This is a genomic window from Pseudomonas sp. MS01C9 (genome assembly GCF_058202755.1).
The window spans coordinates 1,800,835-1,916,177 of record NZ_CM177073.1 but is presented as its reverse complement, the minus strand read 5'-3'; the positions used below and the strand labels follow the sequence as shown (position 1 = coordinate 1,916,177).

Genomic DNA, 115,343 nt, shown 5'->3' with positions numbered 1-115,343 from the left:
AAGGCAATCAGCCTGGGCAGCAAGAGGGCGCCATCGCGGCTGCGCCTAAAGCCGCTGGGTTGCTCAATACGTTGGGATCGCAGTTGAACATCACGCCGGAGCAGGCCATCGGCGGTGCCGGTGCGATGCTGGGGCTGGCGAAGAACCGGCTCAGCGAACCGCAGTTTTCCGAATTGAGCGCAAGTGTGCCGGGCCTGGACCAGATTGCTGGCAACAGCGCCATTGGCGGACTCAATGGCCTGGGCGGCCTGCTGGGGGGCGGATCGGAAAGGAACGCATTGCTCGACGGCCTGCTGGGTAATGTCAAGGACACCCAGGACCTGAACAACACCTTCAGCGCACTGGACATGGACAGCGGCATGATCGGTCAGTTTGCCCCGGTGATCCTTGAGTACCTCGGCCAACAGGGCGTGGCCGGTTCATTGCTCCAGAGCCTGAGCGGCATCTGGAGCCCGGGCGCGGGGATCTGATCAGTCGCGTTCGTTGCGCAAGGCGGCGATGCGCCGGTCCTTTTCGGTCCAGAGCTGGTTGACCCACTCCTGGACGTGCTGCCGGAAAACCGGGTCGTTTTCGTAGTCGCCTTGCCATAGCGCCGGATCCAGCGCTCGGGTCTGGATGTCGACGATGACCCTGGGCACCGCGCCGCTGATCAGGTCCCAGAAACCGGGAATCCGTTCCTGGGGGTACACCACCGTTACGTCCAGTACCGCATCCAGCTGTTCGCCCATGGCTGCCAGGACGAACGCCACGCCACCGGCCTTGGGCTTGAGCAGATGGGTGAAGGGCGATTGCTGCTGCTGGCTCTTGGCGGCGGTATACCGGGTGCCTTCGAGGTAGTTCACCACGGTGACCGGCTGGCGCTTGAACAGCTCGCAGGCCGCCCGGGTGATTTCCAGGTCCTTGCCCGCCAGCTCCGGGTTCTTCGCCAGGAAGGCCTTGGTGTAGCGCTTCATGAACGGATAATCCAGCGCCCACCAGGCCAGGCCCAGGAACGGCACCCAGATCAGCTCTTTCTTGAGAAAGAACTTGAAGAAAGGTGTCCGCCGATTGAGTGCCTGGACCAGGGCGGGAATGTCTACCCAGGATTGGTGGTTGCTGATGACCAGGTAGGAGGTATCGCCACGCAAGTCCTCGCCGCCGCGAATGTCCCAGCGGGTGGGGATGCACAGGGCGAAGATCAGTTTGTCGATTTCGGCCCAGGTTTCGGCGATCCACATCACCGCCCAGGAGGCATAGTCGCGAAAGCGCCCGGGCAGGACCAGTTTGAGCAGTGCGAACACCATCAGCGGCCCGAACAGCACCAGGGTGTTGAGCAACAGCAGCAGGGTGACGAAACAGCCGGTGAGCAGTCGGCGCATAGAAGACTCTTGCAAGCAGTTAGGCGGGCCATGATAAGCAGCTTCGGGCGGTAGGCCAAATCCGCCGTGGACGATTGTTTCACATCGCTTCGGGTAGGCTGCCATCGCTGCGCAATGAAACCAATGGCCAGGCCACGGTCTAAAAAACCACTTCACACAGGAAGCCTCATGACCATGAAATCAACCCTTGCCCTGCTTTCCCTGCTGGCCCTTCCGGCGCTGGCCGCCGAGCCGACCCTGTACGGACGGTACGAATACATCGCGCTGCCGGAAATCGGCGGTGAAGTCCTCAAGGCCAAGATGGACACCGGCGCCCTCACGGCCTCGTTGTCGGCCAAAGACATCGAAACCTTCACCCGCGACGGAGACGACTGGGTGCGGTTCCGCCTGGCCACCAAGGATGCGAGCAACAAGATCTATGAACACAAGGTGGCGCGCATCAGCAAGATCAAGACCCGCTCCGAAGAAGATGAAGACGAAGGAGAGTCGGCCGCACCCAGCAAGCGTCCGGTGGTGGAACTGGAGATGTGCCTGGGCAACGTCAAGCGCACCGTGGAGGTCAACCTGACCGACCGCAGCGGTTTCAATTATCCGCTGTTGATTGGCGCCAAGGCTCTGCGCGAATTCGATGCCGCGGTGAATCCGGCCCGACGTTTCACGGCGGACAAGCCGGACTGCTGATTTACCCGATTGACGCGCCTCCAGGGTTGGGGCACCGTTCCGGCAACTTTATTGTCGGGCTCTCAAGCCATGCCTCATATTCTGATTGTCGAAGACGAAGCCGCCATTGCCGATACGCTGGTATTTGCCCTGCAAGGCGAAGGTTTCGACACCACTTGGCTGAGCCTTGGTGCCGCGGCGCTCGAACACCAGAAAAACACACCGGCGGACCTGATCATCCTCGATGTAGGCCTGCCGGATATCAGCGGTTTTGAGACCTGCAAGAATCTCAGACGTTTCAGCGAGGTGCCGGTCATCTTTCTGACGGCTCGGGATGGCGAGATTGATCGGGTGGTGGGGTTGGAAATCGGCGCCGACGACTACGTGGTCAAGCCTTTCAGCCCGCGGGAGGTCGCCGCCAGGGTCCGGGCGATCCTCAAGCGGGTGGCGCCGCGACCCGCCACGGAGCTGGGTACGGCGCTGTTCCAGGTGGACGGCGACCGCGTGCAGATCAGCTATCGCGGCAAGCCACTGAACCTGACACGTCACGAGTTTCGCCTGCTGAACTGTCTGCTGGAACAGCCCGAGCGAGTGTTCAGCCGCGAACAATTGCTCGATGCCCTGGGCGTGGCCAGCGATGCCGGTTACGAACGCAGCATCGACAGCCATATCAAGAGCGTGCGCGCCAAGCTGAGGCTGGTCAGGGCCGAGGCGGAGCCGATCCAGACCCATCGCGGCCTCGGCTACAGCTACAGCCCGGGGAACAGCTGATGCCGCTGGGGCTGCGCATTTTCCTGGTCTATGTGCTGTTCATCGGCCTGACCGGGTATTTCGTGCTCGGCACGGTGATCGAACAGATCCGGCCCGGTGTTCGCCAGTCCACCGAGGAAACCCTGGTGGACACGGCGAACCTGATGGCCGAGATCCTGCGCGACGACTTCAAGGCCGGCACCCTCAGCCAGAATCGCTGGCCGCAGTTGCTCAAGGCTTATGGCGAACGCCAGCCGGGGGCCACGATCTGGGGTTTGCCGAAGAACCAGGTCAGCCATCGCATCTACGTCACGGATGCCGACGGCATCGTGGTGCTCGATTCCAGCGGTGTGGCGGTGGGGCAGGATTACTCGCGCTGGAACGACGTCTACCTGACCCTGCGTGGCCAGTACGGGGCACGCTCGACCCGCAGCGTCGCCGATGACCCGACCTCCTCGGTGATGCATGTCGGGGCACCGATCCGCGATAACGGCCGGATCATCGGCGTGGTGACCGTGGCCAAGCCCAACAGCTCGCTGCAGCCTTACATCGACCGCACGGAGCGGCGCCTGCTGCTTTACGGCGCCGGGCTGATTGGCCTGGGCCTGCTGCTCGGGGCCTTGCTGTCGTGGTGGCTCAGCTCGGCGCTGCGACGCCTGACCCGGTATGCCCAGGCCGTCAGCCAGGGACAACGGGTGGAGGTGCCGCATTATCGCGGCGGCGAGTTCGAGCAACTGGCGCATGCCCTGGAGCACATGCGCACCCAGCTCGAAGGCAAGGCATATGTCGAGCGCTATGTGCACACCCTGACCCACGAGCTCAAGAGCCCGCTGGCGGCGATTCGCGGTGCCGCCGAGTTGCTGCAGAGCGATATGCCCGCGGCCCAGCACCAGCGGTTCGTCAGCAACATCGACAATGAAAGCGTACGCATGCAGCAACTGATCGAGCGTTTGCTCAACCTGGCCCAGGTCGAACAGCGCCAGGGGCTGGAGGAGCAGGTGGCGGTTCCCCTGGCGCCCTTGCTGGACGAATTGCTTGAAGCCCGAGGTGGCTGGATCGAACAGCGACAGTTGCGGATCGAACGGCAGGTTGGCGCCGACCTGATCCTCACCGGGGAGGCATTTCTGTTGCGCCAGGCATTGGGCAACCTGCTGGAAAACGCCCTGGACTTCACCCCTGCCCACGGATTGCTGCGAATCAGCGCCGAGCGCATCGGCAACCTTGTCGAGATCCGGTTGTTCAATCAGGCCGAGCCGATTCCCGACTACGCCCTGCCGCGCCTGAGCGAGCGTTTCTATTCACTGCCGCGCCCGGACAGCGGACGTAAGAGCACCGGGTTGGGACTCAACTTTGTGGAAGAAGTGGTGCAGCTGCATGCCGGGGAATTCGCGATCGGCAATGTCGAGGGCGGCGTGGAAGTGGTGTTGCGCTTGCCCTGAGATCCATGGCACGGCCCACTCGCACGGGTTCGCCACGGTCCACATGAAGGCGGGCTGCTCAACAAGGGCTCGCCCGTTTTCCACACAAACTCCACATTCGCCTCATAAACAGCCCACACAGCCGCTCCAGAATCTCCCTCATTCAAACAGGGAGCTTCCACATGAACCGCAGCCTCGCCGTGAAACTGGGCATGATTGCCTTACTGATCCTCTTGCTGATGATTCCGTTGCTGATGATCAACGGCCTTATCGATGAACGCCAGGCGCTGCGCGACGGCGTCTTGCAGGAGATCGCCAGCAGTTCCAGCCACAGCCAGCAGCTCATCGGGCCGATGATCGTGGTGCCGTTTCGCAAGGATGTGCGTGTCTGGAATACCAATGAGAAGACCGGTGTCCGTTTCCTGGAAACCGTCGAGCAAAGCGGTGAATTGTATTTTCTGCCGGATCATTTCGAACTCGATGGCCAGGTCCGCACCGAAACCCGTGCCCGGGGCATCTACGAGGCTCGGTTGTTCCACGCCGACAGCCGGATCGATGGTCGCTTCAAGTTGCCCGAGCGCTATGGCTTGACCGTCAAGGAGGCGGCCGATTATCGCTTCGACGAGCCTTACCTGAGCGTAGGCATCAGCGACATCCGTGGCATCGAGAGTGCGCTGGTGCTGAAACTCAATGAGCAGACCGTCGACTTCCTGCCCGGTTCGCGGGTCGGTTGGCTGGGGCAGGGGGTGCATGTGCCATTGCCCCTGGTCAACGGCCAGAATGGCGCCGAGCTGACCTTCGGTTTCGATCTGCGCCTGCAGGGCACCGGTGAACTGCAGATCCTGCCGGTGGGCAAGACCAGCAAGGTGCACCTGGCCGCCGACTGGCCGCACCCGAGCTTCATCGGCAACTACCTGCCCGTCAATCGCGACATCAATGAACAGGGTTTCAGTGCCGACTGGCAGACCTCGTTCTTCTCCACCAACCTTGAAGAAGCGTTGCAGAACTGCGTGGCGAGCGACAGCTGTGAAACGTTCCGCAGCCGTGCCTTCGGCGTGAGCTTCATCGATCCGGTGGACCAGTACCTCAAGAGCGATCGGGCGATCAAATATGCCTTGCTGTTCATTGCCCTGACATTCGCCGGTTTCTTCCTTTTCGAGGTGCTCAAGAGCCTGGCCGTGCACCCCGTCCAGTACGCCCTGGTGGGCGTGGCGCTGGCATTCTTTTACCTGCTTTTGCTATCGCTGTCGGAACACATCGGCTTTGCCCTGGCGTACCTGTTGTCGGCCAGTGCCTGTGTGTCGCTGGTGGGGTTCTACGTCTGTCATGTGTTGCGCAGCGTAAGCCATGGCCTGGGTTTTTCGGCAGGGCTGGCGGCGCTGTATGCATTGCTCTACGGCTTGCTGAGCGCCGAGGACTATGCGTTGTTGATGGGCTCGCTGTTGCTGTTCGGTCTACTGGGCGTGTTCATGGTGTTGACCCGCAAGCTGGACTGGTACGGGGTCGGATCGAAACCGGCGGCGACCATGACGTTCGATCTGGGGGAAGTGAAATGAGCCGCTCGTTGGGGTTGCGCGAGGATCAGCGGGTACGCGAACTGTTGGTAATGCGCATTGCCGGGTTGTTCCCGCTGGATCCGGTGCGCTGCCATCGCGAGCAGGCTCGCTCCCCCAAGGTGCGACACGATTCGATGTGGGAGCGAGCCTGCTCGCGATGAGGCCGGGACAGCTGACGCAGCGTCAGACCCGGGGCACTGTTTCAATCATTGAACGCCGCAGGCTCACCTCGGCGAACCACTGCGCCAGCTGCGGGTTGGTCTCGCGCCATTCCAGGTCCGGGTGGCGCAGGTCCAGGTAACCCAGGGCGCAGGCCACGCTGATGGACGCCACATCGAAGTGGCTGGCCAGTTCGGCGACCGCCTCGGTGTTGAGCACGGTCAGGGCGCGGCGAATCTTGTCCCGTTGCGCGTCGAGCCACTCGTCCCAGTGTTTTTCCACGGGACGCAAGGCGGTTTCGTAGCGGATCAGTACTGCCGCGTCCATGATCCCGTCGGCCAGGGACGCGAGGGTCAGGCGTCGCCAGCGGGCTGCGCCTTCACGGGGAATCAGCGGATTACCGACGTGCTGGTGGTCCAGGTAATCGAGGATGACGCGGCTGTCATGGATCACCGTTCCGTTGGACAGGCGCAGGGCAGGGATCTTGCTCAACGGGTTTTCATCGATGAGCTTCTGGTCCGGCCTGACCGGGGTGAGTTGGCTGAGCTGCAACGCCACGCGGTCCTGCTGGCCGGTTTCGTGCAGTAGCACCAGCACCTTGCGGACGAAGGGCGAAGCGGGATTTTGAAACAGCGTCATGCTGGGGGTGGCCATGGAGTCGGTCTCGAGGGGGGTGACAGGGTTCAGACCCGGGATTCGCACAGCCTAGACAGTTCAGACGCGACTGGCGAGCCCCCCTGCGCAGCTTATCCGTTGCGCTTGAACAACCCCCAGGTGCCCAGCAGGGTCGGCAGTCCCAGGCCCACCCAACTCACCGCGTCCCACGCACCGTCACCCAGCAGTGCCGAGAACAGTCCGGCGGCGCAAAGGACACCGATCAGCACGGGAGCGCCAAAGACTTTCCAGAAGTTCGACTGCCGGGGCCTCACGACACCACCTGCGCGCCGACGCTCGCGCGTTTGGCTGCCTTGCGCCGCACCAGCCACAGGTAGACCCCGCTGCCGAGGACGATGATGGTCAACACATCGAGGGTCGCCCAGAAGATCTGCATCGGCCTGCCGCCGTAGTCACCGAAGTGCAGCGGCAAGGACAGGCTCATGACATCCATGTACCAGGGCCGCTCGGCCACGGCGGTGACGTCCAGGGTGCTGGCGTCGATCAACACCGGGGTCAGCAGGTGAGAGGTCAGGTGGGTATTGCCCTTCATGAACACTCCGTAGTGGTGCTGGCTGGAAAACAGCGTGCCGGGGAATGCAATGAAACTGGGCTCCATGCCTGGCGTGGCTTGCCTGGCAATGTCGAGCAGGCGGGTGGCCGGCGCCAGTTGGGTCAGGGGCGGGGCGTTGCGGTAGGGTTCGACCATGGCGCCGAGGCTGTCGTTGCGCCAGGCGGCGATGATCAGGTCGGCGCACGCGGCGATGACACCTGTGACCCCGACGGTCAGCGCCCAGACCAGCGTGACCACGCCGATCAGGTTATGCAGGTCGAGCCAGCGCAGGCGCGTGGATTTGTCCTGGCGCACCGTGGCGAACCTCAGGCGCCGCATGAACGGCAAATACAGGACCACGCCGGAGACGATGGCGATCACGAACAAGAGGCCCATGAACGCTAGCAGCAGCTTGCCGGGCAACCCGGCGAACATGTCCACATGCAGGCGCAGCATGACCATCATGAAACCACCGTTGGCCGAGGGCATTTCCAGGGCCTCGCCGGTGCGTGCATCGAGCATGAAGGTGTGTGAGGAATTGGGCTCGGTGTCCGGTGTCGGCGCCATGATGGTGATGACACCGTTGGGGTCGTCTTCGTCCCAGCCGAAATACTGGACCACTTCACCCGGACGATGGGCCTTGGCCTTCTCCACCAACTGTTGCAGGTCCAGGTGTGGCGTGTCGGCGGGCATTTCCCGGAACTCGGGGGCGTCGCCCAGCAGGTGCTCGATTTCATGATGGAAAATCAACGGCAGCCCGGTGATCGCCAGCATCAGCAGGAACACCGTGCAGATCAGGCTGGTCCAGGTGTGGATGAACGACCAGCGGCGGATGGTTTTGCTTTTCATGAAGGATCCGGATGCAAAAGAGACCGGCCGTGGCGAGAGGAAAATTACTCGCCACGGCTGACCCTCGAAAGGTTTGCCGCAAAGGCTAACCGATTACCATTTGTAATTCACGCTGGCAACGACGTTGCGTTGGTCGCCGTAGTAGCAATAGAAACCATCGCAAGTGGACAGGTAGTCCTTGTTGAAGATGTTCTTCGCGTCCACCGCCACCGTAACCCCCTTGAGGGTCTTGTTCAGGCGGCCCAGGTCGTAATGGGCCGATGCGTCGTACACGGTGTAGGAGCCGACATGGCCCCAGTCGGTGTTGGTGGTGTTGCCGTAGGTGTCGCCGACATAACGCACGCCTGCGCCCACGCCGAAGCCGTCCAGCAGGCCGTTGTGCCAGGTGTAGTCGGCCCACGCCGTGGCCTGGTTACGCGGGACCTGGGCCATGCGCTTGCCTTTTTCGGCCGCGGTGCCCTTGGTGATTTCGCTGTCGTTGTAGGTATAGGAGCCGACGAGTTTCAGGTTGTCGGTCACGTTGCCCGAAGCCTCCAGCTCCAGGCCCCGGACCTGGACTTCGCCCACCTGGCGAGTGACGTTGTTTTCGGTCACGGAGTTGTTCTTCTGGGTCAGGTCGAACACCGCGGCGGTCAGCAAGGTCCTGGTGCCGGGGGGCTGGTACTTGATCCCGGCCTCGTACTGTTCGCCCTCGGTCGGTTTGAACGCATCGGTGCTGTTGACCGTTGAACCTGCCGCGGCCTGGAAGGACTGTGCGAAGGAAATGTAAGGTGTCACGCCGTTATCGAAGACGTAGCTCAGGGCGGCGTTGCCGCTGAATTTCTTGTCCCGCTGAGTGTTGGTGACGTTGTTGAGGTTGTGGAACTCAGTGCCGGTGTGGACCCAGTCCTCGCGTCCGCCAAGGGTCAGGCGCCAGTTGTCCAGGGCCATCTGGTCCTGGATGTAGAGGCCGGTCTGGTTGGTCTTCTGGTTGTAGTCATACATGGTGAAGTACTGGACGTTGGAGAAATCCTGTCCGTAGATCGGGTTGTGGATATTGCTGGTCGGCACACCGTTCGAACCCCAGTCCCAGCGCGCATTGCTGTTCGAGCGCTGGTGATCCAGGCCCAGCAGCAGGGTGTGGCTGAGAACGCCGGTTTGGAAGTCGGCCTGGAAGTTGTTATCCACAGCGAACTGGCTGATGTCTTCATCGATGACACTGGCGCTGCGCTTGATGGTGCCATCGGCGCTTACCGCCTCGTCAGGCCCCGCTGGCCAGAATTGTCCGCCAGCGGAGATGCCCTGGGTCTCCAGGTCGCTCTTGGTATAGCGCAGGTTCTGGCGGAACTGCCAGGTATCGTTCAGGCGATGTTCGAACGCGTAGCCGAGTGCGTAATAGGTGCGGTCATAGAATTCCCACTCTGGATCCCCCAGGTTCTTGTGATGGGAAATCTTGCCCGCCGGCGAAGACAGCTTGGTGCCCTGTAATGGCAGGAATTGCCCGGTAATACCGGTGTCGTCGCGGGTGAACTGGGTCAGGAAGGTCAGGCGAGTGTCATCGTTGATATTCCAGGTCAGGCTCGGCGCGAGGTTGTAGCGCTTGTCCGGAATGTGATCGACCTGGGAATTGCTGTCGCGCACGGTGCCGCTGACCCGATAAAGGAACTGGCCTTCGTCATCGACCTTGCCGGTGCTGTCGAAATTGATCTGCTTGTGCTCGTAGCTGCCGGCCTGTACTTCCACTTCATGACTGCTCTCGGCCTGTGGGCGACGGCTGACCATGTCCAGCAGGCCGCCCGGCGGCGTCTGGCCGTAGACCGAAGATGCGGGGCCGCGCAACACGGCGATGCGCTCCAGGTTCCAGGTCTCGATTTTCGGCGTGACGTAGTTGCCCTTGGGCAGCGGCAGGCCATCGAGGAACTGGGTCGGTACGAAACCGCGCACCAGCAGCCAGTCGTTACGCGAGTCCGAACCGTAGCCGCTGCTCTGTACGCCGGCGGTGTAGCGCAGGGCATCGTTGAGGTTGAGGACGGAGCGGTCTTCCATTTGCTGGCGCGTGACCACGGAAACCGAGCGTGGCAGTTCGACAATCGGAGTATCGGTCTTGGTGCCGGCGGCGGTGCGGGTGACCGCATAACCTTCGGTCGGGCCCCACGCGGTTTCGCTGATGCCCGCGCCGATCACGCTGGTTTCCGGCAGGGCCATGACGCCCTCGGGCACGGCGGCCAGGCTGTAGGTGCCGGCGCTGCTTTGTTCCAGTTGCAGGCCGGTGCCGCGCAAGGCTTCACGCAATGCGCCGATGGCATCGAACTGGCCCTGGACCGGAGCCGACTGCTTACCTGAGACCAGGGAAGGGCTCAGGCTCAAGGCGAGGCCGGCCTGGCTGGCAATCTGGTTAAGGGTGCTGGCCAATGGCGCGGAAGGCAGGTTGTAGGCGCGCACGCTGGAAGCCTGTTCGGCTGCCAGCAACGGGCCGCTGGCCAACGGGACGGCAAAGGCAATGGCGACGGCCAACAGGCTGGGGCGCAACAGGGTGTCTAGCGGACGGGACATACGGCGGCTCCTGAATGGAAATATTTCTCAATTGCCTGGATGCCGGATGAAAGTCGAAAAGTGATAGGGCTGGATGAAAATAATTTAGATTCAGATTGGATGGATGCCACCTGTCGGATCAGGCGGCGCTCAGGTGGTCTCATTGCGAGCAGGCTCATTCCCACAAGAGGCTGCGTCGCCCGCAATGGTGGGGTCACCCGGGTCACTGTGGAGCGAGCCTGCTCATATTGAGCTATCCGCCGAAAACCCGTCCTCTCACGGCTTGGCTTCGGTCTTCGGTTGCACCATGACCCACCAGCGGGTGTGATGCTCTATCTGTACCGGCAAGGTTGGCAGCAGCGCGGTCAAGGCCAGGTCGGTGTCGTGCAACGGGAAGCTGCCGGTGATGCGCAAATCCGCCACTTGTGGTTCGACGCCCAGGTAGCCGCGACGGTAGCGCCCCAGTTCATGGACCAGCTCTTCCAGACGGGCGTTGTCCACCACCAGCATGCCACGGGTCCATGCATCGGCACCGGGACTCAAGGCCACCGTCGGCCCGAAGCCGTCGCGGCGCATCAGCACCTGCTGGCCTTCGCGAAGAATCTGTTCCTGCTGTGTTGCCTCGGGATGGGCCGCCACGGCGGACTGCAGGACGCTCAGGCGCGTGGCGTCCTCCTCGCGCTTGACCAGGAACCGCGTACCCAGGGCACGCAGGCTGCCTTCGCGAGTCTGCACGATAAACGGACGCGGATCGTTGTGGCCGGTTTCCACCAGGATCTCGCCTTCCTGGAGGATGATGCGCCGTTGCTTATCGTCGAAACGCACATCGAGGGCGCTGTGGGTGTTGAGGTTGATCAGCGTTCCGTCAGCCAGGCGCAGGGTGCGTTGTTCGCCCGTGGCGGTGCGCTGGTCGGCCAGCCAGTAGTCCAGCGGCAGGTAACGCTCCCCGGCAAACAGCGCCAGGCCGATCACCGCGACAATACTGGCCAGGCCGCTGCCTACCTTGCGCAACCGACGCCGGATGCTGACCCGCGACTGCAGCAACGCGGCCCGCGCCGGCCCGCTGGCCACGCTGAAACGCTGATCGAGCATGCCCAGTTGCCGCCAGGCCCGGGCGTGTTCTTCGTCGGCGGCATGCCATTGGGCGAAGGCCTCGCGGTCCTGGGGAGTGCCGCTGCCCGAGTCCAGGGACAGTTGCCAGGCGATGGCCATGTCCAGGACGCTGGACGAAACCGGTTTGGAATGGAGCGGGTTCATGTCGGTTCTCCGTAAAGTGCGATGTAGCACTGACGCATGCCTTGGGCCAGGTACTGGCGCACCCTGGGAACCGAAACGCCCAGGCGCTCGGCGATCTCGGCGTGGCCGAGGCCGTCGAGGCGGTTGTAGAGGAACGCGGCGCGAGCCTTGCTCGACAGTTTGCCGAGCAGCCGATCGATATTCTTGAGGTCCTCGAGGATCAAGTGCTGTTCTTCCGGCGATGGCTGCTCGCCTTCTGGAATCAGCATCAGTTCGGTGAGATAGGCCTGCTCCAGTGCCGCCCGACGGAAATAGTCGAACAGCAACCCCTTGGCGATCGCCACCAGGAAGGCCCGGGGTTCTCGGGGTGCCTTCAATTGCTCGCGGCCCAACAGGCGCACGAACGTATCCTGGCTCAAGTCCTCGGCCCGCTGCGGGCAGGCGACGTTGCGCCGCAACCAGGCCAATAGCCAGCCACGATGGTCACGGTACAGCGCACCAACCAGATCACTGTGAGGGCCAGGAATTGACGACACGGAGTATCACCGATGTTTTAAGTAACGAGAATTGTTCGCGATTGTCGCAGAGGCGGGGGCGGGAAAGCAATTGGCGCCGGTCGGGTGGTGTTGCACATCCTGCATGAGGGCTGGCTCCCACAAGCGCTGCGTGTTCGCCAGCTCAGGTCAAAGCGAAGGGGCCTGTTGTCGCCGTTTCCATTGGCCCAGGCGCTGCTGCAGGTCCAGCGGACTCTGGATCTGTTGCTGGCGAGCGCGGCTGAACAGGATCAGCGCCAGCTCGGCGGTGGCGAGCGCGTCGGCACTGGCGTTGTGGCGATCGAAAACCTGCAGCTTGAACCAGTCGACCCATTCATCCAGGCCGGCCTTGCGCAGGTGGGCTTGGGGGGTAAGCATCGGCGCCAGGTCCGCCACGTCCAGGAACGGGTGCTGCAAGCGGTAGCCCAGGTAGTCCTTCAGCGCGCGTCCGAGCATGTGGGTATCGAAGGGTGCGTGAAAAGCCAGCAGCGGACTGTCGCCGATGAACTCCATGAAGGCCAGCAGCGCCTCGGCCGGGTCGCTCCCGGCGGCGATGGCACTGGGCGCCAGGCCATGGATCAGTACACTGGGGCCCAGTTTTTCCTTGTCGCATTGCAGGGTGCGTTCGAACTGCTGGCTGAAGTCGATGGCGCCGTCTTCGATCACTACCGCGCCAATGGACAACACCTGGTCCTTGTTCAGGTTCAGGCCGGTGGTTTCCAGGTCCACCACCACCCAGCGCTGCTCCCGCAAGCTGCACTCGCCCAGGGGCGTGGGCGTCGGCAGTTCCGCCAGGCGTCGCTGCAACGAGTCCGCAAGCATTGGCGGGGCCGGACGCAGCCAGGAAAACAGGTTCACAGCTGGTACCTCAGCGTCAGGCTGCTTTGCAGGCGTTGGGCTTGGCGCAGGGATTCGCGCAGGATGCGACGGTCCAGGTGATTGAGGCTGTCGGGATCGACCCGGTTGGAATAAGGCAGGTTTTCGCGGGTCTGCAATTGGTGTTGTTGCATGCGGGTCTGCTGGATGAAGTGGTACGCCTCTTCATAGGCCGCGCCGTCCAGCGCTTCGATCACACCCTTGGCCACCAGCTGCCGCAGGCGCTCCAGGGTGTTGTTGGCCTCGATGCCATTGGCCAGCGCCAGCAGGCGGGCCCCATCGACGAAGGGAGTGAGGCCCTGGACTTTCAGGTCGAGGGTGGCTTTTTCGCCGTTTTTGCGGCTCAGCACGAAATCCCTGAAACGCCCCACCGGTGGCCGATGGCGCAGGGCGTTATCGGCCATCATGCGTTGGAACAGGCGGTTATCGGCCACCTGGTCGAGAATCTGCCGGCGTAACTGTTCACAGCCCTGTTCATCGCCCCAGACCACTCGCAGGTCGAAATAGATGCTCGATCCCAGCAGGTTTTCCGGCGTCGCCTCGCGAATGAACGCCGCGAAGCGCCGGGCCCATTCGGCGCGGGACAGGCACAGCTCGGGGTTGCCGGCCATGATGTTGCCCTTGCACAGGGCGAAGCCGCAGAGCGCCAGGCTCTGGTTGATCTGTTGTGCGATGGGCAACAGGAGGCCGCGAATCTGCGCCGCATGGGCCGCGTCCCGGGCCTCGAAGAGTATGCCGTTGTCCTGGTCGGTGTGCAGGGTCTGCTCCCGTCGACCTTCACTGCCGAAGCATAACCAGCTGAACGGTACGCCCGGGTCGCCCTTGTCGGCCAGGGTCAGCTCGATGACCCGGCACACCGTATGGTCGTTGAGCAAAGTGATGATGTGGGTGATCTGGGTCGACGATGCGCCGTGGGCCAGCATGCGCTCCACCAGTTGGCCGATCTCGCCGCGCAGGCCTACCAGGTTCTCCACGCGCGGAGCGTTGCGAATGGTCCGTGCCAGGTGCACCAGGTCGACTCGTTGCAGCGAAAACAGGTCCCGCTCCGAGACCACCCCGCACAGCCGATGCTCCTTGACCAGGCAGACATGGGCGATGTGGCGTTCGGTCATGGCGATGGCCGCATCGAAGGCACTGTGGTCCGGCGTCAGGTAGAACGGGGTCTGGGTCATGTGCACCGCGATGGCCTGGGAAAAATCCCCAGAACCGTCGGCCACCACATGGCGCAGGTCGCGCAGGGTGAAGATCCCCACCGGCGCTTTCTGTTCATCCACCACCACGATGCTGCCGACCTGCTGCTCGTGCATCAGCTTCACGGCTTCCCGCAGCGGCGTGTCAGGGCTGCAACTGACCGGATGACGCATCGCCAGCTCACCCAAGCGCGTATTGAGCGAGTACTGGGTGCCGAGGGCCTGCGCGGACTTCTGCTGGACTTGCTGGTTGACCTGGTCGAGCAGGCTGCTGACCCCACGCAGGGCGAAATCGCGAAAGGGGCTGGAAAGGGCGAACAGCTTGATGAAAGCCTGCTTGTTCAATTGCAGGCAGAAGGTGTCCTCGCCAGCCCGGTGCTCGGTGCGTGTCGCGCGCTCGCCCAGCAGCGCGGCGAGGGGAAAGCACTCGCCCGTGGTGATTTCGAACGTGGTCTCGGTGCCACCCTTGGCCGAATGTGGACGCTCTCCCACTACCCGGCCCTGCTTGACGATGTAGAAATGCTCCACCGGTCCATCGGCCGGCTTGATGATGGTTTCGCCCGGAGCGTAGAACCGCAGCAGGCATTGCTCCACCAGATAAGCCAGGTGAGCGTTCTCCATCTGGTTGAACGGGGGAAAGCGCTGGAGAAACTGCAATGTGCCCTGGATGTTCTGCAACACCGCGGTTTTCCCTGCCTGGATGAAGGCGTCCGCTTTTTTCATAACCATTGCGAGTCTTTTTTGAATTGTTGTGGTCGGATCTGTTCCCCATGGTCAACCTCTGCGGGTGGGGTGCCCATTGGACGTAAGTCTAGGTCTCGGCAAAGGACCGCCATGACGGGAGAAGCCCGCGCGGCGCCCTGAAAAAAACTTCATTGAATCTTCTTGGAAAAAAATCCGACGAAGTGCACATTGAAGCGCTGCCGAACGATGTCTGACCACTGAGCCAGGGGATCGATTTCAAGAACGTAGAGAGCATCATGTCCGACCACGATATTTTGAGTGACGCCGAGCGCGAGGCGCTGAATGCCGTCATGCTGGAACCTGACCTGCCGCCGCAGCGCGTCCTGATCGTCGACGACGACAAGGATGCCCGCGAATTGCTGTCGGAAATCCTGGCATTGGACGGCATCCGCTGCATGACCGCGGCCAGCGGGGAAACCGCGCTCAAGATGTTGGAGACCAAGCCGTCGATCGGCCTGCTGATCACGGATCTTCGCATGGGCAATGTCGATGGACTGGAGCTGGTGCGCCTGGTGCGCGAGTCCGAGCGGGCCGCGTTGCCGATCATCATCGTGTCCGGCGATGCCGACGTGAAAGATGCCATTGAGGCCATGCACCTGAGCGTGGTGGACTTCCTGCTCAAGCCCATCGACACCGAGAAGTTGCTGGGGCTGGTCAAGCATGAGTTGGGGATGGATCTTTGAGGTCGCCAGTGGAACCTGAACGGTGGTGAGAAAATTCATCCCCGCTGGCTGCGCAGCAGCCCAGCAAGCTGATTCCAATTAACCTGACACGCCGAGCCGACAGGCTTCAGGGTTGCCTGGCAACCCAGCGGGGATATCCCTCGCCACAAAAGCAGCGCTTGGCGTTATTACCGGTGTTGGCATTGTTGTTACTTCCAATGAAAAAGCCCTGATCTTTCGATCAGGGCTTTTTGCGTTGCGTCTCTACCGCTCAATCACAACCCATTGGCTGCCTTGAACTCGCGACGACGTCGGTGCAGCACCGGCTCGGTGTAGCCGTTGGGCTGCTTCGTGCCTTCGATCACCAACTCGACCGCCGCCTGGAAGGCGATGTTGCTGTCGAAGTCCGGCGCCAGCGGGCGGTACAGCGGGTCGCTGGCGTTCTGGCGATCCACCACCGGGGCCATACGCTTGAGGCTTTCCATCACCTGGTCTTGCGTAACGATGCCATGGCGCAGCCAGTTGGCGATGTGCTGGCTGGAAATACGCAGGGTCGCGCGGTCTTCCATCAGGCCGACATCGTTGATGTCCGGCACCTTCGAGCACCCCACGCCCTGGTCGATCCACCGCACGACATAACCCAGGATGCCCTGGGCGTTGTTGTCCAGTTCGTTCTTGATCTGCTCCGGCGTCCAGTTCGGGTTCGCGGCCAGCGGGATGGTCAGGATGTCATCCACCGAGGCGCGGGCGCGCTTGGCCAGTTCGGCCTGGCGGGCGAACACGTCGACCTTGTGGTAGTGCAATGCGTGCAAGGCCGCGGCAGTCGGCGACGGTACCCAGGCGGTGTTGGCCCCGGCCATCGGATGGGCGATCTTCTGTTCGAGCATCGCGGCCATCAGGTCCGGCATGGCCCACATGCCCTTGCCGATCTGGGCGCGACCTTGCAGGCCGGTGCTCAGGCCAATGTCGACGTTCCAGTTCTCGTAGGCGGCAATCCACTTCTCGGCCTTCATATCCGCCTTGCGCACCATCGGACCGGCTTCCATGGAGGTGTGGATTTCATCGCCAGTGCGGTCCAGGAAGCCGGTGTTGATGAACACTACACGTTCGCTGGCGGCCTTGATGCAGGCCTTGAGGTTGACCGTGGTACGGCGCTCCTCGTCCATGATGCCGACCTTGAGGGTATTGCGCGGCAGGTTCAGCACATCTTCGATGCGACCGAACAGCTCGTTGGTGAAAGCCGCTTCCTCCGGGCCGTGCATCTTCGGCTTGACGATGTAGATAGAGCCGGTACGGCTGTTGCGCCGCGAGGTATTGCCGTTGAGGTTGTGGATCGCCGCCAGGCTGGTAACCAGGCCATCGAGGATGCCTTCCGGCACTTCGTTGCCGTGCTTGTCGAGGATTGCGTCGATGGTCATCAGGTGGCCGACGTTGCGCACGAACAGCAACGAACGGCCGTGCAGCGTCAGGCTCGAACCGTCGACGGCGGTGTACGCCCGGTCGGCGTTCATGGTGCGGGTGAAGGTCTGGCCGCCCTTGGACACCTGCTCCGACAGGTCGCCCTTCATCAGGCCGAGCCAGTTGCGGTAGATCACCACCTTGTCGTCGGCGTCCACCGCCGCGACGGAGTCTTCGCAGTCCATGATGGTGGTCAGTGCGGCCTCCATCAGGATGTCCTTGACGCCGGCGGCGTCGGTCTGGCCAACCGGGGTGCTGGCGTCGATCTGGATTTCGAAATGCAGACCGTTGTGCTTGAGCAGCACGGCCGCCGGAGCCGAGGCGTCGCCCTGGAAACCGATCAGTTGGGCATCGTCACGCAGGCCGCTGTTGCTGCCACCCTTGAGGGTGACGACCAGCTTGCCGTCGACGATTTTATAAGCGGTGGAATCGACATGAGAGCCTGCCGCCAGGGGAGCGGCTTCGTCGAGGAAGGCGCGTGCGAAGGCGATGACCTTGTCGCCGCGTACCTTGTTGTAGCCTTTGCCTTTCTCCGCGCCATCGGCTTCGCTGATGGCGTCGGTGCCGTACAGGGCGTCGTACAGAGAGCCCCAGCGGGCGTTCGAGGCGTTCAGGGCGAAGCGGGCGTTCATGACCGGCACCACCAGTTGCGGGCCGGCCATGCGGGCAATCTCGTCATCGACGTTTTGCGTCGTGGCCTGGAAATCCGCTGCTTCTGGCAGCAGATAACCGATGTCTTGCAGGAAGGCTTTGTAAGCCACGGCATCAAGGACCTGGCCGGCACGTGCCTGGTGCCAGGCATCGATACGTGCCTGGAAATCGTCGCGTTTGGCGAGTAGGGCTTTGTTCTTCGGCGCCAGGTCGTGGATGACCTTGTCGGCACCGGCCCAGAACGCGTCGGCGGTGAGGCCGGTTCCGGGAATGGCTTCGTTATTCACGAAGTCGAACAGGACTTTGGCGACCTTAAGGCCACCGACTTGAACGTGTTCAGTCATTGCTTGCCTCACTCTGCTCAGCTATTTCGCTTTTCAGCTCTCGAATTTGACAATGAAGCCTCGGGACATTTAAAGCACAAACCCCGGAACCAGTACATGCCATCACTGGCGGCTGGGTATCAAGCCTTGCGGATAGGGCTTTTCAGGGATGCGACTGCGCCTTGAGCCGACATCGGTCCAACATTATGTAGTGCGCGCTGCGGAATACTACATGATCAGTTGCGGTTGTGAAAATTAGACTAATTGCGTCGTTCCGCGACCGACTAAAGCAGTACAGTCACGGCGAGGCATGAGATGTTCTCAAAAAACAGATGAATTGTTCCAGATAAAAATAAAAAACTGTACACGATTTGCCAGATGTCCATCTGGACGCATGTGTCGCAGGAGTGTGTGCTCTGCCTATACTTTCGCTTCTCACAACAAGAGGGCTGCGCCATGGACCACTTGGTCATCACAGTTTTTGCCCCGGACCGGCCCGGGCAGGTCGAGCGCATTGCCGACTGCATCGCCGCGCATGGGGGTAACTGGCTGGAAAGCCGCATGTCGCGCCTGGCCGGGCAGTTCGCCGGGATCTTGCGCATCAGCGCCCCGGCCGAATCCCAGGAAGCGTTGATCGAAGCCTTGCAGGGGCTGTCGGTGAATGGCATTCGCGTCCTGATCGCAGAAAGCACGGTGGAGCAATCCTGCGACTGGAAACCCATTGCCATGGAACTGGTGGGTAACGACCGTCCCGGTATCGTGCGGGACATCACTCGATTGCTGAGCGAGCAGGGTGTCAACGTCGAGCGCCTGGTGACCCATGTCGGGCCGGCGCCGATGAGCAGCGAGTTGTTGTTTCACGCCGAAGCGATCCTGGGCGTGCCGTTGACCCTGTCGCTGGACACCTTGCAGGAACGCCTGGAAACCCTAGCCGATGAGTTGATGGTGGAGCTCAAGCTCAGCGACGAAGCGTGACGAAGGTTATCCAAGGAAAAACTGCGCCTGCCTGTGGATAACCTGTAGAGACCCGGCTCCAGCCCAAGCCCGCCGGGCCTCAGCGAGGAATGCTCAAAAAATCATCAGTTTTCAAGGGCTTGTGCACAAACGGCGGGGATCACGCTGTGGATAACCTTGGGAAGGATGAGCGCAGGCCACGCCAGACGTGGCCTGTAGATGGTTGTGCGTTTTTTGATCAGCTGCGTCGACGCATGCTGATCACCGCATCGACGCTGTACACCGCCAGCCCGGCCCAGATAAACAGGAACGCCACCAGTGTGCTGGGCGACAGGTGCTCACCAAACAGCATTACGGCGAGCAGCAGCACCAGCGTCGGCGCGATGTACTGGAGAAAACCGATGGTAGTGTAGGGCAAATGCCGTGTTGCGGCGTTGAAGCACACCAACGGCACCAGCGTCACGGGGCCTGCCGCCACCAGCCACCAGGCTTCGGAGGTGGTCCAGAACGCCGCCTGGGCACTGGTGGCCGTGGGATTGAACAACAACCAGGCGATGGCGATCGGCACCAGCATCCAGGTTTCCACCACCAGCCCTGGCAGGGCCTTGACCGGTGCCTGCTTGCGGATCAATCCGTAGAAGCCGAAGGTTAGCGCCAGCACCAGTGACACCCAGGGCAGGCTGCCCACTTGCCAGACCTGCTGCGCCACGCCGACCGCCGCCAAACCCACCGCCAGCCATTGCATGCGGCGCAGGCGCTCGCCGAGGATCAACATGCCCAGCAATACGTTCACCAGCGGGTTGATGTAGTAACCCAGGCTGGCTTCGAGCATGCGCTCGTTGTTCACCGCCCAGACGTAGGTCAGCCAGTTGGCCGCGATCAGTGTCCCGCTCAGGGCCAGGATCGCCAGGCGCTGTGGGTTGTCCCGCAGTTCGCGCCACCAGCCCGGGTGTTTCCAGACCAGCAGCAACGCCGCGCCGAACAGGGCCGACCACAGCACCCGATGGATGATGATCTCCACCGACGGCACGCTGGCGATGGCCTTGAAGTAGATCGGGAACAGACCCCAGATGATGTAGGCACTCAGGCCCAGGATATACCCGCGGCGCGGGTTGGCGGCTTGCATGCAGAATCCTTGCTTAGGCAGCTAACAAAGGCGTGATTGTAAGGAGATTTTTCGGGTTGTGCTGTGAACCTTTGTGAGCGTTTCACTGCAATCCCCTGTGGGAGCGAGCTTGCTTGCGATAGCGGTGGGTCAGTCGACAAGGGCGTCGAATGTTCGAGCGTAATCGCGAGCAAGCTCGCTCCCACAAGGGATCCGCGGCGGTCGTCAGAACAGCCTCAGCGGCTCTTCATTGAGCGCCGCCAGTTGCTCGCGCAACGCCAGTATCTGGTCGCCCCAGTAGCGTTCGCTGCCGAACCACGGGAAGCTGCGAGGGAAAGCCGGATCATCCCAGCGCCGCGCCAGCCAGGCGCTGTAGTGCATCAGGCGCAACGCGCGCAGGGGCTCGATCAGGGCCAGCTCCCGCGGGTCGAAGTCGTGGAATTCCTGATACCCGTCCATCAATTCCGACAACTGTCCCAGGCATTCCTGCCGATCACCGGCCAGCATCATCCACAGGTCCTGCACTGCCGGTCCCATGCGGCAATCGTCCAGGTCGACGATGTGGAAGACCTCGTCGCGGCACATCATGTTGCCCGGATGGCAATCACCGTGCATGCGGATGTTCTGGTGGGGTGTGGCGGCGTAGACCTCTTCGACACGCTTGAGCAGGTCCCTGGCCACCGACTCGTAGGCGGGCAGCAGGCTGCGGGGGATGAATCCGCTTTCCAATACGGTGGTCAGCGAATCATGGCCGAAGTTCTTCACGCCCAAGGCTTCACGATGTTCGAAGGGGCGAGTGGCCCCCACCGCGTGCAGGCGCCCGAGCAGTTGCCCCAGGCGGTAGAGCTGATCGAGGTTGCCCGGCTCCGGTGCACGACCGCCGCGACGGGGGAACAGGGTGAAACGGAATCCGGCATGTTCATGCAGGCTGGTGCCGTTGTGGATCAGTGGAGCCACCACCGGCACTTCGCAATCGGCCAGTTCGAAAGTGAAGCGGTGCTCTTCGAGAATCGCTTCGTTGGTCCAGCGCTGGGGGCGATAGAACTTCGCGATCAGCGGCTCGGCATCCTCGATACCCACCTGATAGACCCGGTTTTCGTAGCTGTTGAGGGCCATTACCCGGGCGTCGCTGAGAAAGCCAATGCTTTCAACGGCATCGAGTACCAGGTCGGGGGTGAGGTTTTCAAATGGATGGGACATGCTGACTCCTGCGCAGCGGCAGGGCTGCCGCGTCCGGCCCGGCATGGTAGCGCAGACAGAGGCAGATAGGTGGCGGCTGTGCTGACGCTATCGCGAGCAAGCTCGCTCCCACAGGGATAGCGGAACCATTGCGGGAGCGAGCTTGCTCGCGATGAGGCCCTGTCAGGCGCCGATGACTCCACCGTCTTCCCGGGTGATCACCATCACCGAGGAGCGTGGCTTGCCATTGGGCTGATGCTCAGGGAATGTCGAACCGCCGTTTTCCCCCGGGTGCTGGATCCCGACGAACATGGCCTTGTAGTCCGGCGAGAAACTGATGCCGGTCACTTCACAACCCACTGGCCCGACCATGAAGCGGCGAATTTCGCCGCTGTCAGGATCGGCGCAGAGCATCTGGTTGTTGCCCATGCCGGCGAAATCCCCGGTGTTGCTGGAGTCGCCGTCGGTTTGAATCCACAGCCGTCCGCCCTTGTCGAAACCCAGGCCATCGGGACTGTTGAACATGTTCTGCGCATTGATGTTGGATGAACCGGCCTTTGGCGTGCCGGCATGCACCGTCGGGTTGCCTGCGACGACGAACAGGTCCCAGGAGAAGGTCTTGGAGGCATGGTCGTCGCGGTCGGTGCGCCAGCGCAGGATCTGTCCGTAGACGTTCTTGGCCCGAGGGTTCGGTCCGCCCACCGGCTGGCCTTCCTCGCCGCGCTTGGAGTTGTTGGTCAGGGTGCAGTAGACCTGGCCGTCTTTCGGGCTGACCACGATCCACTCCGGGCGGTCCATGCGCGTGGCGCCAACGGCGCTGGCGGCAAGGCGTGCGTGGATCAGCACTTGGGCCTGGTCGGCGAAGCCGCTGCTGGCGTCGAGGCCGTTCTTGCCATGGGTCAGTTCGATCCACTGGCCCTTGCCTTTCGGATGGTCCGGGTTGCCGTCACCGGCATCGAAGCGCGCCACGTACAGCGTGCCGTGGTCCAGCAGGTTGCGGTTGGCCTTGGCATTGCGATGGTTGATGCGTTCACGGCTGACGAACTTGTAGATGAATTCGCCACGTTCGTCGTCGCCCATGTACACCACGGCGCGGCCGTCATTGGTCTGGGCGAGGGCGGCGTTCTCATGTTTGAAGCGGCCCAGGGCCGTACGTTTGACCGGCGTGGAATCTGGATCGAATGGATCGATTTCCACGACCCAGCCGTGGCGATTGAGCTCGTTGGGGTTCTTCGCCAGGTCGAAGCGTGGGTCGTGCAGGTGCCAGTTGATCTCACGGCTGGCAACGGTGGCGCCGTAGCGCTTCTGCGCTTCGTCGAACTGCAGGTCGGGCTTGCTGCTGCCGAAGCAATCGGTGAAGTTCTCTTCACAGGTCAGGTAGGTGCCCCACGGTGTCATGCCGTTGGCGCAGTTCTGGAAGGTACCGAGCACTTTCTTGCCGCTCTTGTCGGCGCTGGTCTTCATCAGCTCGTGTCCGGCAGCCGGGCCGCGCAGGCGGATTGGCGTGTTGCCGTGGATCCTGCGGTTATAGCGCGACTCCTGGACGAACTGCCATTGGCCACGGCGACGCTGGACTTCGATCACCGAGACGCCTTCGCTGGCCTGGGCCTTGCGCACGTCTTCGGCGGACTGCGGCAGGCCGCCATGGGAGAAGAGGTAGCGGTAGTTGGTGTATTCGTTGTTGATCGCCATCAGCGCACGGTTGTTGTCACCGGGGAACGGGAACAGGCTCATGCCGTCGTTGTTGTCACCGAACTGCATTTCCTGGGCCCGGGCAGTGCCGTTGCCACTGGGGTCGAAGGCCGGCGCATTCCTTTGCAGCGGCTGGCCCCAACTGATCAATACCGAGGACTTGTAGCCCGGCGGCAATGTGATGGTGTCAGCGCTGGTGGCGGCGATGCTGTCGAAGCCCAGCAGCCTGCTGTTGCCTTCGCTCACGGCGGCCAGCACGCTGCGGCTCAGCAGGTTGCCACCCAGGAACATCGCCGCCCCGCACAGGGCGCCGGCGCTGATGAAGCTGCGTCGGCTCAGGCCAACGATTTTTTCCAAGTCGGTGGATTGGTTTTCTTCTAATAGGCTCATCTCAGGCTCCCTGCTGGTTTTGGCAGACACCTTAAAGCCGGTCGATGAAGCTATTGTTTCAGCGCGCTACAACGGTGTGCCGAGCAGCACATTTGTCGGCGAAAACACCACGTGCACCGCTGAGCCCACCGTCAATTCTCGAGCCTGCAACCGGAGCGGGTCGGCCAGGGCGCACAGGGTCTGGCCATTGGGCAGGCCGATGCGCACTTCGCTGGGACCGTCGCTGGCATTGGCGATCTCCTCGATCAGGCCCTGCAGCACGTTGTCGTCCGGCGCTTGCGCCTGGCCGATGGGGAACAGCTCCAGCCAGCCGGCTTTTATCAGGGCGACCACTTCGGTCCCCGTCTCCAGCTCCAGGCGCATCGTGCTGTCATGGGTAATCTGCGCCTCGATCACCAGGCCTCGGGCCAGCTCCAGGCGTATCCGATCGTTATGGCCCTGGGCCTCGATGCCGAGGACCGTGCCGTGCAGCTGGTTGCGGGCGCTGGTGCGTAGCATGAGCCGGCTCAGCAGGCCCAGGTCACCTGCGTCCTCGCTCGCCTGCAGCAACTGCGCCTGCAGGGCTTGCAGGCGCAGGTACAGGCGCAGCACGCGCTGGCCTTCTTCCGATAGCCGTGCGCCGCCCCCGCCCTTGCCGCCGACACTGCGCACCACCAGCGGCTGATCCGCCAGGTTGTTCAGTTCGTCGATGGCATCCCAAGCGGCCTTGTAGCTCAGGCCCGCGCTCTTCGCCGCGCGAGTGATCGAGCCTTGTTCGGCGATATGCTGCAACAGGGCGATGCGCTGCGGGCGCCGGACGATGTGCTGGGTCAGAAGCGTGGGCAATGACATGACGCAAAACCGTGCGAAAGAGTGAATGCAAGGACGTTGGCGCCTTGGGCCTGGCGCGTCAAGCCGGCTCACCCGGTTTTGGCGTACGGGCCAGGCAATACACATCGACCCGTGCAGCGCCGGCGTCGAGCAACAGCCGGGCCAGGGCCTGGGCGGTGGCGCCGGTGGTCAGCACATCGTCCACCAGGGCCAGGTGCCGATTGCGGACCGGGGCATCGGCCATCATGGCGAATGCCTGGCGCAGGTTTTGTCGGCGTGCCCGGGCGTCGAGCACCTGCTGGGCTGGCGTGTCCTGGACACGCCGCAACAGGTTTTCTGCACAAGGGATCTGCAATACGGTGCCGAGCCAGCGCGCCAACAGGCTCGCCTGATTGAACCCTCGCTGGCGCAAGCGTCGAGTAGTCAGAGGCACCGGTACCAAGGCGTCGGGGCGTTCCAGGCCTTCATCGAAGTGGTGCTGTAGCGACAGCGCGAGCAATTGGCCCAGTAATCGGCCAAGGGGCCATTTGGCCTGATGCTTGAATCGGGTGATCAGGCTGTCTATCGGGAAATCGTAGGCCCAGGGCGCCAAGACCCGTTCGTAGGCCGGTGGCCGGGTGGCGCACTGTCCGCACAGCAGGTCGGCCATGGGCAGCGGCAGGGCGCATCTGCCGCATTGGTCGCCGAGCCAGGGCAATTCGCTTTCGCAGGGCGTACAGATGGGTTGGGGGGTGTCAGTGGTTTCCCCGCATAACAGGCAGGATTGTTTGTTTTTTAACCAGATGTAAACTTGGCCTTTGTATTGCGGTTGACAGCTCATGACTCTTCCTTAAATATGCCGAACATCCGTGTCGCGCCTGTGGGTATTGCATTGCCCAGGCGCCAGCCAAGCATAATCAAGGAATTGCCCATGAGCGCCAGCACCACTGCCAACCTGCGTCATGACTGGTCTTTGGCCGAAGTCAAAGCACTCTTCGTCCAGCCATTCAACGACCTTCTGTTCCAGGCGCAGACCGTGCACCGCGCGCACTTCGACCCTAACCGCGTCCAGGTCTCCACGCTGCTGTCGATCAAGACCGGCGCCTGCCCGGAAGATTGCAAATATTGTCCGCAGTCCGGTCACTACAACACCGGCCTGGACAAGGAGAAGCTGCTGGAAGTGCAGAAGGTCCTCGAAGAAGCCGCCCGCGCCAAGGCCATCGGTTCGACCCGTTTCTGCATGGGCGCGGCGTGGAAGCATCCGTCGGCCAAGGACATGCCCTACGTGCTGGAGATGGTCAAGGGGGTGAAGGCCATGGGCCTGGAAACCTGCATGACCCTGGGGCGTCTCGACCAGGAGCAGACCGAGGCGCTGGCCAAGGCTGGCCTGGACTACTACAACCACAACCTCGACACGTCGCCGGAGTTCTACGGCAATATCATTACCACCCGCACCTACAGCGAGCGCCTGCAGACCCTGGCCTATGTGCGTGAGTCGGGGATGAAAATCTGCTCCGGTGGCATCCTGGGCATGGGCGAGTCCCTGGACGATCGCGCCAACCTGCTGATCCAGCTGGCCAACCTGCCGGAGCATCCGGAGTCGGTGCCGATCAACATGCTGGTGAAGGTCGCCGGCACGCCGCTGGAGAATGCCGAGGATGTCGACCCGTTCGATTTCATTCGCATGCTCGCCGTGGCGCGGATCCTGATGCCCAAGTCCCACGTGCGGTTGTCGGCCGGGCGCGAGGCGATGAACGAGCAGATGCAGGCGTTGGCCTTCATGGCCGGGGCCAACTCGATTTTCTACGGCGACAAACTGTTGACCACCGCCAACCCGCAGGCCGACAAGGACATGCAACTGTTCGCGCGCCTGGGTATCCAGCCCGAGGCCCGTGAAGAACATGCCGATGAGGTCCACCAGGCGGCGATCGAACAGGCGCTGGTGGAGCAAAAGAGCAGCGAGCAGTTCTACAACGCGGCTGTCTGAATCGACGCAAAACCTGTGAGAGCGGGGCTTGCACGCGAATGCGGTGCGTCAGGCCACAATGCTTGGACTGGCACGCCGCATTCGCGAGCAAGCCCGCTCCCACAGGAAAACCCCTGAGTCTTTGAATAGTGTCACCCGAGGCCTGCATGCCCTTCGATCTCGCCGCACGCCTGGCTGCCCGTCGTGCCGACAATCTCTATCGCCAGCGCCCACTGCTCGAAAGCCCACAGGGGCCGCAAGTGGTGGTGGACGGCCAATCCTTGTTGGCGTTCTGCAACAACGATTACCTGGGGCTGGCCAATCATCCGCAGGTGATCGAAGCGTGGCGCGCCGGGGCGTCCCAGTGGGGTATAGGGGGCGGCGCGTCGCATCTGGTGATCGGCCACAGCGGCCCGCATTATGCACTGGAGCAAGCACTGGCCGAATTCACGGGCCGTCCCCGTGCGCTGTTGTTCACCACGGGCTACATGGCCAACCTTGGCGCCGTGACCGCACTGGTGGGGCAGGGTGACACCGTGCTGGAGGACCGGCTCAATCACGCCTCGCTGCTCGACGCCGGGCTGTTGTCGGGCGCGCGTTTCAATCGCTACTTGCACAACGATGCGCAAAGCCTGGCCAAGCGTCTGGAGAAAGCCACCGGTAACACCCTGGTGGTGACCGATGGGGTATTCAGCATGGATGGCGACGTTGCCGACCTGCCGGCCCTGGCCCGGGAGGCCAAGGCCCGAGGGGCCTGGCTGATGGTCGATGATGCCCACGGCTTTGGCCCGTTGGGTGCCAACGGAGGCGGTGTCGTCGAGCATTTCGGCCTGGGCCAGGAGGATGTACCGGTGCTGGTGGGCACCCTGGGCAAGGCCTTTGGTACTGCTGGGGCGTTTGTCGCCGGAAGCGAAGAGCTGATCGAAAGCCTGATCCAGTTCGCGCGGCCCTACATCTATACCACCAGCCAGCCGCCAGCCCTGGCTTGCGCCACGCTCAAGAGCCTCGAACTGCTGCGTCGCGAGCATTGGCGACGCGAGCATCTGCAGATGCTGATCCGACAGTTTCGCCAGGGGGCCGAGCAGATCGGACTCCAGTTGATGGACAGCTTCACACCGATCCAGCCGATCATGATCGGCGATGCCGGGCGGGCAATGCGGTTGTCGCGGATGCTGCGTGAGCGGGGGGTGATGGTGACCGCGATCCGCCCGCCAACCGTGCCGGCTGGCAGTGCCCGTTTGCGCGTGACACTGACCGCTGCCCACAGCGAAGCCCAGGTGCAGCTATTGTTGAATGCACTGGCCGAGTGTTTTGCCCAACTGGGATCGGAGCCAAGCCATGCGTGATCGACTGATTCTGCTGCCCGGCTGGGGATTGGGCGTATCGCCGCTGGAGCCGTTGGCGGCCGCGCTGCATGGGCTCGATGAACACCTGCGGGTGGAAATCGAGCCGCTGCCGACGCTGGCGTCAAGCGATCTTGGCCAATGGCTCGATGAGCTGGACGCGACCATACCCCAGGACGCCTGGTTGGGCGGCTGGTCCCTGGGCGGCATGCTGGCCGCGGAATTGGCCGCGCGCCGGGGCGAACATTGCTGCGGTCTGCTGACCCTGGCGAGCAATGCGTCATTCGTGGTCCGGGAGCACTGGCCGAGCGCGATGGCCGGGTCGACCTTCGACGGGTTCCTCGCCGGGTGCGTGGCCGATCCACGCCAGACCCTCAAGCGCTTCAGCCTGCTGTGCGCCCAGGGTTGCGGCGATCCACGCGGGCTGTCGCGGTTACTGCTGGCCGGTGCGCCATCCCTGTCGCCCGAAGTCTTGCTGGCTGGGCTGCAAGTGCTGGCACAGTTGGACACCCGTGTCGCGTTGCAGCGCTTTCGCGGTCCGCAACTGCACTTGTTCGCCGGGCTCGATGCCCTCGTACCGGCCGAAGTGGCCAGTGACTTGCTGGCATTGTTGCCGGACGTCGAAGTCGGCCTGATCGAACAGGCCGGCCATGGATTCCTTCTGGAGGATCCCCACGGTGTGGCGGGGGCGATCCAGGCTTTCTTGCATGAGTCCGGCGATGACTGATCTGTCTCTACCCAAACTGCCTCCGGCCCTGCCCGACAAGCGTCAGGTGGCAGCCTCGTTTTCCCGGGCGGCGGCCAGCTATGACAGCGTGGCCGAACTGCAGCGCGACGTGGGCCAGCTTCTGCTGGAGCGGTTGCCACCTATGGTGCCGGGACGCTGGATGGACCTGGGTTGCGGCACTGGCTATTTCACCCGGGCCTTGGGCGCACGCTTCGGTGAAGCCAACGGCCTGGCGCTGGATATCGCCGAGGGTATGCTCAGGCACGCCCGGCCCCAGGGGGGCGCCGCGTATTTCGTTGCCGGCGACGCAGAGCGGCTGCCGCTTGAGGCGGCGAGTTGCGATCTGATGTTCTCCAGCCTGGCGGTGCAGTGGTGCGAAGCGTTCGACTCGGTCCTGAGCGAGGCTTATCGCGTCTTGAAGCCGGGAGGCGTGTTTGCCTTCACCAGTCTTTGCGTGGGCACCCTGCATGAGTTGCGCGACAGCTGGCGTCAGGTGGATGGCCTGGTGCATGTCAACCGGTTCCGCGAGTTCGAGACTTATCGAAAGCTGTGTGCAGCCAGCGGATTGTCTGTAGTCAGTCTCGAAAAACACCCCCATGTATTGCATTACCCCGATGTGCGCAGCCTGACTCATGAATTGAAGGCATTGGGCGCCCACAATCTGAACCCCGGTCGACCGGGTGGCTTGACGGGCAGGGCACGGATCCTGGCGCTGGTCGAAGCGTACGAGCGGTTCCGTCAGACCCAGGGGTTGCCGGCGACTTATCAGGTGGTCTACGCCATTTTGGAGAAACCGCTATGAGCCAGGCTTATTTCATCACCGGCACCGACACCGATGTGGGCAAGACCACCGTCGCCGCTGGGCTGCTGCACGCCGCACGGCAGGCTGGTATGAGCACGGCTGCCGGCAAGCCCGTGGCCTCCGGCTGCGAGATCACTCCCAAAGGTCTGCGCAACGCCGATGCCCTGGCGTTGTTGGCCGAGTGTTCGATGCCGCTCGGTTACGCACAGGTCAATCCGGTGGCCTTCGAGCCGGCCATCGCACCGCACCTAGCGGCCCGGGAAGCGGGCGTGGCACTGACAGTTCAATCGTTGTTGGGGCCGATGCGTGAAGTGCTGGCCTTGAACGCCGATTTCACCTTGATCGAGGGGGCGGGTGGCTGGCGCGTGCCGCTGGCCGATCAGGACAATCTCTCGGACCTGGCAATGGCTCTGGGCCTACCGGTGATCCTGGTAGTGGGCGTGCGCCTGGGCTGCATCAGCCACGCCCTGCTAACCGCCGAGGCGATTGTCCGCGATGGTTTGCAACTGGCCGGATGGGTGGCGAACATCATCGACCCCAAAACCTCTCGCCTGGAAGAAAACCTGGCCACCCTGGCCGAGCGCCTTCCCGCGCCCTGCCTGGGTCGTGTGCCGAGAATCAAGGGCGTGACAGCCGAAATCGTGGCTGGGCATCTGCATCTGGATTTGCTGGAATGAAGACATGCCAAGGTTTTGCCTATGAAGCGGCACTGTGCCATTAGTGTTTTTGACGGGCCTTTTTCCAAGGCTTCTGCTTCAATAGCACCGTCGATCCTTCAAGAAGACGAGTCCTGCCATGGAAATCTCAGGAAATACCGCGTTCTACGCCGGTCTGAGCACTATTCAGACAGGGCAGGGCCGCGTCGATCTGGCATCAGGCCAGATCGCCAGCAATACGATCGAACGTTCGCTGACCAGCCAGTCGTCCGACATACAGGTCGATCGCCTGCGTTCGGTGGATCGCAGCCAGCAGTCAGACCTGGCCAGCAACATGGTCGAGATGGCCCAAGGCAAGTTCCAGGTACAACTGGGCGTCAATGTGGCCAAGGCGTCCGATGAAATGCTGGGAACGTTGATCGATACCTTCGCCTGATCTTGCGTTCATTGGCGCCGTGGAGAGAAGTGCACCCGATTCGTGGCTGTCGTGCATTCCAGGGTGTCTCATGAACTTGCGATATAGCCCCAGACCGTTGGGGTAATTGCGCTACCAACCCCAGAGCTGCCTGCAATGACAACCCGTCCCAAGGGTTGGACTGTTACCTCTGCGCAGTCTCCGGGGCTTTGCGCCAACAGGAAGCCCTCTAACTGTCCGCTCCGAGTCACGCGCTCGTACTGCTGCACCTTTACACCAGCCGAGACGGCGGTACCTGCCACCACGATTCTGCCGTCCGGTTGCAGGCCCATCGAGTTGTGGCTCAGTTTGTTCAACGTGCGGAAATCAACAGCGGTTCACCGTTATTGCAACTGCCATCCTCTCACCGTTCGCTTCCGACCTGACAAGTAAGCCGCTTTGCAGGTCGTCTGGCGCATTTGCGTAACCGGCGACGAGAATCTTGTCGTCATTCTGGACCAACACGCGGTTAACGATATCCGTACGCGTGTCGGCAAACTCTTGTCGCCATCCAGGAAATTCCAACCAAGCTCGTGGAAGGCCCTGTCCTTGATCCCGTCAGGCAGGTAGCGCGTCAGTGCAAAACGATCTTCGAGTTGCAAGGCAAAGATCAATCTGGCTTCTCCATCGTGAGCGATAGTGGTGACGCTACCTCGTCCATTGAAGCTGATAGAACCGTCTGTATCAGATTTACAGTCCGGTTCGCCTGGAATGCGAGTCGAGCTGTCTCCTGCGGATTGGGTGGCCATGTGCTTTCTTCCAGGGGGAGCTAGTCTTGACCCAAACGGCTCTGTGCCTCCTGGCCGGTACGTCAGTTTTCCCGTAACGCCGAACCTGTAAAGGTTGACAGTGGTGGCGTTGGTTCAAGTTAGGCTCGATGAATTTCAAGACGAAGGACGAGTGGTAACGGATCGACGCTTGACAAGATTTGGGCGTAAACGTATGTTTCAAACAACTGTTTGACCGCCACAACAAATCCTCGCGGTCGTTCATTCCCGGTTACATCAGCAGAGGTTTATCGCTATGCCTGACTACAAGGCCCCCTTGCGTGATATTCGCTTCGTTCGTGACGAACTGCTCGGCTACGAAGCGCATTATCAGAGCCTTCCGGCTTGCCAGGACGCAACTCCGGACATGGTTGACGCCATTCTCGAAGAAGGCGCCAAGTTCTGTGAGCAGGTGCTGGCTCCGCTGAACCGCGTGGGCGACCTCGAAGGCTGCACCTGGAGCGAGTCCGGCGTGAAGACCCCGACCGGCTTCAAGGAAGCCTACAAGCAATTCGTCGAGGGCGGCTGGCCGAGCCTGGCCCACGACGTCGAGCATGGCGGCCAGGGGCTGCCGGAATCCCTGGGGCTGGCAGTCAGCGAGATGGTCGGCGAGGCCAACTGGTCGTGGGGCATGTACCCAGGCCTGTCCCACGGTGCGATGAACACCATTTCCGAGCACGGCACGCCCGAGCAACAGGCGGCTTACCTGACCAAGCTGGTTTCCGGCGAGTGGACCGGCACCATGTGCCTGACCGAACCGCATTGCGGGACCGACCTGGGCATGCTTCGCACCAAGGCCGAACCCCAGGCCGATGGTTCCTACAAGGTAACCGGCACCAAGATCTTCATTTCCGCCGGTGAGCACGACATGGCGGACAACATCGTCCACATCGTCCTGGCGCGCCTGCCGGACGCACCGGCCGGGACCAAGGGCATCTCGCTGTTCATCGTGCCCAAGTTCCTGCCTCAAGCCGACGGCTCCATCGGCCAGCGCAACGCGGTGAGCTGCGGTTCGATCGAACACAAGATGGGTATCCACGGCAACGCCACTTGCGTGATGAACTTCGACGCGGCCACCGGTTTCCTGATCGGCCCGGCGAACAAAGGCCTGAACTGCATGTTCACCTTCATGAATACCGCTCGCCTGGGCACCGCGTTGCAGGGCCTGGCCCACGCCGAGATCGGCTTCCAGGGCGGCCTGAAATACGCTCGCGATCGCTTGCAGATGCGTTCCCTGACCGGTCCGAAAGCACCGGACAAGGCTGCCGACCCGATCATTGTCCATCCGGACGTGCGTCGCATGCTGCTGACCATGAAAGCCTTCGCCGAAGGTAACCGGGCGATGGTGTACTTCACGGCCAAGCAGGTCGACATCGTCAAGTATGGCGTGGACGAAGAAGAGAAGAAAAAGGCCGATGCACTGCTGGCCTTCATGACTCCGATCGCCAAGGCATTCATGACCGAAGTCGGTTTTGAGGCGGCCAACCACGGCGTGCAGATCTATGGCGGCCACGGCTTCATTGCCGAGTGGGGCATGGAGCAGAACGTTCGCGACAGCCGTATCTCGATGCTGTACGAAGGCACCACTGGCATCCAGGCCCTCGACCTGCTGGGCCGCAAGGTGCTGATGACCCAGGGCGAGGCGCTGAAGGGCTTCACCAAGATCGTTCACAAGTTCTGCCAGGGCAACGAAGGCAACGAAGCGGTCAAGGAGTTCATCGAGCCGTTGGCTGCGCTGAACAAGGAATGGGGCGAGCTGACCATGAAGGTCGGTATGGCTGCCATGAAAGACCGCGAAGAGGTCGGCGCGGCCTCGGTGGATTACCTGATGTACTCGGGCTATGCCTGCCTGGCCTATTTCTGGGCCGACATGGCGCGCCTGGCAGCGGAAAAACTCGCCGCCGGCACCACCGAAGAAGCCTTCTACACCGCCAAGCTGCAGACCGCGCGTTTCTACTTCCAGCGCATCCTGCCACGTACCCGTACCCACGTGGCCGCCATGCTGTCGGGCGCCAACAATCTGATGGACATGAAAGAAGAGGACTTCGCGCTGGGCTACTAAGCCTTACGCGTTTCTCCTGAAAAAGCCGCTGCTTCCTTGCGAAGCAGCGGCTTTTTCATGGGTGCCAATATCTTGAAAAAACATTCATCGAGCTGAACCCTAAGAAAACATTCCTTCCTGCCGTTACAGGAATGGCAGTGTGACATCTGTCACATCTTCCGTGCCTTACTGTGCCAATAGCAGGCACAATGCCATCTTTGATCAGCCGGGTCGGAGTTCTACCCTTGCCGCGTTCTTCCGCTGTACGTTTCAGCCATTTCCTGCCGTCATTGCTGCTATTGCTGGCGGGGCTTGCGGCCGCCTACGTCAAGGATCTCAACGTCTTCTTCACGTCGTTGTTCAACGTTCTTCCAACCTTGGTGCTGCTGTTGGGCGGAGCCTACTGCGCGGTCTATCGACGCCAGCGTGAACTGTTCCTGATGGTCACGGTGTACATCGCCTATTTCCTGCTGGACACCCAGACCGACTTCTACCGCGACAACGGCAAGGTGCGCGAAGACGCGGCGGTGGTGTTCCACCTTGTTTGCCTGTTGCTGCCCTTGTTGTTTGGCCTGTTCGCAGCATGGCAGGAGCGTACCCATCTGTTCCAGGACATGGTGGCGCGTTTCGCGGTACTGCTGGCCTTCGGCAGCGTGGCCCTGGCCCTGGAGCAGAGTTATCCCCAGGCGTTGCTGGTGTGGCTTTCGGAGATCCGCTGGCCGGCGTTGCATGGTGCCTGGATGAGCCTGATCCAGCTGGCCTACCCGGTGTTCGCCGCAGCGTTCCTCTTGCTGGCCTGGCAATACTGGCGCAACCCCCGTCCCCTGCACGCCGCGCAACTGGTAGGCCTGCTGGGGTTGTTCTGGATGCTGCCGAAAACCTTCATCCTGCCATTCACCCTGAACATCATGTGCAGCCAGGTGATGTTGATGATCGCGGCGGCGGTCGCCCATGAGGCCTATCAGATGGCGTTCCGTGACGAACTGACCGGGCTGCCGGGGCGCAGGGCGTTGAACGAGCGCATGCAGCGCCTGGGGCGCAACTATGTGCTGGCGATGAGTGATGTGGACCACTTCAAGAAATTCAACGATACCCACGGCCACGACGTCGGCGACCAGGTGTTGCGCCTGGTGGCCAGCAAGCTGTCGAAGATCGGCGGTGGCGGCAGGGCATATCGCTATGGCGGTGAAGAGTTTGCCCTGGTGTTCGCGGGCAAGACTGTCGACGAGTGCATGCCTCACCTGGAAGTCATCCGCCAGTCCATCGAGACCTACAGCATCCAATTGCGTAATCCGGACAGTCGTCCCCAGGATGACCAGCAAGGTCGCCAGCGGCGTTCCGGCGCCGGCACATCCAGCGTGTCGGTAACCGTGAGCATCGGCGTGGCGGAGCGCGTCGAGCAACGGACCCCCGAAGAAGTGCTCAAGTCCGCCGACCAGGCGCTCTATAACGCGAAGGGGGCCGGGCGCAATTGTGTGGTTGCCTTCGGTCAGAACCGGCGGGGCGCGGTGCGCATGGAAACTGCAGCGGGTTGAGTGATGACGGCGCATTCAGCGCCTGGACTGTGATTGTGAGCACCGGTGGCCGGCAGTAGGTTTGAATGATCTGCTACCGGAGAAAACCACCATGCCCGAGTACAAAGCCCCCCTGCGCGACATGCGCTTTCTGATCGACCACGTCTTCGATTTCCACGGCCGTTATGCCGAGCTGGGGGCCAATGACGCCAGCCCGGACATGGTCAGCGCAATCCTCGAGGAAGGCGCCCGTTTCTGTGAGAACGTACTGGCGCCGCTCAACCGCTCCGGCGACGAGGAGGGTTGTCACTTCGACAAGGGCGTCGTCACGACGCCTGCGGGATTCAAAGAGGCTTTTGCCCAGTATGTGGAGGGTGGCTGGCATGGCCTGGCGGCGGATCCGGCATATGGCGGCCAGGGACTGCCCAGCTCCCTGGGCCTGGTCATCAGCGAAATGATCGGCTCCAGCAATACCTCCTGGGGCATGTATCCGGGCCTGACCCATGGCGCCATGTCGGCCATCCATGCCCATGGCACCGAAGAGCAGAAGCAGACCTACCTGAGCAAACTCACCGCGGGCCAGTGGACCGGCACCATGTGCCTCACCGAAGCCCATTGCGGTACGGACCTGGGCATCATCAAGACTCGCGCTTTGCCCCAGGCAGATGGCAGTTACGCGATCAGCGGCAGCAAGATCTTCATCTCCGCCGGCGAACACGACCTGAGTGAAAACATCATTCATCTGGTGCTCGCCAAGCTGCCCGACGCGCCCGCCGGCACCAAGGGCATCTCATTGTTCATCGTGCCCAAGTTCCTGCCCGATGCCACCGGCGAAGCGGGAGAGCGCAATGGTGTCAGCTGTGGCTCCATCGAACACAAGATGGGCATCAAGGCGTCGGCCACCTGTGTGCTGAATTTCGATGGCGCGAAGGGCTTTCTCATCGGCGAGCCGAACAAGGGACTCAATTGCATGTTCACCATGATGAACCATGCCCGGCTCGGCACCGGGATGCAGGGTCTTTGCCTGGGGGAAGCGAGCTTCCAGGGCGCGATCAGGTACGCCAACGACCGTTTGCAGATGCGCTCGTTGACCGGTCCCAAGGCGCCGGAAAAAGTCGCCGATCCGATCATCGTCCATCCCGATGTGCGCAGGATGTTGCTGACCATGAAAGCCTTCAACGAAGGCAACCGGGCACTGACGTATTTCACCGCGCAGTTGCTGGATACCGCGCACCTGGCCACCGAAGAAAGCGCTCGCCAGGAGGCCGAGGATCTGCTGGCGTTTCTCACGCCGATCTGCAAGGCGTTCATGACCGAGACCGGGCTGGAGGTGACCAACCACGGGATGCAGGTGTTCGGTGGCCATGGCTTCATTCGTGAATGGGGCATGGAGCAACTGGTACGCGACTGCCGCATAGCACCGATCTATGAGGGCACCAACGGCATCCAGGCGTTGGACTTGCTCGGGCGCAAGGTGCTGGGCAGCCAGGGCAAGCTGCTGCGCGGGTTCACTCGGATCGTGCACAGGTTCTGCGCCGCGAATGCCGATCATCCGCAGCTTGAGGGCTACGTCGCACAACTGAACGGGCTCAACCAGCAATGGGGCGAACTGACCACGCAGGTCGGTATGGCGGCCATGAAGAACCCGGATGAAGTGGGGGCTGCCTCCGTGGATTATCTGATGTACAGCGGCTACATCATCCTGGCCTACCTGTGGTTGCGCATGGCACTGGTGGCCCGATCGCAACTCGACAGTGGCACTGGTGACGCGGATTTCTGCCAGGCCAAGCTGGCGACCTGTGAGTTCTACTTCAAGCGCTTGTTGCCTCGCACGGCTGCCCATCGGACCGCCGTCGAGGCCGGAAGCGATTGCCTGATGAAGCTGCCAGCGCACTTGTTCGCGTTCTAAACGACCCAGACCAGGTTTCACCCGATCCCGCAGGCCCTGTGGCGGCTGGCGAAACCTGCGGCTTCATCTCAATGACTAAAAATAACAAATCAGTCATGGGTTGACCCTATGTGTCGTAAAAGTTGTTGAGGTACACTCGGGCCATACTCAAACCGTTTCTTACGAACCAACTGTTTAGATCCTGCGAGGTTTGCCATGGCTGACTACAAAGCGCCCCTGCGCGATATGCGCTTCGTCCTCAACGAGGTATTCGAGGTCGCGAAACTCTGGGCTCAACTGCCGGCGTTGGCCGAAACCGTGGACGCCGAAACCGTCGAAGCGATTCTGGAAGAAGCCGGCAAGGTCACCAGCAAAAGCATTGCCCCCCTCAGCCGTGCCGCCGACGAGGAAGGTTGCCACTGGGCTGACGGTGCTGTCAGCACGCCGGCGGGTTTCCCACAGGCCTACAAGACTTATGCTGAAGGCGGTTGGGTCGGCGTCGGTGGCGATCCGGTATACGGCGGCATGGGCATGCCCAAGGCCGTTTCGGCCCAGGTCGAGGAAATGGTCAACTCCGCCAGCCTGTCCTTCGGTCTGTACCCGATGCTGACCGCCGGTGCCTGTCTGTCGATCAACGCGCACGCCAGCGAAGAGTTGAAGGCGGCTTACCTGCCGAACATGTACGCCGGCATCTGGGCCGGCTCGATGTGCCTGACCGAACCGCATGCCGGTACGGACCTGGGGATCATTCGTACCAAGGCCGAACCCCAGGCCGACGGTTCCTACAAGGTCAGCGGCACCAAGATTTTCATCACCGGCGGCGAACACGACCTCACCGAGAACATCATCCACCTGGTGCTGGCGAAGCTGCCGGACGCGCCGGCGGGGCCCAAGGGTATCTCGCTGTTCCTGGTGCCCAAGTTCATGGTCAATGCCGATGGCAGCCTGGGGGCGCGTAATGCGGCCAATTGCGGGTCGATCGAACACAAGATGGGTATCCAGGCTTCCGCTACCTGCGTGATGAACTTCGACGAGGCCGTGGGTTACCTGGTAGGTGAACCCAACAAGGGCCTGGCGGCGATGTTCACCATGATGAACTACGAACGCCTGGGGGTCGGTATCCAGGGCCTGGCCTCTGGTGAGCGCTCTTACCAGAACGCCATCGAATACGCCCGTGACCGCCTGCAAAGCCGCTCGCCCACCGGTGCGCAGAACAAGGACAAGATCGCCGATCCGATCATTGTCCATCCGGACGTGCGTCGGATGCTGCTGACCATGAAAGCCTCGAACGAAGGCGGCCGAGCGTTTTCCACCTACGTGGCGATGCAGCTGGACACCGCCAAGTTCAGCGAAGACCCTGCCACGCGCAAGCGCGCCGAAGATCTCGTGGCCTTGCTCACCCCGGTGGCGAAGGCCTTCCTGACCGACCTGGGCCTGGAAACCACGGTCCACGGCCAGCAGATCTTCGGCGGCCACGGTTATATCCGTGAATGGGGCCAGGAACAGTTGGTCCGGGACGTGCGCATTACCCAGATCTACGAAGGCACCAACGGCATCCAGGCGCTGGACCTGGTGGGGCGCAAGATCGTTGGCAGCGGCGGTGCGTTCTACAAACTGTTCGCGGAGGAAATTCGCCATTTCATCCATACGGCGAGCAATGACCTGGCGGAGTTCACCAAGCCGTTGGGCAAGGCTGTCGATACCCTGGATGACTTGACTGCGTGGCTGCTGGATCGGGCCAAGCAGAACCCGAATGAAATCGGCGCGGCATCGGTGGAGTATCTGCAAGCGTTTGGCTACACCGCTTACGCCTATATGTGGGCGTTGATGGCCAAGGCTGCGCTGGGCAAGGAAAGCCAGGATGACTTCTATGCGAGCAAGCTGGGAACGGCAAGGTTCTATTTCGCGCGCCTGTTGCCGCGTCTCCATTCCCTGGATGCATCGGTGAGGGCGGGTAGCGAATCGCTGTTCCTGCTGGAGCCTGGGCAATTCTGAGGCAGGTGATTGTAAGAAAATGCTTACACAACGTGATGCCGATTTCCCTCTATCGGCAGATTGGATCCAGGACTAATCTACTTCACATGGACGTCGCGCAGGATGCGCAGAGAAACAACACGGACACGTAGGATTCCGCCAGGATGGTGGAGTGAAAGGGATGTCAGGGAAACAGTCTGCAAAGCCCCGCTTCGGCGGGGTTTTCTTTTGCCCGCGTTTTTTGTCTTCGTTCTCGGGCCCGTTCGGGCGGTCTTTCTGGACAGTGTCTTGAACCCTGACGAGCGGTCAGGTGTCAATGAGCTATATGGCAACGTAGCCATTGCAGATCAGGAGCCATCCATGGATTTCATTCGTATCATCATCGCCATTCTCTTGCCGCCCCTTGGCGTATTCCTGCAGGTCGGTTTCGGCGGGGCCTTCTGGCTGAACATCCTGTTGACTCTGTTGGGCTATATCCCGGGCATCGTGCATGCGGTGTATATCATCGCCAAGCGCTGAAGGCTGGGTGCACGGTCAAACCCTGAGGGAGCGAGCAAACTCGCTCCCTCAGTTTTTTCCTCTGTCTAAAGGCTGTCCTCGATCACCCTGCGATAGAACAGCCACTCATGCTCCAGCGCGTGCGCCTGGTTCGCCGCCTTGCGAAAGCCGTGGCGCTCATCCGGGTAATAGTGTGCTTCGACCGTAATGCCATTCGCCTTCAAGGCCCTGACCATGTCCCGAGTCTGCTGCGGCACGACCACGGCATCCAACTCTCCCTGGAAGAAAATCACCGGCGCGCGGATCCGATCAGCGTGTAGCAGGGGGGTGCGGGTGCGGTAGCGTTCGGCGTCCCGCTGCGGGTCGCCGATCAGCCAGTCGAGGTAATCCCCTTCGAATTTATGCGTGGCTCGACCCAAGGCGACAGGATCGCTGACGCCGTAGAGGCTGGCGCCGGCACGGAAGACATCGTGGAACGCCAGGGCACAAAGCGTCGTATACCCACCGGCGCTGCCACCGCGGATAAATGCACATTGGGGGTCGATCAGGCCCTGTTCGCCCAGGTAGCGCACCACCGCGCAGGCATCTTCGACATCCACAACGCCCCAATTCAAGTGCAGGGCCTGGCGGTAGGCCCGGCCGTAGCCGCTGCTGCCGCGATAGTTGAGGTCGGCGACGGCGAAGCCGCGCTGGGTCCAGTACTGGATGCGCGGGTCGAACTGGGGATAACAGGCCGAAGTCGGCCCACCGTGGATGAACACCACCAGTGGCGGTTTATGCTTGGCATGCATGGCCGGATAAAAGAAACCATGGGCTTGCCTCGATGCACTGGGGTAACGCAGTGTCCGGGGGCGACTGATCAGATCGGTGGGTAGCGGTGCCACGCCCCCGGCCAATACCACCTCCCCATGGTTTTGCCGCCCGATTGCGACGATGGCCGACGGGCTGGTCGGCGATGACACGATGGCGTAAACGAACTGCTCATCCAGCGCCAGGCTGCGAAACCGGCTATAGGTGCCGGTAAGGTCCTCGGTCTGGCCGCCGCGGCACAGTCCCAGGCGTCCAAATCCCGCCTCGGTCCAGCTCGCCAGATACGTATGCCGGTCCAGGGGCAGCCAGGTACGGCCACCCAACTGCCAGGGCGCCGGGGCGTGGTCGGCTTCAGCGCAGGGCAGTGGTTCCAGGCCGTGGACCGATTCAATCCATGGTTGCCAGTAGCCGCCACGGTCGGTCAGGCAATACAGCCGGCCGGCATCGTCGAAGCGTGGTTGCTGGATGGATTCCTCTTCAGCATCACCCGCCACGCAGCGCGGTTCATTCCACCCTGAAGCGTTGCGTTCGGCCAGCATCAACCGCGTTGCCGTCCACGGTTGATGAGGACGGCTCCACTCGATCCAGGCCAGTCGTCGACCGTTCGGGCTCAACACCGGCGAGGCGTAGAAATCGGCGCCTTCAGCCAGCACACGGCGCTGCCGATCCGCCAGCCCAATCGATACCAGGCGATGCTGGTTGGCGTGTTCCTCCACCGCCAACACCTGGCCGCCGGCAAAGCCAAGGTCTGCGTAGCGGCAGTCGCCCGAGGTCAGTGCCATGGGGGGCTTGTCGGTCAGTGGCTGGTGATACAGCTGCTGGTCTGCCTCGTTGACGAACAGCACCCCGTCGTCGCTCAGGCAGAACGATCCACCGCCATATTCATAAACCCGGCTGCGAGCGCTGAACCCATCCGGGGTCAGGCATCGGGCCTTGGCATTGCGCCATTGCCAGATCCGGCAGGCGCCGTCTTGCGGGCGGTACTCGTTCCAGAACAGCCCAAGGGGGCCGACCTGCAGCTCGGCGAAATCAATGCCGGCGGCAACAGCCTCGGCGGCGCTGAGCGGTTCAGCCCTTGGCGATGAGGCGTGAGTTTCGTTCATTACGGAAAGCCAGTTGCTCGATGGTCTGGGTGGCGTGCTCGGCGTCTTCACGTGCCTGCAGGATCATCCCGTGATGTTCGGATTTGCTGCACACCGGGTCGGCATTGCTGGCATCGCCCGTGAGCATGAACGCTTGGCAGCGGCAGCCGCCGAAGTCCTGTTCTTTTTCATCACAGGACCGGCACGGCTCGGGCATCCAGTCATAACCGCGGAAGCGATTGAAGCCAAAGGAGTCGTACCAGATGTGTTGCATGCTGTGGTCGCGTACGTTGGGAAATTGCACGGGCAGCTGTCGGGCGCCGTGGCAAGGCAGTGCGGTACCGTCCGGCGTGACCGTCAGGAACAGGCTGCCCCAACCGTTCATGCAGGCCTTGGGGCGCTCTTCATAGTAGTCCGGGGTCACGAAGATCAACTTGCAGGGATTGCCCTCGGCTTGCAACCTGGCGCGGTACTGGTTGGTGACCTGCTCGGCGCGCACCAGTTGTTCCTGGGTGGGCAGCAGACCGACGCGGTTGAGCTGCGCCCAGCCGTAGAACTGGCAGGTGGCGAGCTCGACGAAGTCGGCCTCGAGGGCAACGCATAGCTCGATGATGCGGTCGATCTTGTCGATGTTGTGCCGATGGGTGACGAAGTTCAGCACCATGGGATAGCCATGGGCTTTTACCGCACGAGCCATTTCCAGTTTCTGCGCGAAGGCCTTCTTCGAGCCGGCCAGCAGGTTGTTCACCTGCTCGTCGCTGGCCTGGAAGCTGATCTGGATATGGTCCAGGCCGGCTTTCTTGAAATCGCTGATTTTCTGTTCGGTCAAACCGATGCCGGAGGTGATCAGGTTGGTATAGAAACCCAATCTGCGCGCTTCGCCGATCAATTCGGCCAGGTCCTGGCGCACCAGCGGCTCGCCGCCGGAAAAGCCCAGTTGAGCGGCGCCCATTTCACGGGCTTCGCGAAAGACCTTGAACCACTGCTCGGTGCTCAACTCCTTGCCTTGCTCGGCGAAGTCCAGCGGGTTGGAGCAATACGGGCATTGCAACGGGCAGCGATAGGTCAGCTCGGCCAGTAACCAGAGTGGCAAGCCCACTCCAGGCGTGGCCGGCAGCCCGGTGTTCTCAGGCAAGTTCGATCCAGTGCTCTGCACGGGCGACCTCCATGAATTGCTCGATGTCGTCACCGAGTTCCGGCACGTCGGGAAACTGCTTCGCCAACTCGCCGATGATGGCCGCGACATCCCGTTCACCGTCGATCAGCCCGCCGATCAGCGCAGCGCTGTCGTTGAGCTTGATCATGCCTTCAGGATAGAGCAGCACGTGGCCCTTCTGTGCCGGTTCGTATTGAAAGCGATAGCCGGGACGCCAGCGAGGGGTTTTGCTGCGATCGAAGCTCATAGATTGATTCCTTTATGCCACACCCGTTGCCCGGTCACGCTGTGGTAGGGCGGGCGGTTCAACTCGTAAGCCATGCTCATGGCGTCGAGCATGCTCCAGAGGATGTCCAGTTTGAACTGGAGAATCTCCAGCATGCGCTCCTGTCCTGCGCGGGTGGTGTAGTGCTGCAAGGTGATGGCCAGACCATGTTCCACGTCGCGTCGGGCCTGGCTCAGGCGGGTACGGAAGTATTCGTATCCGGCCGGGTCGATCCAGGGATAATGCTGCGGCCAACTGTCCAGGCGCGATTGATGGATCTGCGGGGCGAACAGCTCGGTCAACGAGCTGCTGGCGGCTTCCTGCCAACTGGCCCGTCGGGCGAAATTGACATAGGCATCCACGGCGAAGCGCACGCCCGGCAACACCAGCTCCTGGGAGCGCAACTGGTCGGGGTCCAGACCCACCGCCTGGCCCAGTCGCAGCCAGGCTTCGATACCGCCATCTTCACCGGGCGCGCCGTCATGGTCGAGCAGGCGCTGAATCCACTCGCGGCGAATCTCACGGTCCGGGCAATTGGCCAGGATCGCGGCATCCTTGAGCGGAATATTCACCTGGTAATAGAAGCGGTTCGCGACCCAGCCCTGGATCTGCTCGCGAGTGGCGCGGCCTTCATACATCGCCACGTGATAGGGGTGATGGATGTGGTAATACGCGCCTTTGGCGCGCAGGGCCGCTTCGAACTCGGCGGGTGACAGGGGGACATCAGTCATTTCGGTCTCCGGGCAATAACCGTTGGTTTCGGTGGCGTCAGGGCTGGCCCCATCGCGAACAAGCTCGCTCCCGCACGGGTTGTGCTGTGAATCAGATATCAGGACTACTGTGGGAGCGAGCTTGCTCGCGATAGCGTCCTATCAGCCGGCACCAATGTCGACTGATACACCGCAAGCCCACCCCACATTGGTTCTGACCTTCCTACAACTCAATACTCATTCCGTCGTAGGCCACTTCGATCCTTCGGCGTACCAGTTCGGCCCGCTCCGGCGAGTCTTCGTCCAGGATCGGATTGGTGTTGTTGATATGGATCAGGACCTTGCGCTGCTCGGGCAACTGCTCCAGCACTTCCAACATGCCACCAGGACCGTTCTGCGCCAGGTGGCCCATCTCTCGTCCGGTGCGGGTGCCGACGCCACGGCGCTGCATTTCGTCGTCATCCCACATCGTGCCGTCCACCAGCAGGCAGTCGCTGCCGGCCATTATTTCCAGCAGGGGCGCGTCCACCTTGCCCAGGCCTGGCGCATAGAACAGCTTGCCGCCCGTGCGCAGGTCTTCGACGATCAGGCCGATGTTATCTCCCGGGTGCGGGTCGAAACGGTGCGGCGAATAGGGCGGGGCGGCGCTGCGCAGGGGCAACGGGGTGAAACGCAGGTTCGGACAGGCCGGGACGGTGAAGCCCTGGTCGAGCTCGATGCGATTCCAGTTCAGCCCGCCGTTCCAGTGGGTCAGCATGTTGAACAGCGGAAAACCGGTGCTCAGGTCTTCGTGGACCATGTCGGTGCACCAGACCTGGTGCGGGCAACCTTCCCGCAGGCTGAGCAGGCCGGTGGTGTGGTCGATCTGACTGTCCATCAGGATGATGGCGCCGATACCGGTGTCCCGCAGGGCCCGGCCCGGTTGCATTGGAGCGAAACTCTGGAGCTGGGCACGGATGTCCGGGGAGGCATTGCACAACACCCAGTTCACACCGTCATCGGAAATCGCGATGGACGACTGGGTCCGGGCCTGGGCCCTCAGGGTGCCGTTGCGAAAACCTGCGCAATTGACGCAATTGCAGTTCCACTGAGGGAAACCGCCACCTGCGGCGGAACCTAGAATCTGGACGAACATGGCCGCTCCATCTGCAAACCGAAATAAAAAACGCCCCGGCTGGCCGAGGCGTTTGCTGCACGTTCAACCGCCTGCAGCAATTAACGGTTGGCGAAGTACATGGTGACTTCGAAACCGATACGCAGGTCGATATATGCGGGTTTGGACCAGGACATGGAAATACTCCTTTGGTTGGGGTGGGACAGGTTGGATCTATACATTTAGTCCACCTCCATGCGGAGATGTTCAGATGCTTAGGCGGCTATGTTACTAAATCTGACATTTTCGTTCGCGGTGATTCTCCGAGAAAGCTCATTACCGAGGCTGTAACGATCACTGCGCCGTTTTCCAGCGTGTGTCCGGACATGTGCCGTTGCTCAGGCAGAGACGTCCACCATCAGCGGCGGCCAGGCGTCGAGCCGCGTCCAGCAGTTGCTTGCGATCCAGGAGGCATAGGGCTTCGATCAACTGCCGGAGATAGTTCGATGGCCGGCCAGCCAGTTTGCCTTGCCAGAGCAGGTCGGCCGCTTGGGCGAAGGGGAGGGCGTCACCCTGGAACTGGGCCGCGAGGGCCTGCTGCTGGGTGTGCAAGGTTGAATCGTCGAGCTGATGGATCAAGTCCGGCAGCTCGCCCAGGAACTGTTCGACATGCGCAGCCAGTTGCGCCGCCGAGACGCTGGGGGACTGGACGCCGAACAACAGGCCGGTTTGCCCATTGATTTGCTTCAAGCCGCTGAACACCGCGTAACCCAGCTGCAAGTCGACCCGCAGGCGCTGGTAAAACGGTGTCTGGCACAACTGCGCCAGCAATCGCCAGCAAGCTTCGTCGAAAAGGTCCCGAGTGGGCGTCGGACAGAACAGCAACACGGCCTGTTCTTCGCTCTGTGGGGTCGCAAGCCTGTCCCAGGTCCATTGCGCAGAGGACACCATGGGCTCGACCGGGCGGCCTGGGGCGCCGGGCACCCGGGCCAATGCTGTCCCCATCGCACCTTGGGTGGCGGCCGACAGGCCTACGGCCAAGCCGTCCCATTGGGCAGTGGTCCAGAGGCTCCGATAGTCGTCGGACGCCGCTACCGACGTCGATGGCGATTTTCGTTGGCTGCGGTTCGGTAATTCTTTCAGCAAATGTCGAATTGGCATCAACGGTGCGTCGCTGCCTGGCTCGGACGCAGGCGGCGGCTGTTCCAGTCTGGCCAGGATGTGTTCGAGTACCGGCGGCATGGCCGCCTGCACGCCGAGCAACTTGAGCAGGCATCGGTCGCCGCTGGCTTCGAAGGTCACGTCCACGCCGGCCTGGCCGGCTTCACCGCAGACGTCACGCAGGTGCCGCTCGAGCCTGGATTGCAGGTCCTGGGGGGCTTGCGTCATCAGCTGCCAACGCAGGTACAGCGCGCCTTCCCGAGCGCTATCCGCCAATGCCTGGCTGAACTGCATGGGCGAGCGTTCGCGTCGGCCCCTGGAGCGGTCCTGGGCGAAGGTGCGCAGGCCTCGGTGGGCGCTGGTCTGGCCACGGATCAGCCCGGCGCGAGGCGGTTCCACTGGCGACTGCAGGAATGGGTTGGGCGCGGGCAGTTGCCACTCTTCCACGACGGGGTCCGCCGGTTGGGCTTGCTTGAGGATTTCCCTGAGCCTGTGGAGGTCGTTTTCTGACAGCGGTGCCTGCCGGCCTTCGTTGTCCAGGCGGGCGAGTTGCAACGCCGAGGCTGTCTCCTGGCCACGACGCAGCAGGGCCTCAAACTCCTTGCGCAACGGCTGCCAGTCGTCCTGGCGGGCGAAAAAGCCCAACCAATCGTGCAGCAACCGCTGGATGTCGTTATGTGCTCGTCCCTGGACACGCTTGAGTTCGATGTGCAGCAGGGCCTGCCCGGTATATTCATACAGTGGTGTGGCCTTGAGGGTATCCGCCAGGCCGAGCCGGCGCAGGGTGTCCAGCAAGCCCCCCGGTTTGCCGGCGTTCAGCCACATGCAAAGGAAAGCCAGGGCTTGAGGCGAGGCAACCGGCAACTGTTCGAAGGCGAACAGCAAGTCGAGTCGATCCTTGTCGGCTATCCGATAGCAGGGCACCGACGCTGTCATCAACGCGGTTGGCAATGGTCTGGCGACCGCTTCGCCCGCAGGCAATTCATGGGCGAATTCTTCAGCCAGTTTTCTCAACGCTTCCAGGCTTTGCGGGCCGGCCAGGCTCAAGGTCATCTGGCCGCGTTGGTAGAACGTTCGGTAGAAGTCTCGCAGGGCCTTCTGGAATTCGGGCCGGGATACGCCCAGGCTGTCGCGGTTGCCCGCATGGAAACCGCGTAACGGGTGGGCGGCCGATAGCCCCGCCAGCAAGGCGACCTGTCGTTGGGCCGCCGCATCCTGGGACCAGGCGACGAACTCCGCATGCAGTACTTCCCGCTCCCGCAATTGATCGGCTTCGGCCAGGCGTGGATCAGCGAGCATATCCGACAGACGTTCCAGCCCGCCGGCGAAGACCGCCGGCGGCAACTCGAAAAAGAAGTCTGTGGTGCGCTCGCTGGTACGGGCATTGACCTGGCCGCCGTGCCGTTGCACGTAGGCCATCAGGTTCTGTTCCGGGGGAAATCGCGCGGTGCCCAGGAAGAAGAGATGTTCGAGGAAGTGCGCCATTCCCGGCCACGCCAGTGGCGCATCGTGGCTGCCGACCGCCACTCGCAACACGGCGGCACTGCGTTTCAGGTCGGGTGCATGGCGTAGCGTCACCCGCAAGCCGTTAGCCAGGGTTTGAGTAAAAGGGCGAAGGGAATCGGGGGCCGGCATGAGCGCTTCCAGGGCAGAGGAGCGCTCATGCTCGGATATGGTCAGTGTTTGTGCAAGTCGCCGTAAAGCTCGGGGCGACGGTCATGCAGATAGTTGTAAGCCTCGCGGGACGCTTGCATCAGCTGTCGATCCAGCTCGCCGACGATCAGCGCCTCGTCCAGGCCGGCGAGTGCGGGGCGGCTGCCGTCCGGCGCGGCGATGCTGCTTTGGCCGCAGTATCGCAACTCACCCTCGTGTCCGCAGTAATTGGCGTAGGCCACGAAGCACTGGTTCTCGATGGCGCGGGCGCGCACGGTGACATCGGCAATGAATTCGTAGGGCTGCATGTTGGCGGTCGGTACCAGGATCAATTCGGCGCCGGCCAAGGCCAGGCGCCGGGCGTTTTCCGGGAATTCCAGGTCGTAGCAGATCAGGAATCCGAGCTTCCAGCCATTGAGCTCCACGATGGGCAGCGCCGCGTCGCCGGCACTGAACATGGCATGATCGAGATCGCCGAACAGGTGACTCTTGCGGTAGTTGGCGAGGCGTTCACCCTGGGCGTCGATCAGTTGAACCGAGTTGTAGATCTGCCCATCTTCGCTGCGCTCGGGGTAGCCATAGAGGATCGCCAGGCCGGCCGCCTTGGCGATGCGGCCGATCTGCTGCGCCCACTCGCCGTTGTAGACCTCGGCCAATACGCTCACCGCGTCGACGCCAATGTTGTACCCGCTCATGAACATTTCCGGCAGTACCAGCACATCGGCGCCCCTGGCTTCCAGCGCCACCTGGTGCAGGCGTTGCAGGTTACCGGCCGGATCCAGCGGCAGCGGCGGGCATTGATAAAGGGCTACGCGCATCGACAACTCCTTTCATTCGGGCAGGGCGATCGGGCCGATCTCGTCGAACACGTCGCCAGGACCCGGGTTCTCGGGGTGAGTCTCACCGCCAAAATGCTTCATGATTCCCCACACGGCATTGAGCGAGGTCTGTACCGCGCCTTCAACCCAGGCCGGTGTCCATGAGACGTCATCGCCAGCGATAAAGATCCCTCGCTGTTCGGCCGGCATGTCATCCTGCATGAAATGTGCGTACATGCGCTGGTTGTAGCGATAGTGGCCGGGCAGCGCGCCCTTGAATGCCCCGAGGAAATGCGGGTCGGCTTCCCAGGACACGGTGATCGGATCGCCGATGATGCGCGCGGCGATGTCCACCTTGGGGTAAATCTTCTTCAGGGCATCCAGGGCCAGCTTCACGCGTTTCTCCACCGGGTGCGGCAACATTTTCAACGCATCGCTCATCCAGGAGTACGAGAGGCAGATGACGCCCGGCTTGTCATCGCCGTTGTCGAACAGGTAAGTGCCGCGGGTGAGGCGATCGGTGAGGGTCATGCTCATCAGGTCGCGGCCGGTTTCCGGGTCCTTGTCCTTCCAGAACGGCCGGTCGACCATGACAAAGGTCTTCGACGACTGCATGTAGCGGGTGCGATCCAGGGCCATCCACATTTTCTGCGAGAACAGCGCCTCCTCACATTCGATCTGGGTGGTCAGCAACCAGCTCTGGCAGGTGACCAGTACTGCGGCATATTCACGGGTGTCCCCCCACACGTCGGTCACGCTGAAGCGACCATCTTCGGCGCGAGCAATGCGTTTCACCCCGCTGCGAGGCGCCCCCAGGTGCAATGAACTCAGGCTGGTGCCCTGCGGCCAGTGCACACAACGCTCCGGCACATGTTTCCAGATACCGTGGGGCACTTGCTCGACGCCGCCGACCACCAGGTGCTGATGGTCATCGCAGTTGGTCATCACCACACGGAAGATTTCCAGCATCGAGTTGGGGAAGTCGGAATCCCAGCCACCGGTGCCGAAACCGACCTGGCCGAATACCTCGCGGTGCTGGAAAGAAAGTTTGGCGAACGCCTTGGAAGTGGCGACGAAGTCGTAGAAGGTCCGATCGTCCCAGAGAGGCACCAGGGTATTCCACAACTCCTTCAGGCGTGGCACGTCGCGGTCGCGAATGGCCTGCTGGATCTCGCTGAAGCGCGAGCCGTCCTCCAATGCATCGGCCCAGGCGTCGGCCACTTCCTGGAACAACGCAGGAAGATCCGCCATTTTTTCTGCGTAGTAGGTCTGGCCCTCCAGGTCGATGACGGTGCTGCCGGAGGCTGGGGTCAGTGGGTTGGGGAAGGGCTTGGTCTCCAGGCCCAGCTTGTCGACATAGTGGTAGAACGCGGTGGACGACACCGGAAAGCGCATGCCGCCCAGCTCGGCGATCACGCCTTCGGCACCGTTGAATGCCTGGGAGCGCAGGCGCCCGCCCATTTTCGAAGCCTCATAGACCACGGGCTTGAGACCAAGCTTCATCAGTTCATAGGCCGCCACCAGCCCGGCGATGCCGGCACCGACGATCGCCACTTCAGCCCCCAGGTTGTGGGCCGGAATACTGCCCAGGCCGGCCGGATGCTCGATCCAGTCGTCAAAGGCGAAGGGGAAGTCCGGTCCGAAAATGGTGATGGGTTTCTTGCCGTCTGCGGGGTGGCGATTGTTCTTGTTCATGGCTGACCTTGATGGCGACTCGACGCGGTATCGCGTCTGAGTATAGGAAAGATGGCAGCCATTCTAGAGAGCGTGAAACACGTTAATAAGACGCAATGTGTCGTCGTTTTGAGCGCTGTCCAGTCATTCTGACGAGTTAATAGAAGCTAATGACGAAAAAGCCTCGAAGAGGCGAGGGCTTCAGACCGGTTGGCCCCGATCGATCTTGCTGCTGAGGATGATCGAGGTGGTGGTTTTTTCAACCCCATCCACGCCTCCGATCTGGTCCAGCAATTGATCCAGCTGCTCCGGTGAGTCCGTGCGCAGCCAGGCCACGTAGTCGAATTCGCCACTGACTGCGCACAGCTGCTGGACCTGGGCCATGGCACTCAAGCGGCGCAGAACATCCTTGCCCGAGCGTGGCTGCACTTTGATACCGACATAAGCCTGCAATCCACCATCGACCACCCGCTGCCCCAGGCGTACACCGTACCCGGTGATCACCCTGGTCTTTTCCAGCCGCGCCAGCCGCGAGGTCACGGTAGTGCGGGCGATGCCCAACTGCCGGGCAAGCATGGCGACACTTTCCCGGGCGTTGAGCTGCAGGGCCGCGATCAATTGGCGGTCGATTTCGTCGAGGACGGGAGGGCGGGTGTCAGGCAAGGTGGGCTCCGGTGCGGGTATCGATGGTGGGCATGTTACAGGCTCTTGTGCTCGAAATAGCCAATGGCTGGCCGAGTCAGTGCTCGCCAGGCCGGTGCCAGATGGACTTGCGAAGCCCGAAGCCAGAAACCGTCCTCGCAGACCAGTTGCTCCGCAGGCGATTGCAGCAAGCTTTCCAGGGAATAGACCTGGACCGAACCTGCATCGTCGTCCCCTTCGGCTGCCCAATCCCGCTCGAAGCAGCGTACCTGCAACCGGTCTTGGTCGAACCCTTCGAACAGTGGGCGGTTGCCCAGCCATTGTCCATGCACTCGCAAACTGTGCGCCTGGACATCGAGCAGCAGCAATTGCCAGCCCCGGTAGCTTGCGCAGAGCTCGGTCACATCCGTCCTGAGGGAGGTCAGGGCCAGATAGCGGCCATCCTTCGACCAGATCATCGAAGGCGCCAGGTCGGTCAAGGCGCAGCCGGACGCCGTCAACAGATGGCCTGCGAGCCGAGGCGTATCGGCTCGTACCCAACTGTCGGCATATTCCGTCTCGCTGCCGAACAACCAGGCGGCATCTTGGTGATCGGGTGCGGGCTGGATGAAATCGCCGTCGGCATTGGCAACTTGCGGACGATCCACCAGGCGCCAAGGGGCCACGCTGGATAGCTGCGAATCAGTCACCTGCAGCTCCACTGTGTTGTAGAACAGCCGGTAGCGGTCGTTGGGGAGAAAGAACCCAGGGTCATCGCCGATGGGCGGCGCAGGGCGGTTGAAACGTCGCAGTGCAGTGCTTTCCAGGCCCTCGTCGAGCGCACCGGCAACCACTGCCAGGCTCAGCCGTCCATCACGAAAATCAAGTATTCGGGCCGCCCACATTCCGGGGCCTTCCATCAGGCGGCGATCCTTCACATCGACCACTACCGCATGGGTAGCCAGGGGTGTCGACTCGGTAAAGGGCAGCAGTGCCAGATAGCGTCCGCAGCCGCAGACCCGGTGATCCAGCCGCCAGCGCCCCGGCAATTGCCAGTCGCCGATCTGGCAGCGGTAGGCTCCGAGACCTTCTTGGCTGTCGCCAAGCCAGATCAACTGGGCAGGCACATCGTCCTGCAGGGGCTGCGTTTCGATGAACGAATCGCCTCGTCGCCCCTGGCTGTCCAGCGGCATCGCGATGGTGGTGCGGGTCAATTGAAATTCAGCGACTTGCACACGACCCTGGGCGTCGTGGCCGGCCTGGATGTCGGTATCGCTGTGAATGCTGTCGAGGCGGTAGCCGTGGCGGCCGGAGCCTGGGCGAGGATAGTCGAGGTATGACGCGATACGCACATGATTTGCATCGAGGCTCGACACCTCGTACCAATAAAAAGAGGGTTCTGCGTCACTGCCTATCCAGGGGGCGGGGAGCGCTCGCCAGCCCTGCTCCTCATGCCACAACCAGTATCGGTCGCCATCCCGGCTGTCGGACTGCTCCCGGGCCTGGCACACCAGGGCGCGCTGGTCGGAGCTCCACACCAGCGGGGCATCGGCGGCCATGATCAAGCCGCAGGGGTGCCCGTCGATGCTGATGGTGTAGCGTGGAGAAAGCAGTGGCTCCAATGGCTGTGGCAGGTCGCGAAACGTCGAGGGCAGGGAGAGGCTGCCTGCCAGGCAGTGCTGTCCATTCGCCGAGCGCCGCTGGAAGGTACGCACGATGTCGTTTGGGTCCCACTCCAGCCAAAGGTCGGCCATGGGGACCAGATCGACCCTACTGGCGGTCTGCAACAACTCATCGAGTCGACTTTGGCGAGCGCTGTTATCCACCAACGGGCTGTGACGGCCGCTCAGTCCGTCGAGGTCCAAGGCGTCCAGTTCCCAGAACTCACTGTTGTCGCAGCGATACAGCTGGCGCTGCTGACGATCCAGGACCACCAGCCCCCAGCGCTGCCGGGACGGCACTGTCGCCGCGAAGTAACGTCCATCGCTGGAAAACAGCGCCGAGGAGCCAAGGCCTTGCAGGAGTACGCCATCGGGGAACAGGTAGTCGCAATAGGTGGGGCCACCCATGGCGATTTCCCCCTGGTTGAACGTCCGTATCGGCTCGCCCTCCGGGGTTTGGGTCGGCTCGGCCCCTCCCCAGGCGCTAGGCCCGGTGACGGACTTCGCTGCCAGGCCAAGCCGTCGCTCCCAGGTGCTTACGCAAGCGAGCCCAGCGAAAATGATGACGATGGCCGCGATGATGCCCCACACCTCGGGCAGCGCCCTGCCCACGCTGAAACCAAGGCCGAACACGGCGCTGATCATCAACCGCGCAAGACCCCGCCCAATCGATAAGCGACCCAGGCGCGCCGCGAGGCCCATGAGCAAACCGAAGAGCAGCACCGCCAGGAACGCCAGCGCGGGAGGCATCAGGGCGACGAAAAACCCAGGCACCAAGAGGATGCCGAGTTGCCAGAACAGCTCAAGGAAAAGTCGGGGGAGGGTAGGCGTGGCGATGATGGCAGTCTCGTTGAAAGGGTAGGCCGTCGAGGGATCTATAGTGGTTGATCGAGCCATCCCCGGACAATGCCGGGAAGATGGCTTTTTTTCGAAAAACGGGTGTGGACATTCTGAGGGCGAATCAGGCCGAGCCGGAATGCGACGAAGCCTCGAAAGCCGAACGCCGGAAACGCGAAAGCCGCGCAATGCGCGGCTTTCAAGTTGGTGGGCCCACACGGACTCGAACCGTGGACCAAAGGATTATGAGTCCTCTGCTCTAACCGACTGAGCTATAGGCCCTCAGTAGGCCGCGGATTATAGCGACGGTTTCTCGGCTGTGCTATCCGAAAAATCCGATACGGTCATACGTAGAAACGTCGCGGCGAACTCTTCGGCGCAGAGGGGGAGGCTGATGATGTAGCCCTGGATCTGCTCACAGCCTTCTTCGGCCAGGAATTGCTGCTGGGCCAGGGTTTCGACGCCTTCGGCGATGATGGAGAACTGCATGCTGCGGCCCAGGGCAATGATTGCTCGTACGATGGCCACATCGTGGGGGTCGTCGGGCAGGCCGCGGACGAAGGACTGGTCGATCTTGAGGATGTCCAATGGCAGGCGCTTGAGGTAGCTCAGGGAGGAATAGCCCGTGCCGAAGTCATCGATGGCCAGTTGAACGCCAAGCTTCTTCAGCTGGTGCAGGACCGTCAGGGCTTCTTCGGCCTGGCTCATGATGAAGTTTTCGGTAATTTCCAGTTGCAACAGGCCGGGCTTGAGATGGTGCTCCCGCAGCAATTGCTCGATGCGTCCCAGCAGGTTGGGTTGGCGCAGCTGGGCCCCGGCGAGGTTCACCGAAAGCGGGCCGAAGCTCTCGCAGGAGCGGTTCCATTCACACAGCTGCCGGCAGGCGTGTTCCAGCACCCAATCGCCGATTTGCAGGATCATCCCGTTCTCCTCCGCCAGGGGAATGAAGTGCTCTGGAGGCACATCGCCGAATGTGGGGTGAGTCCAACGAATCAATGCCTCGGCACCTACCAGTCGGTTGTCGGCGAGGCTGATCTTGGGCTGGAAGGACAACGACAACTCGCTGCGCTCGATGGCCCGCCGCAGCTCGTGTTCCAGGGCCACGCGTTCGCTGGCCTGGGCGGTGAGGTCGCGGGTATAGCTTTCCACCCGGTTGCGACCCTTGGCCTTGGAGCGATACATGGCCGCATCGGCGTTCTTGACCAGCGTGGCGACATCGCAACCGTCCTGGGGATAAAGGCTGGTGCCGATGCTGGCGCTGATGAAAAATTCGTGCTCGCCGGCCTGGAACGGCGCGGCGAAACAGTTCAGCAGCTTCATGGCGATGTGTTCGGCGTCGCTGGGTTGCTGCAGCCCCGGGAGCAGGATGATGAACTCGTCGCCGCCCAGCCGCGCCACGGTGTCGATGTCCCGCAACTGCTCGCGCAGGCGTACGGCAATGCCCTTGAGCAGCAGGTCGCCGACCGGATGCCCGAGGCTGTCGTTGATGTGCTTGAAGCGGTCCAGGTCCAGAAACAGCACCGCGCCCTGACCGCCATTTTCCTGCTGGCTGTTCAAGGCCGTGAGCAAACGGCTTTCGAACAGCGTGCGATTCGGCAGCCCGGTGAGAGGGTCGTGGTGGGCCTGGTAGTCGAGTTTGGCCTGGGCATGCTTGAGGCTGGAGATGTCAGCGAATACCGCCACGAAATGGGTGATTTGCTGATCACGATTGCGTACTGCGCTGATGGTGAGCCAACTGGGGTACAACTCGCCGTTCTTGCGCCGGTTGGAAATCTCTCCCTGCCAATGCCCTTCCGCCGTCAGTTGATGCCACATGGCGGCGTAGAACGCGCTGTCGTGCAGGCCAGAAGCCAATAAGCGCGGCGTATGGCCCAGGGCCTCGGTTTCGCTATAGCCCGTGATCTCGGTGAAGGCGCGGTTCACGGCGCTGATGTGTTGCTGTGTATCGGTGATCAACACGCCTTCTGCCGTGCTTTCGAACACCGTGGCGGCCTGCTGCAGTTTTTCCTGCATCAGGTGGCGTTCGGTGATGTCCCGAGCGATGGTCAGCATGCAGTCCTCGTTGCCGATCGGCAGTGGACGGCTGGACACCTCACACAGTCTTATCTGCCCGTCGTTGCGACGAATATGGCAACTGAAATCCCTCACGAAACCATCCCGCTGCAGCAGGTCGAGCATCTGCTTGCGTTCGTTGAGGTTGACCCAGATACCCAGGTCCAGGGTCGAGCGGTCCACCGATAGCGCGCTGTTGAAGCCAGTGATACGACTGAAACCTTCATTGACCTCAATCAGCAGGCCGTCGCTCTGGCGGGACAGCAACAGGCCGTCGGGTGAGGCATGGAAGGCCTTGGCGAATTTCTCCTCGGAAATCTGCAGTTGTTGCTGGGTTTGCTTGAGCTGGCTGATGTCACGCACCACCACGACCAGGGCCGGCGTCGTGTCGAGATCGAAGGGTTCGGCGGAGATCAGGCCGGTGAATACCTGGCCGTTGCTGCGGCGAAAGGGCATCTCCAGGTTACGGATGCTGCCGGCCTGCAAACGCTGCAGCAGGCCCGGGCCGACGCCATGGATGCCCCAGATATTCAGTTCGGTCGCGGTCTGGCCTACGACATCTTCGGCACCCAGGCCGATCTGTTCCTCGAAGGCCTTGTTGACCTCCAGCAGGCATCCATCCATCAGGCGCGCGATCACCAGGATGTCCGGGCACTGCCTGAATACCGACGCGAATTTCTGTTCCGAGAATCGCAGCGCCTCCTCGGTGCGCTTGGCTTCACTGATGTCGATCATCAGCCCGCGCATCACCGGTTCGTGGCCGTGCTGGATCAAGCTGACAATATCCCGAACCCACAGGCAGCGGCCATCGGCGGTGATCACTCGGTAATCGATGCAATGGTCGCGGCCGGCGAGTACCTCCTGGTCGCAATAAGTCTGGGCGCGGATCAGGTCGGCGGGATGAATGATGTTGCGCCAGAACCCCGGGATCAACCAATGGGCCAAGGGATAGCCGAGCAGGTCTTCGGCGTGGGGCGACACGTAGCTGTAGGTGAAGTCGCTGACCCTGGCTTCCCAGGCTATCGCCGAAAGGCTCTCCACCAGGCCGCGGTAGTGGTATTCGCTACTGCGCAGCTCCTGTTCCAGTTCGACTCGGCGGGCGATCTCCGAGCTGAGGCGACGGTTGATGCGGATCACCACGGCGAGAATGCCGACCAGGATCAGCACCCCGGGCAAGCCGTAGAACAGCAGGTCCGACCAGAGCTGTCGATAATCGCGTACGTTGCCGATCCACTTTTCCTGGATTTCACTGACTTCGGCCGGGCTCATGTCCGCGATGACCTTGTCCAGGATGCTGACCAGTATCTTGTTGTCACGCGGAACGGCCATCGCCAATTGATAGCGATAAGGGGTCTCGCCGCTGACATATAGCCCTTCCAGCTTGAGCTGGCGCAGGCTCCAGACACTGGACGCCAGGTCGCCCACCACAGCATCCACCTGGTCGGTTGCCAGGGCCTGCAGGGCTGAGCTGACATTAGGCAGCGCCACCAGGTTCAGGTCGGGATGATGGTTGCGTAGCAGTTCGTGAGGGGCATAGTTTTCCACGACGGCGATTTTCAACCCATACAGATCCTGGAGATCATGAGGCTGGGCTCCGCCGCGGTGGGACAGGATCACTATCGGGAAGTCGAGGTAAGGCCGCGTGAAAGCCAGGTAATTCTGGCGCTCCGGGGTGGACATGATGCCCGGTAGCAGGTCGATCTTGCCCTGTGCCACCTGTTCCAGCACGGCGGTCCAGCTGGCTGGCTCGATGGGCGTGAGCGTGACGGCGAGCCGCTCCCGGATGACGTCGACGTAATCAGCGGCCAGTCCTTGATAGCGGCCTTGGTCGTCGCGAAACTCGAACGGTGGCCATGACGCATCCACGCCCAGGCGCAGGTTGGGATGGTCCTTGAGCCAGCGCAGCTCTTCGTCGGTGAGCGTCAACGCGCCAGCCGTTGCGGTCCAGGTCAACAATGACAGCAAGAGCATGGCCGTCAGTCTGGGCATCACGGTCTCGTCATGATTTTGGGGAGGATGTTTCGAGTGTAGACGGGCAACAGGGTAGGGGGCGTAACGGAGGGGATTTTATCTGCACATGAAAAAAACCCCGGCAGGGCCGGGGTTTTCCAGGGTCACTCGTCGAGGAAGGAGCGCAGGTGCTCGCTTCGCGTCGGGTGGCGCAACTTGCGCAACGCCTTGGCTTCGATCTGGCGAATCCGCTCACGGGTCACGTCGAACTGCTTACCGACCTCCTCAAGGGTGTGGTCGGTATTCATGTCGATCCCGAAGCGCATGCGCAGTACCTTGGCTTCCCGGGCGGTGAGGCCGGAGAGTACTTCGCGAGTCGCTTCCTTGAGGCTCTCGACGGTGGCGACATCGATCGGAGACTGCATGGTGGAGTCTTCGATGAAATCACCCAGATGGGAGTCTTCGTCGTCACCGATCGGCGTTTCCATGGAGATCGGCTCTTTGGCGATCTTCAGTACCTTGCGGATCTTGTCCTCAGGCATTTCCATGCGTTCGCCCAGCTCTTCCGGGGTCGGTTCGCGACCCATTTCCTGCAACATCTGCCGGGAAATGCGGTTGAGCTTGTTGATCGTCTCGATCATGTGCACCGGGATACGGATGGTGCGGGCCTGGTCGGCGATCGAGCGGGTGATCGCCTGACGGATCCACCAGGTGGCATAGGTCGAGAACTTGTAGCCGCGACGGTATTCGAACTTGTCCACCGCCTTCATCAGGCCGATGTTGCCTTCCTGGATCAGGTCGAGGAATTGCAGGCCGCGGTTGGTGTACTTCTTGGCGATGGAAATCACCAGACGAAGGTTCGCTTCGACCATCTCTTTCTTCGCGCGGCGGGCCTTGGCCTCACCGATCGACATGCGACGGTTGATGTCCTTGATCTCGGCGATGCTCAGGCCGGTTTCGGCCTCCAGCGCGCTCAATTTCTGCTGGCAACGGATAATGTCCGGTTGCAGGCGGGCAATGGCTTCAGCGTATTTGGTCTTGCCTTTGGCCAGGGCATCGGTCCAGCTCTCGTCGACTTCGTGGCCAGGGAACTGACGCAGGAAGTCGGCACGCGGCATGCGGGCATCGCGAACGCACAGCTGCATGATCGCGCGCTCTTGCTGACGCAGGCGATCCAGGGCACTGCGAACACGTTCGACCAGGCCTTCGAATTGCTTGGGCACCAGCTTGATCGGCATGAACAGCTCAGCCAGCGCCAACAGCTCGGCAATCGCCTGCTTGTTGTCACGCCCGTGCTTTTTCAGCGCCTTGCGAGTGATTTCCATCTGCTCGGCCACGGCGCCGAAACGCTGTGCGGCGATGACCGGATCGGGACCGCTTTCGGCCTCTTCCTCGTCTTCGCTGGCTTCGGCGTCCTCGTCATCACTGTCGTCGTCGGCCTTGTCGACTTTCGCGTCCAGGGGGGGCGGTACTTCGGCGGCGGGCGGCGTGGTGCCGTCATCCGGGTCGATATAGCCGCTCAGGACGTCGGACAGTCGACCACCTTCGGTGGTGACGCGGGTGTACTCGGAGAGAATATGGTCAACCGTGCCAGGGAAGTGCGCGATTGCGCCCATCACTTCGCGGATGCCTTCTTCAATACGCTTGGCGATTTCGATCTCGCCCTCGCGTGTGAGGAGTTCTACCGTACCCATTTCACGCATGTACATGCGCACGGGGTCGGTGGTGCGACCAATGTCGGTCTCGACCGCCGCCAACGCTGCTGCCGCTTCTTCCGCGGCCGCCTCGTCGGTATCGGCGTCGGCCAGCATAAGGGCATCCTTATCTGGCGCAACCTCGAATACGTTGATCCCCATGTCGTTGATCATGCGGATGATGTCTTCCACCTGTTCCGGATCTGAAATATCCTCCGGCAGGTGGTCGTTGACCTCCGCGTAAGTCAGGTAGCCCTGCTCACGACCCAATAGGATCAACTCTTTGATACGAGACTGCTGTTGCGCTTTTCCGGACATAACACCCTATCCACTGAAGGTCTTGGCGGGCAAAAAACAAGCCGAGGATTATACCTGAGCTGTGACCTCACGCGCCAGTTGAGGTCGGGTTTGATGCGCAAACATTGCGGCTGAGTAAGTCGCGCAATTGGTTTTTCTCTTCGCTGGTCAACTCGCTCTGACGAGCTTTTCGCAGAAGTTGCTCCAGGTTTCGCTCGCGTTGGCGGGCGGACAAGCTAGTAATGGTGTCGAAAAACTGTTGTTCAAGGTTATCTCCATCAATCAGCCATTCCTTTTCGGCCAAGGCCTTCAACAAGCGCCCCTGCTCCGTACCGTGCCACCGTGCGATTAACTGGAAGGAGTTCAACCGGGGGTTCTTCTGCACGGCTTCAAGGAGTGCGACCAGTAATTGCGTGTTGCTGTGGTCCTCGGCGGCGAAGTGCCCCGCATCCTCGACCTTTTCGGCCAGTTGCGGGTGATGCAGCAGGGTGCGCAGGGCGGCCAGCGTCGGAGGTTCGACGGCGGCCGGCACGCGCGGGGCACGTGGCTGGTCGCGATCACCGCGCTTGCCGTTCTTGTCCCAGTGTTTCTTGTCCCATTTCTTGCCACCGCTGCCGGTTTTCTTCGGCGTCCATTCCTGTTGCGGCGCGTAGTCCTGTTGAGGTTGATGATAGTCGGCGAAATCCGGCATCGCGTCGTAATCGATGCCTGGGTCATAAGCCGGTGGCGCCTCCTGTGGGACGCTGTGGGCCATCTGACTGACGGTCTCGCTACTGAGCCCGGTGATTTCGGTAAGCCGCTGGCGCATCAGCGTGCGCAGGTTGGCGCCGGGCACCTTGTCGATCAACGGCGCTGCAAGCGTGACCATGTGGGCCTTGCCTTCGAGGGAGCGCGGATCGGCTTCTTCGGTCAACTGCTGGAAAAAATAATCGGCCAATGGTTGTGCGTGCTGGTTGATCCTGGCGCGGAAGGCGTCGGTCCCTTCGGAACGCACCAGGGTGTCCGGGTCCTCTCCCTCGGGTAGAAACAGAAAGCGCGCCCGGCGGCCATCCTGCAGGCTCGGCAATGTCGCTTCCAGTGCGCGCCAGGCGGCATTGCGGCCGGCCTGGTCGCCGTCGAAGCAGAACAGCACACTGGGCACCACGCGAAAGAGGCGTTTCATGTGCTCTTCGCTGGTGGCTGTTCCCAGGGTCGCCACGGCATTGCGCAGGCCTTGCTGAGCCAGGGCGATAACGTCCATGTAGCCTTCCACGACAATGATCTCGTCGAGGTTGCGATTGTTCTTGCGCGCCTCATACAGGCCATAGAGCTCCTGGCCCTTATGGAATACCGGAGTTTCCGGCGAGTTCAGGTACTTGGGCTTGTCGTCGCCCAGGACACGGCCCCCAAAGGCGATGATTCGTCCCCGAGTATCACGGATCGGAAACATTACCCGATCACGGAAACGGTCGTAGCGCTTGCCGGTCTCGGCATTCTCGATCAGCAGGCCCGCGTCGATCATGGCGCGCTGCTGGAGCGTGTCGCTGCTCAAGTGCTTGTACAGGTTGTCCCAGCCGGGCGGGGCGAAGCCGAGGCCGAAGTCCCGGGCGATTTCGCCAGTCAGGCCGCGGCCCTTGAGGTAATCCACGGCGGCCTTGCGAGCCGGATGGCTTTTGAGGGCCTGGCGGTAGAAGTCGGCCGCGGCGGTCAGCAAGGGGTACAGCGGTGAATCCGTTGGTTGACGCGGCTTGCGCGCTCGACCGCTTTCCTCCCGAGGAATCTCCATGCCAGCGGCTTTGGCCAGTTCTTCGACCGCCTGGGGGAAATCCAGGTTGTCGTGGTCCATGATGAAGCCGAGGGCATTGCCGCCAGCACCGCAGCCGAAGCAATAGTAGAATTGCTTGTCGGGACTGACGCTGAAGGAAGGGGTCTTTTCTTTGTGGAACGGGCAGCAGGCAGTGTAGTTCTTGCCGGCTTTCTTCATCTGCAGGCGAGAGCTGACCACGTCGACAATGTCGGTGCGGTTCAGGAGGTCGTCAATAAAGCTCTGGGGAATCAACCCGGCCATGGCGTTCTCGTCGTCACTGCGTGAAATAAGGCCCCGAAATCGGCAGGCGCAACCGGTTCAAGATCTAGAGGCACTGTTGAAGCGGTGGCTCGACCGGGTCATCTGCGTCATTGCTGTCGGGAAGTGTATCTGCCGATAATCCACTGACGTTAATTACTGTCAGTATTCGACGGTCTGAATAATATTGCGCTGAGTCCGGTAACGGCCGGTCAGGCCTCGGATAGCTCATGGAGCGGGCACGCAAGCAGGTGCCTTGGGCTGATCGTCGTTAGAGGAATCAGGGTGTGCTCGTCAGTAGCCTCGGAAGGCTCGTCAGGAGAGACGTGCACCGCTGGCCAAAAAGCCAGGTCTGACGCGGTAAAGCAGTTGTCTCGGTCGCGTCTGCGGCTTTGACGATGAAACTCAAGCGTTGTTCCGCAAATGCCATAAGCCCGGCTTGAGGGCCGGGCTTGGCAGAAGCTTGCTACGAACGTCTGTGTATCAGTACAGACGTACGGCGCGGCGCTGTTCGCGCTGAACTTTCTTGGCGTGACGCTTAACAGCAGCTGCTGCTTTGCGCTTACGCTCGGAAGTCGGCTTCTCGTAGAATTCGCGGCTACGAACTTCAGCCAGAACACCGGCTTTTTCGCAGGAGCGCTTGAAACGACGCAGAGCTACGTCGAAGGGTTCGTTCTCTTTTACTTTGACGGCTGGCATCCAGAGCTACCTTCATTCATTACCGGGGTCAACATCCTCGCGGCAAAAGAGCACTTGAAGACGTCGGTTTTTAAGGGTTGCGGATGTTAACCCCTCAACGCTCGGAATGCAAAGCCTCTGATCGAAAACCGCTGGTCGGGGCACCACGCGGCGACTATTATGCGCGCCTTCGAATTCAGCCTCCACAAGGCGCAAACCCATGCTAGTACTGGGATTAGAAACTTCCTGCGACGAAACCGGCGTCGCGCTTTACGACAGCGAACGCGGCCTGCTGGCCGATGCGCTGTTCAGCCAGATCGATCTGCATCGTGCCTATGGTGGCGTGGTGCCGGAGCTGGCGTCCCGTGATCATGTCAAGCGCATGCTGCCCTTGATTCGCCAGGTCCTGGCCGAAGCCGACTGCGCCCCAACCGAGATCGACGCCGTGGCCTACACCGCCGGTCCCGGCCTGGTGGGGGCCTTGCTGGTGGGCGCCTCATGCGCCCAGGCACTGGCCTTTGCCTGGGGGGTGCCGGCCCTGGGTGTGCATCATATGGAAGGCCACCTGCTGGCGCCGATGCTGGAGGCGCAGCCGCCGGAGTTTCCGTTCGTCGCTTTGTTGGTCTCCGGCGGTCATACGCAGTTGGTCCGGGTCGACGGCATCGGTCGATACGAGCTGTTGGGCGAATCCCTGGACGACGCGGCCGGTGAGGCTTTCGACAAGACCGCGAAGATGATGGGCCTGAATTATCCTGGCGGCCCTGAAATCGCCCGGCTTGCGGCTCAGGGCGTGGAGGGGCGTTTCGTTTTCCCGCGCCCGATGTGCGACCGACCCGGACTGGATTTCAGTTTCAGCGGCTTGAAGACCTTTGCCTTGAATACCTGGCAACAATGCGTTGGCGCCGGGGACGACAGTGAGCAAGCCCGTTGCGACATCGCGCTGGCGTTCCAGCAGGCCGTGGTGGAGACTTTGACCATCAAGTGCAAGCGCGCCCTGAAGCAGGCCGGGCTCAAGCGCCTGGTGATCGCCGGTGGAGTCAGTGCGAACAAGGCCTTGCGGCTCTCGTTGGAGAAAATGCTCGGCGACATGAAGGGCGACGTTTACTACGCGCGGCCGCAGTTCTGCACCGATAACGGCGCGATGATCGCTTTTGCTGGATGCCAGCGACTGCAGGCCGGCCAGCAGGAAAGTCTTGCGATCAGCGTGCAGGCGCGCTGGCCCATGGAGCAGTTGTCGCCCCTGTGAAGCGTCATTTAAAAATGCCGTTCGCGCCCGGCGAAGAGGTCGCGTAGATTGCCCCGATGGCGCCAGACGATCAGCGCCACGAGCGCTGTCATGGGCAACAGGGCCGCCGGTTCCTGCCAGGCCAGCAGCGGCAGGGTCAATGGTGTGGCGATCAGTGCGGCCAGTGAGCTGGTGCGGGTCAGGTAGAACATCAGTAGCCAGGCCGAAACGGCCAGCAAGGCGGCGGGCGGGTAGAGACCCAGCAACATCCCGGCGGCGGTGGCGACACCCTTGCCGCCGCGAAAGCGGAAGTACAGCGGGAACAGGTGGCCGATGACCGCGCAGACACCGATCCAGGCCTGTTGCTCCAGGGAAAGCCCTGCAAGGCTGGCGATCAGGACCGGTACAAGACCTTTGCAGAGGTCGCCGAGCAGGGTCAGGATGGCAAGCTTGCGTCCGGCCAGGCGCAGCATGTTGGTGGCACCGGCATTGCCTGAACCACTCGTTCGCGGATCGGGGCGACCCGTCAGGCGGCTGAGCAAAATGGCGAAGGACAGCGAGCCGAGCAGGTAGGCGAGGATCGCCAGTAACCAAAACATGCTAACTATTCCGGGCGAGGACGCCCTGATTCTAACGGCGCATTGCGCCCTTGTCGTGCTGCGGAGAAGAGTGCTTGGACAGAGTGTTTATCGAGGGCCTGGAAGTCGACACGGTAATTGGTGCCTACGACTGGGAGCGAGACATCCGACAGTGCCTGCGGCTTGATCTGAGTTTCGCCTGGGATAATCGTCCGGCCGCTGCCGGCGATGACCTGAGCCTGGCACTCGATTACGCCAGCGTATCGTCACGCATCCAGGCATTTGCCGGACAGGCCCGGTTCCAGCTGGTCGAGACGTTTGCCGAACGCTTGGCCCAGGAGCTGATGGACGAGTTCAAGATTACCTGGCTGCGTCTGAAGGTCACCAAGCCTGGTGCCGTCCCGGCGGCCAGCGGCGTTGGCGTGGAGATCGAGCGCGGATGTCGCTGACACAGGTTTTTCTCGGGCTCGGCAGCAATATCGAGCGTGAAGCCCATTTGCGAGCCGGGCTTGAAGCCCTTGCGGGCTTCCTGGTGGACATTCGCTGTTCGGCAGTGTTCGAAAGCCAGCCAGTGGGCATCAAGAGCGGGCCATTCTTCAATTTTGTCGTGTCGGCCTTCACGGATCTGCCGCTGATGGAGCTGGATCGTCGTCTCAAGTTCATCGAGGCGGACAATGGTCGTTATGCGCCGGATCGCAAGGGGCTGCCGCTGGATATCGACGTGTTGTTGTATGGCGAGCAGGTGGGCAACTTCGACGGGCTGATCCTGCCGCGCGCGGAAATCCTCAAGAACGCCTTCGTCTTGTGGCCTTTATCGCTGATGGCGCCGGATCGGATACATCCGGGCGTAGGCAAGAGCTTCGCCGCTCTGTGGGAGGAAGCCCAGATCGATCAGGTACTGGCACCGGTGGCTTTCGAATGGCGAGGCCAGCAGCTTACGCCGTCGACCATGCTGTGAAGCGAACGTCGTTATCGTCCGCACGCTCCCACATCGATCTTCTCGGATGATATCGGTCAGGTGTTCAAGCGAGATCCACCGTGGGGAGCGCGCCTGATTGCGATAGATGGCTTATGCAGGGCCAATCCAACTTGCCATCACGCTTCCTTCAGCTCGCCGCTTCCTTGTAGGCTTTCAATGCCTTGAGACGCTCGCGCTTGATCGCCTCACCCAGCTCCGGCCCCTTGAAGCCTTTTTCCAGCAATGGTTGCACCGCCACTCCACGGGCAGCGGCTGCTGCGCCCCGCAGGTAATCCGCCTGTGGATAACTTCTGTCTTCCAGCCCTTTGCGCCCCCGCGCATCCATTTCACAGGCGGCAATGAATTCCTCGAAGCGTTGTGGTCGGCGGTAAACGTCGAAACTCTGCAACAGCTCGAGCAAGGTGGACGCTTTCAATTCAAGCGCGCGATGGCCATGGGTATGGTATTGCCCAACCAGCAGCGCCAGTTCCTGGCAATCGCGTGGCGCCTTGAAGCGCTCGTTGAGCGCTTTGATCGGCTTCAGCCCCTTGTGTTCATGGGCGATGTGTCTTGGCCATTCGTGTTCGGGCGTAAGTCCTTTTCCCAGGTCGTGTAACAGGCATGCCCAGCGGACCGTCAGTGGTTGTCGGTGCCGGGCGGCCTGCTCCAGCACGCTCAACGTGTGCGCGCCGGTATCGATTTCCGGATGATGGGCCTCAGGCTGCGGTACGCCAAACAGCGCGTCCACCTCGGGCATCAGGACCCTGAGGGCCGTGCAGTCGCGCAACACCTGGATGAATACCTGAGGCTGATGTTCCATGAGCGCGCGGGAAATCTCCTTCCAACTACGCTCGGCCGTCAATGCCTCCAACTCTCCGGATTCGCTTAGCTGGCGCATCAGTTCGAGAGTTTCGTCCGCCACTTTGAAGCCCAGCGGGGCATAGCGTGCGGCAAAGCGGGCCACTCGCAGGACTCGGAGAGGGTCCTCGGCGAATGCGGGGGAAACGTGACGGAGCACCCGAGCTTCGAGGTCGCGCTGGCCGTGGTAGGGGTCGAACACATGGCCGTTATCGTCCTCGGCCATGGCGTTGATAGTCAGGTCCCGGCGAATCAGGTCTTGCTCGAGCGTCACGTCCGGGCTGGCGTGGAACACGAAGCCGCCATAGCCGCGGCCGTTTTTGCGTTCGGTGCGGGCGAGGGCGTATTCCTCTCCCGTTTTCGGGTCCAGGAAGACTGGGAAGTCAGCTCCCACGGGACGAAATCCCTTGGCGAGCATTTCCTCGGCGGTGGCTCCCACCACGACCCGGTCGATGTCCGTGACGGGAATGCCCAGCAAGCGATCGCGCACCGCGCCGCCGACTTTATAGATCTGCATAAAAAACCTCCGTTGACCCGACAGGATAACCCTTGCGCCCGGTCTTCGGAGGTGGAAAACGAAATCAAAGATGAATGACAGCCAGGTCCAGGCGGCCGTAGTCCCCCTCGGTTTGCTCGCTCCTGGGTGGTACGTGGTGGGTTTTCATTACCTGGTCACCCTGCAGGGTTTCCAGGTGGATGTCGAAGCCCCATAGGCGATGCAGGTGCTTGAGCACTTCATCGGTCGAATCGCCCAGCGGTTTACGGTTGTGTGCCTGATGGCGCAGGGTCAGCGAGCGGTCTCCTCGACGGTCGATGCTGTAGATCTGCACGTTGGGTTCGCGATTACCCAGGTTGTACTGCGCAGCCAGGGTCTCACGGATGATCCGATAGCCACTTTCATCGTGGATGGCGGGCACCACCAGGTCATCCTTCTGATCATCATCGAGGATGCTGAACAGCTTCATGTCGCGGATCACCTTGGGCGAGAGGTATTGCAGGATGAAGCTCTCGTCCTTGAAGCTGCTCATGGCGAACTTCAGGGTGGACAGCCAGTCCGAACCGGCAATTTCAGGGAACCAGCGACGGTCCTCTTCGGTGGGGTTCTCGCACATGCGGCGGATATCGCGGTACATGGCAAAGCCCAATGCGTAAGGGTTGATGCCGCTGTAGTAGGGGCTGTCGAAACCAGGCTGGAACACCACGCTCGTATGAGAAGTCAGGAACTCCATCATGAAGCCGTCGGTAACCAGCCCTTCGTCGTACAGGTCGTTCATCAGGGTGTAGTGCCAGAACGTGGCCCAGCCTTCGTTCATGACCTGCGTCTGGCGCTGTGGATAGAAATACTGGGCAATCTTGCGCACGATGCGCACGATTTCCCGTTGCCACGGTTCCAGCAGCGGTGCGTGCTTTTCGATGAAGTAGAGAATGTTTTCCTGGGGTTCGGCCGGGAAGCGTGCGTTGTCCTTCTCGTTGTACTTGTCGGCGCCCTTGGGAATGGTCCGCCACAGGTCGTTGATCTGCTTCTGCAGGTGTTCTTCGCGGTCCTTCTGGCGCCGCCGTTCTTCTTCGGCAGAGATCGGATATGGCCTTTTGTAGCGGTCCACCCCGTAGTTCATCAAGGCATGGCAGGAGTCCAGGAGATCCTCCACCGCGTCGATGCCATGGCGTTCCTCGCATTGCATGATGTACTGCTTGGCGAACACCAGGTAATCGATGATCGAGCTGGCATCGGTCCACGTGCGGAACAGGTAATTGCCCTTGAAGAAGCTGTTATGGCCATAGCAGGCGTGTGCCACCACCAGTGCCTGCATGCAGATGGTGTTTTCTTCCATCAGGTAGGCGATGCATGGATCGGAGTTGATCACGATCTCGTAGGCCAGCCCCATCTGGCCACGAGTGTAGGATTTCTCGGTGCTCAGAAAATGCTTGCCGTAGGACCAGTGGTGATAACCCAGCGGCATGCCGACTGACGCGTAGGCGTCCATCATCTGTTCGGCGGTGATCACCTCGATCTGGTTGGGGTAGGTGTCGAGGGCATAACGATCCGCGATACGGCTGATTTCGCGGTCGTAGGCCTGGATCAGCTCGAACGTCCATTCGGAGCCGGTGGAGATGGGCTGGCGCTTCTGCTCTTTTTTGGCGGTCATGTCACTAACCTGCGCTGGAAGAGTTCACGGAAGACCGGGTAGATATCCCCGGCCGAGACCAATTGCTGTTGGGCAAATGTGTCGGAAAAGGCTTCGGCGATGCGTTCGTATTCGTACCACAGGGCCTGGTGTTCCCGCGGGGTGATCTCCACATAGGTGTAGTATTGGACGAACGGCATGATCTGGTTGATCAGGATGTCGCGGCAGATCGGCGAGTCGTCGTTCCAGTTGTCACCGTCGGACGCCTGGGCTGCGTAGATGTTCCATTCATTGGCCGGGTAGCGTTCGGCCATGATCTCCTGCATCAGCTTCAGGGCGCTGGAGACGATGGTGCCGCCGGTCTCCCTGGAATAGAAGAACTCCTCTTCATCCACTTCCCTGGCGCTGGTGTGGTGGCGGATGAACACTACATCGATCTTGTCGTAGTTCCGTTTGAGAAACAGGTACAGGAGGATGAAGAAGCGCTTGGCGATGTCCTTGGTGGCCTGGGTCATGGAGCCGGAGACGTCCATCAGGCAGAACATCACTGCCTTCGAGCTGGGATTGGGCTGCTTGACCAAGAGGTTGTATTTCAGGTCAAAGGTGTCGAGGAACGGTACGCGGTGAATGCGCGCGCTGAGTTTCTCGATTTCCGCCTCCAGTTCTTGAATATCGCCGAAGTTGTCGGGTTCTTCGCGTTTCAAGCGGGCCAGTTCTTCCTTCACCTCCCGCAGTTTCGTCCTGCTGCTGCCGGACAGCGCGATGCGCCGGGCGTGGGCCGAACGCAGGGTGCGGATGATGTTGATCCGCGATGGATTGCCCTCGTTGCTGATACCGGCGCGCACGGTCTTGAAGGTGTCCGTGCCGGTCAGGTTGCGTTTGACCAGATTCGGCAGCTCCAGGTCCTCGAACATGAATTCGAGGAATTCTTCCTGAGTGATCTGGAAGACGAACTCGTCCATGCCTTCGCCCGAGTTTCCGGCCTTGCCGGGGCCTCGGCCGCCGCCTCCACCCGGTGGACGGGGGATATGCTCGCCGCTGGTAAATTCCTTGTTGCCAGGGTGCACGACAGTCTGCTTGCCGCCGCGCCCATGATGAAGCACCGGCTCGTCGATATCGCGGCCGGGAATGCTGATCTGTTCACCGTGCTCCATGTCGGTAATGGAGCGGCGGCTGACCGCCTCTTCGACGGCCTTCTTGATATGGTCACGGTAACGTCGCAGAAACCGCTGGCGGTTCACCGTGCTCTTGTTCTTGCCATTGAGGCGTCGGTCGATCACGTAGCTCATGAGGAGCCCTCCGGGCAGCTTCAAGTTCTCAGCTTCAGGCTGCAAGCCGGGAGCGCAAGGGCGTAGAGCGCCCCTGCAGCTCGTGGCTTGAAGCCTGCCGCTGCTTCACTGCTTCACTGCGATTTCCGGACCCGCAGATACCACTCGGAGAGCAGTCGTACCTGTTTGTCTGTGTAGCCACGTTCAACCATGCGTGTGACGAAGTCGTTGTGTTTTTGCTGGTCCTCCTTGCTGGCCTTGGCATTGAAGCTGATGACCGGCAACAGATCCTCGGTGTTGGAGAACATTTTCTTCTCGATGACCACTCGCAGCTTTTCATAGCTGAGCCAGGTCGGATTCTTGCCGTTGTTGTTGGCCCGGGCGCGCAACACGAAGTTGACGATTTCGTTGCGGAAATCCTTCGGATTGCTGATGCCTGCGGGTTTCTCGATCTTTTCCAACTCCTCGTTGAGCGCAACGCGATTAAGGATTTCACCGGTTTCCGGATCGCGATATTCCTGGTCCTGGATCCAGAAGTCTGCGTACAGCACGTAGCGGTCGAAGATGTTCTGGCCGTATTCGCTGTAGGACTCCAGGTAAGCGGTCTGGATTTCCTTGCCAATGAATTCGATATAACGCGGCGCCAGGTATTCCTTGAGAAAACGCAGATAGCGTTCACGGGTTTCGGCCTGGAATTGTTCCTGCTCGATCTGCTGTTCCAGCACGTACAGCAGGTGTACCGGGTTGGCGGCAATCTCGTGGGGGTCGAAGTTGAAGACTTTGGACAGGATCTTGAACGCGAAGCGTGTGGACAGCCCGTTCATCCCTTCGTCGACACCGGCGTTGTCACGGTATTCCTGGATCGACTTGGCCTTCGGATCGGTGTCCTTGAGGTTTTCACCGTCGTACACCCGCATCTTGGAATAGATGTTGGAGTTCTCCGGCTCCTTGAGGCGCGACAGCACGGTGAACTGCGCCAGCATCTTCAGTGTGTCCGGAGCGCAATGGGCCTTGGACAGGGAGCTGTTGAACAGGAGCTTGTCGTAGATCTTCACCTCATCGGTGACACGCAGGCAGTACGGCACCTTGACGATGTAAATCCGGTCGATGAAGGCTTCGTTGTTCTTGTTGTTGCGGAAGGTATGCCATTCCGACTCGTTGGAGTGGGCAAGCAGGATGCCGCTGAACGGAATCGCTCCAAGGCCCTCGGTGCTGTTGTAGTTGCCTTCCTGGGTGGCGGTCAGCAAGGGGTGCAGCACTTTGATCGGCGCCTTGAACATCTCGACGAATTCCATCAGGCCCTGGTTGGCCCGGCACAATGCACCCGAGTAGCTGTAGGCGTCGGCGTCGTTCTGTGGGAATTCTTCCAGCTTGCGGATATCGACCTTGCCCACCAGTGCCGAAATGTCCTGGTTGTTTTCATCTCCGGGTTCGGTCTTGGCCACCGCGATCTGGTTGAGGATCGATGGGTAGAGCTTGACCACCCGGAACTGGCTGATATCGCCACCGAACTCGGCCAGGCGCTTGGTCGCCCATGGCGACATGATGGTGTTGAGGTACCGACGTGGGATGCCGAAATCCTCCTCGAGAATCGCGCCGTCCTCGGTGGCGTTGAATAGCCCCAGGGGCGATTCGAACACTGGCGAGCCCTTGATGGCATAGAAGGGCACTTTTTCGATCAGTTGCTTGAGTTTCTCGGCCAGGGACGATTTACCGCCACCCACCGGGCCGAGCAGATAGAGAATCTGCTTCTTCTCTTCCAGGCCTTGGGCGGCATGGCGGAAATAGGACACGATCTGGTCGATGCATTCTTCCATCCCGTGGAAGTCTTCGAAGGCCGGATAGCGGCGAATCACCTTGTTGGAAAAGATCCGCGAGAGCCTCGAATTGGTCGAGGTGTCCAGCAGTTCCGGTTCTCCGATGGCCAGCAACAGACGCTCCGCAGCCGATGCATAGGCGCTGCGGTCCTGCTTGCAGAGTTCGAGGTATTCCTGCAGCGAGTATTCCTCCTGCCGCGTGGACTCGAAACGTTGCTGGAAGTGGCTAAAAATACTCATGACGTCACCTCGCTCGATACGTGGAGCCGGTGTCGGATCAATCAGTCGATGCTGGCCAGCCGCTGGGAACCCAGCTGCCGTTTACCCCCCAGAATGCTTCCAGAATGCAGGCTTCTGAAAGCTTACTCCCGATGACCCGCGCGCCGGTGTACCGGCTCTCCCCTGTTTTGGATGGCCTGAGGCTAAGAATAGTTCGGAATCGGAGAGGCACAGGATGAATGCGTAATAAGTTATGGCAGACCGTTCGTCCGCCATCGCTCAAGCCCGCGGATTACGCGGGCTTGAGCGAACATAAAAAATTATTCGGAAGTGCTTTGCGACGTTTCCGCAGGATAGATCGTACGCCACAGCTCGAAACCTCCGTCCAGGCTGTAGACATCGCTGAAGCCCTGGCCGACCAGATAGGCGGCTGCGCTCTGGCTGGAATTGCCGTGATAGCAAACCACCACGAGCGGCGCATCGAGATCGGCATGGGTGATGAAGTCATGCAGTGAGTGATTGTCCAGGTGCAGGGAGCCTTTGATATGGAGAGCGGCAAAGGTCGCCGCATCGCGGACGTCGACCACGACGGCACCTTGTTCGCGCAGGGCTTGGGCTTGTTCTGGGTGGATGCGTTTGAATTCGGTCATGTAGGACTCCTGTGGCCTTGAACGCGGCGCCGCTCAGACGGCAGTGCCGACCGGCAATGGCGCCGTGGCCGGATGATGGGATTTGGCGTGGCCCCGCTCGTCGCAATCGCAACGCAGTCGCTCGCCCGTGTCGATATTCATCAAGGTCATTGCGCTGCCCCACACGCAACCGGTATCGAGGGCGAACACGCCGGGCTCGTCGCATTGTCCTTCGAGCGATGCCCAGTGACCGAAAATGATCTTAAGGTTACGGGTCTTGCGCTCTTTGTGTTTGAACCAGGGGGCGTAGCCGGGCGGCGCGGTCTCGATGCCTTCCTTGCTCTTGAGATCGAGCTTGCCGTCTTGTGTGCAGAAGCGCATGCGGGTGAAATAGTTGGTAATGACCCGGAGGCGGGCGGTGCCGGAGAGATCGTTGTTCCACTTGACCGGGTCATTGCCGTACATACCGTCCAGGAAAGGGATGAACAGGTTGTCGTCGCGCAACGCCTGTTCCACTTCGCCCGCGCATTTGAGTGCCTTGCGCAGGGACCACTGGGGCGGGATGCCGGCATGCACCAGCGCCAGGTTGCGCTGCTCGTCGTAGTGCATGAGTTTTTGCTGACGCAGCCACTCCAGCAGTTCGACGCAGTCAGGGGCGTCGAGAATTTCCTTCAGGGTATCGGATTTTTTCAGGCGCTCGATGTTCTGCCAGGCGGCCAGCAGGTGCAGGTCATGATTGCCCAGCACGCAAACCAGCGACTGGCGAATGCCATGGAGAAAGCGCAAGGTTTCCAGTGATTGCGGGCCGCGGTTGACCAGGTCCCCGACCAGCCAGAGGGTGTCACGCCCTGGGTCGAAGGCCACGCGCTCCAGCAGGCACTTGAGCGGTTCGAGGCAGCCTTGCAGATCGCCAACCGCATAGGTAGCCATCAGTGCAGCGCTCCGGGCACCGCCAGGCGGAAGGGCTTGATGATCGCGTCGAAGCGTTGGCCGTCCTCGGCCAGCATCTGATAGGAGCCTTGCATGGTGCCCACCCTGGTGGTCATCACGGTGCCGCTGGTATAGCTGTGGGTTTTACCGGCGTCGATCAGCGGTTGCTGGCCCACCACGCCTTCGCCGCGCACTTCTTCCACTTGTCCATCGCCGTCGGTAATGATCCAGTGCCTGGATAGCAGCCGGGCTGGCAGCGAGCCATTGTTGCGCACCGTAATGCTGTAGGCGAAGGCGAAGCGGTTGTGCTCGGGTTGCGATTGTTCCGCCAGAAAACGGGTGGTGACGCTGACGTCGACCTGGTAACGAGGATCGGACATGCAAAAAGGCCTTGGGCTTCGTATGGAAAATGCCTGCGCGCCGCTCACGCTGCGTTGAAAACAGGCTCGGGATGCTCGTTTGGGACGTCGAAGTCGAAAGGGACTTCCATGCCTCATGCCTGTTTTGCCTTATCGCCACTCGGTGAATCCCGGGTGAACCCTGGGAAAGAGTGGGGCGCGGGCGCGGCTGACGGAGTCAGTCTAGGCCAAATATCGGGTGGTAAACCAGAGGGCATCCACCCGATGAAGTCCTTGGCCCGTCAGTTGGCGTCGGCTTTCGCTGCGGTCTGTTCGCTGAGCTTGTCGGCCAGGCGCACGAACGCCGCCAGGTCCAGCTGTTCGGGGCGCAGGCTGCCGTCGACGCCGGCAGCTTCGATATCGGCGCTGCCGAGCAATAGCTTCAGGGTGTTGCGCAGCGTCTTGCGGCGCTGGTTGAAGGCTTCGCGTACCACGCGCTCGAGCAGGCGATGATCCTTGGCCGGATGCGGCAGGACCGCGTGAGGAACCAGGCGGACAATGGCCGAATCGACTTTCGGTGGCGGATTGAAGGCCCCGGGGCCGACGTTGAACAGGTGTTCGACCCGGCAATGGTACTGGACCATGATCGACAGGCGACCCCAATCACCGCCGCCAGGACCGGCGGCAAGGCGTTCGACCACTTCTTTCTGCAGCATGAAGTGCATGTCGCGGATCAGGCCGGCATTGTTCAGCAGGTGGAAAATCAAGGGTGTGGAGATATTGTACGGCAGGTTCCCCACGACACGTAGGCTGTTCGGCGCGGCGTTGAGGCTATTGAAGTCGAACTTCAGCGCGTCGCCCTGGTGCAGGTTGAAATTGCTCTTGCCGGCAAATTGCTGGTTGAGAATCGGAACCAGGTCCTTGTCCAGTTCCACCACGTCCAGCTGCGCGCCGCTGCCAAGCAGGCCTTCGGTCAAGGCGCCCTGGCCTGGGCCGATTTCCAGCATGCGGTCGTCGGGCTTGGCATTGATGGAGCGCAGGATGCGATCGATCACGCCGGCGTCATGCAGGAAGTTCTGGCCGAAGCGCTTGCGCGCGCGGTGTTGGTATTGCTCGGTCATAAATGGGTCTCGGCCATCTGGTAGGCGGTTTCCAGTGCGACTTGCAGGCTGCCGGTGTCGATCCGGCCGCTGCCGGCCAGGTCCAGGGCTGTACCATGGTCCACGGAGGTGCGGATGATCGGCAGGCCCAGGGTCACGTTGACCGCAGCGCCGAAGCCCTTGTACTTCAGCACGGGCAGCCCCTGATCGTGGTACATCGCCAGCACCGCATCGCAGTGCTCCAGATATTTGGGAGTAAACAGAGTGTCGGCGGGCAGCGGGCCATGCAGGTCAATGCCTTCGCTGCGCAAGCGCTCCAATGTGGGTTCGATGATATCGATTTCTTCACGGCCCAGATGCCCGCCTTCACCGGCATGGGGGTTGAGTCCGCACACCAGGATGCGAGGATGAGCGACACCGAATTTCTCCTGCAGGTCTGCATGGAGGATTCGTGTGACACGCTCCAGGCGTTCCGGGGTGATGGCGTCGGCCACGTCCCGCAGGGGCAGGTGCGTGGTCACCAGGGCGACGCGCAGGCCACGGGTGGCGAGCATCATCACCACCTGTGGAGTATGGGTCAGGTCAGCGAGGAACTCGGTGTGTCCGGAAAAGGCGATACCTGATTCGTTGATCACGCCCTTGTGCACTGGTGCGGTGATCATGCCGGCAAACGTTCCGTCCAGGCAGCCTTGGGCGGCGCGGGTCAGGGTCTGCAGGACGAACCCGGCGTTGGCCTTGTCCAGTTGCCCGGTGACGACCGGGGCGCCCAACGGCGTATCCCAGACATACAGGCTGCCAGCCGGTGCTGGCGTGTCCGGCCAGGCGTTCGGCAGGACCTCGAGCAGCTTGATGGCCACGCCCAGCTGCGCGGCCCGTTCGAGGAGCAGGTCGCGGCTGGTAATGGCAATCAGCGGATGAGGCTGGGGATGCGCAGCGAGCAGCAGGCACAGGTCGGGACCGATGCCGGCAGGCTCGCCGGGCGTCAGCGCGAAACGCTTGGGTTTCACTGCGCTGCCTGGTCTGCACCAGGAAGTTTGATCTCGACGTAGGCTTCATCGCGGATCTGACGTAGCCAGGTCTGCAGTTCTTCGTCGTATTTGCGGTTACGCAATACCGTCATCGCCTGCTGTTCGCGTGCCTGGGTAGTGCTGTCGGTGGCGCGACGGCCAAGGACTTCCAGTACATGCCAGCCATAAGGGCTCTTGAATGGCTTGGACAGCTGGCCTTGCGGCGTTTCGGCCATGACCTGGCGGAACTCCGGCACCAGTGCGTTCGGATCGACCCAGTTCAGATCGCCACCGTTGAGGGCGGAACCCGGGTCTTCCGAAAAGCTCTTCGCCAGTTCGGCGAAGTCCTCGCCCGCTTCGATGCGGTCGTAGAGCTTCTCGGCCAGGCGCTGGGTCTCGGCTTCGCTGCGGATTTCACTTGGCTTGATCAGGATGTGGCGAACGTGCACTTCGTCGCGGACTTGGGTGCCGCCGCCGCGTTTCTCCAGCAGCTTCAGAATGATGAAGCCACCAGGGGTGCGAGCAGGCTGGGTGATATCGCCCACGGCCATGGCGCTCAGTTCGCGGTCGAACGGCGGTGGCAGTTGAGCGGCCTTGCGCCAGCCCATGTCACCACCTTCCAGGGCGTTTTCGCTACCGGAGCGGGCGACGGCCATCTGGCCGAAGTCTGCTCCTTGCTTGAGCTGCTGGTAGACATCCATGGCCTGGCGATAGGCGCTCTGGATCGCCTCGGAGTTGGCGCTTTCAGGTGTGGGAATCAGAATATTGGCCAGGTGCAGCTCTTCGGAGAGCTGCATCTTGCCCAGGTCGGAAGCGAGGAAGTTCTTCACTTCCTGCTCCGAAACCTGGATACGTTCGGCCACCCGGCGCTGACGTACGCGGCTGATGATCATCTCGCGACGGATCTGGTCCCGGGCATCCTCGTAGGAAAGGCCGTCACGAGCCAGGGCCGCACGGAACTGGTCGATGGTCATGTTGTTGCGCTGGGCAATGGTGCCGACTGCCTGGTTCAGCTCTTCATCGGTGATGCGAATGCCAGAGCGTTCGCCGATCTGCAGTTGCAGGTTCTCGACGATCAGGCGCTCGAGCACCTGCTGGTCCAGCACGCCCGGTGGCGGCAGGCCGCCGCCGCGCTTGGCGATGGTTTGCTGCACTTCATGGACGCGCTGGTCCAGTTGGCTCTGCATGACCACATCGTTATCGACAATGGCCACCACTTTATCGATGGACTGTACCGCGGCGTTGGCCGCGGTACCCAGGAACAGCGCGCCCAGCATCAGCGGGCGCAGACAATCAGAAAGCTTGGTCTTCACGTTCACGATAACCTTGGATGCCTTTGTCGAGGAAGCTCTCTACCTTGGCGCCGGTGAGGCCGCCGAGTCCCTTCAGGACAATTTGTAGGAAGACGCCGTGGTCGCCTTTTTCGTTTTCCGGGGCGGCTTGACTGAATTCTTCATAGTCGACCCAGTAACGGTTGATCAGGCGCAGTTTCCAGCAGCAATTGTCGTATTCGAAACCACCGAAGGCTTCCAGGGTACGGTTGCGGTTGTAGTCATATTGCCAGCGGCTGATGAGGTTCCATTGCGGCACGACAGGCCAGATGACGGAGAAGTCGTGCTGCTTGATCTTGTAGTAGTCCTTCACGTAGCCAGGTGTGCCCGGCGTACCGTAGTCGCCACCCCCCACTTGCCACTGACCGGTGGCCTCGTCGTAACGGACCTGGTCGTTGCGATAACGATAACCGGCGTTGATGACCTTGTTCGGGTTGTCTTCCGGCTGGTAGTGGAACATCGCACTACCCGAGCGCGGGCTGTGGGTGTCCGGGTCCCAGTTGTAGGTGGCGGTGGTGCGCCAGTCGCGGTTCCAGCGGTATTCGTATTCCAGCGCATACGGGGATACGTCCGACTTGGCGTCTTCGCGGGTCTCGAAATCAATGCCCGGCAACTGAACCTTGCGGTCCTTGAAGTAGAACGCTTGGCCAACGCTGACACGCTGGCGCTCGAAACCGTTTTCTTCGATCCAGCGGCTGGTCACGCCCAGGGACAGCTTGTTCTCGTCACCGACTCGGTCAGAGCCGGTAAAACGGTTGTCCCGGAACAGCGAGGAGTAGCTGAAGGTGGATTCGCTGGTATCGAAAACAGGAATGCCGTCCTGATCTTTTTCCGGTACATAGAGGTAAAACAGGCGAGGCTCCAATGTCTGGCGATAGTCGGAGCCAAACCATTGGGTGTCCCGGTCGAAGTACAAGCCGCTGTCGATGCTGGCGATTGGAACAGCACGGTTTGGCGTGCTGTCGTATCCATTCCCCACGACAGACCTTCCGGTGCTGTCCAGATCAAGGTCGTACTGGGTGTATTGGAACTTGAGCGCTGGCTTGATGTAGCCGTAGCTCGCTCCCATGGGCAGGCTTACGACCGGTGCGAGATTCATGCGGTTGCCATTTGCCCGGGCCAGCCCACTGATATTGGTATCCAGCCATGGCGTGGTGAAGCCTTCTTCGTCGCGGTATAGGCCATCCCTCAAGTCACGATCGAAGCGCACCAGTTCCGTCTCGTAAGCGAAGTTCAGCCCATACGGATGTTGCGGCAGGGAGCCGTTGAAAGTGATCTGAGGCAGGCGGCTATATGGTGTGATCTTCGAAATCGTCGCCATTTGATAAGCCTGGGCATTCAGCCGCGCCGTGAAGTTATCCCCACGGTAGCTGACCGCACCCTGCTGATTCACGTAGTCCCGGGATTCGACACCGATCTGGTCGGTCTGCAGATCCTGGAAGTAATACGGATCGCTGATCTTGGTGTAGTCGACTTCCGTCAGCACGCGCGAATCGAGGCCGCCCTTGTGCTGCCAGTTGTACATGTAGCGGGTCTTGCTGTAATCGGACTGCTTGGCGCGCTCGTCTTCTTCATCGTTGAGGTACGCGGCACCGAACTGACCTTCGCTGGACTTGGTCAGGTAACGGAATTCGCCTTCCATCAACAGGCCACGCTTGCTCATGTAGCGCGGGTACAACGTGGCATCGTAGTTCGGCGCCAGGTTGAAGTAGTACGGAGTGACCAACAGGAAGCCAGTATCGCTGCCGCTGCCGATGGTGGGTGGCAGGAAGCCGGACTGGCGTCGGTCGTCGATCGGGAAATAGATGTAGGGGGTGTACAGGACCGGGAAGTCCTTGACCCGCAGCGTTACGTTGGTCGCGGTACCGAAGCCGGTCGCCGGGTTCAGGGTGATGTTGTTGCCCTTCAGCGTCCAGGCGTTGCTGTTCGGTTCACAGGTAGTGTACGTACCGTCCTTGAGACGGATGATCGCGTTTTCGGCGCGCTTGGCGTACAGGGCGTTACCGCGGATACGCGACTTGTGCATCACGTATTCGGCGTTGTCGACCTTGGCTTCGCCGGTGTCAAGCTGGACATCGGCGTGGTCGCCGACGATCAGCGCGCCGTTGTCGCGAACCCGCACGTTACCGCTCAGCTCACCGCGGTTCTCCGCCTGGTACAGGCTGGCTTCGTCGGCCTCGACCTGCATGCTGCCCTGGCGCATGACCACGTCGCCGGCCAGGGTCGCCACCTGTTGTTCCTGCTCGTAGCGGGAAGCCTTGGCACCGAGGAAGGTCGGGGCATCGCTCTTGGCTGTCTTGTCGTCCATGCCGGGACGCGTCGGCTCGATATAGGCGCCCGAGCAGTAAGGACCGGTTTCGGCCAGTTGCGCAGGTGTGAGGTTCTCCCGTGGAACCCAGTCCAGGTGGCTGTAGTCTTCACTGCGGGACTTCAGGCCGCGGCCCTTGGCCTCGGTGACCAGCATCGGCTTGTCGCCGGCTTCTTCGACCGAGGTGCTCCCGGCCGGGGCTTCGCTGCTGTCGGAAACCGCACTGCCGTCGTGCACTGGACGTGGCGGCAAGGCTGCGGCCGGCGTCTTGGGCGAACAGTCCCAGGCACCCGTTGCGGAGACGGAGCAGTCATACTGCTGCGCCGCGACGACGAATGAAGAGGCCAGGGGTTGCAGGGCCAGCAGACTGCCGGTAACCAGCAACGGGAATTTTTTACGAAACGCGGGGGATTTCAATGCCATCTTATTAGTCCGGGCTTCCTGCGTGCCATCTGCCCGCGGTGTGGGCCGCACGCCTCTCGATGGTCTGAAAAAGATGCTGGATAATAAAGCATGACCCGCTTGACGGCTAGCGCCGTCGGAGACCCTTGCAATGCCCGACCAAGATGTACGCCTGCAACACCTGAAAGTTTGGCTCGATGAGCAACTCCCGATCCTTTTTGCCGCACAGGGTTGGGGCACCGTGCCCCCGGCCACATTGACCGCGGCCAGCAGCGACGCGAGTTTCCGTCGCTATTTCCGCTGGGAAGGCGAGGGCCGCAGCCTGATCGTGATGGATGCGCCGCCCCCCCAGGAAAACTGCAAACCCTTCGTGGACATTGCGTTTTTGCTGGCGAAATCCGGAATCAACGTGCCGAAAATTTATGCCGAAGACCTCGCGCGAGGCTTTCTTTTGCTCAATGACCTGGGCAACCGGACCTATCTGGACGTGATCGATGGCGAAAATGCCGACGATTTATTCCGTGACGCCCTGCAAGCCCTGCTGGCTTTTCAGCAATTGCCGATGGTGGCGCCACTGCCTTCCTACGACGTCGCACTGCTGCGTCGCGAACTCGAGTTGTTCCCCGAGTGGTACGTCAAGCGTGAACTGGGGATCGAGTTCGATCCGGCACAGCAGCAGCTCTGGCAGCAGGCCAGCGAGCTGCTGATCGACAGCGCCCTGGCCCAGCCGAAAGTGTTGGTACACCGCGACTATATGCCACGCAACCTGATGCTCAGCGAACCGAACCCGGGCGTGCTGGACTTCCAGGATGCGGTCTACGGTCCGGTGACCTACGACGTGACCTGCCTGTTCAAGGATGCGTTCCTGAGCTGGCCCGAGGAGCGCGTGCGCGGTTGGCTGGAAGACTACTGGCGCCAGGCTGCGGCACTTGGCATTGCGGTCCAGCCGGATATCGAGGATTTCCTGCGGGCCAGCGACCTGATGGGGGTTCAGCGCCATCTGAAGGTCATCGGGATCTTTGCACGCATCTGCCATCGCGACGGCAAGCCTCGCTACCTGGGCGATGTGCCGCGCTTCTTTGCCTATATAGAAGCAGTGGTCGCCCGCCGACCCGAACTGGCGCCGTTGGGTGAACTGCTTTCGAGCCTGCGACAACCGGCCGGGGCGATGGCATGAAGGCGATGATCCTGGCGGCGGGCAAGGGGGAACGCATGCGCCCGCTGACCCTGACCACCCCCAAACCGTTGGTTCGTGTCGGCGGTGTCCCCTTGATCGAATACCATCTGCGGGCGCTGGCCAGCGCCGGCTTCACCGACATCGTGATCAATCACGCCTGGCTCGGTCAGCAGATCGAGGACCACCTGGGCGACGGTTCGCGTTTTGGCGTGCGGATTCGTTATTCGCCAGAGGGTGAGCCGCTGGAGACCGGTGGTGGCATCTTCCGGGCGTTACCGCTGCTGGGGGACGAGCCGTTCGTGGTGGTCAATGGCGATATATGGACCGATTTCGATTTCAGCGCCTTGCGCCGGCCGCTTCAAGGCTTGGCGCATCTGGTGCTGGTGGACAACCCCGAGCATCATCCGGGTGGTGATTTTGTCCTGCTCCACGGAAAGATTCACGATGACGGCGCGGCTGCCGACAAACTGACTTATAGCGGCATTGCTGTCCTGCATCCCTTGCTGTTCAAGGGGTGCTCGGATGGCGCGTTCAAGCTCGCCCCGCTGTTCCGGCAGGCCATGGCCCTGGGGCAGGTCAGCGGCGAGCGCCTGCAAGGGCAGTGGGTCGATGTCGGAACTCATGAACGTTTGGCGCAAGTCGAAACCTTGATAGAAGCGAGCCGTTGATATGTGGTGGCCAGGGACTCTGATCGGAGCCGGAGCGGGCTTTGCCATAGCCAGCATTCCGGGGGCCATGCTGGGGGCATTGCTGGGGCAGGCGCTGGACAGGCGTCTGAACCTGCACGGCTGGGCGCAGTTGCGCGAGCGCCTGGGCGGGCGTCCGGCGTTACGCAACGATGAACTGTTGTTTGTCCTGCTGGGGCGTCTGGCGAAGATTGATGGCCGAGTGGTCGATGGCCATATTCAGCAGGCGCGCCAGGAAATGCGTGCGCTGGACTTGAGCGAATCGGCCCAGCGCCGAGCCATCGCCGCGTTCAATCGAGGCAAGTCCGGGAACGACCGTCTGCGTGGCTACCTGCGTCGCCTCGCTGCCCAGCCCCATGCGGCTGAAGGCGTGCTGCGAGCCTGCTGGCGAATGGTCTGGGCTGACGGTCGCGCAGGGACGAGCGAGCGCGAGTTGCTGGTTCAATGGGGCAAATGGCTGGGTTGGACACCGCAACAGGTCCAGGCCCTGGCGGTTGATTACGAACCGCAGAAACCAGCCTTACCCGGCAGTGGCGTGAGCTACCAGGAAGCGTTGCGCCTGCTGGGGGTTTCGCCTACCAGCGAGCCGTCCCAGATCAAGCGGGCTTACCGTCGTCTGCTGAGCCGACATCATCCAGACAAGATTGCCGGCAGCGGTGGGACGCCCTTGCAGGTGCGCGAAGCCACCGACAAGACCCGAGACCTGCATAACGCCTATCGGCTGATCAGGGAGCGACGGGACTTCCGCTAGGCTCCCTGACGGGGCTCAGTCGGGATTCTGTGGATTGAGCCAACCCCGAACGCGACGAAACAGCTGCTCTTGCTGTGCCGATGCATTGGGCAAGGCCTTGAGAGACACCTGACTGAACGTCGAGCCTTTCAAGCGTTTGCTCGCCTGCAAGCGTTCCAGCGCCGCGTTGCGGTCCAAGGGCTTGTCCAGATAGAAGAAGTCGGCTGTGGCCAGTTTCAGCGTCGGCGTCAGTTCGGCCAGCCCGGGTTTGGCGGTCACCGGCGTCTGCGCGGCAACCATCACGAAACGTTCTATCTGCGAAGGCTGTTTTTCGCTGAGGTAGCGCGCTGCCCAATAAGCTCCGGTGCCGTGGCCCAGTAGCACGATACTGCGAGCGCTCTGCTGCTCGGCATAGGCCAGCGCCGCATCGATGCGGGCGAAGATGCGTTCGGCGTCGACCTTGTCGTGCTCGTCGCCCGTATCGGTCATGACCGGGTCGACAGCGTCCGCCTCGCCACCCGCCACCTGTTCGATCGGGGCCGCCGTGGCGGCGTCCGGTGCGGCGGCGGCCGTATCGGCTGGTTTGGTCTCGGCTGGTGTTTCCACCGCCCGTGGTGCGATGACATCGCTTTGCAAGTCTGGCAGCGTGATACTCAGGCTGCTCCATTCGACATCCGGCAATTTCTTGCGCAAAGGGCCAATGACTTGAGGCCAGTCAGCTGTTTCGCCAGCGCCGGGGACTATGATGACTGCACCCTTGGGTTCGCTGGTGTTGGCTGGTTTCCAGAGAGCCAGGAAGGTGTCGTTGCCGGTTTGAAGCTGCTGCTGTTCCTGTGGTGGGACTTTTCGTCCAAGAGCCGCCGCTTCTTCCTGGCTACGCTCCAGCAACGGTTGGCGTTCGAGGGGTTTTTCCCCGGCGGGTTGATCCGCTGCGGCGGGCGCCGTTTCGTCAGCCTGTGCAGAAAACGCACTCGGCAGGATCAGCGACAGGCACAATGCTGGCAATGCCAGGCGGTAAACAAAGGACATTGGAGATTCCATGACCAGAAGTATTTCCGGCAGCCTAATGGGTTGGTCAGTATTTGTCAGTGCATGAGATTTCAATGATGCGTTTTTGCTGCCTGTGGGTTATCGGCTGTTTGTGGCTCCCCTTGATGGCGTGGGCTGCGCCCGCGCCATCGACGCATGGCGCGCAATTGACCCAGGAACAGCGTCAATGGCTGGCGCAACATCCGCAGTTGCGTGTCGGGCTGGTGCTGCAGGCGCCCTATGCGCAGTACGACCGGCGCCTGCAGCGTCTGTCCGGGACCAACGTCGAGCTGATGCAGTGGCTGGGCAAGGCGATGAACGTCGAACTGACCTGGCGAAACTTCCAGGACCTGGCGCAACTGGAGGCGGCAGTGCGCGACGGCCAGGTGGATATTGCCCCGGGCCTGACCCAGACGCCCGGTGGGCTCAGGCTCTGGCAGTTTTCCGACCCCTACATGCGCGTGCCGCAACTGATCGTTGGCGAACAGAAGGGAGCCGAAGGGGTGGAGCTGGAAAAGCTCGATGCCCAGGCCCGGGTCGCCGTACGCATGCCCAGTGCCACGGCTGACTATCTTCGTGGCAACTACCCGATGCTGAATCTGCAAGGCGTGCCGATGGAGCGCCAGGCCTTGCAGCTGCTGTTGAGCCAGCAGGCCCGTTACGCAGTGGTCGACGAGGCCGAGCTGGGGCGGTTGATGGTGGAGCCGGAATTCGCCGGGCTGGTGGTGGTGGGGGATATCGGCCTGCCGCAACTGCTACGGGTCGCCACGCGCCGGGATTGGCCGCAACTGGCCGGCATCGTCGACAACGTGCTGCAGGCCATTCCGGCCAGGGACCTGGAGCAGTTGCACAGTCGCTGGCTCAAGCCCAAGTATCCACGCCTGACCGAGACCCCGGGTTTCTGGCAGAACCTGACGCTGTTGATGCTGGTCATGTTGCTGAGCAGTGTGGCCATCGTGTTCTGGCAGCGTCGCCAACAACGGCAACTGGAACGCCGCCTGCGTAGCGCGCGCGAAGACATCGCCCAGCGTGCCGCCAGCGAAGAAGCCTTGCGCCTGACACAGTTTTCCATCGACCAAAGCACGGTGGGCATCCTCTGGGTCAACTGGGACAGCCACGTGCGTTATGCCAACCGCGCGGCTGAAACCATGCTCGGCTATGCGCCAGGGGCGATCATCGACCGGCCCTTGATCGATTTCGAGCCGGGCCTGCATATGGACCGCTGGCTCAACCTGTGGAAACGCGCCAGGTCCAGCGAGGAGGGGGCGCAGAGTTTCGAAACCGAATGCGTGCGGGCCGATGGCAGTATCCTGCCGGCGGACGTTTCCTTGAGCTTCCTGCGCTTTCGCGACGCCGAGTACCTGGTGGTCTACCTCACCGACGTCACCGAGCGCCGGCGTGCGCTGGCGGCGTTGCGTGAAAGCGAAGCACGCCTGCAAGGTATCGCCGCCAACGTGCCGGGCCTGGTCTTTCGCCTGGAGCGAGCGCCCGTGACCGGGCAGATCGATTTCGCCTACATCAGTGAAGGCAGCGAAAGCCTGGTGGGTTACTCCCCCGCGACCCTTGCGCGCAGTGACACCGGCTTGCGCAGCCTGGTGCACCCGCAGGACAAGGCCGATTATCACCGCACCCAGGACCAGGCCCTGGACAGTGACAGTGACTGGTCGTGGCAGGGCCGTATCCTGACCCGCGAAGGCCGTGAGCGCTGGGCCGAGATCAAGGCCATCACCCGTCGTCTCGAGGACGGCGCCTATGTCTGGGACGGCATCGTCTGGGACATCACCGAAAGCAAGCGCATCGAGTTGGAGCTGGCCAGTTCCCGGGAGCAACTGCGCGAATTGTCGGCGCACCTGGAAAGTGTGCGGGAGGAGGAGAAGGCCCGGATCGCCCGTGAAGTCCACGATGAACTGGGCCAGATGCTGACGGTATTGAAGCTCGAGACGTCCATGTGCGAGCTGGCCTATGCGCAGCTCGACCCCGGCCTGCAGGAGCGCCTCAACAGCATGAAGCGCCTGATTGCCCAGTTGTTCCAGCTGGTGCGGGATGTGGCGACGGCGCTGCGTCCGCCCATTCTAGACGCCGGCATTGCCTCTGCCATCGAATGGCAGGCGCGGCGCTTCGAAGCGCGAACCCAGATCCCTTGCCTGGTGCAGGTGCCGGACAACCTGCCGCCCCTGAGCGATGCCAAGGCCATCGGACTGTTCCGGATTCTCCAGGAAGCGCTGACCAACGTGATGCGCCATGCCCAGGCGCATACCGTGGAACTGACCCTGGCTCGGGAAGGCGATGAATTGTGCCTGACCATCAGCGATGACGGTGTAGGATTCATTGTCACTGCCGGACGAACGACCTCCTTTGGCCTGGTTGGCATGCGGGAGCGGGTGTTGATCATGGGGGGGCGGTTATCCCTGGAGAGTGAGCCGGGGGAGGGGACGACCCTGTCGGTGCGAGTGCCGTTGAATGAAACTTGATGGTTTCGGCCTGGCAGGCCTTTTGTGAGCCGGCTCGCTCCCGAATCGACGAGATGTACGCATGACCTCGCGGGAGCGAGCCTGCTGGCGGTGAATCCTGAATCTGGAGAAGAACGTGATCCGTGTACTGGTAGCCGAAGACCACACCATTGTCCGTGAAGGCATCAAGCAATTGATCGGCCTGGCAAAGGACCTGGTGGTGGCCGGAGAGGCGAGCAACGGCGAGCAGTTGCTCGAGACCTTGCGGCATGTGCCCTGTGAGGTGGTACTGCTGGACATCTCCATGCCTGGGGTCAACGGCCTGGAGGCGATTCCGCGGATTCGCGCGTTGAACAATCCGCCGGCCATCCTGGTCCTGTCGATGCACGACGAGGCGCAAATGGCCGCCCGGGCCCTGAAGATCGGGGCTGCCGGCTACGCCACCAAGGACAGCGACCCGGCCTTGCTGCTCATGGCGATTCGCAAGGTGGCGGCGGGCGGGCGCTACATCGACCCGGATCTGGCCGACCGCATGGTTTTCGAAGTCGGCCTGACCAACACCCGGCCGCTGCACTCGCTGCTGTCCGAACGGGAATTCTCGGTGTTCGAGCGCCTGGCCCAGGGGGCCAACGTCAACGACATCGCCCAGCAACTGGCCCTGAGCAGCAAGACCATCAGTACCCACAAGGCGCGATTGATGCAGAAGCTCAACGTCACTTCATTGGCCGAGCTGGTGAAGTATGCGATGGAGCACAAGTTGCTCTGAGCTTCAGCACGTCCTCTGTGGGAGCTTGCTCGCGATGACGGCGGCACATTCAGGACTGATGTCGGCTGACACTTCCCTATCGCGATCAAGCTCGCTCCCACAGGTTTTTTCCTCGGCATATCCATTTGCGACACACCCCAACAGCGCTTTTTGCCCCTGCCTGCCGCTCGCCGCTTGAAACGTGCCGCTGCCCTTATCCAATCCCGCCATCCTTGTAGGGCGATCCCTACCCCGACTCTTCCATCCGGCTGAGGCGATTCTCTCCTGCGCCCCGATTTGCGTGGGATCGAGGCTCCACTAGGCTTGATTTACAAGCAGTCATCAATACAAAAGGTGCGGGTATGAGCCAGGTCGATTCAAGCGCGGGGACCAGTGATGTACTGGTCAGCTTTCGTGGTGTGCAGAAGAGCTACGATGGCGAGAACCTGATCGTCAAGGATCTCAACCTGGACATTCGCAAAGGCGAGTTCCTGACCCTGCTCGGACCGTCCGGCTCGGGCAAGACCACCAGCCTGATGATGCTCGCCGGGTTCGAAACACCGACCGCCGGCGAGATCCAGCTGGCCGGGCGCGCCATCAACAATGTGCCGCCCCATAAGCGCGACATCGGCATGGTGTTCCAGAACTATGCGCTGTTCCCCCACATGACCGTCGCCGAGAACCTGGCGTTCCCGTTGACCGTGCGTGGCTTGAACAAAAGCGACGTGAGCGATCGGGTCAAGCGGGTCTTGAGCATGGTCCAGCTGGATACGTTCGCCCAGCGTTACCCGGCGCAATTATCCGGTGGCCAGCAGCAGCGGGTGGCCTTGGCCCGGGCCCTGGTGTTCGAGCCGCAGCTGGTGCTGATGGACGAACCCCTCGGTGCGCTGGACAAGCAATTGCGTGAGCACATGCAGATGGAAATCAAGCATCTGCACCAGCGTCTGGGCGTGACTGTGGTCTACGTGACCCATGACCAGGGCGAGGCCTTGACCATGTCCGACCGCGTGGCGGTATTCCACCAGGGCGAGATCCAGCAGATCGCGCCACCGCGCACCCTGTATGAAGAACCGAAAAATACCTTTGTCGCCAACTTCATCGGCGAAAACAACCGCCTCAGTGGCCGCTTGCACAGCCAGACCGGCGATCGTTGCCTGGTAGAGCTGGGGCGCGGGGAGAAGGTCGAGGCGCTGGCGGTGAATGTCGGCAAGCCCGGCGAACCGGTGACCCTGTCGATTCGCCCGGAGCGAGTGAGCCTCAACGGCGCAAGCGAACAATGTGTCAACCGCTTCTCAGGGAGGGTGGCGGAATTCATCTATCTGGGCGACCACGTCCGGGTTCGCCTGGAAGTCTGCGGCAAGAACGACTTCTTCGTGAAGCAACCGATCGCCGAGCTCGATCCCGAGCTGGCGGTTGGAGACGTGGTTCCGCTTGGCTGGCAGGTCGAGCACGTACGTGCGCTCGATCCTCTTCTAGAGGCGAATTGATCGCCCCCTGCTTTACCAACACCAACCCTGCACGTGGAGAGAACAATAAATGTTGAGATCCCTGAAGTTCACCGCCCTGACTCTGGGCATGATGGGTGCGGCAAACGCGATGGCGGCGGGCCCGGACCTGACCGTGGTGTCTTTTGGCGGGGCGAACAAGGCGGCTCAGGTCAAAGCCTTCTACGCACCGTGGGAAGCGGCTGGCAACGGCAAGATCGTGGCTGGCGAATACAACGGCGAGATGGCCAAGGTCAAGGCCATGGTCGATACCAAGAGCGTCTCGTGGGACCTGGTGGAAGTCGAGTCTCCGGAGCTGTCCCGTGGTTGCGACGAAGACATGTTCGAGCAACTGGACCCGGCGCTGTTCGGCAAGGCCGAAGATTACGTCAAGGGCGCCATCCAGCCTTGCGGCGTAGGTTTCTTTGTCTGGTCGACGGTACTGGCCTACAACGCCGACAAGCTGAAAACCGCGCCAACCAGCTGGGCGGATTTCTGGGATACCAAGCAGTTCCCGGGCAAGCGCGGTCTGCGCAAGGGCGCCAAATACACCCTGGAATTCGCTTTGATGGCCGACGGTGTAGCGCCCAAGGACGTCTACAAGGTGCTGGCCGGCAAAGATGGCCAGGATCGGGCGTTCAAGAAGCTCGACGAACTCAAGCCGAACATCCAGTGGTGGGAAGCCGGCGCCCAGCCGCCGCAATACCTGGCCTCCGGTGACGTGGTCATGAGCTCGGCCTACAACGGCCGGATCGCTGCGGTACAGAAAGAAAGCAACCTGAAAGTGGTGTGGAACGGCGGCATCTATGACTTCGACGCCTGGGCCATCCCGCGTGGCCTGGACAAGGCTCGGGCTGAAGCGGCGAAGAAATTCATCGCGTTCTCGGTGGCACCGCAGCAGCAGAAGACTTACTCCGAAAACATCGCCTACGGCCCTGCCAATACCCAGGCCGTACCGTTGCTGGCCAAGGATGTCCTGAAAGACATGCCGACCACCCCGGAAAACATCGCCAACCAGGTGCAGATCGATGTCAGCTTCTGGGCTGATAACGGCGAGCAACTGGAGCAGCGTTTCAACTCCTGGGCGGCCAAGTAACCCGACTGTCTGAGGCTGAATGAGATCCATGTGGGATCGAGCTTGCTCGCGATAGCGTTTTGTCAGACACATTAATGTTGAATGTGCTGTAGCCATCGCGAGCGAGCTCACTCCCGCAGGTTCTTGCTCCAACCGGGTGTTTCAACAGAACAGAGGCGGTCCGTCGCCCCTGTAACGATCAAGAAGATTTGCGGAGTACGCCATGGCCATCGCCGTTCCACTGAACGCAGGCACCAGTCCCACCTTGAAGCAGCGGCTCAAGCACGCCGAGCGGGTCAATCGCTGGAAGGCCCAGGCCTTGATCGCGCCGCTGGTTCTGTTTCTGCTCCTGGTGTTCCTGGTACCGATCGTGGCGCTGTTGTTCAAAAGCGTCAGCAACCCGGAGGTGGTGGGCGCCATGCCGCGTACCGTGGCTGCGGTCGCGGCGTGGGATGGACGTGGTCTGCCTGGAGAACCGGTGTACAAGGCCGCCAGTGAAGACCTGGCCGAAGCCCGCAAGAATCAGACCCTGGGCGATTTGTCCAAGCGCCTGAACATGGAACTGGCCGGCTATCGCAGCCTGCTGACCAAGACCGCCCGGGCGTTGCCGTTCGCCACGGAGCCGGCTTCTTATAAAGAGGCGTTGGAAAACCTCGACGAGCGCTGGGGCGATCCGGCGTACTGGCAGGTGATCCGTCGCAACACCAGTGAAGTAACCCCTTATTATCTGCTGGCGGCCGTCGATCACCGCATCGATGACCTCGGTGAACTGGCGCCGGCTACGCCCGACCAGGCGATCTATCTCGATATCTTCGCCCGCACGTTCTGGATGGGCCTGGTGATCACTGCGATCTGCCTGGTGCTGGCCTATCCCCTTGCTTACCTGCTGGCGAACCTGCCATCGCGCCAGAGCAACCTGCTGATGATCCTCGTGCTCCTGCCGTTCTGGACTTCGATCCTGGTGCGAGTGGCGGCGTGGATCGTGCTATTGCAATCGGGCGGCCTGATCAACAGTGCCCTGCTGGCCATGGGCATTATCGATAAGCCCCTGGAGCTGGTGTTCAACCGCACCGGTGTCTACATCTCCATGGTCCACATCCTGCTGCCGTTCATGATCCTGCCCATCTACAGCGTGATGAAAGGCATCTCGCCAACCTACATGCGGGCGGCGATTTCCCTGGGCTGCCATCCGTTCGCCAGTTTCTGGCGGGTGTATTTCCCGCAGACCTATGCCGGTGTCGGTGCTGGTTGCCTGCTGGTGTTCATCCTCGCCATCGGCTACTACATCACCCCGGCGTTGCTGGGCAGCCCGAACGACCAGATGGTCAGCTACTTCGTTGCGTTCTATACCAACACCAGCATCAACTGGGGCATGGCCACGGCGCTCGGTGGGCTGCTGTTGCTGGCGACCATCGTGCTTTATCTGATTTACAGCTGGCTGGTGGGCGCCAGTCGCCTGCGCCTGAGCTAAGGGGAGATCGAAATGCTGAGTCCTTACATGTCCCCCGTCGAACGGGTGTGGTTCTACTGCTTGCGCACACTCTGCGGACTGATCCTGCTGTTCCTGATCCTGCCCGTGCTGGTGATCGTTCCGTTGTCGTTCAACTCCGGCAGTTTCCTGGTGTATCCGTTGCAGGGCTTTTCGCTGCAGTGGTACCACGATTTCTTCGCCTCGGCCGAATGGATGCGGGCACTGAAGAACAGCATCATCGTGGCGCCGGCCGCGACACTGCTGGCCATGGTCTTCGGCACGCTGGCAGCCATTGGCCTGACCCGCGGGGACTTCCCGGGCAAGTCGCTGGTAATGGCCCTGGTGATTTCGCCCATGGTGGTGCCGGTGGTGATCATCGGTGTCGCCAGCTATCTGTTTTTCGCACCGTTGGGGATGGGGAACAGTTTCTTCTCGCTGATCGTGGTTCACGCGGTGCTGGGCGTACCGTTCGTCATCATTACCGTCTCGGCGACCTTGCAGGGGTTCAACCATAACCTGGTGCGGGCGGCAGCCAGTCTTGGGGCTTCGCCTTTGACGGCGTTTCGTCGGGTGACGCTGCCGTTGATCGCCCCAGGCGTTATCTCCGGTGCGCTGTTCGCTTTCGCGACGTCGTTCGATGAAGTGGTGGTGACCCTGTTCCTGGCCGGCCCCGAGCAAGCGACACTGCCGCGGCAGATGTTCAGCGGCATCCGCGAAAACCTCAGCCCTACCATTGCCGCGGCGGCGACGCTGCTGATTGCCTTCTCGGTGATCCTGCTGCTGACCCTGGAATGGCTGCGCGGGCGTAGCGAGAAGCTGCGCACGACCCAGGTCTGAAGGTCAGCGTTGTTCAAATGTGGGAGCGAGCCTGCTCGCGATAGCGGTGGAACATTCAATATCGATGCTGAATGTCAGTGCGCTATCGCGAGCAAGCTCGCTCCCACAGCGACCCAAGGCGTATTCATGAGCTGAATGGCAGACAACCCTCAATACCGAGCTATCCTTGTGCCAGCCCACACTCGAACAAGAGGCCGCGCACATGAGTCTTTCCTCATTCAAGATCGCCCACAAACTGATCACCGGTGCCGCTGCCATCGAGCAACTGGCGGCCGAGCTGACACGGCTGGATGTCGACAACCCATTGATCGTCACCGACGCCGCACTGGTCAAGTCCGGTACCGTGGAGCTGGCGCTGCAGCATCTGGGCGGGCGGGACTACGAGATTTTCGACCGGGTGCTGCCGGACCCGGAAATCGCCATTGTCAAAGACTGCATGCAGGCCTATCGCGACGGCGGCCATGACGGCTTGATCGGGCTGGGCGGCGGCAGCGCCATCGACATCGCTAAGTGCGTGGGAGTCTATGCCGGTTATCACGGCGAACTGGAGGACATGTTCGGCGTCGACCAGGTACCGCGCAAAGGCCCGCCCATGATCGCCATCCCCACCACGGCCGGTACCGGTTCGGAAGTCACCAACGTGGCGATCCTTTCCGACAAGGCCGCTCAATTGAAGAAAGGGATCGTCAGCGACTACCTGCTGCCGGACGTGGCGCTGGTCAGCCCGCAGATGACCCTCACGTGCCCGCGCAGCGTGACCGCTTCCAGTGGTGTCGATGCGCTGGTCCACGCCATCGAGTCGTATCTGTCCCTCAACGCCTCGCCGATCACCGATGCCCTGGCCATCGGAGCTATCAAGCTGATCACCCGGGCGTTGCCCAAGGCCTTCTGTAATCCTTCCCACCTGCAAGCCCGTGAAGACATGGCTACCGCCAGCCTGATGGCCGGCATGGCGTTCGGCAATGCCGGGGTCGGAGCGGTGCATGCGCTGGCCTATCCCTTGGGCGGCCGTTTCCATGTGTCCCATGGCGTCGCCAATGCCTTGCTGCTGCCGTATGTCATGGCATGGAACAAGGTGGCCTGCGTCGAGCGGATGCGGGACATCGCCCAGGCCATGGGCATCAGGACCGAACACCTGAGCGATCTCGAAGCTGCCGACGAAGCCGTGGAGGCGATGATCGCCTTGTGTGCCGCCGTGGAGATCCCCCAGGGACTCAGCGGATTGGGCGTGACCGAGGATGTGATCCCCTCGATGGCGGCGGAGGCCGCGGGCATCGAGCGGCTGATGCGAAACAACCCGCGCAGGTTGAGCGCCGCCGATATCGAGAAGATCTACCTGGCGGCGTATTGATCGTCGGCCACGGTGGGCGCGCCAAATCTTGAGGTATACAATGCGCGCCATCGTGGTTTCGCTCAAAACAGGTGCGTCATGCAGCCCTTCGCTATTGCTCCGTCGATTCTTTCTGCCGACTTCGCCCGCCTGGGCGAGGAAGTGGACAACGTGCTGGCCGCCGGGGCCGACATCGTTCACTTCGATGTCATGGATAACCACTATGTGCCTAACCTGACCATCGGTCCGATGGTCTGTTCGGCGCTGCGCAAGTACGGCATCACCGCGCCCATCGACGCGCACCTGATGGTCAGCCCGGTGGATCGCATCGTGGGAGACTTCATCGAGGCCGGCGCTACCTACATCACTTTCCACCCTGAAGCTACCCTGCATATCGACCGCTCCTTGCAGTTGATCCGTGAAGGTGGCTGCAAGGCCGGCCTGGTGTTCAACCCGGCCACGCCCCTGGACGTGCTCAAATACGTGATGGACAAGGTCGACATGATCCTGCTCATGAGCGTCAACCCAGGCTTCGGCGGGCAGAAGTTCATCCCGGCCACCCTCGACAAGCTGCGCGAAGCCCGCGCACTGATCGATGCCTCGGGCCGTGACATCCGCCTGGAAATCGATGGCGGCGTGAATGTGGGCAACATCCGCGAAATCGCCGCGGCCGGTGCCGACACCTTTGTCGCAGGATCGGCGATCTTCAATGCGCCGGACTACAAAGAGGTGATTGAAAAGATGCGTGCCGAACTGGCCCTGGCACGCCCATGAGCGGCTTCGAGCAGTTGTTTCCCGGCAGCTTGCCGCGTCTGGTGATGTTCGACCTCGATGGCACGCTGGTCGACTCGGTTCCAGACCTGGCGGCAGCCGTGGACCATATGCTGCTCAAACTGGGGCGCGCGCCAGCCGGTATCGACGCCGTGCGCCAGTGGGTCGGTAATGGCGCCCCCATGCTGGTGCGCCGGGCCCTGGCCAATCACATCGACGCCCAGGGTGTCGATGACGCCGAGGCTGAGCAGGCGCTGGAGCTGTTCAATGAAGCCTACGAGGGGAACCACGAATTGACGGTGGTCTATCCCGGCGTGCGCTCCACTCTCAAGTGGCTGCAAAAGCAGGGCGTCGAAATGGCGCTGATCACCAACAAGCCGGAACGCTTCGTTGCGCCGTTACTGGATCAGATGAAGATCGGCCGCTATTTCCGCTGGATCATTGGCGGCGATACGCTGCCGCAGAAAAAGCCTGATCCGGCCGCGCTGTTTTTCGTCATGAAGATGGCCAATATCCCGGCTTCCCAATCGCTCTTCGTCGGCGATTCGCGCAGCGATGTGCTGGCAGCGAAAGCGGCGGGGGTCAAATGCGTGGCGCTGAGCTATGGCTACAATCATGGACGGCCCATCTCCGAAGAGTTCCCCGCCCTGGTGATCGACGATTTGCGACTGCTAATTCCCGGTTGCCTGGACCCGGCCGCTGAGATAACGTTGCCCGACGCTGTTCAATCCTCTTCTGGGAACGCCATCGTGGTGGTCACTCGCAAACTCTGGATGAAAGTCATGAAGGCCCTGGCCCGTTGGCGTTGGCGCGCCTGACGTGATCCTGGCCGGTTATCCGGCGTGTTTGCATACCTGACTTCCAGCTCCTCTTGCCACGAGGCACCCTCATGATTCGCGAAGAATTCCTGCGCCTGGCTGCTGCCGGCTATAACCGCATTCCCCTTGCCTGCGAAACCCTGGCTGACTTCGACACGCCGCTGTCGATCTACCTCAAGCTGGCCGACCAGCCCAATTCCTACCTGCTCGAATCGGTACAGGGGGGGGAGAAGTGGGGCCGTTATTCCATCATCGGCCTGCCATGCCGCACAGTGCTGCGGGTGCACGACCATCGCATCAGCGTGACCCATGACGGCATCGAGATCGAAAGCCTCGAAGTCGAGGACCCGCTGGCCTTCGTCGAAACCTTCAAGGCCCGTTACAACGTACCCACCATCCCAGGGCTGCCGCGTTTCAACGGTGGCCTGGTGGGGTACTTTGGCTACGACTGCGTGCGTTACGTGGAAAAGCGCTTGGGCACCTGCCCGAACCCGGATCCATTGGGCGTGCCGGACATCCTGCTGATGGTGTCCGATGCGGTGGTGGTCTTCGATAACCTCGCGGGTAAAATGCACGCTATCGTGCTGGCCGACCCGTCCCAGGAAGATGCCTACGAGCAAGGCCTGCAAAGCTTGCAGGCGTTGTTGGAAAAACTTCGCCAGCCGATCACGCCACGCCCTGGCCTGGACTTCAGCAAGCAGGCCGCGGCCGACCCGGTATTCCGCTCCAGCTTTACCCAGGACGATTATGAAAAAGCGGTCGATACCATCAAGGAATACATCCTGGCTGGCGACTGCATGCAGGTGGTGCCGTCGCAACGAATGTCCATCGACTTCAAGGCAGCGCCTATCGATCTGTATAGAGCCCTGCGTTGCTTCAATCCGACGCCCTACATGTACTTCTTCAATTTTGGCGATTTCCATGTCGTGGGCAGTTCGCCGGAAGTATTGGTGCGGGTCGAGGACAACCTGATCACGGTTCGACCGATTGCCGGCACGCGTCCTCGTGGTGCCACGGAAGAGGCTGACCGCGCCCTGGAAGAGGACCTGCTGTCGGACGCCAAGGAGATCGCCGAGCACCTGATGCTGATCGACCTGGGGCGTAACGACACCGGGCGGGTCTCGGAAGTCGGTTCGGTGAGGCTCACCGAGAAAATGGTGATCGAGCGCTATTCCAACGTCATGCACATCGTGTCCAACGTCACGGGGCAGTTGAAGGCCGGGTTGACGGCAATGGATGCCCTGCGAGCGATCCTGCCCGCGGGCACCTTGTCGGGCGCGCCGAAGATTCGGGCGATGGAAATTATCGATGAGCTGGAGCCGGTCAAGCGGGGGGTGTACGGCGGAGCCGTCGGCTATTTCGCCTGGAACGGCAACATGGACACTGCCATTGCCATTCGCACGGCAGTCATCAAGAACGGCGAACTGCATGTACAGGCCGGAGGAGGTATCGTTGCCGATTCGGTACCGGCGCTGGAATGGGAAGAAACGCTGAACAAGCGTCGGGCGATGTTCCGCGCGGTGGCGTTGGCCGAGCAGGCCCCGAACGACTGAAACCCTTCATGCCTATGGTGAGCAGACAAGCTTGCTCACCATAGGCATCTGCGGTTCATCGAATCAGAAGTCCAGGCTGACCCCGAGACTTATCCCTTGCTGGGTGAAGTCGTCATCCTTGCGCAACGTATAACCCCCTCTCAACGCCAGCTCGCTGGTCAACTTGTGGCTGACCCCCAGGCTCAGGCGATTCAGGTGGCTCTGTGGCGTGTAGCCTTCCAGCGTGAAGTCATTGGCTGGCAGGCTGTTGAGGGCGATATTGACCTTTTGCATGTCGTCTTCGTACTCGCGCTCGTGGGCGTATTCGCCATACACCTGGGTCTGACGGGTAAAGTTGTATTTACCTTGCAGACCGATGCCCAGGCGTTTCGAGTCGCGGGTCTGGTCGTCGAAGGTCAGGGCCGTGGAGCGGCTGCCCTGTTCCGAATAGCCGTCGACTTCCACCCTCGCATAATCGGCACTGACGAAGGGTGACAGGTGCCAGGCGCTGCCCGGCTGGGCGATGTCGTAGCCTACGCGGGTACTGAATGCCCAGAGATGCCCGTCGGTGTCGCCTTTCTCCTGGGCTTCGTTGACGCCCAGTTGGAATTTGCGCTCCAGGTTGTCGTAGTCGAGCTTGCCACCGGTCAGCGCCGCATCGGCCCACCAGCGGCTCTGCTGGAACTGGGCGAAAGCGGTGGCCAGGTAGCTGTTGAGCTTGTAGTCCGAATCGTTGTCACCAGCCTCCATGTCCTGGCGGTAGAGCCCAGCGGCGATGCCCACGCGCCAGGCCTCGTTGAGGCGATAGCTGCCACCTACGTTGAGGCTGTAGCCGCTGCCGTCGGCGCTGGCACCGCTGCCCTGGCTGTCCACGTCGAGATGCTGTCCACCGCCGTTGACGATGGCTCGCCATTGACCGACCGCTTGCCAATCTTCCCAATCCGACTGCCATTGGCTGCGCAGCTCGTCCTGGTGGGCCCGTAGAGTCGAATGGGCCATTTCCGGCAGCAGCGTCAGTTCCCACGGTGCCGCGAGTAGGGAGAAGGCGTAGTCGGCGATCAGCTTCTGCCCGGCCTCGGTGGGGTGGACGGAGTCGTTGTAGATCAGTTTGCTGGGGTCGGGTGTTGCGCTGTTGATGCCGTAGGTGGGGTTTTCCGTGCAGCCATTGCCGCTGAAGCAGGTTGCCGTGAGATTCTCGCCGGTGGCGAGGCCGAAACGCGCGGGATCGGCGAAGCTTTCTCGAAGCAGCAAAGGAATGTTCAGCGGAATGACCTCGGCGTCGATACCTTGCAGTCGCGCGACGAGCTGTTGGTTGAAGTCGTTGCTCAGTTGCGACACGGCGCCCTGCAAAGGTGTGCCGTTGAGGGCGGGGGTCAGTCCCAAGTCCGGCAGCAGCCAGACCATCACATAGCGGGCGCCCGCTGTTTGCAGCACCTGGACGCTGTTGGCCAGGCGGTCCGCCGCAGCCTGGGCCTGAGCCGTGGTCAACACCAGACCCTGGAGAAAGTCGTTGCCGCCACCGGAGAGGTAATACAGCGCATTCGGATCGGCGCGCCGCCCGTTGGCCAGGTATCCGGGACGGCTGCGTTCTCCAGTGTCGGAAACACTGGTGATCGAATCGAGGATCTGGTCGGTGCGGTAACCGCCCACTGCCCAGTTGTTGCCGTCCGCCAAGCCCTCGTTGGCACGCACCGCGGAGGTGGAGGCGGCGGTTTCGTCGGCGGAGAAGCCCAGGCGCCCGCCCAGCAGTTGGGTGGAATTGGCGGAATACGCCTCGCCACTGCCATCCTGGTAGAGTGGGCCGGTGCGGTTGGTGAAACGCTGGGTTGACCCTGCCGGTCCATCCGGGTCGGTGAACTGGCCTGCGTCGTTGAGGCTGTCGCCAAAGACAATGAAGCTGGAGTAAGGGTTTGGAGCGGCACTCGCCTGGGCGCAGGCCATCGCGAGCACACAACTGGCAACCGGTACGAACAGCGTTTTCCTGATCATGAGAAGGTCCTTTTCGATCTTATTTTTGTTAGAAAACGAAACGACAGTACCAAAAACTCTTGGCGCTCGACCATCCATCAGTGGCATTGCGTTTGTTTCAAAGCCCTTCGGGGTTGGTCATATTGCGCGCTCTGTTCAGCTAGGCTACTGTGCCGGAACGTATGAACGAGACTTCCCCTGTGTCGATTGTCAGCAAGCTTCCGGATCAAATGATCAAGGCACACGCCCGTTGGCGTTGGCGCACCTGAATATTCCCTGCCGGCTGTGCCGGACCTGTACCGATTTGCCTTCTTTACCTGCTTGAAAGCCGCTTCGCTGGTGCATCACATGCCCGCCAAGCGCAACACCGCGCGGGTTTCTCTTGAAGGCTTTAATTAAAAGTCAGTGAATTCAAAAGGTTGCTTACGCCATGTTGCTGATGATCGATAACTACGACTCCTTTACCTACAACGTTGTGCAATACCTGGGCGAGCTGGGCTCCGAGGTACGAGTCGTGCGCAACGACGAACTGACCATCGCCGAAATCGAAGCGCTCAAACCCGAACGGATCGTGGTATCCCCCGGCCCGTGCACGCCGACCGAAGCGGGTGTATCCATCGAAGCCATCAAGTATTTCGCCGGCAAGCTGCCCATCCTGGGGGTCTGCCTGGGCCATCAGTCCATCGGCCAAGCCTTCGGTGGCGACGTGGTGCGTGCCCGGCAAGTCATGCACGGTAAGACTAGCCCGGTATTCCACGAGGACAAGGGTGTATTCGAAGGGTTGAACCGGCCGCTCACCGTCACCCGCTACCACTCCCTGATCGTCAAGCGCGAAACGCTGCCCGACTGTCTGGAAGTGACCGCCTGGACCCAGCTCGAAGACGGTTCGGTGGACGAAATCATGGGGCTGCGCCACAAGACATTGAATATAGAGGGTGTGCAATTTCATCCCGAGTCTATTCTCACCGAACAGGGTCACGAGCTGTTCGCCAACTTCCTCAAACAAACCGGCGGCACGCGCTAAGGACTTTTCATGGATATCAAGACAGCCCTGAGCCGTATCGTCGGTCATCTCGACCTGAGCACCGACGAGATGCGTGATGTGATGCGCGAAATCATGACCGGCCAATGCACCGACGCACAGATTGGCGCGTTCATGATGGCCATGCGCATGAAGAGCGAGAGCATCGATGAAATCGTCGGCGCGGTCTCGGTCATGCGCGAGCTGGCGGACAAGGTCGAGCTCAAGACCTTGGATGGCGTGGTGGATGTGGTTGGCACCGGCGGCGACGGCGCCAATATCTTCAACGTATCCACTGCCTCGGCGTTCGTCGTCGCGGCCGCCGGCTGCACCGTGGCCAAGCACGGCAATCGTGCGGTCTCGGGCAAGAGCGGAAGTGCCGATCTGTTGGAGGCGGCCGGTATTTACTTGAACCTCACGCCGGTCCAGGTGGCACGCTGCATCGATAATGTCGGTATTGGCTTCATGTTCGCCCAGACTCATCACAGCGCCATGAAACATGCTGCCGCACCGCGTCGTGACCTGGGCCTGCGCACCCTGTTCAACATGCTTGGCCCGCTTACGAATCCGGCCGGCGTGAAACACCAGGTGGTCGGAGTGTTCAGCCAGGCGCTGTGCCGGCCGTTGGCTGAGGTTCTGCAGCGTCTGGGCAGCAAGCACGTATTGGTGGTCCATTCCAAGGACGGGCTCGATGAGTTCAGCCTGGCGGCGCCTACTTATGTGGCTGAGCTAAAGAATGATCAGATCAGCGAATACTGGGTCGAACCTGAAGACCTGGGCATGAAGAGCCAGAGCTTGCACGGTCTGGCGGTGGATGGGCCGGCGCAGTCGCTGGAACTGATTCGCGATGCCCTGGGACGTCGCAAGACCGAGAATGGCCAGAAGGCCGCCGAAATGATCGTGCTCAACGCTGGCGCTGCTCTATACGCCGCCGACCACGCCAGTACGCTCAAGCAGGGGGTGGAGTTGGCCCATGATGCCTTGCACACTGGCCTGGCTCGGGAAAAGCTCGAAGAGTTGGGTGCATTTACCGCTGTATTCAAAGTGGAGAACGAAGGATGAGCGTGCCAACGGTTCTGGAAAAAATCCTGGCTCGCAAGGCTGAGGAAGTGGCCGAGCGCAGTGCCCGGGTCAGTCTGGCCGAGCTGGAAAACCTGGCACGTTCGGCTGATGCTCCCCGTGGCTTCGCCAAGGCACTGATCGACCAGGCGAAGAAAAAGCAGCCGGCGGTGATTGCCGAGATCAAGAAGGCGTCCCCCAGCAAGGGCGTGATCCGTGAACACTTCGTCCCGGCCGACATCGCCAAAAGCTACGAGAAGGGTGGGGCGACCTGCCTCTCGGTGCTCACCGATATCGATTTTTTCCAAGGCGCCGACGACTACCTCAAGCAGGCGCGTGCTGCGTGCAATCTGCCAGTCATCCGCAAGGATTTCATGATCGATCCGTACCAGATCGTCGAGGCTCGAGCGTTGGGCGCCGATTGCGTGCTGTTGATCGTCTCCGCCCTGGACGACGTGAAAATGGCCGAACTGGCGGCTGTCGCCAAGGGTGTGGGGCTGGATGTACTGGTAGAGGTGCATGACGGCGAGGAATTGGAGCGGGCCTTGAAAACCCTGGATACCAGGCTGGTGGGCGTGAACAATCGAAACCTGCATACCTTCGAAGTCAGCCTGGAAACGACCCTGGACCTGCTGCCCCGCATTCCCCGTGATCGGCTGGTCATTACCGAGAGCGGTATTCTCAACCGGGCCGACGTCGAGCTGATGGAAGTCAACGACGTGTACTCGTTCCTGGTAGGTGAGGCATTCATGCGGGCCGAAAGCCCGGGTACGGAGTTGCAACGCCTGTTCTTTCCAGAGCGGGGCGTTCCGGTGAGCGGCTCGACGCTTGATTGAGCCGATGGCTCCGGTGATCGCCCTGACCGTTGAAGCCGGTCTCCAAGCCGAGCAGGACTTGTTGGCCAGTGTCTGTGCCGGCGATGCCGAGTTCGGCCTGCTGTTCTGGCGGCCCAGCGACCGCGCGTTGGTCATGCCGCGCCGTCTGGCCCGCTTGTCGGGATTCGAGTACGCCTGTGAGGTCTCGGCTGCCAGTGGCTGGCCGGTGCTGCTGCGCGAAACCGGGGGCGAACCGGTGCCGCAGTCGGCCGCTACCGTCAATATCGCTCTGGTTTATGCACCTCCACGTAGCGAGGGCGATCATGGCCGGATCGAAACTGCCTATCGTCGGTTGTGTGATCCCATTTGCCAGTTGTTGGACGAACTGGGCGGAGTGGCATCGCTAGGGGAGGTGGACGGGGCGTTTTGCGACGGTCGGTTCAACGTCAATCTCGACGGCCGTAAAATGGTTGGCACCGCTCAACGCTGGCGCCAGAGCAAGGGCGGACAGCGCCCCGTAGGCCTGGTACACGGGGCGTTGCTAGTGGATAACGAGCGCGAATCGATGGTTGCCGCGGTCAACCGCTTCAATGAAGCCTGCGGCCTGGAACAACGGGTACGGGCTGAGAGCCACATCGCCCTGCATGAAAAATTTCCCGACCCTCATGCGCTGGAGCGGCTTGAGGCGCTTTATCGGAATCTGGCGGACGAGCTGTTCTAGCGCGTACCGAACACCACCATTGTCTTGCCTTTCACGCTTACCAGGTTGCGCTCTTCAAGGTCCTTGAGTACGCGACCGACCATTTCCCTCGAACACCCTACAATTCGACCGATCTCCTGCCGGGTTACCTTTATCTGCATGCCGTCCGGGTGCGTCATCGCATCGGGTTGCTTGCACAGATCCAGCAGGCAGCGGGCGACCCTACCGGTCACGTCAAAGAAGGCGAGGTCACCCACCTTGCGAGTGGTATTGCGCAAGCGCTGGGCGATCTGACCGCCGAGGACATAAAGAATGTCCGGATCCTGGAGGGACAACTCCCGGAATTTGCTGTAGCTGATTTCCGCAACTTCGCATTCGATCTTGGTCCGCACCCAGGCGCTGCGTTCCTGCTCCTTGCCCGCCTGTTCGAATAATCCCAGCTCACCGAAGAAGTCCCCTGAGTTGAGATAGGCGATGATCATTTCTCGCCCATCCTCATCCTCGATCAGGATAGTGACCGACCCCTTGATAATGAAAAACAGCGTATCGGAACGATCACCGGCACAGATGATGTTGTGTTTGGCCGGGTAGCGGCGACGCTGGCAATGCATCAAGAGTTTGTCGAGATTCTTGATCTTGGACGTGGGAGTAATGGCAACCATGGTTGTATCCCGAAAGACGGCGCAGTGTGTGTTGGTTTGGTTTTTTTATGGATACGAATAGCTATCGCTAAAAGCTGGCGATACGCCAGCGAATGGTCGCCAGCTTAACAGAGCTCTCTAAATTGATTCGAGAATTTACCTAGTGCCCTGTTTCGCAGGGGCTTTGCCGGCATCGCACGTTGGAGACTGTCGTGGGGAGCGCTGTGCTAAGCTGGCGACCCTTTTTTAGACAGTGGAGTCTTGGCGATGAAGGCACGCATCCAATGGGCTGGCGAAGCCATGTTCCTCGGTGAGTCGGGCAGCGGCCACGTGGTCGTGATGGATGGTCCGCCCGATGCCGGTGGTCGAAACCTGGGTGTCCGGCCCATGGAAATGCTCCTGCTGGGCGTGGGTGGTTGCAGTAACTTCGATGTGGTCAGCATTCTCAAGAAGTCTCGCCAGGCTGTCGAAAGTTGCGAGGCCTTTCTGGAGGCGGAACGTGCCACTGAAGATCCGAAGGTGTTCACCAAGATCCACATGCATTTCGTGGTCAAGGGGCGTGCCCTGAAGGAAGCCCAGGTCAAGCGAGCCATCGAGCTGTCCGCCGAAAAATACTGCTCGGCGTCCATCATGTTGGGCGCAGCGGGCGTTGAGATCACCCACGACTATGAAATCATCGAGTTGGGTTGAGGCGGTACGCAACATGCCCGTGTTCAGGCTCCTGATAAAAAAGGCGACTGCCCTGTCCGGGTAGTCGCCTTTTTTTGATGGCCTGCCTGGTCTGAAAAGGGACGCTGTGATCAGATCCGATAAGTACTCTTGGTCATGACCTTGGCCAGCAGGCTCATGCCGAACTTTACCGGTGCCGGGAAGCGGAAACCGCCGGCCTCGAGGGCGCTTTCGGCATGGTGTTCTTCATCCTCGCGCATCTGCTCCAGGATCGCCCGGGACTTTCCATCCTCGGCGGGCAGTTGTTCGAGATGCTCGTTCAGATGTTTGCACACCTGATGTTCTGTCGCCGCAACGAAACCGAGGCTGACCTTGTCACTGATCAGTCCGGCTACTGCGCCTATTCCAAATGACATACCGTAGAACAGTGGATTCAACACGCTGGTATGGCTGCCCAACTGGCGAATGCGCTGTTCGCACCAGACCAGATGATCGATTTCTTCCTCGGCCGCATGCTCCATCGCCTCGCGCACCTGGGGCAATTTCGCTGTCAGGGCCTGGCCTTGGTACAACGCCTGGGCACAGACCTCTCCCGTGTGATTGATGCGCATCAACCCGGCAACGTGGCGGGCCTGCTCGTCACTCAGTTGCGCGTCCGGCTGCACGATCGCCGGTGATGGGCGGTATGGCTGGCCACTGAAGGGCAGCAGCGTGCGCATCGCGGTATCGGCTTGCAGCAGCAGCCGGTCTATCGGCGAGTAGTGACGTTGGGTGGTCATGCTTACCTCCGGAAGAATCATGGCGACCAGTTTAACCCAACCGGTCGCTCAGGATTTGCGTTGAGTCAGGGTATCAACCCGGTGGCCAGTTCATCTGGCGCTGTCCCAGCACATGCATATGGATGTGATAGACGGTCTGCCCACCGAGTTCATTGCAATTCATCACAACGCGGAAACCTTCCTCGCACCCCAGTTCAAGCGCCAGGCGCTGGGCAGTGAACAGAATGTGCCCGGCCAGTCCTTTGTCTTCTTCGGTCAGGTCATTGAGAGTGCGGATCGGTTTCTTTGGAATGACCAGGAAATGCACCGGTGCCTGGGGGGCGATGTCATGGAAGGCCAGGACCTGGTCATCCTCGTAAATGATCTTGGCCGGGATTTCCCGGTTGATGATCTTGGAAAACAGAGTATCCAAAGTCGTTTCTCCCTTGGGGTCGTGGAACGCGAGTGTACCGAAGGTTCGGCTGGCGGGGCCGGCTTCACTTCAAATTTCATCAGCGGGGGCAGTAGGCCTTGTTGATCATGCCTGCGAGTGTCCTGACCAGCCAACGTGGTCCCAGCCGTGGCAACCTGGCCAGCCAGCGATTGCGTCGCCCCGGAATGATGATGGCCCGGTTCTTGTCCAGGGCGCGTACGGTATACAGCGCAACCTCCTCGGGGCTCATCAGTAGCTGACTGTCGATGAGTTTCCGTTCGTCCAGTTGTGCTCGGGCAAAAAAGTCGGTCCGGGTCGGCCCGGGGCACAGCACCGAGACCTTGATGGCGCATTTCTTCAGTTCGACCCGTAGGGCTTCCGAGAAGTGCAGGACATAGGCTTTGCTGGCGTAATAGGTGCTCATCCAAGGGCCGGGTTGGAACGCCGCGATAGAGGCAACGTTGAGGATCTGTCCGCCACCATGCAGGGCCATGCTATTGCCAACGGCATGACAAAGGCGTGTCAGGGCGAGGATGTTGACTTCGATCAGGTCTTGTTCAGTCATCCAGTCCTGACCCAGGAATGGGCCGCAGGTGCCTATGCCGGCGCAGTTGACCAGCAGATCGATCTGCCGTTCACCTTCTTCCAGCTCCAGCAGAAACCCTGACAATCTCAGTGGCTCCCCCAGATCGCACGCGCGGAACAGGACCTCCACCCCGAACCGCTGAGTCAGTTCTATTGCGATACTTTCCAGCCGATCACGCTGGCGCGCTACCAGTATCAGGTTGCGGCCTCGCCGGGCCAGGGCTTCGGCCATGGCCAGGCCGATGCCGCTGGAGGCACCGGTGATCAGAGCGTAACGGGTCATGCAGTTCTCCATCGCAACGGCCCGCTACCAGTGGACTGAGCTGTCACCGGCGCGAAGCGCGCTTATTGTTCCTCCTCATAGTCTACAGAAGGCTCGGCGGGTTCGGCGGCAGGTTCTGCAGCAGCGTCATCGGTGTACTCGCTGCTTTCATAGCTGCTGAGCGAACTGCTGCCGTATTGGTCCTCGATAGCGCCGAAGACACCAGCCAGCGCAGCGAAGAAAATCAGCACGATCATCACCAGCCAGAGCGACGCCAGGACCTTGACTGCAGTGGAGTTGCGCGGCGGCGGTGGACCGTAGCGATTGGGCCCGTCGTTGCCCGGTGCGATGATGAGCACGAATGGGAAGATGCTGCCCACGAATGGGACAAGAGTGAGCAGCCACAGCCAACCGGACCAGCCCAGGTCATGCAGGCGCTGGACGTTGAACTGAATGCTGACAAAGGCAAAGCCGAGGAAAACGATCAACGCCAGCAGGCCACCAACCACCATGGCCGCTGTTGAGGTAGACGTGAAGAACCATGCTCCGCCAATTGCAAAACCAACGCCGATGACCAGCATCATGACGAGGGTCAGGGACATGGTCCAGGCGAGGTATCGCAGCCGTCCGATGCGACCATCGAAGCTGAACGGCTTGAGCGGGCCGAACTCGGCAACGGCCTCTCCAACCTGTGCCCGTGGTGGCGCATAGGGAGAGGCAGGTTCGATGAGTGGCTCCTGGGGGTGCATCTGCTGGGGCGAATGCTGAACCTCGCTGAGGTTCAGTTGCAGAGAAGGCTCTGCTTCGATGCGCGCATCGATTCCGCTTTTGTTGAGGGCTTCCAGGTATTTCTGCGCCTCGGTCTGGGATAGGTTGCTCTTGAGGGCCACCTTGTGTCCGCCGAAGAGTCGCTCAATGGCGCTGACGTCGCTCTTGAACAATTCAGCGAGATTGAGCTTGGCTGTGGTCGTATCGACGCCCGGCAGCAGGGCTCCGTCGAATACGATGTTGAAACGGGGTTCGCTCATTGCCGGGCATCCTTGTCATTCAAGTTTTAGTGTTTGTGTCGTGATCAGTTTGTTTCATCGGGGCCACTGGCCGCCAAGCTGTACCACCCGGGCCTGTGCCTGGCGATATTCTTCATCCAGGCGCTTGACCAATTGATCGACGCTTGGCAAGTCATGAATCTCACCCACGCCCTGGCCAGCGGACCATACGGTTTTCCAGGCCTTGGCTTCATCGTTGAGCGGTTTGAGCTTCGAGCCGAAATCCACCTCGCCCTTGCGTTGCAGAGCGGCCAGATCGAAACCGGCCTTCTCCAGGCTTTGCCGCATGAAGCTTGCGGGTACGCCGGAAACTGCGGGAGTATGCACGATGTCTGCAGCCCGGGATGTGAGCAACATCTCCTTATAGGCGTCAGGCGCATGACTTTCAGTCGTACCGATAAAACGTGTTCCGAAGTAGGCCAGATCCGCGCCCAGCAATTGAGCGGCCAGAATCTCATGACCATGGTTCAGGCATCCCGCAAGCAGCAGGGTCTTGTCGAAGAACTGCCGGATTTCGGCGACCAGCGCAAACGGGCTCCAGGTTCCGGCGTGCCCTCCGGCCCCCGCAGCCACGGCGATCAGTCCATCGACACCGGCTTCGGCTGCTTTCTCGGCATGACGACGTGTGGTCACGTCATGAAATACCAGGCCTCCATAGCCATGGACCGCGTCCACCAGCTCTTTCACCGCACCGAGACTGGTGATGACGATCGGCACCTGGTGTTCGATGCAGATCGCCAGGTCGGCCTCGAGCCTCGGGTTGCTCTGATGGACGATCAGGTTGACCGCGTAAGGGGCAGGGTTCTCCATCCTTGCCAGGCCCGCTTCTATTTCCTCCAGCCAGGCCTTGAAGCCACTGCTCTCACGCTGATTCAGCGCGGGGAAGCTGCCGACGATACCGTTGCGACAGCAGGCCAGTACCAGCTGTGGGTTGGAGATCAGGAACATTGGCGCCGCCACTACAGGCAGGTGCAGGCGTTGTTCAAGCAGAGCGGGTAGCGACATCTGGAAGTACCCCGGATAAGAAGCATCGATTGAAAGTTAGAACGGCCGAACCACGACCAGAATTACGATAGCCAGCAATATCAGAACCGGCACTTCATTGAACCAGCGATAAAAGACATGGCTGCGGGTGTTTTCGCCACGGGCGAAACGCTTCAGCTGGGCGCCGCACATATGGTGATAGCCAATCAGCAATACCACCAGTGTCAGCTTGGCATGCATCCAGCCGCCTTGGGTGAAATAGGCGCTGGCGTTGAGGCTGAGCAGCCAGATGCCGAACACCAGGGTCGCGATCATCGCGGGTCCCATGATGCCGCGATACAACTTGCGCTCCATGACGCTGAAGCGCTCCTTGCTGATGTTGTCTTCGCTCTGAGCGTGATAGACAAACAGGCGAGGCAGGTAGAACAGGCCGGCGAACCAGCAGACCATGCTGACGATATGAAGCGCTTTGAGCCAAAGATAGAGCATTTTCTCGATTCCCAGATTCACGGTAGCCCGATAGTAGAGGTTAGAGCCGCCACACGTCACCTTGGCGGTTGTCGCCACGCCGCGCCGCCCCTATCATCGACGGTTTTCCAGTGGTTCGTTGAGGGCAGGTTTATGGTCAAGGTCGGTATCGTCGGCGGCACGGGTTACACCGGTGTCGAACTGCTGCGTCTGTTGGCACAACATCCGCAGGCTGAGGTGGTGGTCATCACCTCCCGATCCGAGGCGGGCCTGGCCGTGGCCGATATGTACCCGAACCTGCGAGGTCATTACGATGGCCTGGCATTCAGCGTTCCCGACATCAAGACGCTGGGCGCCTGCGATGTGGTGTTCTTCGCCACGCCCCATGGCGTCGCCCATGCCCTGGCGGGCGAATTGCTGGCCGCCGGAACCAAGGTTATCGACCTGTCAGCTGACTTCCGCTTGCAGAATGCGGATGAATGGGCCAAGTGGTACGGCCAGCCTCACGGCGCGCCAGAGTTGCTGGACGAAGCGGTCTACGGACTACCGGAAGTCAATCGCGAAAAAATCAGGCAAGCACGGCTGATCGCGGTCCCGGGATGTTATCCGACTGCGACGCAATTGGGTTTCCTGCCGTTGCTCGAAGCCGGTCTGGCGGACGCTTCGCGTCTGATCGCTGACTGTAAGTCCGGTATCAGTGGCGCGGGTCGTGGCGCCAGCGTCGGCTCGTTGTATAGCGAGACGTCGGAGAGCTTCAAGGCGTATGCCGTGAAAGGGCACCGTCACCTGCCGGAAATTCGCCAAGGGTTGCGCCGGGCTGCAGGCAAGGAGGTCGGCCTTACATTCGTGCCGCATCTGACGCCCATGATCCGTGGTATTCATTCCACGCTCTATGCCACTGTGACTGATCGCTCCGTGGACCTGCAGGCATTGTTCGAAAAGCGCTATGCCGACGAACCGTTCGTCGATGTGATGCCAGCTGGCAGTCACCCAGAAACTCGTAGCGTGCGGGGGGCAAACGTCTGCCGGATCGCCGTGCATCGTCCACAGGATGGCGATCTGGTCGTGGTGTTGTCGGTCATCGATAACCTGGTCAAGGGGGCTTCGGGGCAGGCAGTGCAGAACATGAACATTCTGTTTGGGCTGGATGAGCGACTGGGCCTTTCCCATGCGGGCATGTTGCCCTGAGGAGTGGTTGTCATGTGCGGCCAGCCTGGTACTCGGGCTGTCCGCTTCGACACCTGTGGCTGCCGCTGCTCTTCAAATAGTTGACCAGTTTTCTAGGAGAAGCGGATAATGCCTGCCATCACGCATTATGGCGGCGTCAACGCCGGGAGATATTCAGCATGAGCGTCGAAACCTTCACACCCACGGCTTTGCAGTTCACCCACGGTGCTGCGCACAAGGTGAAAAGCCTGGTCGACGAAGAGGGGAATGATCGTTTGAAGCTGCGCGTGTTCGTGACGGGCGGTGGCTGTTCAGGTTTTCAGTATGGCTTCACGTTCGATGAAGAAGTGGCTGAAGATGACACAGTCGTTGAGCGCGAAGGCGTCAGCCTGGTGGTCGACCCGATGAGCTTCCAATACCTGGCCGGTGCCGAGGTGGATTATCAGGAAGGTCTGGAAGGCTCGCGTTTTGTGATCAAGAATCCGAACGCCACTACTACCTGTGGCTGCGGGTCATCCTTCTCGATCTGATTGTCGTGACACCTTCAGCAAAAAGCCGCAGAGCCTTCAAGGCACTGCGGCTTTTTGCTGTTGGGATCAGGCTGGCTCAGGCGGGGTAGATAGCGCCGAGCACTCGAAGGCCTCGGGCGCCTGTGACACTGGGGCGATTCGCTGGAATGTATTCAAGGCAGCAATGAGCGAGCCATGCGAAAGCCATCGCTTCGACCCAGTCCGGGTCTACCCCGTAGACTGCTGTGCTGCTGACTTCGGTGCTCGGCATGAGGTCGGCCAGGCGCTTCATAAGGGCTGTGTTGTGAGCTCCACCGCCACATACCAGCAGTTCACGGGTATCCGCCTGGGCATTTTGCAGTGACTTGACGATAGTCAGGGCTGTCAGTTCAAGCAGGGTGGCCTGCACATTCTCGGCGGCGAGAGTGGGTAGTTGCGACAGGTGTCGAGTCAGCCAGGGCAGGTTGAATACCTCCCGGCCGGTACTTTTCGGTCCCTTGGTGACAAAGAAAGGATCGCTGAGCATTGCCTTGAGTAGGGCGGGCTCCACTGTCCCGCTGGCGGCCCATCGTCCATCACGGTCGAATTGCTCATTGCGCTGTTGATGAATCCAGGCATCAAGCAACACGTTGCCAGGCCCGCAATCGAAGCCTGCGACCGGTTTTCCTGGTTCTATCAAGCTGAGGTTGCTGAAGCCGCCGACATTCAGTACGGCACGGTTGCCGTCACGTTTCTCGAATAGAGCCTCGTGGAAAGCAGGGACCAGCGGCGCGCCTTGGCCTCCCGCGGCTACATCGCGACTGCGGAAGTCGCTGACGATGGTAATTCCGGTCAGCTCGCTCAGCAGAGCGGGATTGCCGATCTGTACGGTAAAGCCGCGGGCCGGTTCATGACGAATGGTCTGGCCATGGCTGCCGATTGCTCTTACATCTTCCGGCTTGAGGTTTTGGCTTTCGAGCAGGGCATGGATGCCATGGGCGGCGAGCTGTACCCAGTTCTGCTGAGCGATGGCCGAGCGGGCTATCTCATCGGGGCCGCTGGTGCACAGGCCCAACAACTCGCTGCGCAGGGAGTCGGGCATGGGAATGTAGTGCGTGGCGATCAATCTGATCGCCGGAGTCAATTCAACCAATGCGATATCCAGGCCATCCAGGCTCGTCCCGGACATCACACCGATATAAAGCACCATGGCTTAACGCTTGCTCGAAGCCAGCATCGTGGCCTTTTCCTGGTCCATGCGAGCCATCAAGGGCTGGCTTTGCGCCAGGAAGCGTGCGCGTTCGGATTTTGCGATTGGATCAGCCATAGGCAGCTTCTGGCCAAGCGGATCGACGTGAACGCCGTTGACCTGGAACTCATAGTGCAGGTGTGGTCCGGTCGACAACCCCGTGGTGCCGATATAGCCGATGACCTGGCCCTGCTTGACACTGCCGCCGGTCTTCACGCCTTTGGCAAAACCTTGCATGTGACCATACAGCGTACGGTAGGTATTGCCGTGCTGGATGATGACTGTGTTGCCGTAACCGCCGCGGCGGCCGGCCAGCAAGACCTTGCCATCGCCGGCAGCCTTGATTGGGGTGCCTCGGGGGGCGGCGTAGTCGACACCTTTATGGGCGCGAATCTTGTTCAGGATAGGGTGTTTGCGGCCTGCGGAAAATTTCGAGCTGATGCGGGCGAAGTCAACCGGCGTGCGGATGAACGCCTTGCGCATGCTGTTGCCGTCGGCAGTGTAGTAACTGCTGTTGCCTTGTTTGTTGGTGTAGCGCACCGCAGTGTAAGTCTTGCCGCGATTGGTGAAGCGCGCGGAGAGAATCGGGCCGTTGCCGACGGCCTTCCCGTTGACCACTTTCTGCTCGTAGATCACGTCGAATTCGTCGCCCTGGCGAATATCCTGGGCGAAATCGATGTCGTAGCCGAATACGTTGGCCATGTCCATCGTCAGGCTATGTGAAAGGCCTGCACGTGCGGCCGATTGTGATAGAGAGCTATTGATCACACCGTGGACGTAGGCCGAGCGTACGGTAGGCTTGGCAGTAATGCGATTGAAGGCATAACCCTTGTCACTCTTTGTCAGGGTAATGCTTTCCAGGTCGCTCAGCTTGGTGTGCAAGCTGGTCAGCTCTCCAGTCGGATTGAGTTCGAACTCGAGTTTCTGGCCCCGTTGCAATTGAGTGAACTGCTTGGCTTGCTTGTCGCTGGCCAGAATCTCGTGGACCGAGGTAGCGGGCAGGCCGACCTTCTCAAAAAGTGTGGAAAGGGTATCGCCTTTGGCCACGATCACCTCACGATGGCCAGGCTCCTTCTTTTCTTCCACGACCGGGGGCTCGACCTGAGCGGTCTCGGCGGTGTCTTCAGGACTGTCTTCAATCTGTGCGAAAGGGGAAGCGCTCTGTTCGTTTGTGGCCTGGACGGCTTCGGCAGCGTCTTGATCTTGTGTCAGTTGTTCGGCAGGGCTTTCCAGTTCGAGACTCAGAGTCGTCTTTTTGGCTTCAACGTCGCTGGAAGGAAATACCAGGAGCGCCAGGCTAAGGAGGGCGGCGATTCCACTTGCGGCCAGCAAGTGGGTCTTTGGGTAAAGCGGTGGCGCTTTAGACGGTTCTGTGGTCATGAGTAATTTGACTTTTGAAAAGATGAATTGGAAAAGATGAATGACATGATGAAGATGAAATAACTGTATAAAATATAACCAAATCCCCTTCGAAGCAAGTCCGCAGGCGTCCTGCTCGTGGATTGGTTGTCGTGCGCCGGTCAAACTTTGTATTTGGTGTGCGATCTTGTATGGTTGGGGCCCTTTGAATCTGAGCCTTGCGGGTCTGTTATGAAGTCGGTTGAAGAGCAGCTAGCGCTGATCAAACGTGGTGCGGAAGAACTGTTAGTCGAGTCCGAGCTGATCGAAAAGCTCAAGCGTGGGCAGCCGTTGCGCATCAAGGCTGGTTTCGACCCGACAGCCCCTGACCTGCATCTAGGGCACACTGTACTGATCAACAAGCTGCGTCAGTTTCAGGAGCTGGGGCATCAGGTTATCTTCCTTATAGGTGATTTCACCGGGATGATTGGCGACCCGAGTGGGAAGAGTGCCACGCGTCCACCGCTGACTCGCGAGCAGGTGCTCGAGAATGCCGAGACCTATAAGGCTCAGGTTTTCAAGATTCTGGATCCGGCCAGGACCGAGGTCGCATTCAACTCTACCTGGATGGACCAGATGGGGCCTGCGGACTTCATTCGCCTGACCTCTCAGTACACGGTTGCGCGCATGCTCGAGCGCGACGACTTTGACAAGCGCTACACAACCAACCAGCCGATTGCTATCCATGAGTTTCTCTACCCGCTTGTGCAGGGCTATGACTCGGTTGCGTTGCGTGCTGATGTCGAGCTTGGCGGTACGGACCAGAAGTTCAACCTGCTGATGGGGCGAGAGCTGCAGCGTAGTTATGGCCAAGAGGCTCAGTGCATCCTAACCATGCCTTTGCTGGAAGGTTTGGATGGCGTGAAGAAGATGTCCAAGTCGTTGGGTAACTACGTCGGTATTCAGGAGGCGCCGGGCGTTATGTACGGCAAGCTGGTTTCCATTCCTGATGCATTAATGTGGCGTTACTTTGAATTGCTGAGCTTCCGCTCTATGGGCGAGATCGATGCATTCCGTTCTGATGTCGAGGCTGGGGCCAATCCGAGGGATATCAAGATCAAGTTGGCTGAGGAGATCGTTGCCCGTTTCCATGGTGAGGAGGCGGCTGCCAATGCTCATCGTGCGGCGGGCAATCGCATGAAGGATGGTGAGTTACCCGATGATTTGCCGGAAATCGAGCTGGCTGCCGGTGAGGATATGCCGATTGCCGCTGTCCTTAACAAAGCGGGGCTGGTCAAGAACGCGGCGGTGGCGCGAGATCTTCTGGGGGCGGGTGGGGTGCGCGTTGATGGGGAGGTCGTGGATCGCACCTTTATATATAAGCTGGGCGCCACGCATGTCTGTCAGGCAGGAAAGAAGGCTTTTGCACGCATCGCGCTTAAATCCGAGTAAATCTGGAAATAGGTGTTGACGGCAGATTCTGAGTCTCTATAATTCGCCCCACTTCCGGCGCAGTCGAAACGGAAAACTTCTTGAGATTCAATAAGTTATGAAGTTTTCGGGTGTGCAGGACTTCAAATCATCGAAGTCCGGAAGGGGTCGACAGGGGTTGCAGTCAAGTCCCGTCGGCACTTCGATCTTCACGATCGAAGACGCTGGAAAAGAGGTGTTGACAGCAGCGGCTAACGCTGTAGAATTCGCCTCCCGCTGACGAGAGATCGAAAGCGCAAGTGGTTGAAGTTGCAAAGGAAACTTTGAAAACTTCTGAAAATAACCACTTGACAGATGTACGGGGCGCTGTAGAATGCGCGCCTCGGTTGAGACGAAAGGCTCAACCCACCGCTCTTTAACAACTGAATCAAGCAATTCGTGTGGGTGCTTGTGGAGTCAGACTGCTAGTCAACAGATTATCAGCATCACAAGTTACTCCGCGAGAAATCAAAGATGTAACCAACGATTGCTGAGCCAAGTTTAGGGTTTTCTCAAAACCCAAAGATGTTTGAACTGAAGAGTTTGATCATGGCTCAGATTGAACGCTGGCGGCAGGCCTAACACATGCAAGTCGAGCGGTAGAGAGGTGCTTGCACCTCTTGAGAGCGGCGGACGGGTGAGTAATGCCTAGGAATCTGCCTGGTAGTGGGGGATAACGCTCGGAAACGGACGCTAATACCGCATACGTCCTACGGGAGAAAGCAGGGGACCTTCGGGCCTTGCGCTATCAGATGAGCCTAGGTCGGATTAGCTAGTTGGTGAGGTAATGGCTCACCAAGGCGACGATCCGTAACTGGTCTGAGAGGATGATCAGTCACACTGGAACTGAGACACGGTCCAGACTCCTACGGGAGGCAGCAGTGGGGAATATTGGACAATGGGCGAAAGCCTGATCCAGCCATGCCGCGTGTGTGAAGAAGGTCTTCGGATTGTAAAGCACTTTAAGTTGGGAGGAAGGGCAGTTACCTAATACGTAATTGTTTTGACGTTACCGACAGAATAAGCACCGGCTAACTCTGTGCCAGCAGCCGCGGTAATACAGAGGGTGCAAGCGTTAATCGGAATTACTGGGCGTAAAGCGCGCGTAGGTGGTTCGTTAAGTTGGATGTGAAAGCCCCGGGCTCAACCTGGGAACTGCATTCAAAACTGTCGAGCTAGAGTATGGTAGAGGGTGGTGGAATTTCCTGTGTAGCGGTGAAATGCGTAGATATAGGAAGGAACACCAGTGGCGAAGGCGACCACCTGGACTGATACTGACACTGAGGTGCGAAAGCGTGGGGAGCAAACAGGATTAGATACCCTGGTAGTCCACGCCGTAAACGATGTCAACTAGCCGTTGGGAGCCTTGAGCTCTTAGTGGCGCAGCTAACGCATTAAGTTGACCGCCTGGGGAGTACGGCCGCAAGGTTAAAACTCAAATGAATTGACGGGGGCCCGCACAAGCGGTGGAGCATGTGGTTTAATTCGAAGCAACGCGAAGAACCTTACCAGGCCTTGACATCCAATGAACTTTCCAGAGATGGATTGGTGCCTTCGGGAGCATTGAGACAGGTGCTGCATGGCTGTCGTCAGCTCGTGTCGTGAGATGTTGGGTTAAGTCCCGTAACGAGCGCAACCCTTGTCCTTAGTTACCAGCACGTAATGGTGGGCACTCTAAGGAGACTGCCGGTGACAAACCGGAGGAAGGTGGGGATGACGTCAAGTCATCATGGCCCTTACGGCCTGGGCTACACACGTGCTACAATGGTCGGTACAGAGGGTTGCCAAGCCGCGAGGTGGAGCTAATCCCACAAAACCGATCGTAGTCCGGATCGCAGTCTGCAACTCGACTGCGTGAAGTCGGAATCGCTAGTAATCGCGAATCAGAATGTCGCGGTGAATACGTTCCCGGGCCTTGTACACACCGCCCGTCACACCATGGGAGTGGGTTGCACCAGAAGTAGCTAGTCTAACCTTCGGGGGGACGGTTACCACGGTGTGATTCATGACTGGGGTGAAGTCGTAACAAGGTAGCCGTAGGGGAACCTGCGGCTGGATCACCTCCTTAATCGACGACAGCAGCTGCTGCATGAGCTCCCACACGAATTGCTTGATTCATTGAAGAAGACGATTGGGTCTGTAGCTCAGTTGGTTAGAGCGCACCCCTGATAAGGGTGAGGTCGGCAGTTCGAATCTGCCCAGACCCACCAATTTCATGGTGTACCCTGTAGCGATACGGGGCCATAGCTCAGCTGGGAGAGCGCCTGCCTTGCACGCAGGAGGTCAGCGGTTCGATCCCGCTTGGCTCCACCATTACCGATTGGCACCAACGTTTAAAGCTTAGAAATGAGCATTCCACCGAACGGTGATGAATGTTGATTTCTAGTCTTTTGATTAGATCGTTCTTTAAAAATTTGGGTATGTGATAGAAAGATAGACTGGACGTTACTTTCACTGGTAACGGTTCAGGCTAAGGTAAAATTTGTGAGTTGCTCGTAGAGCAAGCGTACGAATTTTCGGCGAATGTCGTCTTCACAGTATAACCAGATTGCTTGGGGTTATATGGTCAAGTGAAGAAGCGCATACGGTGGATGCCTTGGCAGTCAGAGGCGATGAAAGACGTGGTAGCCTGCGAAAAGCTTCGGGGAGTCGGCAAACAGACTGTGATCCGGAGATGTCTGAATGGGGGAACCCAGCCATCACAAGATGGTTATCTTGCACTGAATACATAGGTGCAAGAGGCGAACCAGGGGAACTGAAACATCTAAGTACCCTGAGGAAAAGAAATCAACCGAGATTCCCTTAGTAGTGGCGAGCGAACGGGGACTAGCCCTTAAGCTTCTTTGATTTTAGCGGAACGCTCTGGAAAGTGCGGCCATAGTGGGTGATAGCCCTGTACGCGAAAGGATCTTAGAAGTGAAATCGAGTAGGACGGAGCACGAGAAACTTTGTCTGAATATGGGGGGACCATCCTCCAAGGCTAAATACTACTGACTGACCGATAGTGAACTAGTACCGTGAGGGAAAGGCGAAAAGAACCCCGGAGAGGGGAGTGAAATAGATCCTGAAACCGTATGCGTACAAGCAGTGGGAGCCCACTTTGTTGGGTGACTGCGTACCTTTTGTATAATGGGTCAGCGACTTATTTTCAGTGGCGAGCTTAACCGAATAGGGGAGGCGTAGCGAAAGCGAGTCTTAATAGGGCGTCTAGTCGCTGGGAATAGACCCGAAACCGGGCGATCTATCCATGGGCAGGTTGAAGGTTAGGTAACACTGACTGGAGGACCGAACCGACTACCGTTGAAAAGTTAGCGGATGACCTGTGGATCGGAGTGAAAGGCTAATCAAGCTCGGAGATAGCTGGTTCTCCTCGAAAGCTATTTAGGTAGCGCCTCATGTATCACTGTAGGGGGTAGAGCACTGTTTCGGCTAGGGGGTCATCCCGACTTACCAAACCGATGCAAACTCCGAATACCTACAAGTGCCGAGCATGGGAGACACACGGCGGGTGCTAACGTCCGTCGTGAAAAGGGAAACAACCCAGACCGTCAGCTAAGGTCCCAAAGTTATGGTTAAGTGGGAAACGATGTGGGAAGGCTTAGACAGCTAGGAGGTTGGCTTAGAAGCAGCCACCCTTTAAAGAAAGCGTAATAGCTCACTAGTCGAGTCGGCCTGCGCGGAAGATGTAACGGGGCTCAAACCATACACCGAAGCTACGGGTATCACGTAAGTGATGCGGTAGAGGAGCGTTCTGTAAGCCTGTGAAGGTGAGTTGAGAAGCTTGCTGGAGGTATCAGAAGTGCGAATGCTGACATGAGTAACGACAATGGGTGTGAAAAACACCCACGCCGAAAGAC

Annotated in this window: 97 protein-coding genes, 3 tRNA genes and 2 rRNA genes (2 of these 102 only partly in view); 47 read left to right on the top strand and 55 right to left on the bottom strand. The window is 60.8% G+C overall.

Features of this window, described 5'->3' with window-relative positions:
- On the top strand, positions 1-470 hold the 3' portion of the coding sequence (locus AC1M7R_RS08905; RefSeq protein WP_490610365.1) for a DUF2780 domain-containing protein. The gene continues 109 nt to the left of window position 1, outside the view; 470 of the gene's 579 nt are visible here — the last part of the coding sequence; the start codon falls outside the window, past its left edge; its stop codon occupies positions 468-470.
- Here the strand turns inward: AC1M7R_RS08905 and yihG are convergent, their stop codons facing one another.
- Positions 471-1,358 (bottom strand): 1-acylglycerol-3-phosphate O-acyltransferase, YihG family, encoded by an 888-nt coding sequence (gene yihG, locus AC1M7R_RS08900; RefSeq protein ID WP_072389880.1) that lies wholly within the window; start codon positions 1,356-1,358, stop codon positions 471-473.
- 174 nt (positions 1,359-1,532) lie between these two features.
- Here yihG and rloA2 point away from each other — a divergent pair, with 174 nt between their 5' ends.
- The 5 genes from rloA2 (at position 1,533) to AC1M7R_RS08875 (ending at position 5,903) form a co-directional block, all read left to right on the top strand.
- On the top strand, positions 1,533-2,039 hold the full coding sequence (rloA2, locus tag AC1M7R_RS08895) for a retropepsin-like aspartic peptidase RloA2 (protein WP_072390859.1): 507 nt from the start codon (positions 1,533-1,535) through the stop codon (positions 2,037-2,039).
- A 69-nt stretch (positions 2,040-2,108) separates the two neighbouring features.
- A complete protein-coding gene (creB, locus tag AC1M7R_RS08890) occupies positions 2,109-2,789 on the top strand; it encodes a two-component system response regulator CreB (protein ID WP_072389877.1) in 681 nt (226 codons plus the stop codon).
- Positions 2,789-4,207: a two-component system sensor histidine kinase CreC gene (gene creC, locus AC1M7R_RS08885; RefSeq protein WP_072389872.1), complete on the top strand. Its 1,419-nt coding sequence runs from the start codon at positions 2,789-2,791 to the stop codon at positions 4,205-4,207. Before creB ends, creC begins: the two co-directional genes overlap by 1 nt.
- A gap of 161 nt (positions 4,208-4,368) precedes the next feature.
- Entirely contained in the window at positions 4,369-5,742 is a 1,374-nt protein-coding gene (gene creD, locus AC1M7R_RS08880; RefSeq protein ID WP_490610364.1) for a cell envelope integrity protein CreD, read from the top strand.
- Positions 5,739-5,903: a hypothetical protein gene (locus AC1M7R_RS08875; protein WP_156682190.1), complete on the top strand. Its 165-nt coding sequence runs from the start codon at positions 5,739-5,741 to the stop codon at positions 5,901-5,903. The genes creD and AC1M7R_RS08875 overlap by 4 nt, the downstream gene beginning before the upstream one ends.
- 22 nt (positions 5,904-5,925) lie before the next feature.
- Here the strand turns inward: AC1M7R_RS08875 and AC1M7R_RS08870 are convergent, their stop codons facing one another.
- The 8 genes from AC1M7R_RS08870 to AC1M7R_RS08835 all read right to left on the bottom strand — a co-directional run bounded on the left by AC1M7R_RS08870 (position 5,926) and on the right by AC1M7R_RS08835 (position 15,026).
- The gene (locus AC1M7R_RS08870) at positions 5,926-6,555 is read right to left on the bottom strand and encodes a glutathione S-transferase family protein (protein WP_490610363.1); all 630 of its coding nucleotides are present in this window, start codon (positions 6,553-6,555) and stop codon (positions 5,926-5,928) included.
- Between the two features lie 92 nt (positions 6,556-6,647).
- Positions 6,648-6,830, bottom strand: a complete 183-nt coding sequence (locus AC1M7R_RS08865; RefSeq protein WP_072389863.1) for a hypothetical protein — start codon at positions 6,828-6,830, stop codon at positions 6,648-6,650.
- Positions 6,827-7,957 carry a PepSY-associated TM helix domain-containing protein gene (locus AC1M7R_RS08860; RefSeq protein WP_123595339.1) on the bottom strand — a complete coding sequence of 377 codons (1,131 nt, stop codon included), beginning with the start codon at positions 7,955-7,957 and terminating at the stop codon, positions 6,827-6,829. Before AC1M7R_RS08860 ends, AC1M7R_RS08865 begins: the two co-directional genes overlap by 4 nt.
- 93 nt (positions 7,958-8,050) lie before the next feature.
- Positions 8,051-10,489 (bottom strand): TonB-dependent siderophore receptor, encoded by a 2,439-nt coding sequence (locus AC1M7R_RS08855; RefSeq protein ID WP_076406067.1) that lies wholly within the window; start codon positions 10,487-10,489, stop codon positions 8,051-8,053.
- A gap of 255 nt (positions 10,490-10,744) precedes the next feature.
- The gene (locus tag AC1M7R_RS08850) at positions 10,745-11,725 is read right to left on the bottom strand and encodes a FecR domain-containing protein (protein ID WP_490610362.1); all 981 of its coding nucleotides are present in this window, start codon (positions 11,723-11,725) and stop codon (positions 10,745-10,747) included.
- Entirely contained in the window at positions 11,722-12,240 is a 519-nt protein-coding gene (locus tag AC1M7R_RS08845) for an RNA polymerase sigma factor (RefSeq protein WP_072389851.1), read from the bottom strand. The genes AC1M7R_RS08850 and AC1M7R_RS08845 overlap by 4 nt, the downstream gene beginning before the upstream one ends.
- A 147-nt stretch (positions 12,241-12,387) precedes the next feature.
- Positions 12,388-13,095: a 3'-5' exonuclease gene (locus AC1M7R_RS08840; RefSeq protein ID WP_490610361.1), complete on the bottom strand. Its 708-nt coding sequence runs from the start codon at positions 13,093-13,095 to the stop codon at positions 12,388-12,390.
- Positions 13,092-15,026 carry a putative nucleotidyltransferase substrate binding domain-containing protein gene (locus tag AC1M7R_RS08835; RefSeq protein WP_305367269.1) on the bottom strand — a complete coding sequence of 645 codons (1,935 nt, stop codon included), beginning with the start codon at positions 15,024-15,026 and terminating at the stop codon, positions 13,092-13,094. The genes AC1M7R_RS08840 and AC1M7R_RS08835 overlap by 4 nt, the downstream gene beginning before the upstream one ends.
- Positions 15,027-15,283: 257 nt before the next feature.
- Between AC1M7R_RS08835 and AC1M7R_RS08830 the strand changes: the two genes are divergently transcribed.
- Entirely contained in the window at positions 15,284-15,730 is a 447-nt protein-coding gene (locus AC1M7R_RS08830) for a response regulator (RefSeq protein WP_072389842.1), read from the top strand.
- Positions 15,731-15,984: 254 nt separating this feature from the next.
- Here the strand turns inward: AC1M7R_RS08830 and AC1M7R_RS08825 are convergent, their stop codons facing one another.
- Positions 15,985-18,162: a malate synthase G gene (locus AC1M7R_RS08825; protein WP_072389839.1), complete on the bottom strand. Its 2,178-nt coding sequence runs from the start codon at positions 18,160-18,162 to the stop codon at positions 15,985-15,987.
- 435 nt (positions 18,163-18,597) lie between these two features.
- Between AC1M7R_RS08825 and AC1M7R_RS08820 the strand changes: the two genes are divergently transcribed.
- A complete protein-coding gene (locus AC1M7R_RS08820; RefSeq protein ID WP_072389836.1) occupies positions 18,598-19,116 on the top strand; it encodes a glycine cleavage system transcriptional repressor in 519 nt (172 codons plus the stop codon).
- A 217-nt stretch (positions 19,117-19,333) separates the two neighbouring features.
- Here the strand turns inward: AC1M7R_RS08820 and rarD are convergent, their stop codons facing one another.
- The 5 genes from rarD to AC1M7R_RS08795 form a co-directional block, all read right to left on the bottom strand.
- Complete coding sequence (gene rarD / locus AC1M7R_RS08815) at positions 19,334-20,221, bottom strand: EamA family transporter RarD (RefSeq protein ID WP_072430856.1); 888 nt, start codon at positions 20,219-20,221, stop codon at positions 19,334-19,336.
- A gap of 204 nt (positions 20,222-20,425) precedes the next feature.
- Complete coding sequence (locus AC1M7R_RS08810; RefSeq protein WP_072389829.1) at positions 20,426-21,400, bottom strand: serine/threonine protein kinase; 975 nt, start codon at positions 21,398-21,400, stop codon at positions 20,426-20,428.
- Between the two features lie 162 nt (positions 21,401-21,562).
- Positions 21,563-23,461 carry a PhoX family protein gene (locus AC1M7R_RS08805; RefSeq protein ID WP_490610360.1) on the bottom strand — a complete coding sequence of 633 codons (1,899 nt, stop codon included), beginning with the start codon at positions 23,459-23,461 and terminating at the stop codon, positions 21,563-21,565.
- A gap of 66 nt (positions 23,462-23,527) precedes the next feature.
- Positions 23,528-24,292, bottom strand: a complete 765-nt coding sequence (locus AC1M7R_RS08800; protein WP_490610359.1) for a TOBE domain-containing protein — start codon at positions 24,290-24,292, stop codon at positions 23,528-23,530.
- A gap of 58 nt (positions 24,293-24,350) precedes the next feature.
- Positions 24,351-25,091: a ComFC family protein gene (locus AC1M7R_RS08795; protein WP_072389820.1), complete on the bottom strand. Its 741-nt coding sequence runs from the start codon at positions 25,089-25,091 to the stop codon at positions 24,351-24,353.
- Between the two features lie 90 nt (positions 25,092-25,181).
- On the opposite strand from AC1M7R_RS08795, the gene bioB reads away from it, so the two are divergent.
- The 6 genes from bioB to AC1M7R_RS08765 all read left to right on the top strand — a co-directional run bounded on the left by bioB (position 25,182) and on the right by AC1M7R_RS08765 (position 30,180).
- Positions 25,182-26,237, top strand: coding sequence for a biotin synthase BioB (gene bioB / locus AC1M7R_RS08790; RefSeq protein ID WP_072389817.1), 1,056 nt, complete (start codon positions 25,182-25,184; stop codon positions 26,235-26,237).
- Positions 26,238-26,383: 146 nt separating this feature from the next.
- Positions 26,384-27,562, top strand: a complete 1,179-nt coding sequence (bioF, locus tag AC1M7R_RS08785) for an 8-amino-7-oxononanoate synthase (RefSeq protein WP_490610358.1) — start codon at positions 26,384-26,386, stop codon at positions 27,560-27,562.
- Positions 27,555-28,286 (top strand): alpha/beta fold hydrolase, encoded by a 732-nt coding sequence (locus AC1M7R_RS08780; protein WP_072389810.1) that lies wholly within the window; start codon positions 27,555-27,557, stop codon positions 28,284-28,286. The genes bioF and AC1M7R_RS08780 overlap by 8 nt, the downstream gene beginning before the upstream one ends.
- Positions 28,279-29,088 carry a malonyl-ACP O-methyltransferase BioC gene (bioC, locus tag AC1M7R_RS08775; RefSeq protein WP_072389807.1) on the top strand — a complete coding sequence of 270 codons (810 nt, stop codon included), beginning with the start codon at positions 28,279-28,281 and terminating at the stop codon, positions 29,086-29,088. Before AC1M7R_RS08780 ends, bioC begins: the two co-directional genes overlap by 8 nt.
- Positions 29,085-29,765, top strand: coding sequence for a dethiobiotin synthase (bioD, locus tag AC1M7R_RS08770; protein WP_490610357.1), 681 nt, complete (start codon positions 29,085-29,087; stop codon positions 29,763-29,765). Before bioC ends, bioD begins: the two co-directional genes overlap by 4 nt.
- Before the next feature lie 118 nt (positions 29,766-29,883).
- Positions 29,884-30,180 carry a pyrroloquinoline quinone biosynthesis protein PqqE gene (locus AC1M7R_RS08765; protein WP_072431936.1) on the top strand — a complete coding sequence of 99 codons (297 nt, stop codon included), beginning with the start codon at positions 29,884-29,886 and terminating at the stop codon, positions 30,178-30,180.
- Positions 30,181-30,542: 362 nt separating this feature from the next.
- Here AC1M7R_RS08765 and AC1M7R_RS08760 read toward each other — a convergent pair whose 3' ends face one another.
- Complete coding sequence (locus AC1M7R_RS08760) at positions 30,543-30,947, bottom strand: hypothetical protein (protein ID WP_490610356.1); 405 nt, start codon at positions 30,945-30,947, stop codon at positions 30,543-30,545.
- A gap of 274 nt (positions 30,948-31,221) precedes the next feature.
- On the opposite strand from AC1M7R_RS08760, the gene AC1M7R_RS08755 reads away from it, so the two are divergent.
- The 5 genes from AC1M7R_RS08755 (at position 31,222) to AC1M7R_RS08735 (ending at position 38,901) form a co-directional block, all read left to right on the top strand.
- Positions 31,222-33,027: a phenylacyl-CoA dehydrogenase gene (locus tag AC1M7R_RS08755; RefSeq protein WP_072389798.1), complete on the top strand. Its 1,806-nt coding sequence runs from the start codon at positions 31,222-31,224 to the stop codon at positions 33,025-33,027.
- A 224-nt stretch (positions 33,028-33,251) separates the two neighbouring features.
- Entirely contained in the window at positions 33,252-34,541 is a 1,290-nt protein-coding gene (locus tag AC1M7R_RS08750; protein WP_072431937.1) for a GGDEF domain-containing protein, read from the top strand.
- Between the two features lie 91 nt (positions 34,542-34,632).
- Entirely contained in the window at positions 34,633-36,429 is a 1,797-nt protein-coding gene (locus AC1M7R_RS08745; protein WP_092179816.1) for an acyl-CoA dehydrogenase C-terminal domain-containing protein, read from the top strand.
- A gap of 195 nt (positions 36,430-36,624) precedes the next feature.
- Positions 36,625-38,403 carry an acyl-CoA dehydrogenase C-terminal domain-containing protein gene (locus tag AC1M7R_RS08740; protein ID WP_490610355.1) on the top strand — a complete coding sequence of 593 codons (1,779 nt, stop codon included), beginning with the start codon at positions 36,625-36,627 and terminating at the stop codon, positions 38,401-38,403.
- 339 nt (positions 38,404-38,742) lie between these two features.
- Complete coding sequence (locus AC1M7R_RS08735; protein WP_003177654.1) at positions 38,743-38,901, top strand: YqaE/Pmp3 family membrane protein; 159 nt, start codon at positions 38,743-38,745, stop codon at positions 38,899-38,901.
- Between the two features lie 65 nt (positions 38,902-38,966).
- Here AC1M7R_RS08735 and AC1M7R_RS08730 read toward each other — a convergent pair whose 3' ends face one another.
- The 16 genes from AC1M7R_RS08730 to rpsU all read right to left on the bottom strand — a co-directional run bounded on the left by AC1M7R_RS08730 (position 38,967) and on the right by rpsU (position 61,157).
- Positions 38,967-40,793, bottom strand: coding sequence for an alpha/beta hydrolase family protein (locus AC1M7R_RS08730; protein WP_490610354.1), 1,827 nt, complete (start codon positions 40,791-40,793; stop codon positions 38,967-38,969).
- Positions 40,759-41,928, bottom strand: coding sequence for a pyrroloquinoline quinone biosynthesis protein PqqE (pqqE, locus tag AC1M7R_RS08725; protein ID WP_072389781.1), 1,170 nt, complete (start codon positions 41,926-41,928; stop codon positions 40,759-40,761). Before pqqE ends, AC1M7R_RS08730 begins: the two co-directional genes overlap by 35 nt.
- A complete protein-coding gene (pqqD, locus tag AC1M7R_RS08720; RefSeq protein ID WP_042730665.1) occupies positions 41,900-42,175 on the bottom strand; it encodes a pyrroloquinoline quinone biosynthesis peptide chaperone PqqD in 276 nt (91 codons plus the stop codon). The genes pqqE and pqqD overlap by 29 nt, the downstream gene beginning before the upstream one ends.
- Positions 42,172-42,924, bottom strand: a complete 753-nt coding sequence (pqqC, locus tag AC1M7R_RS08715; protein WP_072431939.1) for a pyrroloquinoline-quinone synthase PqqC — start codon at positions 42,922-42,924, stop codon at positions 42,172-42,174. Before pqqC ends, pqqD begins: the two co-directional genes overlap by 4 nt.
- A gap of 202 nt (positions 42,925-43,126) precedes the next feature.
- Complete coding sequence (gene pqqB / locus AC1M7R_RS08710) at positions 43,127-44,038, bottom strand: pyrroloquinoline quinone biosynthesis protein PqqB (RefSeq protein WP_072389772.1); 912 nt, start codon at positions 44,036-44,038, stop codon at positions 43,127-43,129.
- 80 nt (positions 44,039-44,118) lie between these two features.
- Positions 44,119-44,193 (bottom strand): pyrroloquinoline quinone precursor peptide PqqA, encoded by a 75-nt coding sequence (gene pqqA, locus AC1M7R_RS08705; RefSeq protein ID WP_053156473.1) that lies wholly within the window; start codon positions 44,191-44,193, stop codon positions 44,119-44,121.
- Positions 44,194-44,350: 157 nt separating this feature from the next.
- Positions 44,351-46,792 (bottom strand): pyrroloquinoline quinone biosynthesis protein PqqF, encoded by a 2,442-nt coding sequence (gene pqqF, locus AC1M7R_RS08700; protein WP_490610353.1) that lies wholly within the window; start codon positions 46,790-46,792, stop codon positions 44,351-44,353.
- Between the two features lie 41 nt (positions 46,793-46,833).
- Complete coding sequence (locus AC1M7R_RS08695) at positions 46,834-47,628, bottom strand: carbon-nitrogen hydrolase family protein (RefSeq protein WP_072389765.1); 795 nt, start codon at positions 47,626-47,628, stop codon at positions 46,834-46,836.
- A 12-nt stretch (positions 47,629-47,640) separates the two neighbouring features.
- Positions 47,641-49,323 (bottom strand): flavin monoamine oxidase family protein, encoded by a 1,683-nt coding sequence (locus AC1M7R_RS08690; protein WP_076406083.1) that lies wholly within the window; start codon positions 49,321-49,323, stop codon positions 47,641-47,643.
- 180 nt (positions 49,324-49,503) lie between these two features.
- Positions 49,504-49,965, bottom strand: a complete 462-nt coding sequence (locus AC1M7R_RS08685; protein WP_490610352.1) for an Lrp/AsnC family transcriptional regulator — start codon at positions 49,963-49,965, stop codon at positions 49,504-49,506.
- 35 nt (positions 49,966-50,000) lie between these two features.
- Positions 50,001-52,481 (bottom strand): hypothetical protein, encoded by a 2,481-nt coding sequence (locus AC1M7R_RS08680; protein ID WP_490610351.1) that lies wholly within the window; start codon positions 52,479-52,481, stop codon positions 50,001-50,003.
- A 145-nt stretch (positions 52,482-52,626) separates the two neighbouring features.
- Positions 52,627-52,703: transfer RNA gene (locus AC1M7R_RS08675), tRNA-Ile, on the bottom strand.
- 15 nt (positions 52,704-52,718) lie between these two features.
- Positions 52,719-56,462: a bifunctional diguanylate cyclase/phosphodiesterase gene (locus AC1M7R_RS08670; protein WP_490610350.1), complete on the bottom strand. Its 3,744-nt coding sequence runs from the start codon at positions 56,460-56,462 to the stop codon at positions 52,719-52,721.
- Between the two features lie 125 nt (positions 56,463-56,587).
- Positions 56,588-58,435, bottom strand: a complete 1,848-nt coding sequence (rpoD, locus tag AC1M7R_RS08665) for an RNA polymerase sigma factor RpoD (RefSeq protein ID WP_072389752.1) — start codon at positions 58,433-58,435, stop codon at positions 56,588-56,590.
- A gap of 67 nt (positions 58,436-58,502) precedes the next feature.
- Positions 58,503-60,461, bottom strand: a complete 1,959-nt coding sequence (gene dnaG / locus AC1M7R_RS08660; protein WP_076406085.1) for a DNA primase — start codon at positions 60,459-60,461, stop codon at positions 58,503-58,505.
- Positions 60,462-60,941: 480 nt separating this feature from the next.
- Positions 60,942-61,157 carry a 30S ribosomal protein S21 gene (gene rpsU / locus AC1M7R_RS08655; protein ID WP_002551877.1) on the bottom strand — a complete coding sequence of 72 codons (216 nt, stop codon included), beginning with the start codon at positions 61,155-61,157 and terminating at the stop codon, positions 60,942-60,944.
- Positions 61,158-61,356: 199 nt separating this feature from the next.
- On the opposite strand from rpsU, the gene tsaD reads away from it, so the two are divergent.
- Complete coding sequence (gene tsaD, locus AC1M7R_RS08650; protein WP_072431956.1) at positions 61,357-62,382, top strand: tRNA (adenosine(37)-N6)-threonylcarbamoyltransferase complex transferase subunit TsaD; 1,026 nt, start codon at positions 61,357-61,359, stop codon at positions 62,380-62,382.
- 8 nt (positions 62,383-62,390) lie between these two features.
- Here tsaD and plsY read toward each other — a convergent pair whose 3' ends face one another.
- Positions 62,391-62,960, bottom strand: coding sequence for a glycerol-3-phosphate 1-O-acyltransferase PlsY (plsY, locus tag AC1M7R_RS08645; protein WP_072389742.1), 570 nt, complete (start codon positions 62,958-62,960; stop codon positions 62,391-62,393).
- A gap of 74 nt (positions 62,961-63,034) precedes the next feature.
- Here plsY and folB point away from each other — a divergent pair, with 74 nt between their 5' ends.
- Both folB and folK read left to right on the top strand, forming a co-directional pair.
- On the top strand, positions 63,035-63,388 hold the full coding sequence (folB, locus tag AC1M7R_RS08640; protein ID WP_072389739.1) for a dihydroneopterin aldolase: 354 nt from the start codon (positions 63,035-63,037) through the stop codon (positions 63,386-63,388).
- Positions 63,379-63,897, top strand: coding sequence for a 2-amino-4-hydroxy-6-hydroxymethyldihydropteridine diphosphokinase (gene folK / locus AC1M7R_RS08635; protein WP_072389736.1), 519 nt, complete (start codon positions 63,379-63,381; stop codon positions 63,895-63,897). Before folB ends, folK begins: the two co-directional genes overlap by 10 nt.
- A 148-nt stretch (positions 63,898-64,045) precedes the next feature.
- Here folK and AC1M7R_RS08630 read toward each other — a convergent pair whose 3' ends face one another.
- The 11 genes from AC1M7R_RS08630 to AC1M7R_RS08580 form a co-directional block, all read right to left on the bottom strand.
- On the bottom strand, positions 64,046-65,272 hold the full coding sequence (locus AC1M7R_RS08630) for a multifunctional CCA addition/repair protein (protein WP_072431957.1): 1,227 nt from the start codon (positions 65,270-65,272) through the stop codon (positions 64,046-64,048).
- A gap of 64 nt (positions 65,273-65,336) precedes the next feature.
- Positions 65,337-66,902, bottom strand: a complete 1,566-nt coding sequence (locus tag AC1M7R_RS08625) for a SpoVR family protein (RefSeq protein WP_072389728.1) — start codon at positions 66,900-66,902, stop codon at positions 65,337-65,339.
- Positions 66,899-68,170: a YeaH/YhbH family protein gene (locus AC1M7R_RS08620; protein ID WP_072389725.1), complete on the bottom strand. Its 1,272-nt coding sequence runs from the start codon at positions 68,168-68,170 to the stop codon at positions 66,899-66,901. The genes AC1M7R_RS08625 and AC1M7R_RS08620 overlap by 4 nt, the downstream gene beginning before the upstream one ends.
- Before the next feature lie 113 nt (positions 68,171-68,283).
- Positions 68,284-70,206: a PrkA family serine protein kinase gene (locus AC1M7R_RS08615; protein WP_072389720.1), complete on the bottom strand. Its 1,923-nt coding sequence runs from the start codon at positions 70,204-70,206 to the stop codon at positions 68,284-68,286.
- A 299-nt stretch (positions 70,207-70,505) separates the two neighbouring features.
- Positions 70,506-70,835 carry a thiosulfate sulfurtransferase GlpE gene (glpE, locus tag AC1M7R_RS08610; protein WP_072431959.1) on the bottom strand — a complete coding sequence of 110 codons (330 nt, stop codon included), beginning with the start codon at positions 70,833-70,835 and terminating at the stop codon, positions 70,506-70,508.
- Between the two features lie 33 nt (positions 70,836-70,868).
- A complete protein-coding gene (locus AC1M7R_RS08605) occupies positions 70,869-71,744 on the bottom strand; it encodes a symmetrical bis(5'-nucleosyl)-tetraphosphatase (protein ID WP_072389714.1) in 876 nt (291 codons plus the stop codon).
- Positions 71,744-72,124: a Co2+/Mg2+ efflux protein ApaG gene (apaG, locus tag AC1M7R_RS08600; protein ID WP_072389711.1), complete on the bottom strand. Its 381-nt coding sequence runs from the start codon at positions 72,122-72,124 to the stop codon at positions 71,744-71,746. Before apaG ends, AC1M7R_RS08605 begins: the two co-directional genes overlap by 1 nt.
- Positions 72,125-72,384: 260 nt before the next feature.
- Complete coding sequence (gene rsmA, locus AC1M7R_RS08595; RefSeq protein ID WP_490610349.1) at positions 72,385-73,203, bottom strand: 16S rRNA (adenine(1518)-N(6)/adenine(1519)-N(6))-dimethyltransferase RsmA; 819 nt, start codon at positions 73,201-73,203, stop codon at positions 72,385-72,387.
- Complete coding sequence (gene pdxA / locus AC1M7R_RS08590; protein WP_490610348.1) at positions 73,200-74,189, bottom strand: 4-hydroxythreonine-4-phosphate dehydrogenase PdxA; 990 nt, start codon at positions 74,187-74,189, stop codon at positions 73,200-73,202. The genes rsmA and pdxA overlap by 4 nt, the downstream gene beginning before the upstream one ends.
- Positions 74,186-75,502 (bottom strand): peptidylprolyl isomerase SurA, encoded by a 1,317-nt coding sequence (gene surA, locus AC1M7R_RS08585; protein WP_143007929.1) that lies wholly within the window; start codon positions 75,500-75,502, stop codon positions 74,186-74,188. The genes pdxA and surA overlap by 4 nt, the downstream gene beginning before the upstream one ends.
- Positions 75,483-78,251 (bottom strand): LPS-assembly protein LptD, encoded by a 2,769-nt coding sequence (locus tag AC1M7R_RS08580; RefSeq protein WP_072431962.1) that lies wholly within the window; start codon positions 78,249-78,251, stop codon positions 75,483-75,485. The genes surA and AC1M7R_RS08580 overlap by 20 nt, the downstream gene beginning before the upstream one ends.
- A gap of 130 nt (positions 78,252-78,381) precedes the next feature.
- Between AC1M7R_RS08580 and AC1M7R_RS08575 the strand changes: the two genes are divergently transcribed.
- The 3 genes from AC1M7R_RS08575 to AC1M7R_RS08565 are packed head-to-tail and all read left to right on the top strand — an operon-like array spanning position 78,382 to position 80,844.
- A complete protein-coding gene (locus tag AC1M7R_RS08575; RefSeq protein WP_490610347.1) occupies positions 78,382-79,407 on the top strand; it encodes an aminoglycoside phosphotransferase family protein in 1,026 nt (341 codons plus the stop codon).
- On the top strand, positions 79,404-80,075 hold the full coding sequence (gene murU, locus AC1M7R_RS08570) for an N-acetylmuramate alpha-1-phosphate uridylyltransferase MurU (protein WP_072389692.1): 672 nt from the start codon (positions 79,404-79,406) through the stop codon (positions 80,073-80,075). The genes AC1M7R_RS08575 and murU overlap by 4 nt, the downstream gene beginning before the upstream one ends.
- 1 nt (position 80,076) lies before the next feature.
- Positions 80,077-80,844 (top strand): TerB family tellurite resistance protein, encoded by a 768-nt coding sequence (locus tag AC1M7R_RS08565; RefSeq protein WP_072389689.1) that lies wholly within the window; start codon positions 80,077-80,079, stop codon positions 80,842-80,844.
- Positions 80,845-80,859: 15 nt separating this feature from the next.
- Here the strand turns inward: AC1M7R_RS08565 and AC1M7R_RS08560 are convergent, their stop codons facing one another.
- Entirely contained in the window at positions 80,860-81,852 is a 993-nt protein-coding gene (locus AC1M7R_RS08560) for an alpha/beta hydrolase family protein (protein ID WP_072431963.1), read from the bottom strand.
- 74 nt (positions 81,853-81,926) lie between these two features.
- Between AC1M7R_RS08560 and AC1M7R_RS08555 the strand changes: the two genes are divergently transcribed.
- The 10 genes from AC1M7R_RS08555 (at position 81,927) to trpE (ending at position 94,386) form a co-directional block, all read left to right on the top strand.
- The gene (locus AC1M7R_RS08555; protein ID WP_072431964.1) at positions 81,927-84,323 is read left to right on the top strand and encodes a PAS domain-containing sensor histidine kinase; all 2,397 of its coding nucleotides are present in this window, start codon (positions 81,927-81,929) and stop codon (positions 84,321-84,323) included.
- A 115-nt stretch (positions 84,324-84,438) separates the two neighbouring features.
- Complete coding sequence (locus AC1M7R_RS08550) at positions 84,439-85,068, top strand: response regulator (RefSeq protein WP_072389670.1); 630 nt, start codon at positions 84,439-84,441, stop codon at positions 85,066-85,068.
- A gap of 341 nt (positions 85,069-85,409) precedes the next feature.
- A complete protein-coding gene (locus AC1M7R_RS08545) occupies positions 85,410-86,534 on the top strand; it encodes an ABC transporter ATP-binding protein (RefSeq protein ID WP_072389664.1) in 1,125 nt (374 codons plus the stop codon).
- 49 nt (positions 86,535-86,583) lie between these two features.
- Positions 86,584-87,627, top strand: coding sequence for an ABC transporter substrate-binding protein (locus tag AC1M7R_RS08540; RefSeq protein WP_072431965.1), 1,044 nt, complete (start codon positions 86,584-86,586; stop codon positions 87,625-87,627).
- 202 nt (positions 87,628-87,829) lie between these two features.
- A complete protein-coding gene (locus AC1M7R_RS08535; RefSeq protein ID WP_072389660.1) occupies positions 87,830-89,077 on the top strand; it encodes an ABC transporter permease in 1,248 nt (415 codons plus the stop codon).
- A 12-nt stretch (positions 89,078-89,089) separates the two neighbouring features.
- Entirely contained in the window at positions 89,090-89,914 is an 825-nt protein-coding gene (locus AC1M7R_RS08530) for an ABC transporter permease (RefSeq protein ID WP_072389658.1), read from the top strand.
- 202 nt (positions 89,915-90,116) lie between these two features.
- Entirely contained in the window at positions 90,117-91,265 is a 1,149-nt protein-coding gene (locus AC1M7R_RS08525; RefSeq protein WP_072389655.1) for an iron-containing alcohol dehydrogenase, read from the top strand.
- 78 nt (positions 91,266-91,343) lie between these two features.
- On the top strand, positions 91,344-92,018 hold the full coding sequence (gene rpe, locus AC1M7R_RS08520; RefSeq protein WP_053156412.1) for a ribulose-phosphate 3-epimerase: 675 nt from the start codon (positions 91,344-91,346) through the stop codon (positions 92,016-92,018).
- Positions 92,015-92,833 carry a phosphoglycolate phosphatase gene (locus AC1M7R_RS08515; RefSeq protein ID WP_072389653.1) on the top strand — a complete coding sequence of 273 codons (819 nt, stop codon included), beginning with the start codon at positions 92,015-92,017 and terminating at the stop codon, positions 92,831-92,833. The genes rpe and AC1M7R_RS08515 overlap by 4 nt, the downstream gene beginning before the upstream one ends.
- A 71-nt stretch (positions 92,834-92,904) precedes the next feature.
- The gene (gene trpE / locus AC1M7R_RS08510) at positions 92,905-94,386 is read left to right on the top strand and encodes an anthranilate synthase component I (protein WP_092179804.1); all 1,482 of its coding nucleotides are present in this window, start codon (positions 92,905-92,907) and stop codon (positions 94,384-94,386) included.
- Between the two features lie 63 nt (positions 94,387-94,449).
- Here the strand turns inward: trpE and estP are convergent, their stop codons facing one another.
- Positions 94,450-96,354, bottom strand: coding sequence for an esterase EstP (estP, locus tag AC1M7R_RS08505; RefSeq protein ID WP_092179801.1), 1,905 nt, complete (start codon positions 96,352-96,354; stop codon positions 94,450-94,452).
- A 409-nt stretch (positions 96,355-96,763) separates the two neighbouring features.
- On the opposite strand from estP, the gene AC1M7R_RS08500 reads away from it, so the two are divergent.
- Genes AC1M7R_RS08500 through AC1M7R_RS08485 form a run of 4 tightly spaced genes read left to right on the top strand, consistent with a single transcriptional unit; the run spans position 96,764 to position 99,949 of the window.
- The gene (locus AC1M7R_RS08500) at positions 96,764-97,357 is read left to right on the top strand and encodes an aminodeoxychorismate/anthranilate synthase component II (RefSeq protein WP_076406101.1); all 594 of its coding nucleotides are present in this window, start codon (positions 96,764-96,766) and stop codon (positions 97,355-97,357) included.
- Positions 97,358-97,366: 9 nt separating this feature from the next.
- Positions 97,367-98,416, top strand: a complete 1,050-nt coding sequence (trpD, locus tag AC1M7R_RS08495; protein WP_072389643.1) for an anthranilate phosphoribosyltransferase — start codon at positions 97,367-97,369, stop codon at positions 98,414-98,416.
- A complete protein-coding gene (gene trpC, locus AC1M7R_RS08490) occupies positions 98,413-99,249 on the top strand; it encodes an indole-3-glycerol phosphate synthase TrpC (protein WP_072389641.1) in 837 nt (278 codons plus the stop codon). Before trpD ends, trpC begins: the two co-directional genes overlap by 4 nt.
- 4 nt (positions 99,250-99,253) lie before the next feature.
- On the top strand, positions 99,254-99,949 hold the full coding sequence (locus tag AC1M7R_RS08485; RefSeq protein WP_092179797.1) for a lipoate--protein ligase family protein: 696 nt from the start codon (positions 99,254-99,256) through the stop codon (positions 99,947-99,949).
- Here AC1M7R_RS08485 and crp read toward each other — a convergent pair.
- On the bottom strand, positions 99,946-100,590 hold the full coding sequence (crp, locus tag AC1M7R_RS08480) for a cAMP-activated global transcriptional regulator CRP (protein WP_072389637.1): 645 nt from the start codon (positions 100,588-100,590) through the stop codon (positions 99,946-99,948). The two genes, AC1M7R_RS08485 and crp, sit on opposite strands and share 4 nt — an antisense overlap.
- Positions 100,591-100,836: 246 nt before the next feature.
- Here crp and AC1M7R_RS08475 point away from each other — a divergent pair, with 246 nt between their 5' ends.
- Positions 100,837-101,259, top strand: a complete 423-nt coding sequence (locus tag AC1M7R_RS08475; protein WP_042730268.1) for an OsmC family protein — start codon at positions 100,837-100,839, stop codon at positions 101,257-101,259.
- Between the two features lie 110 nt (positions 101,260-101,369).
- On the opposite strand, the gene coq7 is transcribed toward AC1M7R_RS08475, so the two are convergent.
- The 6 genes from coq7 to hemJ form a co-directional block, all read right to left on the bottom strand.
- The gene (gene coq7, locus AC1M7R_RS08470; protein ID WP_072431971.1) at positions 101,370-102,017 is read right to left on the bottom strand and encodes a 2-polyprenyl-3-methyl-6-methoxy-1,4-benzoquinone monooxygenase; all 648 of its coding nucleotides are present in this window, start codon (positions 102,015-102,017) and stop codon (positions 101,370-101,372) included.
- Positions 102,018-102,090: 73 nt separating this feature from the next.
- A complete protein-coding gene (locus tag AC1M7R_RS08465) occupies positions 102,091-102,429 on the bottom strand; it encodes a histidine triad nucleotide-binding protein (RefSeq protein ID WP_072389633.1) in 339 nt (112 codons plus the stop codon).
- A gap of 79 nt (positions 102,430-102,508) precedes the next feature.
- A complete protein-coding gene (locus AC1M7R_RS08460) occupies positions 102,509-103,297 on the bottom strand; it encodes an SDR family NAD(P)-dependent oxidoreductase (RefSeq protein WP_072389631.1) in 789 nt (262 codons plus the stop codon).
- A gap of 62 nt (positions 103,298-103,359) precedes the next feature.
- Positions 103,360-104,304 (bottom strand): DUF805 domain-containing protein, encoded by a 945-nt coding sequence (locus AC1M7R_RS08455; protein WP_072389629.1) that lies wholly within the window; start codon positions 104,302-104,304, stop codon positions 103,360-103,362.
- Between the two features lie 54 nt (positions 104,305-104,358).
- Complete coding sequence (locus AC1M7R_RS08450; protein ID WP_076406107.1) at positions 104,359-105,327, bottom strand: NAD(P)H-dependent flavin oxidoreductase; 969 nt, start codon at positions 105,325-105,327, stop codon at positions 104,359-104,361.
- A 36-nt stretch (positions 105,328-105,363) separates the two neighbouring features.
- Positions 105,364-105,795 carry a protoporphyrinogen oxidase HemJ gene (gene hemJ, locus AC1M7R_RS08445; RefSeq protein WP_072389625.1) on the bottom strand — a complete coding sequence of 144 codons (432 nt, stop codon included), beginning with the start codon at positions 105,793-105,795 and terminating at the stop codon, positions 105,364-105,366.
- A 132-nt stretch (positions 105,796-105,927) separates the two neighbouring features.
- Here hemJ and argC point away from each other — a divergent pair, with 132 nt between their 5' ends.
- On the top strand, positions 105,928-106,962 hold the full coding sequence (argC, locus tag AC1M7R_RS08440; protein WP_072389623.1) for an N-acetyl-gamma-glutamyl-phosphate reductase: 1,035 nt from the start codon (positions 105,928-105,930) through the stop codon (positions 106,960-106,962).
- Positions 106,963-107,120: 158 nt separating this feature from the next.
- Positions 107,121-107,471, top strand: a complete 351-nt coding sequence (gene erpA, locus AC1M7R_RS08435) for an iron-sulfur cluster insertion protein ErpA (RefSeq protein WP_053156455.1) — start codon at positions 107,121-107,123, stop codon at positions 107,469-107,471.
- 76 nt (positions 107,472-107,547) lie between these two features.
- On the opposite strand, the gene AC1M7R_RS08430 is transcribed toward erpA, so the two are convergent.
- Entirely contained in the window at positions 107,548-108,639 is a 1,092-nt protein-coding gene (locus AC1M7R_RS08430) for an anhydro-N-acetylmuramic acid kinase (protein WP_490610346.1), read from the bottom strand.
- Between the two features lie 3 nt (positions 108,640-108,642).
- The gene (locus AC1M7R_RS08425; protein WP_072389619.1) at positions 108,643-110,058 is read right to left on the bottom strand and encodes a peptidoglycan DD-metalloendopeptidase family protein; all 1,416 of its coding nucleotides are present in this window, start codon (positions 110,056-110,058) and stop codon (positions 108,643-108,645) included.
- 210 nt (positions 110,059-110,268) lie between these two features.
- Here AC1M7R_RS08425 and tyrS point away from each other — a divergent pair, with 210 nt between their 5' ends.
- The 5 genes from tyrS to AC1M7R_RS08400 form a co-directional block, all read left to right on the top strand.
- Complete coding sequence (gene tyrS / locus AC1M7R_RS08420) at positions 110,269-111,468, top strand: tyrosine--tRNA ligase (RefSeq protein ID WP_490610345.1); 1,200 nt, start codon at positions 110,269-110,271, stop codon at positions 111,466-111,468.
- 549 nt (positions 111,469-112,017) lie between these two features.
- Positions 112,018-113,554, top strand: a 16S ribosomal RNA gene (locus AC1M7R_RS08415).
- A 65-nt stretch (positions 113,555-113,619) separates the two neighbouring features.
- A tRNA-Ile gene (locus AC1M7R_RS08410) sits at positions 113,620-113,696 on the top strand.
- A 27-nt stretch (positions 113,697-113,723) separates the two neighbouring features.
- Positions 113,724-113,799: transfer RNA gene (locus AC1M7R_RS08405), tRNA-Ala, on the top strand.
- Positions 113,800-114,050: 251 nt separating this feature from the next.
- Positions 114,051-115,343: ribosomal RNA gene (locus AC1M7R_RS08400) — 23S ribosomal RNA — on the top strand; it runs 1,599 nt beyond the window's last position.
- Together the 16S and 23S rRNA genes with 2 tRNA genes alongside form the textbook arrangement of a ribosomal RNA operon.

Coding starts and splice junctions, on each gene's coding strand:
- yihG (WP_072389880.1), bottom strand. CDS start 1,358: ATGCGCCGACTGCTCACCGGCTGTTTCGTCACCCTGCTGCTGTTGCTC.
- rloA2 (WP_072390859.1), top strand. CDS start 1,533: ATGAAATCAACCCTTGCCCTGCTTTCCCTGCTGGCCCTTCCGGCGCTG.
- creB (WP_072389877.1), top strand. CDS start 2,109: ATGCCTCATATTCTGATTGTCGAAGACGAAGCCGCCATTGCCGATACG.
- creC (WP_072389872.1), top strand. CDS start 2,789: ATGCCGCTGGGGCTGCGCATTTTCCTGGTCTATGTGCTGTTCATCGGC.
- creD (WP_490610364.1), top strand. CDS start 4,369: ATGAACCGCAGCCTCGCCGTGAAACTGGGCATGATTGCCTTACTGATC.
- AC1M7R_RS08875 (WP_156682190.1), top strand. CDS start 5,739: ATGAGCCGCTCGTTGGGGTTGCGCGAGGATCAGCGGGTACGCGAACTG.
- AC1M7R_RS08870 (WP_490610363.1), bottom strand. CDS start 6,555: ATGGCCACCCCCAGCATGACGCTGTTTCAAAATCCCGCTTCGCCCTTC.
- AC1M7R_RS08860 (WP_123595339.1), bottom strand. CDS start 7,957: ATGAAAAGCAAAACCATCCGCCGCTGGTCGTTCATCCACACCTGGACC.
- AC1M7R_RS08855 (WP_076406067.1), bottom strand. CDS start 10,489: ATGTCCCGTCCGCTAGACACCCTGTTGCGCCCCAGCCTGTTGGCCGTC.
- AC1M7R_RS08850 (WP_490610362.1), bottom strand. CDS start 11,725: ATGAACCCGCTCCATTCCAAACCGGTTTCGTCCAGCGTCCTGGACATG.
- AC1M7R_RS08835 (WP_305367269.1), bottom strand. CDS start 15,026: ATGAAAAAAGCGGACGCCTTCATCCAGGCAGGGAAAACCGCGGTGTTG.
- AC1M7R_RS08830 (WP_072389842.1), top strand. CDS start 15,284: ATGTCCGACCACGATATTTTGAGTGACGCCGAGCGCGAGGCGCTGAAT.
- AC1M7R_RS08825 (WP_072389839.1), bottom strand. CDS start 18,162: ATGACTGAACACGTTCAAGTCGGTGGCCTTAAGGTCGCCAAAGTCCTG.
- AC1M7R_RS08820 (WP_072389836.1), top strand. CDS start 18,598: ATGGACCACTTGGTCATCACAGTTTTTGCCCCGGACCGGCCCGGGCAG.
- rarD (WP_072430856.1), bottom strand. CDS start 20,221: ATGCAAGCCGCCAACCCGCGCCGCGGGTATATCCTGGGCCTGAGTGCC.
- AC1M7R_RS08810 (WP_072389829.1), bottom strand. CDS start 21,400: ATGTCCCATCCATTTGAAAACCTCACCCCCGACCTGGTACTCGATGCC.
- AC1M7R_RS08805 (WP_490610360.1), bottom strand. CDS start 23,461: ATGAGCCTATTAGAAGAAAACCAATCCACCGACTTGGAAAAAATCGTT.
- AC1M7R_RS08800 (WP_490610359.1), bottom strand. CDS start 24,292: ATGTCATTGCCCACGCTTCTGACCCAGCACATCGTCCGGCGCCCGCAG.
- AC1M7R_RS08795 (WP_072389820.1), bottom strand. CDS start 25,091: ATGAGCTGTCAACCGCAATACAAAGGCCAAGTTTACATCTGGTTAAAA.
- bioB (WP_072389817.1), top strand. CDS start 25,182: ATGAGCGCCAGCACCACTGCCAACCTGCGTCATGACTGGTCTTTGGCC.
- bioF (WP_490610358.1), top strand. CDS start 26,384: ATGCCCTTCGATCTCGCCGCACGCCTGGCTGCCCGTCGTGCCGACAAT.
- AC1M7R_RS08780 (WP_072389810.1), top strand. CDS start 27,555: ATGCGTGATCGACTGATTCTGCTGCCCGGCTGGGGATTGGGCGTATCG.
- bioC (WP_072389807.1), top strand. CDS start 28,279: ATGACTGATCTGTCTCTACCCAAACTGCCTCCGGCCCTGCCCGACAAG.
- bioD (WP_490610357.1), top strand. CDS start 29,085: ATGAGCCAGGCTTATTTCATCACCGGCACCGACACCGATGTGGGCAAG.
- AC1M7R_RS08765 (WP_072431936.1), top strand. CDS start 29,884: ATGGAAATCTCAGGAAATACCGCGTTCTACGCCGGTCTGAGCACTATT.
- AC1M7R_RS08760 (WP_490610356.1), bottom strand. CDS start 30,947: ATGGCCACCCAATCCGCAGGAGACAGCTCGACTCGCATTCCAGGCGAA.
- AC1M7R_RS08755 (WP_072389798.1), top strand. CDS start 31,222: ATGCCTGACTACAAGGCCCCCTTGCGTGATATTCGCTTCGTTCGTGAC.
- AC1M7R_RS08745 (WP_092179816.1), top strand. CDS start 34,633: ATGCCCGAGTACAAAGCCCCCCTGCGCGACATGCGCTTTCTGATCGAC.
- AC1M7R_RS08740 (WP_490610355.1), top strand. CDS start 36,625: ATGGCTGACTACAAAGCGCCCCTGCGCGATATGCGCTTCGTCCTCAAC.
- AC1M7R_RS08735 (WP_003177654.1), top strand. CDS start 38,743: ATGGATTTCATTCGTATCATCATCGCCATTCTCTTGCCGCCCCTTGGC.
- AC1M7R_RS08730 (WP_490610354.1), bottom strand. CDS start 40,793: ATGAACGAAACTCACGCCTCATCGCCAAGGGCTGAACCGCTCAGCGCC.
- pqqD (WP_042730665.1), bottom strand. CDS start 42,175: ATGAGCTTCGATCGCAGCAAAACCCCTCGCTGGCGTCCCGGCTATCGC.
- pqqC (WP_072431939.1), bottom strand. CDS start 42,924: ATGACTGATGTCCCCCTGTCACCCGCCGAGTTCGAAGCGGCCCTGCGC.
- pqqB (WP_072389772.1), bottom strand. CDS start 44,038: ATGTTCGTCCAGATTCTAGGTTCCGCCGCAGGTGGCGGTTTCCCTCAG.
- pqqF (WP_490610353.1), bottom strand. CDS start 46,792: ATGCCGGCCCCCGATTCCCTTCGCCCTTTTACTCAAACCCTGGCTAAC.
- AC1M7R_RS08695 (WP_072389765.1), bottom strand. CDS start 47,628: ATGCGCGTAGCCCTTTATCAATGCCCGCCGCTGCCGCTGGATCCGGCC.
- AC1M7R_RS08690 (WP_076406083.1), bottom strand. CDS start 49,323: ATGAACAAGAACAATCGCCACCCCGCAGACGGCAAGAAACCCATCACC.
- AC1M7R_RS08680 (WP_490610351.1), bottom strand. CDS start 52,481: ATGGCTCGATCAACCACTATAGATCCCTCGACGGCCTACCCTTTCAAC.
- AC1M7R_RS08670 (WP_490610350.1), bottom strand. CDS start 56,462: ATGCCCAGACTGACGGCCATGCTCTTGCTGTCATTGTTGACCTGGACC.
- rpoD (WP_072389752.1), bottom strand. CDS start 58,435: ATGTCCGGAAAAGCGCAACAGCAGTCTCGTATCAAAGAGTTGATCCTA.
- dnaG (WP_076406085.1), bottom strand. CDS start 60,461: ATGGCCGGGTTGATTCCCCAGAGCTTTATTGACGACCTCCTGAACCGC.
- rpsU (WP_002551877.1), bottom strand. CDS start 61,157: ATGCCAGCCGTCAAAGTAAAAGAGAACGAACCCTTCGACGTAGCTCTG.
- tsaD (WP_072431956.1), top strand. CDS start 61,357: ATGCTAGTACTGGGATTAGAAACTTCCTGCGACGAAACCGGCGTCGCG.
- plsY (WP_072389742.1), bottom strand. CDS start 62,960: ATGTTTTGGTTACTGGCGATCCTCGCCTACCTGCTCGGCTCGCTGTCC.
- folK (WP_072389736.1), top strand. CDS start 63,379: ATGTCGCTGACACAGGTTTTTCTCGGGCTCGGCAGCAATATCGAGCGT.
- AC1M7R_RS08630 (WP_072431957.1), bottom strand. CDS start 65,272: ATGCAGATCTATAAAGTCGGCGGCGCGGTGCGCGATCGCTTGCTGGGC.
- AC1M7R_RS08625 (WP_072389728.1), bottom strand. CDS start 66,902: ATGACCGCCAAAAAAGAGCAGAAGCGCCAGCCCATCTCCACCGGCTCC.
- AC1M7R_RS08620 (WP_072389725.1), bottom strand. CDS start 68,170: ATGAGCTACGTGATCGACCGACGCCTCAATGGCAAGAACAAGAGCACG.
- AC1M7R_RS08615 (WP_072389720.1), bottom strand. CDS start 70,206: ATGAGTATTTTTAGCCACTTCCAGCAACGTTTCGAGTCCACGCGGCAG.
- glpE (WP_072431959.1), bottom strand. CDS start 70,835: ATGACCGAATTCAAACGCATCCACCCAGAACAAGCCCAAGCCCTGCGC.
- AC1M7R_RS08605 (WP_072389714.1), bottom strand. CDS start 71,744: ATGGCTACCTATGCGGTTGGCGATCTGCAAGGCTGCCTCGAACCGCTC.
- apaG (WP_072389711.1), bottom strand. CDS start 72,124: ATGTCCGATCCTCGTTACCAGGTCGACGTCAGCGTCACCACCCGTTTT.
- rsmA (WP_490610349.1), bottom strand. CDS start 73,203: ATGACCGAGCAATACCAACACCGCGCGCGCAAGCGCTTCGGCCAGAAC.
- AC1M7R_RS08580 (WP_072431962.1), bottom strand. CDS start 78,251: ATGGCATTGAAATCCCCCGCGTTTCGTAAAAAATTCCCGTTGCTGGTT.
- AC1M7R_RS08575 (WP_490610347.1), top strand. CDS start 78,382: ATGCCCGACCAAGATGTACGCCTGCAACACCTGAAAGTTTGGCTCGAT.
- murU (WP_072389692.1), top strand. CDS start 79,404: ATGAAGGCGATGATCCTGGCGGCGGGCAAGGGGGAACGCATGCGCCCG.
- AC1M7R_RS08565 (WP_072389689.1), top strand. CDS start 80,077: ATGTGGTGGCCAGGGACTCTGATCGGAGCCGGAGCGGGCTTTGCCATA.
- AC1M7R_RS08560 (WP_072431963.1), bottom strand. CDS start 81,852: ATGTCCTTTGTTTACCGCCTGGCATTGCCAGCATTGTGCCTGTCGCTG.
- AC1M7R_RS08555 (WP_072431964.1), top strand. CDS start 81,927: ATGATGCGTTTTTGCTGCCTGTGGGTTATCGGCTGTTTGTGGCTCCCC.
- AC1M7R_RS08545 (WP_072389664.1), top strand. CDS start 85,410: ATGAGCCAGGTCGATTCAAGCGCGGGGACCAGTGATGTACTGGTCAGC.
- AC1M7R_RS08540 (WP_072431965.1), top strand. CDS start 86,584: ATGTTGAGATCCCTGAAGTTCACCGCCCTGACTCTGGGCATGATGGGT.
- AC1M7R_RS08535 (WP_072389660.1), top strand. CDS start 87,830: ATGGCCATCGCCGTTCCACTGAACGCAGGCACCAGTCCCACCTTGAAG.
- AC1M7R_RS08530 (WP_072389658.1), top strand. CDS start 89,090: ATGCTGAGTCCTTACATGTCCCCCGTCGAACGGGTGTGGTTCTACTGC.
- AC1M7R_RS08525 (WP_072389655.1), top strand. CDS start 90,117: ATGAGTCTTTCCTCATTCAAGATCGCCCACAAACTGATCACCGGTGCC.
- rpe (WP_053156412.1), top strand. CDS start 91,344: ATGCAGCCCTTCGCTATTGCTCCGTCGATTCTTTCTGCCGACTTCGCC.
- AC1M7R_RS08515 (WP_072389653.1), top strand. CDS start 92,015: ATGAGCGGCTTCGAGCAGTTGTTTCCCGGCAGCTTGCCGCGTCTGGTG.
- trpE (WP_092179804.1), top strand. CDS start 92,905: ATGATTCGCGAAGAATTCCTGCGCCTGGCTGCTGCCGGCTATAACCGC.
- estP (WP_092179801.1), bottom strand. CDS start 96,354: ATGATCAGGAAAACGCTGTTCGTACCGGTTGCCAGTTGTGTGCTCGCG.
- AC1M7R_RS08500 (WP_076406101.1), top strand. CDS start 96,764: ATGTTGCTGATGATCGATAACTACGACTCCTTTACCTACAACGTTGTG.
- trpD (WP_072389643.1), top strand. CDS start 97,367: ATGGATATCAAGACAGCCCTGAGCCGTATCGTCGGTCATCTCGACCTG.
- trpC (WP_072389641.1), top strand. CDS start 98,413: ATGAGCGTGCCAACGGTTCTGGAAAAAATCCTGGCTCGCAAGGCTGAG.
- AC1M7R_RS08485 (WP_092179797.1), top strand. CDS start 99,254: ATGGCTCCGGTGATCGCCCTGACCGTTGAAGCCGGTCTCCAAGCCGAG.
- crp (WP_072389637.1), bottom strand. CDS start 100,590: ATGGTTGCCATTACTCCCACGTCCAAGATCAAGAATCTCGACAAACTC.
- AC1M7R_RS08475 (WP_042730268.1), top strand. CDS start 100,837: ATGAAGGCACGCATCCAATGGGCTGGCGAAGCCATGTTCCTCGGTGAG.
- coq7 (WP_072431971.1), bottom strand. CDS start 102,017: ATGACCACCCAACGTCACTACTCGCCGATAGACCGGCTGCTGCTGCAA.
- AC1M7R_RS08460 (WP_072389631.1), bottom strand. CDS start 103,297: ATGACCCGTTACGCTCTGATCACCGGTGCCTCCAGCGGCATCGGCCTG.
- AC1M7R_RS08455 (WP_072389629.1), bottom strand. CDS start 104,304: ATGAGCGAACCCCGTTTCAACATCGTATTCGACGGAGCCCTGCTGCCG.
- AC1M7R_RS08450 (WP_076406107.1), bottom strand. CDS start 105,327: ATGTCGCTACCCGCTCTGCTTGAACAACGCCTGCACCTGCCTGTAGTG.
- hemJ (WP_072389625.1), bottom strand. CDS start 105,795: ATGCTCTATCTTTGGCTCAAAGCGCTTCATATCGTCAGCATGGTCTGC.
- argC (WP_072389623.1), top strand. CDS start 105,928: ATGGTCAAGGTCGGTATCGTCGGCGGCACGGGTTACACCGGTGTCGAA.
- erpA (WP_053156455.1), top strand. CDS start 107,121: ATGAGCGTCGAAACCTTCACACCCACGGCTTTGCAGTTCACCCACGGT.
- AC1M7R_RS08430 (WP_490610346.1), bottom strand. CDS start 108,639: ATGGTGCTTTATATCGGTGTGATGTCCGGGACGAGCCTGGATGGCCTG.
- AC1M7R_RS08425 (WP_072389619.1), bottom strand. CDS start 110,058: ATGACCACAGAACCGTCTAAAGCGCCACCGCTTTACCCAAAGACCCAC.
- tyrS (WP_490610345.1), top strand. CDS start 110,269: ATGAAGTCGGTTGAAGAGCAGCTAGCGCTGATCAAACGTGGTGCGGAA.